Raw genomic sequence first — 115,343 nt, 5'->3', positions numbered from 1 at the left:
TAACTTCGCGGCCTTTATAGACGCCGGTAATATCTGGCTGCAAAAACAGGTCCCGGAAAAACCAGGCAGTCAGTTTAAACTGGACTCGTTCTACCGGCAAATTGCCGTAGGCGGTGGTATCGGCCTGCGTATAGACGCATCTATAGTGGTCGTGCGGTTCGATATCGCAACACCTTTCCGCATACCTTATCTCCCGCCAAAAGAAAGATGGGTGTTCGACAAGATTAATTTCGGAGACCCTGACTGGCGAAAGAAAAACCTGATACTGAATATCGCCATCGGTTACCCCTTTTAGGAATTACGAATTACGGATTACGAATTACGAATTGAGGGCTTCTTTATTGGGCGTTTATTTATTAACCGCTCCATATGAAAGCCCTCAATTCGTAATTCGTAATCCGTAATTCGTAATTGTCTACAACACGTCTTTGATATGCTTATAGTTTGACTTCACTGCTTCCAGCACGTCATCCAACCTTCCTCCCAGTATCAGTTTCCCCATCCACAAAGCGTATCCTTTCATCTGTTCAAACTCTATCTTCGGTGGCATGGCCAGCGAAGCAGGGTTCGTGAAAATATTGACCAGCACAGGCCCGGAAGCATCCTTCACCCGGGTCAGCACTGGCTCCACTTCGTCCGGCGTACGGATAGTGAATGCGGTAAAACCCATTGCTGTAGCCACTCCCTCAAAATCGGGGTTCACCATGTCTGTCTGCCAGTCGGGCAGCCCTGCGACTTCCATTTCCAGCTTCACCATGCCCAAAGCGCGGTTGTTGAAAACGATCACTTTAACCGGAAGGTTATACTGCCGGATGGTCATCAGATCGCCCAGCAGCATGGTCAGGCCGCCGTCGCCACAAAGGGCGTAAACCTCCCGGCCAGGCTGGCACAGAGCAGCGCCGATGGCCTGCGGCATGGCGTTAGCCATGGAGCCGTGGTTAAAAGACCCTAACAACGTACGTTTGCCGGTAGCAGCGATATAGCGGGCGGTCCATACATTGGTCATACCGGTATCGACAGTGAAAATGGCGTCGTTTGCCGCCAGCCGGCTGATGACAGTAGCCACATACTCCGGGCTGATCGCTTCTTCCTTACCGCGGTCCTCCACATAAGTATCCAGCTTCCGTTTTACCTCTTCGTGAAATTCCAGCATGGTATCCAGGAACTTCCGGTCTTTCTTTTCCTGTATCAGGAGCATCAGCGCCTGCAGGGTGGGCCCGATATCGCCGCAGAGGCCCATTTCCAGGGAAGCGCGGCGGCCCAGCTTTTCCGGTTGGTTATCGATCTGTACGATCTTCGCATTTTCCGGCATAAACGGTGTATACGGGAAATCGGTCCCCAACAGTAGCACTACATCCGCTTCGTGCATGCTTTTGTAAGCGGATGCCAGTCCCAGCAGCCCGGTCATGCCTACTTCGTTGGGATTATCGTATTCAATGCCCATTTTAGCGCGGAAAGAATATCCTACCGGTGCTTTAAGCAGGGAGGCCAGCGTCACCACCTCGTCATGAGCAGCCGTGGCGCCCAGCCCGCAATAGATCGCCACTTTGCCGGCTGATTGCAGCAGCGCTGCCAGCTGCTGTAGTTCCTTCTCTGTAGGCCGCAGCACCGCTGATGGCCGGTATAATTTCAAGGAAGTGCTTATATTTTCCGCGTCGGCCGACGCCACATCGCCCGGCAACCCCAGCACGGCCACGCCTTTTTTATGCACGGCATGTTGCAGCGCCGCCTGCAACATACGCGGGGCCTGGGCCGGCGTATTGGCCACCTGGTTGTAATGGCTGCAGTCTGCGAATAATTTAATGGTATTGGTCTCCTGGAAATAATCACTGCCAAATTCATGAGTGGCACAGGTGGAAGCAATGGCTATAACGGGCGCGCCGGAACGATGGGCGTCATATAACCCGTTGATCAGGTGCACGTGCCCCGGACCGCTGCTGCCGGCGCAACAGGCAAGGCCGTTTAACTGTGCTTCCGCACCGGCGGCATAGGCGCCCACTTCTTCATGGCGCACATGTATCCATTGAATACGGCCATCTCTGCGCACAGCGTCGTTAATATGGTTTAAACTATCTCCCGTAACAGCATAAATACGTTTAATACCGGCATCCGCCAGCATCTCTACTAATTGGTCGGCAACTGATTTTCCCATAAATATGTTTTTATTTTTTTCAGGATGTGTTTTAAAAAAACAACGGTGTTCACACTTTGTTTAAGCCTGCAATGGCTCAATAAACGGGCCTGTTCACCCATCAGAAAATATTTCTATATTTATACCACTAAACCGCGGCCTATTTATGAGACTTTCACTACATCCGTTCCTGTTACTCGCCTGTGCAACACTGATCATCAGCACTACTGCGTGTAGCCGTAAGGTTACCCAAAACGGGAAAGCATCTTATTACGCCGACTCATTTGACGGGAAACGCACTGCCAACGGGGAAACGTTCCGGCAGCGCCACCTCACGGCAGCCCACAAAACGCTTCCTTTCGGCACCCGCGTGAAGGTGGTCAACATTGCCAACGGCCGCTCGGTAAAAGTGCGGATCAACGACAGGGGCCCTTTTGCTCCCGGCAGGATCATCGATCTATCTAAAAAAGCAGCGTCGAAACTGGGCATGATCAATACCGGCGTGGCAAATGTGGAAATCAAATACAAAAAGCCTAAAAAATAGAGAAGGAGAAACGCCGCAGCATTTCTCCTTCCCAAGTGCCCAACACAGTTGTATTACACAACATGTGCACCCTCTGCAATCTCTTCTACCATCTTTTTACAAAAAGCAGGCAGGTCTTTTGGCGTACGGCTGGTGACCAACCCGTTGTCTGTCACTACCTCCTCATCAGTCCAGGTAGCTCCGGCATTTTCCAGATCTGTTTTCAGGGATGGATAGGACGTGACCCTGCGACCTTTTAATTCCCCGGTTTCGATCAGCGTCCAGGGACCGTGACAAATGGCCGCAATCGGCTTTCCATCTTCAAAGAAACCACCGACAAAAGTAACTGCCTGCTGATTAATACGCAGCTGGTCCGGGTTCAGCACACCACCGGGCAATACCAGCGCATCATAGTCCTGTGCATTGGCATCAGACAGGTTTTTATCTACCGGGTAATCTTTCCCCCATTCCTTTTCTGCCCACGCCTTTACTTTTTCTTTTTCGGGAGAAATGATATCTACTTTTGCTCCCGCTTCTTTTAATGCTTCCAACGGCGCAGTCAGCTCCACTTCTTCAAATCCGTTGGCTACCAGTACCGCTACTTTTTTGTTCTGCAATTGAGTTCCCATAATTCATGTTTTTTTCGTGATTAAAGCAGATCATTTTTTCCACCGCACCCTGGCGGGCACAGCTAATTCCATGATTTCGTTTCTTTCCCCCACTGCACAAAAAAGGTTCCCTGTGAGAACGGCTTGCCAGTGGCCTGGATCCCGCGCCAGCGGTCGTATAACCGTTGTATATATTTTTTCCCATACCGTAGAACAAAAGGAATCTCATTCCTGTGTAATATTTTATCACCCCCTGTTGCATTTCGGACGATTCCCTGTTTTATTTGTTGATACTAATTCCTGAACAATGAAAAAGAATATGCTTTTCTGCGCCTTGTTCGCCGGCCTGCTGGCTGTGCAACAGGTTTCGGCGCAATCATCTCCCGTAGTATTGCCGGGATTTACCGCCTATGCGGACCCTGAAGAGAAAAAAGTGGACATCAATGAACACAAAGGAGTAACAAACTGGACCGGTAATGAAAATACGGTCAACTTCTATTTTCACGCCACCAGTACCGGTAAGCTGAAAGTCACGCTACAGGCCCGATCTGACGCAGGCAGCAAAGTGCTGGTGACGCTGAACGGCGTTTCCAAAACAGTTAGCATTCCTGTCAATAATGAGTACGCAGCTATTCCTGCACTGGAGACAAACATCAAAAAAGCAGGGTTTTATGCGGTGACGTTGAAAGGGCTTGAAAAATCAGGTAAAGTGTATGCTGATGTGAAAGGTGTCAGCCTGGAAGGTGCTGCCACTAAAGATATTCAGTTCAATCCAAAGTCATGGCGGCGTTCTGCTTCCGTACACCTCAACTATCCCATTCCGGAAGGAAAAAATGCAGAGTGGTTTTATGGTGAAATAAAAGTTCCGGCGGGGGAAGATAAGGTAGGCACCTACTTTATGTCCTGCGGCTTTCATCGTGGCTATTTCGGGATGCAGGTCAACTCGCCTGAGGAAAGAAGGATCATCTTCTCCGTATGGGATGCCGGCAGTGAGCCGGACAAGCGCGACAATGTGAAGTATGAAGACCAGGTAGTGCTGCTGGCCAAGGGCGACAGCGTATATGCCAGCGGTTTCGGCGGCGAGGGCACCGGCGGTCACAGTCACTGGGTATACAACTGGAAAGCAGGGGATACGTACCGTTTTTTAATGCACAGCGTTCCTACTGGTACCACCACCACCTATACCGCCTACTTCTATGTGCCGGAACACCGGGAGTGGAAGCTGATAGCCAGCTTCCGTGCGCCGAAAGACGGTAAATACATGGGACACCTGTATTCTTTCCTTGAAAATTTCTCTTTTGAAAACGGTCACCTGGGCAGAAAAGGGTACTACGGTAATCACTGGATAAAAACCGATACCGGTGAATGGATAGAGCTGACAAAAGCGAAATTTACCAATGACGCAACTGCCAAAGCAAAAGACCGGCTGGATTTTGGCGGCGGCGCAGAAAATGGCTGGTTCTATCTCTGGACCAGCGGTTTTAAGCCCGCAGACGCGCAATATGGCAACATCCTCGAGCGCCCGGCTACGGGGCAACATCCGGAGATAACCCTGCCGCGTTTCTAAAATAGCAGGCATCTATCGTATAGCGTTTACTGCTATTAGTAAAAGCCGCAGGCATCTTCCTGCGGCTTTTTATCTGTTGAATTTCCTATATACCCTATAGGATTTAAGTAACGAATTTACTTTCCCCCATCCTTACCGGATTTTGGTTTAAATTCGGTTTGAAAAATGATTTTTCGCAGATACCGTTTTTATGCTTAAATCAGTGAAAAAAAGGCTGCCCATCCCCGTTGTGATGGACATGTTGGATGAGCTTAACCCGTTCAAGGTGAAGCGGCAGCGCATCATGAACTTCAACCCCGCTACCAGCGTGGCTTCGCGCAAACCAGCCGAAAACAGTAAGATCACCGTTTTCGATTATAGCGGTAACGGCTGTACGGAAGAAACACTGGTATCGCTGGAAGAGGTATTTGCCTACCGTGATAAGCCAACGTCTACCTGGATCAATGTGGATGGCATCCGGAAAGACGATGTACATGCCATTTGTCAGCATTACATGATCCACCCGCTGATAGAAGAGGATATCCTGAGTATAGGACAGCGCGCCAAAATGGACGATATAGGAGAGCGGCTGTTTTGTCAGTTGCCCATGATGTATTTTAATAGTGAGGCATCCACCATCGACCTGGAACAGGTGAGCATCGTCATGGGAAAAAATTTCGTGATCTCTTTCCAGGAAGATCCTACAAGGGACGTATTTGACCCTGTGCGGGAGAAACTCAAAATACCGGGTTCCCGTATCCGCAACGGTACCATGGACTTCCTCTGTTATTCCCTGCTGGACGTGATTGTAGACAGCTATTTTACTGTGCTGGATAAACTGGGAGAAAGGATAGAGCTGATGGAAGACCTGGTGCAGCACTATCCCAATACCCGCACGCTGGCGCGGATCAACTTCCTTCGGCGCCAGGTATTTCTTTTCAAAAGAGGGATAGCGCCGGTACGTGAGCTGGTCAACGGTTTTCTGAAAAGTGAAAGCGACCTGCTGGAGGATAATGTAACGAAATATTACAAAGACGTGTACGACCACATCATTCAGTGTAATGATCTGGCAGACAACTACCGGGATATGATACTCAACGTACAGGAGATGTATCATACCCAGCTCAATCTCAAAATGAATGAGATCATGAAAGTACTGGCGGTAGTGACCACTTTATTGTCGCCCTTAACCCTGATCGCCGGTATTTACGGTATGAATTTCCACAATATGCCGGAGCTGGCAAGCCCCAACGGCTACTTTTATACCCTTGGGGGGATGGGGGTGCTGCTGGTGCTGATGATCCTTATTTTCCGGAAGCGGGGCTGGTTTTAGGCCTTTTTCTTATATACCGGCACAGAAGAACAGGGCTCGCCGTACATAATGCTTTTAGCTACCGGGCGCAGCAGGCGGGTTACTTCTGCATAGGCAACTTCGCCTACCCGCTTGTCGCCGCAACCTTTGATCACGATACGTTTATCTGTGAAGGCGGCAACGTCCAGGGAGGATAAGTTCTTCAGGTATAACGTTTTATATATAAATTCTGCATCACCGAAGGCGGCATAGGCCGCTACCGGCTCCAGGTTGGTCATCACCAGCATATAAGCCCACAGGGGTACAACGGCGTCGGCTGTACATACCAGGCCTACGTTTTTGCCACGGTACTGTTCCCAGTCGTGCGACTGCATAGCGGTACGAAAGTCTTTCTCTTTCAGGATCATTCCCATAAAAAGGTAGTCCTTCATATCAAAAATGACAGTCTCCCCCTTAGGGTAGAATTGTTCCAGGTCGATGGTTTCCAGGCCACTCTGTGCTACTTTATTAACGATTTCATCCATAGCTGTCTGTTTTTAACCTTACAAATTTACGAAGATATGGGCATGTAAAAAGGGAGGCATTGCTGCCTCCCTTTTCCTTATGTCAGTTAAAAATGTATGCTGTCTGTTAGAAGAATTTACCGCGGGTGTCTTTGATGTCGCTTTTCTTCTTCAACACTTCAAACAGCTGCTGGTCGAGCAGGGATTTGATACCTTGTTCGTAAGCAGCCTGCTGGGTAGCCAGGTCCTGTGCCTGCTGAGCTGGTTCATAGCTGTCAGCTTTGATCACGTATACTGCAGCATTACCTTCAATCGGAGCAGATACTTTGGCGGTACCCCATGCTTTATTGAAAGAAGCGCCGGCAACGCGGGGTTCAAAGCCGAGGGAAGCGATAAACGGAGAAGCGAAGCTTACACCTTCTGCTTTCAGCACCGGTTGGTTGGTGGATTTAGCAGCTGCGTCCAGGCTGGCCGGAGTTTGCAGTTTAGCGATGATCTGTTCTGCTTTCTTATGTTTTTTCACTTCGGCTTCTACCTGAGGTCTTACGTCATCCAGCGGAGCGGTGCCTTCAGCGCGAACGCTGGTCAGTACAGCTACCACATATTTGTCGTCGAAGGTAAACACGGTGCTTACGTCGCCTTTTTTGGCTTCATAGGCCCAGCGTACCAGTTCGCGGGACTGTCCGATACCGGGGATTACAAAATCCATCGGGCGGAGGTTGTCAGCAATTCTTTTATTCAGTTTGCCTTGTTGAACATTCTTTTCGAAAGTAACGGCGGTACGGCTTTTACCTGCGAAATCGCTGGCGGCGCCGTAAGCGTTATTGTTGGTTTCCTTGCTGGCATCAACAGCTTTACCGAGGTAAGCCACTTTGATAGCCGGGCCAATGTTTTTCTGGTCCATGATTTCGATCACGTGGTAACCGAACTGGGTTTTAACCGTTTTGATCTGGCCTTTGGAACCTTCGAATGCGAAATCTTTGAATTCAGGTACGAACTGGGTAGCTGGAGTGATGTCGTATTCACCGCCGGTTTGTTTGCTGCCCGGGTCGTCGGAGTACTGGGTAACCAGTGCTTTGAAATCTGCACCGCCTCTAACCGCTACCTCGATGCTGTCAGCACGTTTTTTAGCGACAGAATCCGGTAAACCGCCCTGTGGACCGGAAGCGATCAGGATATGACGCACTTTCACGCTGTCGGGCATGTTTTTGCGGTCTACCATTTTCGCGAACACGATCAGGTTGTTATCGTAGTAAGGACCGTATACAGCACCTACCGGCAGATTTACGATAGAATCCTTCTGAGGTACCTGGGCAGCGCTTTTGGAAACGTAGCCATCATAGTATTTGATCTCAGAGTTACGGTTGATGAAACCGGCAACATCATTAGTGGTATCCAGTTCTGCTTTCAGGGCAACGATTTGCTGGATAGCAGCAGCGGAGTCCTGGGCAGAAGGAACGGCGTCGAAAGACACATATTCCACTTTGCGGGATTCTTCTACTTTAAAGAGTTCTTTATGGTCCTGAATGAAACGGTTCAGTTCCGCGTCAGTTACTTTAATAGTGGAGTCAGCAATAGAAGCATAAGGTACGCTTACATAAGAGATGGTAGCGGTCTTGCTGTTGTCTTCCTGCTGCTGGGCAGCCATCCATTTAGGATAATATACCCCTTGTTTGATCAGGGTGATATATTTCAGCTGTTCCTGGGACTTGGCGATGTAGGTTTCCAGCTGCGCGAGGGCTGCACGGATCTGAGGATTCTGGGGAGCCTGTGCGATTGTCTGCTGTAATGCTACGCGGTCGAACTGACCATCGCGGGTAAACTGCTGAACCACGATAGGGTTCGGGTTTTTACCTTTGATTTGGTCTACCACTTCCGCTTCAGTCACTGCGATACCCAGTTTTTCATATTGGGCCTGCATAATCTGTTCATTCAGAAACTGGTTCCAAACCTGCTCACGGATATATTGACGGGTTTGTTCGTCAATATTACCATTGGGCATCTGCTGGCGGGCGCCTGCTTCGGCATCCTGAATACGGCGCTGGTATTCTCCGAGATCCAGCTCTTCACCGTTTACTTTACCCACAGTGGTAGAACGGCGGGCGAGAGAACTTTTGCCAAAAAAGGCATCCTGCAACAGGAAACTAACAATAGCCAGGCAAATCACTACTACGATCACGACGGCATATTTGTCCCTGATTTTCTGAATTACTGACATATATTATATAGTCTACATTTTTAAGGAAAGCAAAAATAGAATAAAATAACTGTAACTGCAAAAGAGTATTTTTTGCTTTCAAACCCAATACAGTAAAGGATTTGAGGCCTTTCTAACACTTTTGTGGACTGGTTATCATTCACAGGTTTTCCACAGATATCCCCTTTTTTCAAGGTGCTTTTTTTCAACGTGTTAGTATTTCAAAATACCGGCAGGAACGGGTATTTTCGCAAAACAGTCCACCTGGGAAGCTCAACAGTTTATACACAAATGTGAAAAAGCCATTTTTCACAATCCACAGGAAAATGTGAATAAAACACGGTTATTTTCAACAATGCCTCATTTTGGCGTTTTGACTCGTCCGATCGTTTTTTTTCCACAATACCTGTGTAAAACCACCTGTAAAACTGAAAATAAGGTGGGAAAAGGTGCCTTTATACACCGGTAAAACTAATTTTGTTTTTCTCCCAAAAGTTTACCTCAAAAAAAGCGGATGTGAATTGTGGATAGTAAAAGCGTTCTTTTAACATTTTCCCAATACCCTCCCGGTGAAAAAGATTTTCACCAACAACGATATCCACGTATGTGGATGAAATAGGTAAAATCCAGCAATGACGGGGAAATACGGTGTTAATTAGATGTGGAAAGCGTATAAAAAAGGAATAACAACTACATTTGTACAGGTGCTGGAAAATTAATTTCCACATATTCACAGCCCTAATAGTAGTGGGCTTTTCTTTTTAAATAAATAAATAAGTATATAGTTATGATTACTGAAATCGCTGTCGCGAAAAAAAATTTGCAGCATAACGGATTTTTGGATATACCGGTTGACCCAGCTCTGGACCTGTTTGCAGCGATCGAAAATCTGAAAAAGGAAAAAAACGCGATCGTACTGGCGCACTATTACCAGGAGCCCGACATCCAGGATGTGGCCGATTATATCGGAGACAGTCTTGGCCTCAGTCAACAAGCTGCCAAAACGGATGCCGATATTATTGTTTTTGCCGGCGTGCACTTTATGGCTGAAACGGCAAAAATTCTGAGCCCGCAGAAAAAAGTACTCTTGCCCGACCTGAAAGCAGGATGTTCCCTGGCAGACAGTGCGCCTCCCGAACTTTTTAAAAAATTCCGTGACAAGTACCCTGATCACATCGTGATTTCCTATATCAACTGTTCGGCAGGTATCAAGGCACTGAGCGATATCATCTGCACTTCTTCCAATGCAGAAAAAATTATTGAAAGTGTTCCGAAAGACCAACCGATCATTTTTGCACCTGACCGTAACCTGGGATCTTACCTGATTAAGAAAACAGGCCGCGATATGGTTTTGTGGAACGGCGCCTGCATGGTGCACGAAATTTTTTCACTGGAGAAAATCACGAAACTGAAAACACAGCATCCGAAAGCGAAAATTATTGCACATCCGGAATGTGAGCCGGCGGTACTGGCGGTGGCCGATTACATTGGTTCCACCACAGGTTTGTTGAAGTTCAGCAAAAAAGACGATGCCCAGGAATATATCGTGGTAACAGAAACCGGTATTCTGCATCAGATGCAGAAAGAAAATCCGGGGAAGACTTTTATTCCGGCCCCGCCAAATAATGCATGTGCTTGTAATGACTGTCCACACATGAAATTGAATACGCTTGAGAAGCTGTATCTGTGCATGGAATACGAACAGCCGGAAATTACGATGGAAGAAAGCCTGAGAATCGCCGCTAAAAAGCCGATAGAGCGAATGCTGGAGATCAGTGAACGCGCTGGACTTTGATTTAACTATTTGATTTTCAATATCATTCAAATTTTATTTTTCGATCAATTAATTTATTGGTCTTTACGGGAAGCCCCGAGGTTTACATAACCCCGGGGCTTTCCCGTTTTAGCCAGAATCATTTAATTCTCAGGCGGTTATGAAGCCTTTGAGAGTTGAATATTTGATTTTATCCACCCATTTCCCCGGTTTATTGAAGGTAGCTGTCTTAATTTCGCTTCTTTGTATGTGAATAAGTGCTTAAATCCGCTTTTTGAAGGCGCTGAGATTTTAATTCTTTTTTTTCGCCTTGGGTTAGCCCGAAAAATTTTTTTTTATGAGATTCTCAAAGCCTTATAAGTTCCGCGAGAGTCTGTTATTTCTTTGACTTCTTTAATCCTTCCTAAAATTTCCATTTATTAAAGCGTTGCCCGCCAATTTTTGAAGGCGCTGAGAATTGAATAAAAACATAATTGATGGTGAAACCCCGCGATTTTACTTTTCATTCAATTCTCGGCGCCTTTATTTTTTTGAGATCGATTTCGTTTTCTGCATTAGGAGCTATTAGCCATGGCCGGTAAGCTTTGCATACTGGCGTATAAAAATCTTTTTTTCCGCAGAAGCCGGCCCTATGGGGGGAGCTGAGCGTGATTTTCAAGAGTGCTCTGAGAATCGAATATTTGTTTTAAACCAAGGGTTACCCCGGGATTTTGCTTTTCATTTAAATCTCAGCGCATTGTCTGTGGCCTGAGAATGACGTCGGTATTGGGGGTACCCCGTTACTTAAAAGTTTATTCGATTCTCAGCCATTAAGTAAAGCCGTAAGAATTGAATATTTTTTACATCAAAGGAATTTCTGACGGGAATCGAAATCCATTGAAATGTCAGCGCCTTATGAAGCCGCTGACATTTCGATATTTAAATGGCAATAGTGTCTTTTTCCCGGCGGAGTGGAAGATTGAAATCTCAGCGTGTAGGTCAGGCGCTGAGAATTGAATATTTTTTTGGAAACTGCAGTGTTGATCATCAGGCTGTAATAGGAGCCATTCTCACGAGCCAGACAAGGCTTTGAGAATTGAATATATTTTGGCTTTGAGATAAGGAGATGGGATAGTTATTTTTATTGGATTCTCACGGCATTGCAAGCAGGCTGAGAATCGATTGTGTTTCGGGATACCGGATAGAGGGAAAAAGACTTTATTCTGAGGGCTTGAACAAAGGGCTGAGAATGCGACGAATAAAATTTGATGGGGGAATGCCATGCATTTACGATGGAGCAGTTTCTCAGCCCGCTCATTGAGGCGTAGAATTTTTTGAAGCCAGTGCCAGCTGGCCCTTTACAGGGGATAGTGTTTAGGAGAAGTTTACTTTTTCAGACGCTGGACGGAAAAAATGTGGAAAAAGAATAGCCTTTCGGACAATTTGGAATAAAAGCGCTGGTTTATGTGGAAAAAGTACAGTTTTTTTTGTTTTTCATCCTCATAAAGCCCCAAAATTCTGCTTGTATGGAGGCTTTTGTGGAAAACCAGCTGCTTTTTTCGAAAATTTTTTTGTTTTCTGTTAAAAGATGCGAAGTAGTCTTTGATTTTTTGAATCCTCCAACTCTTTTAAGGCGGTAAGGTCTGTTTATTTGAAAAATTTTTGCTTTTTCACATAAAAAATGTGGAAAAACGGTGCGCTTTCTTGCCAGTGATTGCTTTTTAAAGCCTTTTTGTTGAAAAAGGAGCTTATTTTTTTTAAAATTTTTCTTTTTTGACGGAAATACTGTGGAAAACCAGTCTCCTCAGGAGATTTTTAGAAAAGGGAGGGCGCCTTTTGTGCATAACAGGTAAATTTTTCAGCAAAAATTTTTTTTGAAGGAAGATTTTGTGGAAAAAGAAAGGAGGAGGGACATCTGTAAGCCGGATTTTTCCTTTTTAGCGTGGAAAATAGGGAGCCGACACAGGGTTTCAAGACCAGGGGGCCAAATTTTTTAAAATTTTTTTCTTGTTGGAGGAAATCAATAACGAGGGGGATAGGAGAAGAGGGAAAGGGGGAAAACAAGTAGAGGAAATTATATTTCCTCTACCCAAATATGGTCAGCTTCCGTTTTTCTGAGGGACAGGTTATAGCCTGCCACCATGATTGAAATGGGATCACCCAGGGGAGCGATTTTTTCAATCTTAACGGTTTCACCTGGTACGCAGCCCATCTCCATCAACTTAATATGCAGATCGTCTTTTTCAAATTCTATGATTACTGCGCTTTTACCTGTTGCCAGGGAAGATAATTTCATTATGCCTTTTTTCATACCTACGTATTAATCTGTTTAAACTAAGTTTTGGCAACGGGGGTATTGCTACGATGAATGACAGGGCAAAGGTACCGCCGGGCACGGAATATGCAAAAAGAATCCGGGATCCAATCCAAAATTTCACTTTACTTTTACACCACTTTATATAATTCGATACATCAATGGCAATTCAGTTTACAGCGCACGAGGTAAAAGTGGACCTGAAAGAAAAAAGAAAGTTAAAAGCCTTTTTAAAGGATTTATTTGCCGATGAGGGACAGGGGGTAAAAGACCTGCATTACATTTTTTGTTCTGATGCGTATTTGTTGGAGATCAACAAGCAGTTTTTGCAACATGACACCTACACTGATATCGTTACTTTTGAAATGGGAGAGGATCCGGATGTAACGGAAGGTGAAATTTACATCAGCGTTGACAGGGTGAAAGAGAATGCCGGGAAATTTAAGGTGTCTGTTAACCAGGAGTTGCATAGGGTAATTTTTCATGGTGCTTTACACTTGTGTGGATTTAAAGATAAGAGTAAAGCAGAGAATGCACTGATGCAACAAATGGAAGATAAATATCTGATTAAGTATTTCGGTGCATTGGAATAGCAATGATGTTTCACGTGGAACATTTTTTTAAAATGAATTTTTGAATGTTCCACGTGGAACATAGTTAGATTTTAAAATCGTTCCCCCACATTTAGCCCCTTAGTCTCATAGAACAAGAATTCTTCTACAGAACCCTGTTAGGATTCATAACCAATAACGAAATAGTTTGATGGATTCCCGTTAAAACAGCGGGATAGGAGCACGGGGAGGAATTTGGGTGCTTACCGATAATAATCACAGATAGGCGGGGAAGTGGACATGAAGGCAGCCCTGTCAGAAGGTAAGTTCCTGCAAGTAATCCTGGCGGGAAGCAGGACCTGGAGTATAGGCTTTCAACATGGTCCCCCTGGCTGCCAGCAGGGGGAGCTTCCTGAAAAGCGGCGCAACCAGGAAGCAGGCATTTAAACGCAGCTTTCAGCCTGATCAGCCTGGCTGCCAATAGAGGAGCTTTCTTAAAAGCGACGCAACCAGGAAGCAGGCATTTAAACGCAGCTTTCAGCCTGATCAGCCTGGCTGCCAATAGAGGAGCTTTCTTAAAAGCGACGCAACCAGGAAGCAGGCATTTAAACGCAGCTTTCAACCTTATCAGCCTGGCTGCCGGTAGGGGGAGCTTTCTTAAAAGTGGCGTAGCAAGGAAGCAGGCATTTAACGCAGCTTTCAACATGATCAACCTGGCTGCCAGCAGGGGGAGCTTTCTTAAAAGTGGCGTAGCAAGGAAGCAGGCATTTAACGCAGCTTTCAACATGATCAACCTGGCTGCCAGCAGTGGAGCTTCCTGAAAAGCGGCGTAGCAAGGAAGCAGGGCATCAGAAATGCCGGTTTCAAAACCAGTCACCTGCCATCCCAAAAAGATTGCCATCTGAAAAGTGACGCAGCTGCAAAGAAATCCCGGACGCTTGCATACATTTCTTTCTGATGCAGGGGGCACGAATTCCAGATGCCCTGTGTATGATAGAAGGGGACCTGGAGTAATCACCTGGACCTTGTCTTTTCCCCGAGCTCTTCCATATCATTCAAAGGGAACCTACTTTCGCGGAGACTTTTACTTTGAAATGTTAAGACAACTTTTGCCGAAAGCTTGGGGATATACGCATTGGAGCCAGGAACTTCATGCTTTTCAGATTCCCTTTGAAGCAGACGCTCATACTATTCAATCCTCTGAATGATTTGGCTTTTATCGCCCGGCACTTTATCAGCTTCCTTTTAAAATTTTTCGTACAAATAAACCAGTGTATTGGTTCCTGATGGTATGATGGTCAATATTAGCTGTTTTAAGCCCTTTTTGGCCGTTTCAGGAAGCACTTTGGCATATAGGGATTCATATCTCTTTAACGGCCCTAATAGAGGCAAGGAGTCGCATTGATGGCATTGTGAAATAAAAATGCTACCCGCTCTGAGATAAAAAGAGGATAAAAGATAAGGCCCGCTTCCAAAGGAGATTTTCAATCCTTATTTTTCAAGGTGCCTGCGGTATTTTATTTCACTTAATGCCTGTTAATGCGGTGGCTCGCCGTAGATAGGTAGTGAGTGACAATGTTATCTCAGGCACCATCATGAGCACCATTTCATATGTCTCGTTTGTCACCTGTTTTATCAGAAGAATGTAGCTTCCTCTTCCCAGGTGGACCAAATATATTTATAGCGTGAATTGTCTAGCGTGAACTTTCGTCCAGATGTTAACCCACGGTTTCGTCTTTCTGAGTATAGCGTTTTCCACCACATCCGTTTCCTGAAAAGCCTGCTGATGACACTGCTTTTCAGTGTGGAGATTTCGGGCGATGATGGTCTCAACCGGAACACCCCCACTACAATTAAACAGTCATCAAAAAATACTGGTTTTTTCAGTGGTCAACATGGTTCAGGGTACTTCAGCAGGATAAACTATCCTCCTGATGCTAACATGTGGACTATATTCCTAAGCCTTGTACTTTCTCTCTCTCGTTTGATGGAAGGCCTGGTGATGACATTACTTTGGGCGGGGCGACTTTCACTATCTCCATCAGACCATCTTAAAAGCCGCCGCTTGCACCCGCATTTACAAGGAATGCAGTTTCGTCCACCAGCAAAGATGTCTGGTGAATTGCTTGCAGAATTTTCCGTCTGATATTTATCCCTGGCCTTGTCCTTTCTGTGATTCAGAATATACCCAGACGCTGGTGGTGTGATGAAGGGAATAGGATATTCCTGTATGATAATGCTTCAGGGAATTTTGAATGACTCCGGATTCGGAAAAGGAGGGGGAAATGCTGTAGGAAGTTGACAAGGATGTTTCAAGGCGGTTGTTTCTGAAACCGTATGTCTCCAAATCCGGAGAAGAGGGGCGGTTAAGTGGGGTGGAAAGTTGACCGGATGTTTCAGGGTGATGTTTCTGAAATAGTATGTCTCCAAATCCGGAGAAGAGGGGGCTGTTAATGGAGGCGGAAAATTGGCTGGATGTTTCAAGGTGGATGCTTCTGAAACAGTAGGTCTCTAAATCTGAAAAAGAGGGGGCAGTTAAATGGGGTGGAAAATTGGCTGGATGTTTCAAGGTGGATGCTTCTGAAATAGTAGGTCTCTAAATCTGAAAAAGAGGGGGCAGTTAAATGGGGTGGAAATTGACCGGATGTTTCAGGGGCACGCTTCTGAAATTGTAAGTCTCTAAATCTGAAAAAGAGGGCTGTTAATGGAGGCGGAAAATAGACTGGATGTTTCAAGGCGGATGCCTTTGAAACAGTACATCTCTAAATCCGGAGAAATGGGGCGTTATATGGGGACCGGAAAATTGACCGGATGTTTCAGGATATTGCTCGAAGGGATATTTAGGATGACGATGCTTCCGGAACGGGTATACCGTGATTCAGAAACAAAAACGGTACAGATTTATTAGGCAAGAAGTGAGCGGACATGTGTTTCCCCTGAAGCGGTAAAATATCCGTGGCCATTTGGAATTCGATCGTAAAAGTCTTCATAAAACAAACGTATAAGAAAAGCCGGGGTTTATTAGCCTGGGTAAACCGGAGGATGCCGGCACCCTTCAGGTGTGTGAAATACTCGTCCTTGTTTTGAGAATGGATAAACAGGAGGTGCTTCCTGCCTCCTTACAGCTTCTTTTACCGGTTTGTCAACCGGGAGTAAATCACCCAATGTTCCACGTGGAACATTCCACTTTATCTCTGCAATGTGCTGTCTTCTCCGTAATTTTGCACTTTCTTTAAATTATTATGTTTCCATCATACGATATCATTGTGGTAGGCGCTGGCCATGCGGGGTGTGAAGCTGCCGCTGCTGCTGCCAATATGGGCTCCAAAGTTCTGCTGGTGACCATGAACATGCAAACCATCGCACAGATGAGTTGCAACCCTGCTATGGGGGGAATTGCCAAAGGTCAGATTGTAAGAGAAATAGATGCACTCGGCGGTTTTTCAGGGATTGTTACAGACCAGTCCCTGATACAGTTCAGGATGCTCAATCGCTCTAAAGGACCCGCTATGTGGAGCCCCCGTGCTCAGAGCGACCGTATGCTTTTTGCTGCAAAATGGCGGGAAGCCCTGGAAAAAACCCCGAACGTGGACTTCTACCAGGACATGGTAAAAGGCCTCCTCGTAAAAGATGGCCGTTGCTATGGGGTGGTAACCGGACTGGGACATGAAATCAAAGCGAAAGCAGTAGTGCTTACCAACGGTACTTTCCTCAACGGTGTAATTCACATCGGTGATAAACAATTTGGCGGAGGCCGCGTCGCTGAAAAAGCGGCGACAGGAATCACGGAACAACTCGTTTCCCTCGGCTTCGAAAGCGATCGCCTGAAAACAGGAACACCTCCCCGTATCGATGGCAGAAGCCTGGACTATTCCAAAATGGAAGAACAACTGGGCGACGAAGACATCGTAGGATTTTCCTATCTCGACATAGAAAAAATAAAACCGGCACAACAAAGAAGCTGCTGGATTACCTATACCAGCGACGCAGTACATGAAATGCTGCGCACCGGATTTGACAGATCTCCCATGTTCCAGGGACGCATCCAGGGCACCGGCCCCCGTTACTGCCCCAGCATCGAAGATAAAATCAACCGCTTTGCGGAAAGGGAAAGACACCAGCTGTTCGTGGAACCGGAAGGCTTCGATACCGTGGAAATATATGTGAACGGATTCTCTACCTCCCTGCCCGAAGATGTGCAAATGAAAGCACTCCGCCTGGTACCAGGGTTTGAAAACTGCCGCATGTTCCGCCCGGGTTATGCTATCGAATACGATTTCTTCCCGCCGACACAGTTACAGTTCTCCCTGGAAACAAAACAGGTGCAAAACCTCTTCTTTGCCGGTCAGATCAATGGGACCACCGGATACGAAGAAGCGGCATGCCAGGGATTGATGGCAGGTATCAACGCCCACCTGAAAGCCACCGAACAGGATCCTTTTATCCTGAAAAGAAGCGAAGCCTATATCGGGGTACTGATCGACGATCTGATCAATAAAGGAACGGAAGAACCTTACCGCATGTTCACCTCCCGGGCCGAATTCCGGACACTGCTCCGTCAGGATAACGCCGACCTGCGCCTTACCGAAAGAAGCTATAAACTGGGCCTCGCAAAGGAAGACAGAATGGCTAAAGTACAACAGAAAAAAGAACAGGTGGAAAAGGTAAAAACCATCCTGAAAGAACTGTCCATCGAACCGGAAGAAATCGGCACCCTGCTGGAATCCAAATCATCTGCCGGCCTTACCCAAAAACAACGGGCCCACCAGATATTGCTCCGCCCGAACCTGGATATCTTCTCCATGAAAACAGCCGTTCCGAAAATAGAACAGGCACTGGCTGGCTTCGGCAGAGAAGTACTGGAACAGGCAGAAATTCAGATCAAATACGATGTATATATAGAGAAGGAAAATGAACTGGTGAAAAAAATGAGCCAGCTCGAAGACCTGATTATCCCGGAGAATTTTGATTACAGTAAACTGGTTTCCCTCTCCACCGAGGCCAAACAAAAGTTCACTAAAATCCGTCCGCATACATTGGGACAAGCCAGCAGGATCAGCGGCGTTAATCCCAGCGATGTACAAATCCTGATGGTATACATGGGAAGATAATTTTCAATAAACTTATAAAAACAAAAAAGGAAGTATCTGAATGATACTTCCTTTTCTGTTTTTAAGGTCGGATATTTTGAACCGGAAAAGACCAAAGAATACCCGCCCAAAATTTCAGCAAAGATGTTCCGTTATATTCCCGGAAAACTACCAACCGGAAAATGTCAAAAGGAAAAGTCAGAATATTTATCCCAAAAACATCGAAAGTAATTTTTGGCCGGGTTTAAACATCCGGAGAGAAATCTGTTCAAATAACCGCTTTGTTACGTAAAAAAGTAAATTTTTCGAACAAAAAGCCGAAAAATCGACTTCAAGAAATAGGGTAAATTTGGCAAAACACGTCGGGACTGATACCGTTTATTCAAAAAAAGGAAAAGTTCGAAAATGGGCTTAAAAATGCCCAAAAAATAGATGTTGATTTTTTTTGAGAGAAAAGCAACCAATTTCACATCGCTTTCGTATGCATAGGACATTAACCAGCTGTTTTCGCGAAACGTACCCAAAAAATCAAGGGGACGACCACAGTTTGGTTTTTTTAGCTAAAGACAGGTAACGATCATTTGTGGAAGACCTGAACCAAATTCATACCATCATTTCAGGGTGCTGTGATAAGAATCGCAGCAGCCAGGAATTGCTGTACCGTAAATTTTTTGGGTATGCTTTGAGTATCTGTATGCGTTATGCGCCAAACAGGGAAGAAGCGATTGAAATTATGAATGATGGTTTTCTGAAAGTTTTTCAGCGTATTTCTACCTTTGATAGCAATCGCCCGTTTAAAGCATGGCTGAGTAAAATTATGGTCAACACCGCCATTGATTTTCTACGCAGTAAAAAGAAGCTGGTATTTACCGATCAGGCAGAACACTATCATGAATTGGGAAAGGAAGATAATGTAGTGGAAAAACTGTCTTATGATGAACTGCTGATGCATGTGCAATCCCTGTCACCGGCCTATCGGACTGTATTCAATCTCTATGTTATGGAAGGTTATCAGCATCATGAAATTGCTGTGCTGCTGGGGATTTCTCAAGGCACCTCCAAATCCAATCTGTTTAAAGCAAAGAAAATACTACAGGAAAAAATTCTCATCGCTGCAGGTAAAGGCGCTACCGCCACTACCGCCGTTAACTTTGTTGTGCATAAAAATGAGTGAAGATTTCGAAAATAGTATCCGCAACAAGCTGAATGAAGCTGACCATCCATTTGACCCGCAGGCGTGGGAAAAAATGGAAGCGCTGCTGGATGGAGACAAGGGCCGCAAGCCTGTGCTCATCTGGTGGTGGGCCGCTGCTGCCATACTGTTGCTGGCGCTAGGCGTATGGTGGTTTATGCCGGATACCGGCAGCACAAAACAGCAGCAACAGATAACAGGCGCTCAACATTTTCCAGGAGAAAATCTCCCTGAAAAAAATTCCGGTCGTCTCCCCGAAAAAAAGGAAAACCAGGAAAAGACACCGGAAAAATACCAACAGCTGCCGGTAGCTGTACCCGCTGTCACCAACCAACAACCCGGTACGGCAGGAAAAGAAGCTTTGGTAATCCCTTCTTACACCATAGCTGCGAATAATGACAGCGGAACACTCCGTTTGCAGGGTAGTGAAACCAACCCGCCGGCATTAAGCCAGCAACGGCCTGTATTACCCTTATCCGGAGAAACTATAGTTAATAACATCAACGACTATACGAAAATAGATTCAAATAACTTAAACGACTATACGAAAATTGATACGCCGGCTGTTAAAGAAGATTATCAAACGGTGTCTGTCGCTTTAAAAGACAGTACATTGACGGCCGTGACACGGAAAACGAAAAAATGGTATGCAGGCCTGGTCTTCGGGCCTGACCTGACAGTGGCGCCCTCTTTTAAATACGGTAACATCGGCTTTAACGCCGGTGTACTGGTGCATTACTATTTCAACAGAAACCTCTTCGTGACAACAGGGGCCGTGTACAGCAAAAAAATATACGGCGCCTCACCAAACGACTATCGCACCGGCAGCACCAGCACTCCCTATGGCACCCTCGAAAAAGTAAACGCCGACTGTGATGTACTGGATGTGCCTATCAACATGAACTATACTTTTCTTTCGGTAAAGAAGAATAAAGTCAGCGCTACGCTTGGCTTTTCCAACTATTTTATGCTGAAGGAAAAATACCGGTACCTGTATGAATACGGCCCGCCGAAAGAAAGGACCGTCACCAACGAAAACCAGCATTATCTCTCTATCATCAACGCCGGCATCCTCTACCAACGCCCTTCAGGCCGCGGCCTGCTCCTGGGGGTACAACCCTATGTCAAAATTCCGCTGAATGGGGTGGGATATGGACAGGTAAAATTGTACTCCGCCGGGATGACCGTACACCTCACCTTCACCGGCAAAAAGCCGTGACGGCGGCAAAGCAGCCCCCGTTCAATATAACCGGCCAAAACAATCGGTTTCTTCCTTTGTTATCATGGTAGATGGCACGTCATTTTCTGCGTGTCTCCGTACCAAAAAAACATTTTTATGGCAAACAAACATGACGATAAAAAGAAGAGAAAAACTGGGGAAGAGGAGCAGGATTTTCCGGGATACCCGGCGTATCCGGCCAGCGAAGATATCATGAACAGGGAAAACCGCAGCAATGAAGTGGATCTGAATATGGACGATGTGACCCGCTCGTTCCGGCATAACAGTGAACTGCCCGAGGATAAACGCAAAAGCCCTAAACGCAGCGATGAACAGGAAGAGACCTGGCGCCAGGATAAAACAGGCGACGATCTGGACGTGCCGGGGGCAGAACTGGACGACGATAGCGAAGCAATCGGGGAAGAGGATGAAGAAAACAACCTGTACAGCCTCGGCGGAGACCGCCACCAGGACCTGGAAGAAGACAACGGCGAATTCCTTGACGAAGATGAGGACGATAAATATTAAGCGGCTATAATAAAGGCGTCAGCAGCCTGCAGACAGAGTCCATAAACCGGTTGAAAATATTTCTTCTGTTCCAGCGGGTTTCCTGTACGGGCAAGGCATACAGCAGATCTTCATCAAATGCACGGTCCAGCTTGGCTGTTACTTCCTTATCATACACCAACACACCGATTTCACAATTCAGGAAAAAACTGCGGTTGTCAAAATTGACAGAGCTCACCCAGGCCAGGTTATCATCTATGACCATCGTTTTGGCGTGAATGAAACCTCTTGTGTAAAAAAATACCTTCACACCTGCTGCCAGTAAGGGCTTCATATAGGAGAGGGCCGCATGCTGCACAATAAAGGAATCGCCTTTCAGCGGCAGCAGCAGCTGCACGTCTTTCCCCGCCAAAGCTGCGATCTGTAAGGCTGTCAGCAATTCTTCCGTGGGCACAAAATATGGATTGGTGATCCTGATCCTTCTTTTGGCCACATTGATGGCCATGAGAATAGAACTCATGGTCATAGGCCATTCTGAATCCGGTCCGCTGGCGACAATATCGGTAAAACAAGTGCCGGAGAGCGTGGCGGAACGACCGAAGAAAGGCGCTTCAAAAGGAAATACTTCTTTGCTGCAATAGCGGTAACTCATGAGAAACTGTAGCTGTAGCAGGTTTACGGCATCGCCTTCAATTTTAAGATGCGTATCGCGCCAGAAGAGATCGTGTTTACCATTGTTGATATAACGGTCATCCAGGTTGATGCCTCCCACAAATCCCACCGAGCCGTCTATCACGATGATTTTCCGGTGATTCCGATAGTTGGCATTCCGGTAAAGGCCTACCAGCACGGGTGAAAAAGTATATACGCTGGCGCCGTTCTCCTTCAGTATTTTGGGTATTTTTTTTATCCGGTCGCTGCCCATATCGTCGTAAACAAAGCGGACCTGTACGCCCTGGTTCAGTTTTTCCACCAGTATCTGCGTTACTTCATTGCCCACATCATCTGCAGCGATCATGTAATACTCGATGTGGATATGGTGTTTGGCTGCCCGCAGCGCGGCCATTACCTCCGGGAATTTTTCTTCCCCGTTGATCAGCAGTTTTACCCGGTTGTTTTTGGTGAGAATAGACTGTCTTGTATTGAGCAGCATGGCCGACAATTCCTGCTTGGTACCCACCGCCTGCCGCAGTTCCAGTTGCATCTGTTCTATTTCCGATCGCTGGGATTGCCAGTATTTGGCGAACAGCACCTCATCCTTGCTGCCTTTCAGGGTGAACCGCCTTTTTTTACGCAGGTCCCGTCCCAGGTAATAATATACGATCAGGCCTACGATCGGTATAAACACCAGCAGCATAATATAGGCCATAGCCTTTATCGGGTTCCTGTTTTCCAGGAGTATGGAGAAGATAACGCCGGCAAATGTCAGGATTAACAGCACTGTGCTGCTTATTTTAACATACAGATGCCAGTCGGAGCCAGTCAGATAGTTGATGAGCGTATGCACTCTCTTGATACGGTTTTAGTATTTAACGCCGGGCCTGTTAAAAAGTTAACCCGTTTACGACATGAAGATAACAAAACCGCTATTTATATTATTTTATCCGATGCTGACCGGATACTGTCCGGTATGATCTTTCTGTTATGAATTGCGCGGACGATGGTATAATTTGTTTGCAAGATATCCCACGAATTTATGAAAACGATACTGATCAAAGGGGTGCTGGCTGCGGCATGTTTATGCCCGTATGACGGTTACGCCCAAACGCCCGACCGCTGGAAGATAGCGTCCGACGGCAGCATTATCTGGAATATTAATGGCCCTGTCCCTCACGCAGACCATATTGAAATGGCCGGTAAAAAAGTGGCCCTCTGGCTGCAATACGGGGTAGACAGCAGCGGCGCCAGCGTCATTACGCGGACGATTGTTTTTCCCACGTACCGCCTGATGCCCAACAAGACGGAGACTGCCATGATGTATACTGTTGCCGATAACATGCTGCCACGCTTTTTTATCAACAATAAGCTGTGGAAGCCGGACGTCTACAACGGCGGTCCTGTAAAGGCACTGCCTGAGAAAGTGCGCAGTATGCAACACAGCGGGATCACCACCATCAATAGTGTACTGGGAAATGATCGCCTGGTAGAACTGAAAAGGACCTTCTTCCCGTCTGATAACCAGCCGTTGGTGCTGGAGCAGTTGGTATTCATCAATCACGGCACGCAGCCGGTGCCTATTGAAATGGAAGCCATGCAGCTGGAGCGGATGCCGGCGGAAAGCCGCAGTGCAAACGGACCGCTTTACTTTACCATAGAAACAGCCGGAGCGGGCAGGCAGCAGGTGGCCGCCGGCGATTCTGTCCGGTTTGTTATAGGGTACAGCGCCCGCCGGGGTACCGAACCCCGGCCGCAGATCAATGCCGATGCGGAACTGGCAGGCCGCCGGCAACGGATAGCCGGTATCTTGTCGCTTCTGCAGCTGGAAACACCAGACACCCTGCTGAACACCGCTTTCGCCTTTGCAAAGATCAGGGCGACGGAAAGTATTTACCTCACGAAGGGAGGGTACCTGCACGGGCCCGGCGGATTGCGTTATTATGCCGCTATCTGGGCCAATGATCAGGCAGAATATGTGAACCCCTTCTTCGGCTTCCTGGGCGACAGTATAGCGCTTAATTCCGCGATGAACAGCTATCGCTGGTTTGCGAAGTATATGAACCCGGATTATAAACCCATTCCCAGCTCCATCGTAGCGGAAGGCGACGGTACCTGGCATGGCGCCAAAGACCGCGGCGATATGGCGATGATCGCCTATGGCGCCAGCCGTTACGCCCTCGCAGCCGGTAATGCCGATTCTGCCAGGGTGCTGTGGCCCCTGATAGAATGGAGCCTGGAATACCTGCGCCGGCAGGTGAATGAAAATGGCGTAGTGCATTCCGACAGCGATGAACTGGAAGGCCGTTTTCCGGCGGGGAAAGCCAATCTCAATACCAGCGCACTGTACTACGATGCACTGCGCTCTGCCGTGCTGCTGGCGAAGCAATTAAAAGTACCGGCGCGGGATTACGCGCAACGGGCAGAGGCGCTGCGGAAAAACATCGACCGCTTCTTCGGCGCTACCGTGGAAGGATTTGATACTTACCGCTATTACGAGGAAAATAAAGTATTGCGCGCCTGGATCGCAACACCGCTGACAACCGGACTGTTCGAACGGAAAGAGGGCACAATTGCGGCCCTGTTTTCTCCGAAGCTGTGGACGGAAGACGGGCTCGCCTCCCAGTCCGGCGACCGGACCTTCTGGGACCGCTCTACGCTGTATGCACTGCGGGGCGTGTTTGCCGCCGGCGAAACAGCCAGGGCAATGGATAAACTGGAATACTACTCCCGCCGCCGGTTGCTGGGAGAACATGTGCCTTATCCGGTGGAAGCGTACCCGGAAGGCAACCAGCGGCACCTCTCCGCTGAAAGCGGCCTGTATTGCCGCATTTTCACCGAAGGGATGTTTGGTATGAGGCCGACAGGATTTAACAGTTTTGACTGTACGCCGCGGCTGCCGGAAGGCTGGGACCATATGGCATTACGCAATATCCACGCCTTCGGTAAAATATTTGATGTCGAGGTAAAAAGAAAAGACAAGAACAGATTACTGATAGTCGCTAACGGTAAAGAATATACGATAAAAGACGGAACAACCTTACCCATTATACTGAAATAAAAAACGGCCGGATATTTCCGGCCGTTTTGCTGTTATTCTGCTACCACTTCCAGTATATTACTGCTTAGCGGTTTTACTCTTCCGGGCGTTAGACTGATACCTGTATTCATGAGAAAATCCCCGCTGTATACCTGGTTTCCAAAAGCTGATTTTGTTCCGGGGAAAAGGTTGGTTTCTGTAACACGGTAGTTCTTTTTCGGATCCAGTCCCTGTAGCTTCACTACCGGGAAAATATCCACCCGGCGGGTATTCATGAGGTAATGAAACACGACCGTTTTCTGTTTGTCGGCGCTGGTGTATTGGAATACTGCACGGGGCTGCCCGTATGGTGAAACAAGACGATAGAAATCCCCATACCAGATTATATCACGTAAACGGTTATACGTAGCAACGGCATCGTGGCTGAACTGCAATTCCTGCGGTGTGAAATCGTCCACTTTTATATCATAACCCAGTTTGCCCATCATGGCCACATCCGTACGGAACTTCAGCGATTGTTTGCCCATATTGGTTACGTGCGCTGCCATGGTGTTGGCCGGGAAGAAATGGGAATAGCCGTATTGAATGTAAATCCTGTCGAGCGGGTCGGTGTTGTCGCTGGGCCAGAATTCCGTAAAGTATTTCATGGCGCCGTAGTCTGTGCGGCCGCCGCCACCGGAGCACAGCATTATAGGGAGATGCGGGTACTTGGCGCGCACTCTTTCCAGCACCTTATAAAGGCTGCGGGTATAGTCAACAAAAAGATGGGATTGTTTTCCTTTCAGATAAGGGGAGTAGGTGTTGGTCATCATCCGGTTACAGTCCCATTTGATGTAGGCGATACCAGGGTTTTCGCTCATGGTTTTATCCACGATATCAAAAACGAAATCCTGTACGGCCGGGTTTACCAGGTCCAGCACCAGCTGATTGCGATAGTAGTGCTCGCCGCGGTTGGGAAGACGCAGTATCCAGTCGGGATGTTTGGTGTACAGTTCACTTTTGGGGTTGACCATCTCCGGTTCCAGCCAGATGCCGAATTTCACTCCCTGTTTTTCTGCTTCTTTCACCAGGTAACCCAGGCCATGGGGAAGTTTATCTTTATTGGTGTCCCAGTCGCCAAGGCCGGCGTTGTCTGCATCGCGGGGGTATTTGTTGGCGAACCAACCGTCGTCCAGCAGGAAGAGGTCGGTGCCGAGTTTGGCCGCGCCGCTGAACAGGCTGGTGAGTTTAGCTTCGTCGAAATGCATACCAGTGGCCTCCCAGTTGTTCAGCAAGGTGAGCCGCGGTGTGTGTCCGTCGAGGATACCGTAGTTCACCGCCCAATGCTGAAAGTTGCGGCTGGTCTGGCCTTTTCCGTGGTCTGACCAGGTGAAGAGGAAAGCCGGTGTGGTAAATACTTCATTAGGCTGCAGCGTGTAGTCGCTGGCGTAAGGGTTGATGCCTGCGCTTACGTGCAGGGCATTTTTTTCATCCACTTCAAAGCCGAAGCGGAAATTGCCGGTCCAGGCCAGTGTGCCGGCCATCACTTCGCCGGTGTTTTCATTGGCGGGGCCGTTGAGAGAAAGCAGGAACATGGGCGACTGGTACATATTGGCTCGTACGCCCAGTTTGCTGTCCAGTACTTTACTGCCTTTGGTCAGTTTCTCTTCCACCATGTTCGCCTCCTTGGCCCAGTCGCCATGGAACTGGGTCAGCCAGTAACGGGCGGCGTTAAAATGCAGCATGGAGGAAGCATAGGCGGTCAGCAGCACGGGTTGTTTTTCCGTGTGCCTGATTTCTGTCCACGCCTTGATCACATCTTCCTGGAAATAAGTCTCAAAATGAAGGGTAACGGTTACCGGGTATACGGGATCTTTAAGGGTGATATCGGTAGTAGAGACATTGTTGTCTTTCTTGCCTGACCGGGAAGAAACGTATTTGAGCTCCAGCGATGGATTGCCGTCGTTATGTACTATCCGGATGGCCGGGTCCAGGAGGCTTTCCATCCCGGCGGTGATATAGGCTTCCTGGGAGCCACGGGATGAGGTGTCGGCTTCAGCCGGCTGCAATGCCTGTCCGAAGTACTGCTGTACCAGCCGTCCCTCGGGATTGACGCTGTAAACCAGGCTGATGTTCCGGGTAGAAAGCCGGACCTGTTGACGCTGCGCGAAAACGCTGTGGGAAAGCAGCAGCAAACCTATGCAAAACAATTTTTTCATGTGTAATTTTTAACGCGGAAGAATAAGCGTACAAAATACAAATATTGATCAGAAAAGCTGATGATAATTTACCGGAAAGCGATTGTATCGTGCAGTTGGGAACGAATGGGCGCGGATGCGGACAACAGGAAAAGGCATTAAAGTTGAAAATCAATAAGTTAAGTGATAACTTTTTGTGAGCCTCCATGATAGCGACGGTATGTGAATTGTGTTGGGAATAACGTACAAACTGGCGGTCACTGCGCCGGTTAAGAGGTTAAAAAACAGAATAATCCGTAGCTTGAGGTTCGATTTAAAACGACTCCACATGACGCCGCAGATCATCATTGTACTGGTACTGACAGCCGTTATCAACCTGATTGTTACCTTATCTTTTGCCGTAAGAATTGTAGGAGTAACGACCGGCAGGATAGCCATTACTTTCTCACTTTTCAATATTCTGGTGCTGGTGTCCCGTACGGCCAACACCTTTCAGGCGCCGTTACTGGCCAAAACGGTGGAGGATGAGTTGAAGCAGCAGGTGACGGGCAACGAGGGGCTTTTCCGGTTGATCATTTTATCCTGTACCATCGGTTCAGTTATAGGTGCGGCGTTAATACCTTCTTTTCAGCGGATGTTGTCAAAAGCTGTAGAGCATTTCAGTGTGCACCGTTCCGTTCCCCGGCTGCTCTACCTCGGCTTTTCCGGGTCGGGGATGCAGTTTATCAAAGAGAACCTGAAGATGCCTTCCAGGGAAAGTATTACCGGATTACACCCTGTGAAGGGCTTTCCGAGGAAGATGTTTTTGTTTAACCTGGTTGCCACGGCGATTATGACCATTAGTGTGCTTTGCTGTGTGTATGCTGCATATCTGAATCCTGACTACAGGACCACCGCCAGTAATTTATCCGGTGTTATCAACGGGGTGGCGACGTTGCTGATGGTGCTTTTTATAGACCCGCATTCTTCCGTACTTACTGATGATGTGGTATTGGGCAAAGTGAGCGTCAGTTATTTCCGGCAGTATATTACCTATATGGTGATAGCCCGTGTGGCGGGAACTTTGCTGGCGCAGTTGCTGCTGTTGCCGGGCGCTGCGCTGATAGCGAAACTGGCGGAGTACGTCTGATTTTTTTCTTTGAACGTTAAGAACTGATTAACATTTCAATGAAAAAAAATACTTTGTTTTGAAACATGTTTTTTAACCCCCAACCCCTTTTTGTTATTGTTGGTTATCCTAACTCCGGCAAACGAAAGGTATTGCAGGAGATTTTTGCCCGGAAACATTTTTTTCCGCTGAAAGACCCTTTTATACCGGTTGTATTTCCGCAAAATAAGTTTGTGGTGATTAACAGGACCAATCATCGCGGTGCGTCTGATATGTTTTGCACACACCTCAGCCAGGTGCTGCGCCGGCATATTTTTTCTTCTGCCGCTTTTATGCTGATGTTAAGCTTTATCCTGGATGGAGGCCGGCGTGATGCGCGGCAGGTGGTGCAGTACCTGGAGGCATCCGGGTTCCTGGTGCATTACCTGGTGCTGGCCGGCAGTTGGGAAGACAAGCGGGTGCTGGCTGAGGAGGCGCTGGAGCCCTTACAGGCGGCAGTCAGACATGGTCGCATACATTATTTTGACCGGTTGGTGACCCGTTCGCCGCTGCGTTTTCAGCAGCGAACGGAGGAGATAATAGCCGTGATCAGGGAAGTGCTGGGCGGGAGCTGCCGGTAAGGGCCTTTCCGGCAGCTAACTGCGGTTGCATGAGCGCCACACGGAAAGGGGAATGTTCCAGTGCAATGAGGTCTTCCGTACTACCGAGGACCTGGTCTACCAGGCCAAAAGCCTGTGCTTCAACAGCATTCATGAAATGATCGTTGTCGAAGGCGGCTTCTATTTCTTCCGTACGTCTGCCTGCGTGTTGTGCCAGCAGGTAGAAGAGCTGACTTTGCAGGCGCTCCTGTTCGCGGTAGGCGATGCGGACATCTTCGGTGTAGCCTTTGGCGCCGCCGCCTGCGGGATGCATGTGCACCGTGGCGTGGGGGAGGGCGTAGCGTTGTCCTTTGGCGCCTGCGGAGAGGATAACGGTAGACATGCTGCCGGTGAAGCCTACGGACATGGTGGATACGGGCGACTTCAGCATTTTCATGGTGTCGTAGATGGCCAGGCCTGAATAGATGGCGCCACCGGGACTATTGATATATATGCTGATGGGCTGGTGCCCGATACTGTCGAGGTAAAGCAGCTGCGCTACGATCAGGTTGGCTACCTGGTCGTCGATAGCTGTGCCGAGAAAAATGATGCGCTCCTTCAGGAGCAGGCTGTATATATCAAAGGCATTGCGGCCATCGCCGTCAATGACGGTAGGAATCAAAAAAGCCATATGTAAAAAGGATTATTGGAAGATGGAAGTGATTTTTTGACGGTATGTTTCGTCTGTCATCAGCTGCCGGTAAAGGTTGTCCAGCTGCCGGCGCCTGTTGCGGCGTGCCAGCCAGCGTACCAGCTGTACTATTTTCCGCTGATAGCTGACTTTTTCTGCCAGTTCGGGAGACGTCAGTTCCCGGGCCTCAAATACCCGTTGACCGGCAGTGTCCTGCTGTTGTTCGAGGTATTGTCCGATATCCCTGATTTCACAAAGCTGCTTCCTCATGTTGCGTTTGTTTTACCTGTTCCCTGATTTTTTCGAGGCATTTGTATTTCTGCACGGTAGCTACGTGTTGAGTTTTGTATTGCAGCGTTTGGGCTATCTCAGCCATCGGCAGCTTGTCGTAATAAAACGCCTGCAGCAGCTGAAGGCATTTTCTGCCGGCGCTTTTCAGGAAGTTGATCACCGGTTGGGCCACTGGCGGCGGATCGTAAAAATCGGCCGGAATACCATAATCGTCTTCTGACGAAGGGAGGGCTACATATTGATGATCGTCTTTCAGCCGGCGCAGGCAAAGTATCCGGGCGATGCCCATGATATAAGCCTGGTCTGAAGCGATGGAAGAAGTGTTTTGTTGTTTTTTCTCCAGGTAGATGATCACCGCATCATGAAAAATATCTTTGGCGGTATCCAGGTCGCCCCCCATACGGTGTACCATCCTCGCCACTTTGGGAAGGGTGTCCCGGTATACAGACTCAAAAATGGGATCGTTATGCATGGTCATACAATCTTCGTTTATAGAGTAGTGTCGAAAATCGCGGAAATATCACCCGGAAAATTAAAAAAAAACAGGGATGATTCGGAAGGGATCATGTATGTTGCACTAAGTTGTTGTTAACGAACGAGCCATATATGAGAAGCCTGATTATATTCTTTTTTTGCCTGACTGTACAGTATGCTTTGGCGCAGAGCGGCCAACGGCCGGGCGCAACCACACAACGGTCTCCGGTGGCCACGGAAAGAGGCGGAGGACCGGGGAACCGCACCACGACAGGAGCCAACAGCCGTACAGCCGCCGAGGGACGCGGCGGTACTATTGCCGGTGGCAGTACGAAAGCTGGCAATACCGGCAGCCGGTCCAATACTCCGGCGGGGCGCCCCGGCAATACAGTTGTCACTCCCAATGATCAGTGGGCAGGCACCTGGAAGGTGGATTACAAGCCCTGGCCACATATTCCGGCGGTGACCATGCAGCTGCAGATCGGCACGCCGAGGCAAAACATGCTGTACCCGGCGCTGTTATCGCTCGACTATGGAGAGTTCCACGGATCGTACTACCTCTTGCTGGTCCGGAAAAATGAGCAGCAGCTGGGTATCGGGAGAGGTAAATATCCCGTTAAGGAAACACCGTTCAAACTGGGCATCTGGCTGCTGTATCTCAACGGCACCTTCAATTATTCCCGGAAAGGCAACGAGATGCCGGTGATGGAGATCGAACGCATGTGGATAAAAGACTTTGGCATTTTTATGAAAGGCCTTTATGATGACGATGAAATTTTCGTCAGCACCAAAGTCACCCTGCGGGACATGCTGTACAGCAATCCTATACAACTGAAGAAGATCAGCCATCAGCCATGGGCGGCGCCGGCGGCGCAGAAAATAGTCGATCCGGACAGAGACTCCATCTACCTCGGATTATATGATCGTATAGACGTAGACGATAGTACAGGACAGTTGACCATTGTGGATGAAGACCAGCTGGATAAAGACACGGTAACACTGGTCCATAATGGCCGGACGTTGCTCCGGTCGCAGGAAATCAACGAACAGACCCAGTCACAGCGGATACGGCTGGACACAGGCATGAACCTGCTGGCGTTCTTCGCAGACAACTATGGCCGCCTGCCGCCCAATACAGGCGACATGCGTGTGGCGATAGACGGCAAAAAATACAGCTTCGACTTCAGCGACCGCTCCAATGCGTATGCTACTTTCCTGGTAGCGCAGCTGTACCGCAGACCAGTAGCAGGAAAGCCTTTACCATCGCCGGATACCATATTGCCGGCAGTGCCAGCGCTGCCGCCGGCAAGGGACACGGCAGCGCTCACCCGCACCGCTGTCAGCAGGAGAGACCAATATGTGACTACCATCAAAGTAAAACAACGGGAAATAACACTGGAGCTCTGGGATGCACAGACCGAAGACGGAGACAGTATTTCCCTGCGGCTCAACGACCAGTGGATCGCCAGCGGCTTCCCTGTGAAAAAACAGATACAGGAGCTGAAGATCACGCTGCAACCGGGTGAAAACAGGCTGCAGTTCATGGCAGACAACCTGGGGCGCATACCGCCCAATACGGCTGCATTACGGCTGCTATTCGATAAGATCAGCCGGCGGGTGGACCTGAGCACAGACATGAAACGGAACAATATGATCCGCATTATCTATGAAGAATGACGGGATCACCAGCCTTTTTTGTTGGAGCCGCTTTCGATGCAGTACCGGGTGTTGCGGGAAAAAGGTTCGCTGAACTTTTCGAGATACACCTCGTAACCGATAAAACCGATGCTTTCGGCTTCCACATCCATGGTGGCCAGCGCGGGGTTGCTGTCTATCCCGTTGTAGTAGGCTTCGCCCATACCCACTATAAAGCAGCGGCAGTAGAGAAAGCCGTCGTCTGAACCGTCGGTGTATTGTTGAACTTCCTGCCTGTCAATGTGATATAATTTTTCTTCCATCAGGAGGATGAAAGCCGTCAACGCAGGCTTGTCCAGGTTTTCCAGCAGCTGGCGGAGGTTTTCGCCGATAACATCGGTCAGTTCGTAACTAAGGGATTCGAGCAGAAAGGGGTCGTTGGTCCTTAAAGCAAGCCGGCGGGCGGCATTGAGTTCGGGGGAAGATGACCAGGCAGTTTCTATCAGCTGCCAGAAGTTGGCTTCATTCATAGTGAAAGAGATAAATGGGTGAAAAAGAAAATTTCGAGCTAACAGGTCAAAGGTAGGAGGGGGCTGCGTACTGGATATGCGCAATAAAAATGTACAGAAACCGCTGCTGTAACAGGTTTGCAGTGAATGCGCCATATAACGCCGGGGAGTTGTAAATTACAGGCACCTATCCATCATGAAATACTATTTCACATGACACCACGTTTTTCCGGAAAAGGTTTTTATCAGAACGTATATATATTCCTGTTAGTAACGGGCATTATTCTGATGGTATTTGCGTATCTGCTTTACCGCCATACTTTTATCTCCCTGCTGATACCTCTGGGCATTGTTTTCATCACCGGGCTGATCGCGTTTGTAGTGGTCCGTAAACACTATAACCGCGTGTATGGCATCCGGGGCTTCTTCTATGCGTTGTCCAACAGCCTGCTGGCTTACGGCGGCATGGTGGCCTTTCTTTTTTTGCTGATCAATTATTACGGCGCCAGTACGGTAGATGAAGGGCTGGTGGTGCCGGTAAAGCGCAAACACCTGGCCATAGACAGCATGGGACGTATCACAAAGCTGGAAAAGCCTTCTGTCATCATTCGCCATCAGGGGGTGGACAAGGAGCTGGTATTTGATTTTGCCCGGTATCCGCAGGTGATTGCAGCAGAGTATGTGGTGATAGATTATAGCAGGGGGTTTTTCGGGTATGACATCTTACATTCTTACGATGTGGTGCAGAAGCTGCCGGAGCCGGAGTTTCCGGCGGAACCATAAAATACCGGCTAATGACCTTACCGGGGAGCACTAGAAACGGGATTTAAAGGGTTGCCTTAATGACAGCAGCTCCCGGAGCAGCGTTTTTATAAAAGCGTACGATTTGATGGGATAATTGATCGTCCTGCTGGCTGTTGTATGCGCGATAACTTTCTTTCGTTCATCATTCTCGTATTCGAACTGCTGCGGCTTTGTACGCACGGAAACTATCTCCTGCTGCATATCCAGATCCTCAATTTCATAGTATTTCCAATGCGGTACGGCATCCACGATTACAAACTTCTCATCCACAATCTCCGGATGGGGCGCCATGTTATCGCTGTTCTGGAAGCAGTTGTCTGCGTCGAGTTCCTGCACAAATATCTTCATTCCCGCGCCTTCCGTGAACATATTGATGATGCGGTTATCGGCGTCATAGTTCAGGGTAGTAAGCCTCGTTAGCACACCGTTGGTCAGCTCCAGCTCAAGTTTGCAATAATCCGGCCCCGGATCGCTTTTCAGTTGTTCGCTTTTATGAAGATGGTGGATAGCTTTAAACAGCGCCCTGTCGGTAGGTTTCATGGCTTTCAGCGTAATGGTCCTGTAAGCGCCGGAAGCCAGTACGTCGAAGGAGAGCGTTGTATAGTCGTCGTTGATCGCCAGTCCGAAAACAGGGAGAGCGTAGCTTTCTCCGTAGGGGTTCTCGAGGTATTCGAACAGCGAACTTTTTTTATTATAATCCAGTATAATGCCGCTTTTCGGCGTGGAGCCGATGTAAATCCTGAACAGGTCTATCGAATGCGGATGATGAGTAAGGTGGACCACATTCGATTTAATCGTCTTCGGCTTTCCTTTCTCCAGGCCGAATGCAAAGGCTGTATTGAGGATAAAGTCGGTCAGTTCCTTCGTATATCCGTTGTAGATAAAGCCCCATAGGAATTCAGGGGCCTCGTCTTCCTGTTTAAAGGTAGACAGGGACCGGAATATCCATTTGATACTTTTAGCGATGCTTTTGCTGTCCGGGTTTAGCGACAGTTTTTTGATGTAGGTGTCCAGGTCGGCGGAGCAGTCTTCGATATTGCGGGTGGTATAAAACCGGTCGGCACCGGGAGTATTCTCCAGGTCTGTATACATCCGGGTTATGATCCGTTGTTTATCGGCGTTGATTTTTTCCAGAACAATGGTTTCCATTTTGTATTGGGTGTAAGTCCAAATGGGGTAAAAATAAAAAAGATCATCAGTACTGATGATCTTTTTTTCTGTGGTGTGGGGCGGGATCGAACCGCCGACACAAGGATTTTCAGTCCTTTGCTCTACCAACTGAGCTACCGCACCTTGTCTTTTTTTGTGTGTCCCTCTCGTGAAGGGATTGCAAAAGTAAGACAAAAATTATAATTGCAAAATTTTTCTTCAGAAAATTTTAAAAAACTTTTTCCTGAACGATGCCGCTCCACAGCTGAGCGCGCCAGTACAGTGACTTAGCGGCATATTCGGCGGCTTCTTCCCATTTCTGCGGATCGTTGCTGCAGAGTTCCTGTACCATCTGCATGGCCAGCTGGCTGTGATGATCACCATCTACCTCAATGTGTCTTTCGAGGTAGTAGATGAAAGTGTCCAGTTTGCCGGGGAACTTACGGCCGAGGTCTTTTACCAGTTCGTGGAACATATCGGGGATAAGATCTTCACGGCCGAAGGTGAACACCGCGGCCATTACATGCGCTTTGCCGGTGGCGATCACATCGAAGGTAAAGCCGAGAAAGCCTTTTACAGCCTCAGGAAGCGACGAAGTTGCCAGAATGGTATTAATGGGCGTGCCGGCACTTATAGCGGCTACAAGGGCCTTTATTTGGCTTGTATCGGCGCCTGCCTGTTCCATGGCTCTTTCGTATAATTCGAAGTGGCTGCAGCGCTGGCCGTTCATATCCACATCACTCTCTTCGCCGGTAACGATTTCATTGATGAGATAGCGGGTAGCGGCGTTGCCTTTGGGCACCCAGGGCACCTGTACACAGGTCAACTGTTGCTGAAGGCCTTTCAGCAGCGACATGAAATCCCACACGGCATACACATGGTATTCCATGAAAAGGCGGATATCGCCGAGGGTTTCGAGGGAAGCATATAAGGGATGGGAAATAACTTTTCCCCTGTTGGCGGAAATGGTTTCCTGTATTTTCTCGATGTTCATTCTATGACTATTGGTTCACTGCTTTCACATGACTGATAACTTCACTAGTTGCCGTATTCCACCAGGAACTTAATGCGGACCAGTTTCAGTTGTTCGAGCGTGTAATCGTTTTCGATCAGCTCTTCCCGGGCCAGGGCCAGGCTGGAAGTTTCACAGCCTTTGAAGTATTCCATGATTTCATCCTGGGCATAATCGTCCAGTTCTTCGTCGATGCAATAATCCAGGTTGAGTTTGGTGCCGCTGGCTACAATGGTTTCCATTTCATCCAGCAGCTGGGAGATTGTAAGCTCCTTGCTTTTGGCGATGGTTTCCAGCGGGATTTTTTTATCGATGTTCTGGATGATGAACACCTTCATGCCGCTTTTGTTGACAACGCTCTTCATCACAAAATCATCCGGCTTGGTGATGTTGTTTTCTTCCACGTATTTGGCAATAACGTCGATGAATTGTTTGCCGTAGCGGATAGCCTTTCCTTTGCTGACGCCCTGGATTTTTTCCAGTTCCTGTACGGTCGTGGGGTACTGGGTGGCCATGTCTTCCAGGGAGGTTTCCAGGAAGATCACAAAAGGAGGGAGGTTTTTCTCTTTGGAAACTTTTTTACGCAGTTCCTTCAGCATTTCAAACAGCACGGGATCGGCGGAAGCGTGGGCTTCTGCATTGGCTTCCTCTTCGTCTTCGATGCCGTCTTCGTCGAACTGGTGGTTGAGCGCTACCATGATGGAGTAGGGCTTTTTGAGGAATTTTTTGCCTTTGTCTGTTACCTTCAGCAGGCCATATTCTTCGATATCTTTTTCGATCAGGCCTTCCAGCATCATCTGCCGGATGAGGGAGTTCCAGAAATGGGCATCGAATTCTTTGCCTTCGCCGAAGATGTCCAGCTGGTCGTGGCGGTAAGTAGAGATCTGCGGGCTGGTTTTGCCGGTGATCACGTTGACGACGTACTCGGTGCCGAAGCGTTCTTCCAGGGCTTTGATGGCTTTGAGCACGATCACCACCCTGTTTTTCACTTCTATCTTTTCTTTCGGGTTGCGGCAGTTGTCGCACTGTCCGCAATCTTCCGTTTCGTATTTTTCTCCGAAGTAGTGCAGGATCACTTTACGGCGGCATACGGCGCTTTCGGCGTAGGCCACGGTTTCGTTGATCAGCTGTGCGCCCATTTCCCTTTCACTGAGCGGCTTATCGCGCATCAGGTGTTCCAGTTTCTGTACGTCCTTATGGGAATAGTAGCAGATACAGTTGCCTTCCAGGCCGTCACGGCCGGCGCGGCCGGTTTCCTGGTAATAGTTTTCCAGGCTTTTGGGGATGTTGTAGTGGATCACAAACCGTACATCCGGTTTATCGATGCCCATCCCGAAAGCGATGGTGGCCACGATCACCTCCACGTCTTCATGCAGGAACATATCCTGCCGCTGGGCGCGGGTGGCGGGGTCCAGGCCGGCATGATAAGCTACGGCCTTGATATTGTTGGCAGACAGCATATCGGCCAGCTCCTCGGTGGTTTTCCGGTTGAGCGTGTAGATAATGCCGCTTTTACCTTTGTGCTGATGGATATATTTAACGATATCCTTGATGGTCTGGTCTTTCTTGCGTTTAGGCCTGATTTCGTAGTACAGGTTGGAACGGTTGAAAGAAGAGATATAGATATTGGGATTGTTTAATCCCAGGTTCTTTACGATGTCGCTCTGTACTTTCGGCGTAGCCGTGGCGGTCAGCGCAATGATCGGCAGTTTATCGTTGATCTGGTCGATCATCTCCTTAAGACGGCGGTATTCCGGGCGGAAGTCGTGCCCCCATTCGGATATACAGTGTGCTTCATCCACCGCGATGAACGATATTTCCAGTTCCCGGAAGAAATCCAGGTTTTCCTGTTTTGTCAGTGTTTCCGGCGCCACATACAACAGTTTCGTTTTGCCGGTTTGCAGGTCGGTACGTACTTTTTTGATCTGCGCCTTCGAAAGGGTGGAGTTCAGAAAATGCGCCACGTTGTCTTTACTGCTATACCCCCGTACCAGGTCTACCTGGTTTTTCATCAGTGCTATCAGGGGAGATACGATCAGCGCACAACCCGGACTCATCAGTGCCGGTAGCTGATAGCACAGGGATTTGCCTCCGCCGGTTGGCATGATAACGAAGGTATCTTTTCCCGATAGGATGCTTTTTATAATGATTTCCTGATTTCCTTTAAAGGAATCGAACCCGAAATGTTCGCGTAATGCATCCATCAAACTTACCTTTACAACAGCCATTGCATTCAAAATTTAAAAAGAATGGTAAACTCAAACTCTAAAGAATCAACAAATGATGAAATAGTTCTATATGTTTTTTAGGGGACACGAAGTTACTTAAAAAAGCGCGTAGTATCAATATAAATTACACGATCGCACTGCTGCTGACTAAAAAATGATAAATTTGTAATTCGTCATGAAAAGGAATGGAACCATTAACATCGGAACAGTAGCCAAACGCACAATTGCATTGGAAGCAGCGGCTATTAATGATTTGCAACAGTTTATAGATGCAGATTTTGAGAAAGTGGTGGAACTGGTCGCCCAATGCAAAGGGAGACTGGTGGTGACAGGCATCGGCAAAAGCGCCATTATCGCGCAGAAAATTGTTGCCACCTTAAACTCAACAGGCACCCCGGCGTTGTTTATGCACGCTGCAGACGCCATCCATGGCGACCTGGGCATGATAACGACGGAAGATATCGTGATGTGTATCTCCAAAAGCGGTACGTCTGCCGAAATTAAGGTGCTGGTTCCCCTGGTGAAGAATTTTGGCAACACTTTAGTGGCCATGGTGGGGAATATGAGCTCATTCCTGGCACAGGAAGCAGATTATGTGCTGAATACCACCGTAAGCCATGAAGCATGCCCCAATAACCTCGCACCCACTACCAGCACGACTGCCCAACTGGCCATGGGCGACGCCCTGGCAGTATGCCTGATCGAATGGCACGGATTTACGGCGTCAGATTTTGCCAAGTTCCACCCCGGTGGCGCCCTGGGCAAAAAATTATATCTTAAAGTAGCAGACCTCTGCAAATTACACCAGGCCCCTAGTGTATTGTTAACCAGCACATTAAGGGAAGTAATTGTGGAAATATCCTCCAAAATGCTGGGGGTGACCGCTGTACTGGATGAAAACGGCGTGCTGCAGGGCATCATCACCGATGGCGACCTGCGACGCATGCTGGAAAAGAATGTTGCTACCGCCGGCGTGACCGCCAAAGACATCATGTCGGTCCACCCGAAAAATATCCAGCAAAACGAACTGGCGATCAACGCATTGGAAATGATGCGCCAGCACGATATCACACAACTGCTGGCCATGGACGGGGAGCGCTACTGCGGAGTGATCCACTTACATGATTTAATCAGAGAAGGAATTATATAATGACACAACTGAACAGCCATTTTTATGTGGCCATCATGGCCGGAGGCATCGGCAGCCGCTTTTGGCCTCATAGCCGAACAGACAATCCCAAACAGTTCCTGGATATCCTGAACACGGGGAAAACATTGCTCCAATGGACATATGAGCGGTTCGCCACCTTTATTCCAAAGGAAAATATCTTCGTGGTCACGCATCAGCAATACACCGGTAAAGTGGCAGAACAACTGCCGGATGTCGCCGAAGCGAATATTGTCAGCGAACCTTCCCGTAAAAACACGGCCCCCTGTGTCGCTTATATCTCCCATAAAATACACAAACAAGACCCGCTGGCCAATATTATCTGCGCGCCCGCAGACCACCTGATCATGGACGGACCGGCGTTTACCTCTTCCTGTCTTAATGCACTCCTGTTTGTGCAGAAACACAGCGCCCTGGTTACCCTCGGTATCAAACCCACCCGCCCTGACACCGGATACGGATATATCCAGTATGAGCCGCAGCAGGTGGCGGACAACGTCTATAAAGTCAAAACATTCACCGAAAAGCCCAACCTCGAACTGGCAAAAACGTTCCTGCAAAGCGGCGATTTCCTCTGGAACGCCGGCATCTTCGTCTGGAACGTGAAAACCATCGTCGCCGCTTTCCGCGATTACCTCCCGGAAATAAACGAATTGTTCGAACAAAGCGCCGCCGTACTGAACACGCCGGACGAGAAAGAGGCCATCGAAAGAGTATATCCCCAGTGTACCAATATCTCCATCGACTACGGTATCATGGAAAAAGCGGACAATGTGTATGTCATCCCTTCCAACTTTGGCTGGAGCGACCTGGGAACATGGGCTTCCGCTTACGAAAACCTGGAAAAAGACTATCTCGGCAACGCAGTACAGGGTAAAAACGTAGTAGTGATCGACGCCACCAAATGCATGGTAAAAGTGCCCAATGAAAAACTGGTGCTGCTGCAGGGCCTCGATGAGTTTATCGTAATAGACACCCAGGATGTCCTTATGATCTGCAAGAAAGACAACGAACAACAGATCAAGGAATACGTGGCGGAAATCAAGCGCAACAAAGGCGAGAAATACCTTTAGTCAATAGGAAATTGCGAATTACGAATTACGAATTACGAATTAAGGCGAACCGGGAAGTCATACTTCATTCCTGTTAATCTTAATCCGTAATTCGTAATTTGTAATTCGTAATCGATTTTGTATGTCCAAATTACCTCACACAGGAACCACCATTTTTTCCGTAATGTCTGCCCTGGCAGCGGAACATAAAGCGATCAACCTCTCACAGGGCTTTCCCGACTACGATTGCAGCGATGAACTGAAGGAAATGGTCAACCAGGCCATGCAGCAGGGACATAACCAATATGCGCCCATGCCCGGCCTGATGCAGCTCCGCACCGCCATCGCCGCCAAAATCAGGGGACTTTACCAGCAGTCCGTCAACCCCGATACGGAGATCACCATCACCCCCGGCGGCACTTACGCCATCTATACGGCGATTGCCACGTATATTCATCCGGGTGATGAAGTGATCATTTTCGAACCGGCATACGACAGCTATATCCCCAATGTGCTGGTCAACGGTGGCAAGCCGGTCCTGATACCGCTGTCTTTCCCGGACTACCGGATCGACTGGCAGGAGGTGCGCCGGAAAATAACACCCCGCACCCGCATGATCATGGTCAACACCCCTCACAACCCTACGGGCAGCATCCTCCGTGAAGAAGATATGGCCGAACTGGAAAAGTTGGTGGCGGAACACAACCTGCTGGTATTATCCGATGAAGTGTATGAGCACCTGGTTTTCGACGGCGCCCGCCATCTCAGCGTGTTACGCTACCCGGCGATTTACAAAAACAGTTTTGTCGTATTTTCTTTCGGAAAAGTATTTCATAACACCGGCTGGAAAATGGGTTACTGTGTGGCGCCGGAACACCTGATGAAAGAATACCGCAAAGTGCACCAGTACCTTTGTTTTTCTGTGAACACGCCAATGCAGTACGGCCTGGCGGAATTCCTGGAAACGCCCGCCCACTACCTGGAACTGCCGGCATTTTATCAGCAGAAAAGGGATTATTTCCTGGAATTAATGAACGGATCGCGGTTTACCCCGCTGGCCAGCCAGGGAAGCTACTTTCAGCTGATGCGGTACGACGGGATCTCCGGGGAAGGGGACAAAGAATTTGCTATCCGGCTGACGAAAGAATTTGGGGTGGCGGCTATTCCTGTTTCCGCTTTCTATCATGACGGAAAAGATGATCATGTAGTCCGTTTCTGTTTTGCCAAAAAAGAAACAACGCTGGAACAGGCGGCAGCACGCCTGAAAAACATTTAGTCATTTGTTTATTTTGATATTTGGATATTGTGTTAAGGAGGTAGATTTCTTAACGGCCCGCCAAATATCACATAAACAAATAGCCAAATGACAAAATATAATGGGGCTTCGATAACCGCCAGACAGGTACCCCTATAAAAACCGGCCTGGCTTGGTTATCTCCGCCCCATTAATATCACAAGCAAACATACGTCTCCTCCTGAGGAGACTTTTTATTAAACGGCCATGGCTGGAGCCGCTTTTTTGTCGTTATTCAGGATCAGCGTATGTTCCATAAAGTCGACAATACCGGTTTCCACGTTGTACATGGCGCCGATGATGCCCACATCACCTTTCAGGATCATGTCGCGCAGGATATGGCTTTGTTCCATAATAGCCTGCACGGAGCGTTCGATGTGGATGTTGGTCACCGCGTGCACAAACTCCGGATTTTTAGAAGTCCGGTTTTCGGTAACGGTTTTTTCTGCAAACACAGACGGCGTGATTTTATTGAGCAGACCGGTGAGGTTACCCATTTCCACAGCGTCGCAGGCGCCGCAGATAGCGCCGCATTTGGTATGCCCCAGCACTACGATAAATTTGGAGCCGGCAGCTTTACAGGCGTACTCCAGGCTTCCGAGCACGTTATCGGAGATAACAGCGCCCGCGAGGCGGATGCTGAAGATATCGCCGAGGCCCTGATCGAAGATCAGTTCCGCAGACGTACGGGAGTCCATGCAGCTCACGATGGCAGCCATCGGCCACTGACCGTCGCGGGTGTCGTTGACCATCTGCAGCAGGTTACGGTTGATGCGGAGGTTATCCACAAAACGGAGATTGCCTGATTTCAATAATTCCAAAGCTTGTCCTGGTGTAATTTCACTCTGAGATACTTTATTCAATGTTTTCATGATTGTTCGTTTTGTTGGGTGAATGAAGGAGGAAGAGTGCATGGTTTCCGGTTCTCTTGCCTCTTATTTACGCTATAAGCCATTTTAGTTCAACTGTAATTCTTTCAGTAATTCCTTGTGATTACCAGCTGCAATAGTGTGCACATGTCCGTCGGCTCTGCGGGCATGCTCTTCTACAAGACTCCCGGGGGTGTTAGGTATTTTGTATACGTCCTTAAACCCGGTGAGGATGACAGTAATATTTTTCTGTGGCGCCTTGATGTCTTTAAATTCCCGGATGGTTTGCAGCACATCGAAGTCGATATAAGCCGTTTTCTGGGCGTCTATCACCACGGTGGTGTCTGCAGGCAGGTGGTCCAGGGTAAGCAGGATGCTGGCTTTGTTGAGGAAAGACACTTCCTGCGCCAGTTCCAGGCGGATGCTGTCGCCGGTCTGGTATTTCTCTTTGCGGAAATAATATGAGCTTTTCATATTACCCCGGAGAATGGCCAGTACGCTCACGGCCATACCGATACCAATACCGATCAGCAGGTCGGTGAATACGATGGCGACAACGGTGGCCACAAAGGGGACCCACTGGTATTTGCCGTTTTTGAACATCTCTTTGAACACCTTCAGTTTACACAGTTTATAACCGGTTACCAGCAGTACGGCTGCCAGGGTCGCCAGCGGGATCATATTGAGCACCATGGGAATCAGGGCCGCACAGATCAACAGGAGCGAACCATGTATCATGGTAGACATTTTCGTACGGCCGCCGGCGTTAATGTTGGCGCTGGAGCGCACGATAACAGAAGTAATGGGCAGACCGCCGATAAGGCCGCTCACGATGTTGCCGATACCCTGCGCTTTCAGCTCCCGGTTAGGAGAGGTGTGACGTTTCAGCGGGTCCAGCTTGTCAGTAGCCTCCACATTGAGCAGTGTTTCCACAGAGGCCACGATCGCAATTGTCAGCGCGGTGATCCACACCTCTTTGTCGGTGATGGCGCTGAAGCGCGGGAAGGTGAACTGTCCGAGGAAATCGTCGAATGACTGCGGCACCGGCAGGTTTACCAGGTGGTTGGCACCCAGGGCCAGCACTTCGCTGCCGGCAAAGACGCGGTTCAGCAGAATGCCGGCTATTACGGCAACGAGCGGTGCGGGCACTACGCTTACTTTTGGAATCTTGCTCCAGTACAGAATGATAAGAATGGATACGAGGGTGATAATAGTTGCACCGATGCTGATGTGATTAAGGGTAGACAACAGCGCGCTGAAAGTATTTTCCCCGTCGGCCTGGAAGAAAGCAATGCTGCCTTCTGTTTCGGCATCATAACCGAAGGCATGGGGAAGCTGTTTCAGGATGATAATAATACCAATCGCTGACAGCATACCGGTAATCACATTGGAGGGGAAATAGTTAGCCACTGTTCCCGCTTTAATGAGGCCGAGGATCAGTTGCAGACCGCCGCCGATCACTACTGCCAACAGGAAGATATCGAATGCGCCCAGTTTGGTGATGGCGGTCAGCACAATGGCAGTAAGACCTGCCGCCGGGCCGCTCACGCTCAACTGGGAGCCGCTGAAAAACCCGATCACCAATCCGCCGACAATACCGGCGATCATACCGGAGAAGAGCGGCGCGCCGGAGGCCAGGGCAATGCCCAGACACAACGGCACGGCGATGAGGAAAACAACGAGACCTGCAGAAAAGTCCCCCTTAATATTGGAGAATAACGAAGTTTGCTTGTTCATAAAAAAATGCTTTTTGCGTTCAAGGATCGCAATACCGGACAGCAGCCTGCGCCACCACCGCGGAAATAATTACAGCCAACGTTCCCTTGGGGATTTCACCGCGGGTATCACGTTATTGGATACACGACACACGATGTCCCTGGAAGGCCTGAGAAATAAATGCTTATAGTAAATAGATAGAAATATCAAGCTGACTGTATTAACAGTAGCTAAAGGTGTTTACGCCATAAAAGCGTTAGGAGGAGGGGCGTGTATTTCCTGGGCTGGGTTGCTGGGTATATCCTCCATCAAAAGAGGGTGCAAAACGCCGATCAGTAATATTGGGTTGAACTGCAGTGCGTCAAATTGCTTGCAGAATTTTAATTCCTTGGCAATTTTTACATGGTCTCCTGCTGCGTCAACAGGATGCTCTTCTACAATCTGATTATTAAACAGCAGCTTTCCTACCTCCTTGATCGGGAGGAATTGGGAGATCATAAGACCCAAAAGGAATATGCCGATAATTTTCTTCATGTGTATTAACTGCTGATACAAAAGTAAATGAGCAAAACCATATATGCTAAGTTACGGTAATTAAAAAAATGTTAAAGGAATTAGTGATGACCGGCTGCCTTAAAAAGCCCTGAAAACCCTTGTTTTCCATTTATCCTTAATATTTGCCGTTCATCACAATATTTTGTTCGACTTCTATTGTCTTTTTTTCGGAAGATGCCCGACTGCATTGGGTTTGATGCGTTTTTGCGGTAATGTTCAAAACAAGTTATTTTGCTTTCTATGGTATTGTGTATTGCATAGTAGTAAATAATTCCTATTTTTGTATTGTAAAGTTGAAGGAAGGTGTACAAGTCTTCAACGGATACAAATCAAAAACCACCATTTATAAATTAAAGCTCACTTGCCATGAATATTGATAACACACAGTCACAGATGCGGAAGGGAGTGCTGGAATTTTGCATTCTGTCCGTGATCAAGCAAGGAGAAGCTTACCCGTCAGACATCATAGAAAAGATGAAAGAGGCAAAGCTGGACATCCTGGAGGGTACCTTATATCCCTTACTGACACGGCTGAAAAACGCAGAGTTGCTCACCTACAGATGGGTGGAAAGCAGCTCAGGCCCCCCGCGGAAATATTTTTCCATGACCGACAAAGGGGAAACCTTTTACCGGGAACTGGAAAGTACCTGGAACGAACTGGCCAACGCGGTCCATCAGTTAACACAACAAAACAGCGCACCGCTGTAGCGATATACCTAAACCTAAAATCTAAAAGAACCAACAAATGAAAAAGATTATCAACATAAACCTGTCGAGTCGGCTGATTCCCATCGAGGATAGCGCCTACGAGCTGTTGCGCCAGTACCTGGACAGCCTCAAGAGCTACTTCTCCAAAGAAGAGGGTGGCGAAGAAATTGTGGCCGACATCGAAAGCCGCATTGCGGAGCTGTTCCAGGATAAGCTGAAGAAAGGCGCTCACTGCATTACCGACGAAGACGTGGCTGCTGTAAAAGTATCCATGGGCACGCCGGAGCAGTTTGACGACGCGCCGGCCGGCAGCGGTGCGCAATCCCAGACATCCAACGATGAAGCTTATTATATGCCGCGACCCCGCAAACGGTTTTACCGTGATCCGGACAACAAGGTGCTGAGTGGCGTGTGCGGTGGCCTGGGCGCGTACTTCAATGTAGATCCGGTGATCTTCCGTGTCATCTTCGTCCTGTTGGCCATCGGCGGCTTCGGTACCGGTGTACTGGTATACTTCATCCTGTGGGTAGCCACCCCGTCTGCGGATACCGCCGCAGAGAAACTGGAAATGCGCGGTGAAAAGGTGGACCTGAATAATATTAAAACCACTATTCAGGAAGAGCTGAACAATATGAAGGACCAGATGAAAAATGTTGGGAAAAACGTAGGAAAAGATTTCCAAAATTTTTCGCAGGGCCGTGGAAAGCAGGTGGGTAATGATCTGGAACGCTTTTTTGTAAACCTCGTCAACGGGTTGGGAAAAGTACTGGTGTTCGTCACCAAAGGATTCTTTTACTTCCTCGCAGTAGTGATACTGATCTGCCTGATCGTTACAGGGATAGCGATCGCCATTTCTTCTGCGGCCCTCTTCCCCCTGAAAAATTTCCTGCTCACCGCCCACTCCGTGCAGAGCTACCTGTTCTGGCCTGCCCTGGTGCTGTTGCTCGGTATTCCCGTGGTAGCGCTGGTGATCTTCCTTGTCCGTAAGCTGACCGGAATGAAACAGGGCAACCGCTACGCTGGTTACTCCCTGAGCTTCCTCTGGCTGCTGGGCCTCGTGTTCGCCGGCATCGTAGGCGCTTCCCTGGCCAAAGACTTCAGAAGGCGCAGTAACCTGCCCCCGGAAAAAGTGGCCATTCAACAGCCTTCCCATAATAAACTGACGCTCCGCGTGGCGCCCGGGATCTTCAATAACGACGACTTCAGCTGGTTCGATGACAACCTGATCGTGGCAGACGATACCACTATGATCAACATCGTGAAACTCAGGATAGAGAAAAGCGCCACTGACAGCTTCGGCGTGGAACTGTTCCGCTACTCTCAGGGCCGCACCCTGTCACAGGCCAACAGCCTGGCCAGCGATATCCGCTTCAACCTCAGACAGGAAGACTCCGTGCTGTATATCCCCGAAGGGTTCTCCCTGCCGCCTCACTCCACCTTCCGTGGCCAGCGCCTGGTGATGGTCGTGAAAGTGCCGGTAGGCAAAAACCTCGAAGTGGATGACGACATCTACCGCCACTTCTCCTTCGACAGGTACGGCCGCCGCTACAACGATGATGACTGGTATATCGATGTGGATGACGATAACGACCGAAACCATACCCGTCTGAAAATGACGCCCGATGGAGTGATCGATGAATCGGCCCCCGCCAGAAATGAACGGGATTCCACGGAAGCAGTCTACCATTATAAAGGTAACGACACTACACACAGATAGTTATATATTTTCCGCCATTTTAATGGAAGCGGGGCAGGCCTTTCTGGTCTGCCCCGCTTCTTTTTTCCCGATCCGATCATTACCCGGGGAGATTAATGATTAACTTTGTGTATTCGGCTCATAACATTAAAAAAGAGGATAAGATAAGGAATGCAGGCACCAATAAACATCGCGCTGGTAGGAAATCCTAATAGTGGAAAAAGCTCCCTTTTTAACGCACTCACCGGGTTAAATCAGAAAGTCAGCAACTTTCCCGGGGTGACGGTAGACAAGAAAACCGGAACGGCCAACATTGTTTCGGGACTTTCGGCCAACATTATCGACCTTCCGGGGACGTACAGCCTGTACCCTAAAAGTGCGGATGAATATGTGACTTACGATGTACTGATTAATCCGGCAAACGAAGACGCCCCCGATATGGTGATCATCGTAGCCGATGCCTCCAACCTGAAACGTAACCTCCTCTTCTGCTCTCAGATTATCGACCTCAAGTTCCCGGTGATCATCGCCCTCACCATGATGGACATCGCCCGCAAAAAAGGGGTGGAAATAGACATCGACGGGCTGGAAAGAGAGCTGGGCGTGCCGGTGGTAGCCATCAACCCCCGCAAAAACAAAGGGGTGTCCGAACTGAAAAAAATCATCGAACTCACCGCCCGCGGCAACTACAACGCCGCCCCCCGCGATTTTATCTCCAATGCCGCGTTAGCCGAAAACGTGATAGCGGACGTAAAAAAAGCAGTGCCCTCCTGCAGCGATTACGGCGCCCTGCATGTTGCCGTAAACACAGAAGAGCTGACTTTCCTCAATGCAGGCCAGAAACAGGCCATCCGGCAATCGCTTCAAAACAACCAGTTCAATAAAACAAAAGTACAGGCGGAAGAAATCATGCAGCGGTACAACCGTATCAAGCATATCATGAAAAGTTCCGTCGTGGAAGCCGACCCTCTGCAGAAGCAGCTGCGCTCCGAAAAAATTGACGACCTGCTGCTGCACCGTTTCTGGGGGTATGTTATCCTGCTGGTAGTGATGTTCCTGCTGTTCCAGAGTATCTTCTGGCTGGCTTCCTACCCAATGGACGCCATCGAGGCTGGTTTCGGCGAATTGAGCGGCTGGCTGACAAAAGTACTGCCCGACAATAAGATCACCGACGTCTTCGTCAATGGTATCCTCGCCGGTATCAGCGGGTTTGCGGTATTCGTTCCGCAGATCATGATCCTGTTCGGCCTGATCACCGTGCTGGAAGACACCGGTTATATGGCGCGTATCAGCTTCCTTACCGACCGCCTCATGCGGCAGGTAGGGCTCAACGGAAAATCCGTGATGCCGCTGATCAGTGGCGTGGCCTGTGCGGTTCCCGCTATCATGGCCACCCGCACCATCGAGAACAAAAAAGAACGCCTGATCACCATACTGGTCACACCGCTTATGAGCTGTTCCGCGCGGTTGCCTATCTATACCATGATGATCGCGCTGGTCATCCCCGACAAAAGAATATTCGGTTTCCTGGGCCTGCAGGGCCTTGTAATGATGGGCCTCTACCTGCTCGGTTTCTTTATGGCCATCCTGATTGCGGCCGTGATGAAGCTGTTTGTAAAGATCCAGGAGAAAAGCTATTTCATTATGGAACTGCCGGTTTACCGCGCTCCCCGCTGGAAAAACGTAGGTACTACCATGGTGGAAAAAGCGAAGATATTTATCACCGACGCCGGTAAAGTGATCGTGGTCATCTCCGTGGTCCTCTGGTTCCTGGCCTCTTACGGGCCGTCCGGCAGAATGGAGCCGCTGCACGCCAAATACGAGAAACTGATCGCTGCGGCGCCGGAAGGCTCTCCTGAAGCAGAAGAGCTGGACCGCCAGTTCCGCTCCGAAAAGCTGGCGCATTCCTATGCCGGCATCCTCGGCCATGCTATTGAACCGGCTATCCGCCCCCTGGGTTTCGACTGGAAAATAGGCATCGCGCTGATCACATCTTTCGCCGCCCGTGAAGTATTTGTGGGCACCATGGCCACCCTCTACAGCGTGGGAGAGAACCCGGATGACAACAATGCCACCCTCCGGGAAAAAATGGCGTCCGCCAAATGGCCGGACGGCAGACCGGTATACACCCTTGCCACCGGGCTATCCCTGATGCTGTTTTATGCATTTGCGATGCAGTGCATGAGTACCATGGCTATCGTAAAAAGGGAAACAAAATCATGGAAAATACCCTTCATACAGCTGGGATACATGACGGCCCTGGCCTATATCTGCAGTCTGATCATCTTTAACATCTTCAGATAATATCTTGTACATTGCAGTAATGCTCACGAAATTGCATTACTATGAAAGTGCTTTGTTACACCTTATGCCTGCTTGCTGCAGGGCCGCTGATGGCGCAGTCTGTCGACTCTGCCCAGCTCATGAAAGATGTGCGGACCCTTTCCGCCGATAAGTTCGAAGGCCGTAAAACCGGCAGCCGCGGCAGTCGCCTGGCCCAGTTTTATATCATCGACCGTTTTAAACAGATCGGCATCACCCCTTATCACAACACCTACGAGTACCCGTTTTATTTCCAGGAAGGAGATAAAAAAATCATGGGGACTAACCTCTACGGCTATATCCCGGGGAAAAGCAACGAGGTGATCGTCATCTCCGCGCACTATGACCACCTGGGCACCGGCAGGCCCAATGCCGCAAAAGACAGTATCTACAACGGGGCAGACGACAACGCGTCCGGTGTGGGCACCCTGCTGGCGATGGCTGCCTACTTTAAAAAGAACCCGCCCAAATACACGCTGCTGTTTGTTGCGTTTGACGGAGAAGAAGAAGGGCTGCAGGGGTCCCGGGCCTTTGTACAGCAACCGCCGGTGCCATTGAGCTCCATCCGGCTCAATATCAATATGGACATGGTGTCGCGCAATGATAAAGGAGAGCTGTATGTGGCTGGCACCACGCCTTATCCGCAGCTGAAAAAATATACCGATGCCGCAGCTGCCAAAAGCAATATCAGGTTACTGGCAGGCCATGATGTTTCCGGTACCGGCTCCGACAACTGGACCAACCAGAGCGACCAGGGGCCGTTTCACGCAAAGAAGATCCCCTTCCTGTATTTCGGCGTAGAAGACCACCCTGACTACCACCAGCCGGGAGATGAATATGATCATATCCACCATCGCTTTTATTATCAGGCGGTGAAAACCATTTTGGATGTGGCTAAGGAGGTAAATGACACTGGGATTTAGGGATTTTTTGATTTACGAATTTTTTAATTTTATAAATGATAAAAGAGAAGACCGGCGCGATCGTCATTCGCGCCGGTCTTCTCTTCTTTATTCCAGAAATCAAAAAATTCGTAAATCAAAAAATCCCTAAATGTATTTATCTCAATGTTTGTATCATGCCCTGGAAGCGGTTGCTCTGGCGCAGCGTTCCGATCCTGCCGGTGCTAAGCTCGGTGGTGGCCATTCTGCCCAGCGCTGATGCCGGGATGCCCATGTCTGTCAGCGCGGAGCGCAGCAACGGATCACTGAGGCTGCCCCAGTTGTGGGTATAGTCGTCCGTTACCGTAAGGGTGGGGGCGATGCCATCGAAATAATTTCCTTCGCCGGCGGCGTTGAATGTCTGGAAAGAAACGGCATACATATCATACTGGCCAAAGGGGATGTTGATGAAACCTACCGGTTTACCGTAAGTGGTGCCGCCGATCAGGTGTGGTTTCATGGTGGGCTTCAGCACATTGTACAGCAGTTCGCTGGCAGACACAGTGCCGTAGGTAACGATGAAGCTCAGGTTGGTCAGGGCCAGATTCCCCTGTTTTTGGAACCTGGCGGTTTTATAAGTGGTGGCTTCGTTCCGGAAGATCTCCGTCCAGTACATATTGGGATTGTATGGGAGCGCTTTCATGTTCCGGAAAATATAGCTGTAGTTGTTATTATGGACGTTGCTGTTGAACTGCTGCGTATACATCACGGTATTGCTGGCGCTGGCCGGCGCGAGGTTGTTGGCCAGGTATTCCGCCGTTTCCAGGAGGCCGCCGCCGTTGTAACGGAGGTCCATGATCACCCGGGTAACACCGCCCTGCGCCCACACATTGAACAGTGAATCGAAGGTGGGCTTCACATCCATAAGGGCGACGAAGTTGTTGAATACAACGTAGCCTACTTTGGTGCCGTTGAAATTGTAGGTGTTGGCGTAGAGAACAGGATTGAGTTTATAGGTGGCGGGAGACAGCGTGATGGTCTGGGAATTATTATCCGGTTTGCGGAATATCCAGGTGGCGCTTTTGCTGGAAAAGGCGGCGTTGAGCAGGTTGTCTGTCGCTTGTCCTACCTGGAAGCTGGTGGTACCGTTGACGCTGGTGAGCTGCCATCCGCGTTTGATGCCGGCTTTATCTGCCGGGGAGCCGGCGTAAACGTACACAACATAGAGCGTATTGTCTGTCTGATAGCCGACTTCGAAGCCCATGTCGCCTGCAATACCTTCCTGGATGGTACGGGAAGTGCTGCCGTCGTCCAGGAAGCTGTATTTATCGAGTGGCTGGCTGCCCGTATTGTTCTTTTTGATGCTGATGAGTGAGCGGAACATGCTCACCGGGGAGGAATAGCTTTCCGGCTTAAAGGTGGCGGAATCGGGAATAACATCTGTCCACAGGTAAATGTCTTTAAACACGGAGAAGATACTATCGTTGATATTGCCCTGTTGTCGTTGCGGGCCTGCCGCGTCCTTTTTTTTACAGGCAGAGAACAGGGCGGTGAACAGGAGGCCGGCGATCAGCCAGTTGCGTCGATTTGGTTGCATAGCAGCAAATTTAGGATAACCCGAATGATTAAACGAACAATAGTATAACACTATTGTGGACCAAAGTTACCAAAGAGATCATATCCAAGTTCTTCCGGCATCACCCCTTTGTTTTTAAGGCCCAGGTTGACTTTATCCCGCCATCGGACCTGCGCAGCCATATTGGTGCCGTGATGGGTGTCGCGGTCGAAGGCGTACTGCATGCGGTTCATTTCCTGGAAAGACTGGAGATATTGATATTGTATAACACTGTCGTAGTCGTCGCGGTTCAATGCAGTTTGCCGCAGCTTTTGTTTGAAGCGTTCCACCACCAGCCGGGTGATGTCGAAATGCAGCTGTTCATGCATCAGCGCGTAGTTGTCGCGTGCATCGTTCCGTACCCAGGAGGCGCTTTTTATAAAGAACACCTGCATGATCAGCTTGATTTTCAGCGTGTCGTGGGAGAGGGTGCTGGCGCCTTCGTAGGAAAAGCTGGTGTAGGACACGGCGGCGCTGGGTCCGGCAGGAGAGGGCGTACCCCTGAAATCGTCCCAGCGGAGCCTGCGGGTGTTGGAATAAAAAAGGGTGTCTGAATCCGGGTCGTCCTCATCTTCCCGGTCCTCGAATTCCAGCTGGATGTGGATGATTTTATGCGGCGGCGCCGGCGGGATATGCGTTTCCGTCTGCCCGAAGGGCAAAAAAAACATACAAAATATATGTAATAAGGGTGGCATACCTGTGGACAACAGGAATAAAATTAGGAAAATGCGGGACTGCCTGTTCCCGGGCGCCAAAATTTGTAAATTCTATAACATTTGCCCCGGCGTTTTAACAATCATTTTCTGCCGGAAACGGGCTTTTTTCCGTAATTTACTTCCAACCAAAACAATCGCACTATGTACGGCGGCGGATATATTTTCGACGAACCAAACGGTAAACAGCTGCGGGAAGAACAACAGCATGATGATCCCGGAAAGCTGGCGGCTTTTGAAGAAAGGATCGCCAGGGGGGAAAAAATTGAGCCGGGCGACTGGATGCCGGCGGAGTATCGCAGACAACTCATCCGTTTAATTGAACAGCACGCGCACTCAGAAATCATCGGGGCATTGCCGGAAGGAACATGGATCACCCGCGCTCCCGGATTTAAGCGTAAACTGGCCCTGATCGCCAAGGTACAGGATGAGATCGGTCACGGCCAATTGCTGTACAATGCAGCGGAAACCCTTGGCAAGTCAAGGGAAGCAATGATCAACGACCTGCTCAGCGGCAAATCCAAATATTCCAACGTATTTAACTATCCCGCCAAAACATGGGCGGATGTGACTGTGATCGGTTTCCTGATCGATGCGGCCGCTATTGTGAACCAGGTGGCCAATGCCAAGGGTTCCTATGGCCCTTATTGCCGGGCGCTGGAGCGTATCTGTTATGAAGAGAGCTTCCACCTGAAACAGGGGCATGATGCGTTTATTGAGCTGGCAACCGGTACGCCGGAGCAGAAAGCCATGCTGCAGGATGCGCTGAACCGCTGGTGGCAGCCGATCATGCATTTCTTCGGTCCTCCCGACAAAACTTCCCGGCACAGCGAAAAGCTGATGCAATGGAAAGTGAAGATGGCCAGCAATGATGAAATGCGTAACCAGTTCCTCGACAGCTATGTGCCTAAAATATGGGAGCTGGGACTGACCCTGCCGGACCCGTTGCTCCGCAAAAATGCGGATACAGGCCGCTGGGAATATACCGATCCCGACTGGGACGAATTTTTCCGGGTGATCAACGGCGGCGGTCCGTGCAACGCAGAGCGGCTGCAGGTGCGTAAGTGGGCGGAAGAAGAGGGGCGCTGGGTACGCAAGGCATTAATGAACCCGGCAGAGCGGCGCGCGTTGCCGGTGGCTTAAATCGTATATACCTGCACGTTATAGCCTGCGATCCCGGTCGACAGGCAGTTTTTCGTTTAAAAAAGCAATCAACAAATTCATGTCTAACGAGTCTTTAGATCCGCGTGTCAACAGGCTGAAGCTGGGTGATGCCAGCGCGGTCATCAAAGTGGAGGAAGGGGAGAACTGGAATGTGTACGAAGTGTTTCACCAGGAGAAGAGGGGGGCCCACCATGAGCACGTAGGCTGTGTGCATGCACCGGACCCGCAGCTGGCGCTGGTTTTTGCCAAAGAACAATTTGCCCGCCGTAAAAAATGTGTGAACCTGTGGGTAGTCAGAAGTGCCGACATTCTGGCTTTTGATGTGGAAGATGAAGATATGTTCGCCAACAATCTGGAAAAGAACTACCGCGATGCCAGTGGTTTTAAGGTAATGGAGAAGATCAACAAATTCAAACAATCGAAATGATCAGCAACGCAGCATTAGCAGACCTTATTATAAAGATGGCCGACGATGAACTGATTCAGGGCCATCGTAATTCCGAATGGACAGGCCTCGGTCCTGTTATGGAAGAAGATATTGCCTTTTCCTCCATGGCACAGGACAAGATCGGCCATGCCTGGGCGCTGTACCGCATCCTGCATGAACATCTCGGCGGCGAAGATCCTGACCGCTTTGCATTTATGCGCCCGGAAAGCGCTTTTAAATGCGCCCACCTGGTGGAGATGCCCAATGGCGGCTATGATTTCAGCCTGATGCGGCATTTCCTGTTCGACCATGCCGAAACAGCACGTTATGAAAGCTTGCAGGACAGCAGCTTCGAACCGTTTCAGCTGCTCAGTAAAAAAATAAAGGGAGAATTGAAATACCATACACTGCATGCCAACGCATTCATCATGCAGCTGAGCAAAGCCAGTGAAGAGGGATATGCCCGGATGCAGACGGCGCTGAACGATACTATCGCCCTTGCCGCCGGTATCTTTGAACCTTCTGCCGCTCACGAGGAAACGCTGATCGCGGAGAAGGTGTACCCCGGGGAGAAGGAGTTGTACCATCGTTGGCTGGACCGTATCTATCCCGTGCTGGTGAATGCCTCCCTCAATCTTCCTGATATGGATTCCATCACGCCGGCGTATGGCGGCAGGCAGGGGTTTCATACCACGTACCTGGGGCCGTTGCTGAAAGAGATGGGAGAAGTATTTAACCTGGACACGGAGGCCAGCTGGTAATATGATGTCAGCCACTATTTCACAGGAAGATGTATATCATGCGCTGGAACAGGTGATGGACCCTGAGATACCGGTGCTCAGCGTGATAGATCTCGGTATGATCACCGGGGTGGACATCACGGAAGGGCAGCCCGTATTGGTCCGCATGATACCTACGTTCGCCGCCTGCCCGGCCGTCAGTTATATTAAAGATAATATCAGGACGGTAGTGGAAAAGGCGCTTGGGGTAGCCGTGACCGTAGAAATCGATAAACATGTGCACTGGGAAAGCAACCGGATGACGGCTGCCGCCAAAGAGAAACTGAAGAACTTCGGGATCGCGCCGCCGCCGGTACTGGAAGGGGACGTACGGCCGGAGATCATGCTGAACACGCCTTGCCCGCATTGCGGCAGCGAACACACCTATCTCCGTTCACCGTTCGGGTCCACGTTGTGCCGCGCTATTCATTACTGCAAGTCATGTGGCCAGGTGTTTGAGCAGTTCAAGCCGCTGGAATAAGCGTTGTTTCTATGTTTCCGCCATGGCTATCACAGGAAATACCTACTTTTACAATTACGGATTACGAATTACGAATTACGAATTGAGCGCTTTCTTATAGCATGGTTACTGAAGGACGTTTTCCATAAGCAGGCCCTCAATTCGTAATTCGTAATCCGTAATTGAAAAAAGATGAAACATGAGAATAGGTTTGTATTTCGGGTCTTTTAATCCTATACACACAGGGCATTTGATCATTGCCAATTATGTAGCATACAATACTGACCTGGACAAAGTATGGTTTGTGGTTTCCCCGCAGAACCCACTGAAGACTTCCTCTACTTTGCTGAATGAGCATGACCGTTTTCATCTGGTGGAACTGGCCATCAAAGATGAGCCGCGCCTGCGCGCCAGCAATATCGAGTTTTCCCTGCCGCGGCCGTCCTTTACGGTAGACACGCTGGCCTATATGGGGGAGAAATTCCCCACACAGGAGTTTGCGATTATCATGGGGAGCGACAGTTTTCAGAACCTGCCGCGCTGGAAGAATTATATGCACATCGTACAGCACTATCCGATATATGTATACCGCCGTCCGGGGCATGATATCACCGATACCTACGGCGCCCGGGTGGAAATACTGGACGCGCCCATGCTCGATATTTCCGCGACAGACATTCGGAAATGGATCAAAGAGGGCAAGTCCGTACGGTATATGGTACCGGATGGGGTGATCAATTACATCCAGGAGAACAACTACTTCCGCTAGTCGGCAGCCGGTCGGTTGCCATGGGCGGCCGCCGTTTCCTGCTGATGCCGTTGCCGGCGGTCCCTTCTTTTCACCAGGAATTCGTTGGAATAGATTTCCAGCAGCAGGATGAACATGGAAATGAGCAGGGGACCGAATATCAGACCAATAAAACCAAAGAGGTTAACACCGATGATCACACCGAAGATGGTAATCAGGGGGTGAACATCCGCTATCTTTTTAGCCAGCAGAAAACGGGAGATATTATCGGAGGTGCCTACCACCCCAAAACCGTATACCAGTACCGCAATGCCCTGCCAGGTACTGCCCGTAGCCAGCAGATACACGCCCATGGGCACATATACCGCTGCGGCGCCGATCACCGGCAGCATGGCCGTAAAACAGGTGACCACGAACCAGAAAAACGGTTGCGGAACGCCAAAGATAAGATACCCGATCAGCGATACAATGCCTTGTATAACAGCAATCAGCGGTATTCCCAGCGCATTGGCAAATACCAGTGTGTTGAATTCTCTGCCCAGTCTTTCCACGTTTTCATCCCGCAGCGGGATATACTCGTAGAGATTTTCCTCCATCTTCCGGCCGTTGACCAGCATAAAGTACAGGATGAAATACATGATGGCGATGGCGGTCAGCGTATTGAACGTGGCGCCGAGGAAGCCGGGCAGGAAGGCAGTGAGCCCGTCCTGCAGTTTCTGCAGCTGTTGGGTAGACAGCAGGTCGATCCCTATTTCCTGGTGCAGCCTTTCATTGAATTCCCGGGCTTTGTTGATGATTTCGCCGGAATGGTTGGCGGCATAGGCCACACGGGATGACAGCATGTTTACCAGTGCGCCGATAGGCAGCAGGATGATGAGGAAAGAAGCTGTCATCAGGAGGGCGGCGGCAGGGCTCTTTTTCCATTTCCGCACTTCCACCAGCCGGAACATCCATTTACGGCAGGCCACGTACAGGGTGATGGCTCCCAGGAAGCCGGGGAAGAACAAATATAATTCCTTAAACAGCAGGATAGCCAGGAAAAGGATCAATAAAAGAAACCCAATTTGTTTGAGACGGTCGTTGTCGAGATAGCTCATAGTACAATAATATCGGATAATTTATTGGTACAGGCAAAAAATGAACCAGCGCTTCCGGCCAAGATAGTTAAACAAAAAACCGCAAAGCTTGTTCTTAATGCGGAATTTTAGTGGAAAGTTTTATACATTATTCATTTATGGAATGGTGTTTGTGAACCTTTAGATACCAAAAAATGAAAACTTATTCTCTCACCTTAAAAACCTATTTTATGAGTACAAGTTCCAAAGCTGTTGTTTCTTTTATTGTTGGTGCAGCCGTAGGCGTGGCAGTAGGGTATTTCCTGAACTCCGACAAAAAAGATGAACTGGTGGAAAAACTAAAAGACCAGACAGACAGGCTGAAAGACAAATGGAGAAAAAGAAAGGACCAGTTCCAGGATGAATTGGAAAATGAGTTGGCATAACCCCTAAGCTGTTTAAAAAACATTGCATGGAAGAAAATTTCGGCAACTATTTTAACCAAACGGGCAAGGTTGCCAGAGAATATCTGGAAACCAGGCTGGACCTGCTGAAGCTCCAGGCGGCAGGAAAGCTGTCGAAAGCGTTGGGACTGTTCTTTTCCCTGACGATGGCTTTCCTGCTGTTCTTTTTCGTGATCGTTTTCCTCGGAATGGTCGTGGGATTCTGGATCGGCGAAATGACCGGCAGCTTCACGATTGGTTTTTCCTGCGCTGCAGGCCTGTTTGTGTTGTTATTTGTGGTGATCCTGCTGTTCCGCCGGCAGTTGATACAGCGGCCCCTCACCAGGTTGTTGCTGACAGAATTGGTAGAGGAAATCGCAGAAGCGGACGAACAGTCAGGACATATTCATAACCAGCCCGGACACAACCCGTCCGGACATGATCAGGATACATATGGACATGTGCCCAATGAAGAGGCTACAGAAAACACTTCAAAAGGATAACATGAAAAATGTTTACACATGCGTAAGGTAAAAGTAACCAATCAGGAGACCCTTGACCTGGAAATTGCCCGTTTGAAAATGCGCTCCCGGCAACTGGAAAATGATCTGGGCAGGCGGGTAGACTACTTTAAAGACAATTATAAGAAGATGGCGCTGAATGCCGTTATACCCGGCAGCGCCAGGCATAGCGGCGTACTGAATATTGCCGCCAACGTGGCTAAAATGGCCTGGGGCAGCGGTAAATTCAAGAATTTTGCCACCGGCGCCCTCATGACGGCCCTGGAATTTATAGGCGTGCAGCTGGGCATCAATATTTTCAATAAGGTGACCAACCGCCGTAAGAAGAAAAAAGCAGCGCAGGCCAGCGCTGAGGAAGAATAGTTACCCCCAGACTTTCGTCCCCTCACTGCAATTGGCGCAGATATCGATGTTTTTCCGGGTTTCCAGGATCTGGCTACGGAAACGTATATACTCTTTGTTGTGCCACAGCGCCTTGAATGATTCTTTTTTGAGATTACCCAGCCGGTGCTGTGCATCTTTATCAAAACAGCAGGGCACTACCAGGCCATCCCAGGTCACCACCGGCGAATGCCACAGGCGCCAGCAATGGTTGCCCAGCTTGTTCTTGATAGCATAAGTACCGTCTTCGTTACGGTGGTAACGGGAGTATTTGTCAATAGTGGGAATGAGGCGGTTGCCTTCTTCATAGTCATATACCTGTGCTGTCTTGAACCGTACCTGATCTACCCCGATTTCTTTCGCCAGTCTTTTAATGTCTTCAATCTGGTGCTCGTTGGGTTTTACCACGAGGAACTGGAAAAACACAAAAGGCTTGGTGGACTTCAGCTCTTTTTTCCACTTCACGATATTTTTAGCCCCTTCTATCACCTTGTCCAGCTTGCCGCCCACCCGGTACTGCGTATATACGTCCTGGGTAGTGCCGTCTATGGAGATGATGAGCCTGTCCAGCCCACTTTCCACGGTTTTTCTGGCATTGGCGTCTGTCAGGTAATGGGCGTTGGTGGAGGTAGCGGTATAAATACCTTTGGAAGAAGCATATTTCACCATGTCCAGGAAGCCGGGATTGAGGTAAGGTTCTCCCTGGAAATAGAAGATAAGGTATAACAGCTCTTTCGATATTTCGTCGATGGTTTTCCGGAAAAAATCCTGTTCCAGCATCCCCGTAGGGCGGGTAAACGCCCGCAGGCCGCTCGGGCATTCCGGGCAGCGCAGGTTACAGGAGGTAGTAGGCTCAAAAGACATGGAAATGGGGTAACCCCATTGTACCGGCTTATTGGTCCACTTGCTGATGAAGTAGCTGCCAAGCACTTTTCCGGCGTTCCACACGCGACGGAAAGTGAATTTGGAAGCGAGGTTCAGGGTATCGTTCAGGTTAAAATCAGGCATATAAAATTCACTTGACCTGTGTAAAAGTAGCGTCTTTAAACAAATTATAACCTATACTTGCCGTAAAAAAAGGTCTGCCGGCATTAAACAGCAGCATATTACCCGAATCCCTGCAACTAACTAAAGCAACGTGAAACGTAACTGGACCCGCATTATTTTATTGACGGTATTAACGATCCTGCTGGCATTTGTCGCCTGGAAATGGTGGTATTCCCGGGAGGAGCGCATCTCTTTTGTACGATATGATGAATTTGGGATTGATATCCCGGTCAACTATAAAATCCATGGGATCGATGTGTCCAAATTTCAGAAAGATATTAACTGGCAGGCTGTGAAGCAGATGCAGGTCGATAAAATTCGTATATCCTTCGCCTTTATAAAGGCGACGGAAGGTATTACCCGCCAGGACGCCACCTTCCGGCAAAACTGGGAGCGGGCAGGCCGGGCAGGGTTGGTGAGGGGCGCTTACCACTTTTTCTACAGTACCCGCGATCCCCTGAAGCAGGCCATCAATTTCCGGAATGTAGCAGACCTTCAGCCGGGCGACCTGCCACCGGTGCTGGACATCGAAACCAGCAACAACCAGCCGGCAGCGGTGATCCGCAGTACCGCCAAAATATGGCTGGAAGAAATGGAAAAGGCGTATAAAGTAAAGCCGATCATCTATACCAATATCCATTTCTACGAAACGTATCTTGGCAGTGAGTTTGATGATTACCCCTTATGGATCGCGCATTATTACCAGAAAGAGCGGCCGGCGTCTAAAAGGGCATGGCTTTTCTGGCAGCACAGCGATATCGGCAGGGTGAACGGCATCAGAACGACAGTAGACTTTAACGTATTCAGAGGTGACAGTGCAGCCCTGGCAAGGCTGTGCATCCCGGCGAACAGAAACTGATCATATGGCGGAAGAAACAGAAAATCCACAACAGGAGCCCAGGAAAATCGACAAGCTGGACAGAGACCTTTTCTGGTTTCTTATCAAGATCATGCGTACCATCTTTGTCGGTTTCTTCTGGATGTTTTTTAACGTATTTCTGGGCCTGTTCCTGGGATTTGCCGTGCCGGAGGAGTCAACCCCCGGCCGGATGATCTTTTTTTACTCGTGGTTTGTGTTGTCGCTGGCAGGCTACCTTTATATGATATGGCGTTTCTGGCGCAAAAAAATGGACAGGCCCGATTAGTTGCCGCTTCGTCTGCCAAGCTCCATCGTCCAGTAGTTGCCGGCTTTGCCAATGCCCATTTCCCTGAAATTGCCGTTCATCATGTTTTTACAGTGCCCCGGGCTGTTGAGCCACCCCAGGATGACACTCTGCTCATCCATATAGCCCTGTGCAATGTTTTCCCCGTAAGTGTTCCAGTTGTAGCCCACGGCGTCGAGTCGGGAGCCTGGTGTGGAGCCGTCGGGAGAGGTATGACTGAAGAAGTTTTTGGTCTTCATTTCCACGCTGAAATCATATGCTGCTTTTTCCAGCAGGCCGTTCCAGGTAACCGGCCCTACGGGGGGCATCTGGTCCGTTCCGCATTTACAGCCTTTGGTGCGCAGGCCGTTCACCAGTTTAAGCAACGCGTCGCGGTCGATGTTGTTGCCGGCTACGCCGGTACCAGGAGTGCTTGTTCCCGGTTGGGAAGTGTCTCCCGAAGGTTTCCCCGGCGTCGTGGCCGCCGTGTCTTTGGGATTTACGGGGAGCAGGCCCGAATCTTTGGAACAGCTTGTAAATATCGCTACTGCCACACCTATACCTAAAATCGCACGAATAAATTTCCCTGTCATAACCAGTTGAAAATTAAATAAATAAACAGATACAGGTCTAAACAGGATAAGGATTAAAACTACAAGAGGTTCCAGGGATAAGATTAAAACTACCGGTGGCAGTTTCAGAGGTTATGGGTTAAAACGCGGCCGCAGTACAAAATGCGTTTTCCGCGGCCACGAAAATAGGGGATAGCACTGAAAAAAGAAATGGTGTTTTTGCAAACTGAATGTTAATGAACGCAACCTTTTGCTACTCAGCATTGTAGTGAACTTTTCCCACAGGAGGCCGGCAGATGGGGAGGGTTTGCCCCGTCTCCAGTCCGCTACACAGGCTAAAACAGCGGTTTTTCATCTGGAATAGTGTTTGCCGGACTTACATTGAAGTTGTTTTCATGGTATGCTCAAAACCGGTATTATGAAGAAAAAGAAACTCAGTGAAGAGAAGTCGGCAGGGTTTTCACAAAACAAGAAAAGGCCGGCACAGGTGCTGACCACCGACAAAGGGTCTGTGAGCAGTAATCCGCTTCACGGGGATTTATCCGAATCGCCGGAAGAGGAAAACAAGGCGGTACGGGACAGTGAGAAAAACAAGAAATCGAAATAGAAGACAAATAATTACCATATCCGGAGAAAACCCGAACGTTTTTTATTAAAAGAAGATAACAGCTTACTTTTTAGTTTCTTCTTTAATGTTGTGGTGTATAGCGGCCATCCTACTCTTAGGATGGTTTTTTTTGTTTAGCTGCTATGGTCGGCGATAATTTTCCAGGCGCCGTGGATGCGGCGGAGGGTGAGGCTGAAATGTCCCTGAAGGTTGCCGATGCTGCGTTGCAGGTGCCATCTGCCTACCACAAAATACACGTCGCGCCCGAGGGGTTTAAATTCCAGCAGTTTAAAATCCAGTTTGCCCATGGCGGTGGTGTCGGGGTAGGTTTTCCTGTAGCGATCCAGCGTAGCCTGCCAGCCATAGGTGACGCCGTTTTTACCGATGAACAGGAGAGAATCGGAGTGCCAGTAGGTCTGCATAAAGCCGTCGATATCGCCACGGTTCCAGGCGCTGGTCTGGGCGGCCATCAGGCCCTCTATCTGCCGGCGGTCGTCCTGCTGTGCGTTGGCGCGGCGGGCAGGTAACGCGGATAAGCTGGCTATCATAATCAGGAACAGTATAAAACGCATGGTGAATTTTTAGCAAAAGATAAACAGAATTTGCGATGTAACGCAACACTGATTATAGTAACTTTGCAGCACTATTTTGACATCTCTTTCAATTATATTTTAAAAATCAACAGCTTATGCCCGGATATGAACTATTTGGCGCCGAAGAAAGGAAAGAAGTAAATGACGTACTGGAAACAGGGATCATGATGCGTTACGGATTTGACGGTCCGCGTAAAGGCATCTGGAAAGCAAAGGAGCTGGAACAGGCTATTTGCGACAAACTGAACGTACAGTACACACAGCTTGCCTCCAGCGGCACAGCCGCACTGACCACCGCCATGGCAGCCCTCGGATTGGGTGCCGGCGATGAAATCATCATGCCCACCTTTACTTTCGTCGCCAGCTTTGAATCTGTGTTCTCCGTTGGCGCCACGCCGGTGCTGGTAGATGTTGATGACACCCTGACACTGGACCCCAAAGCGGTGGAAGCCGCCATCACGCCCCGTACCAAAGCGGTGATGCCGGTACATATGTGCGGCGCTATGGCCGATCTGGACGCCCTGCAGGCCATCTGTAAAAAACACAACCTGCTGCTGCTGGAAGACGCCTGTCAGTCTTTCGGGGCTACCTATAAAGGCAAAGCGCTGGGATCTATCGGCGATGCCGGCACCTTCTCGTTCGACTTCGTGAAAACCATCACCTGTGCGGAAGGCGGTGCTATCATTACCAATAACAAAGACGTTTATATTAAATGTGACGGATATACCGACCACGGTCATGACCACCTTGGCGTGGACCGCGGGGCCGACCTGCATCCGTTTATCGGGTACAACTACCGTATCTCCGAGCTGCATGCTGCAGTGGGCCTGGCACAGGTCCGTAAACTGGACACTTTCCTGGCCATCCAGCGCAAAACCAAAAAAATCTTCAAAGATGCGCTGGCTACCGTGCCGGGCGTGACTTTCCGCCGCCTGCCGGACGAAGCCGGCGACAGTGCTACCTTCCTGTCCTTTTTCCTGCCGGAAGCGGAACAGGCGGGGAAAGCCGCTGCAGCCATGAAAGCTGCCGGTCTGCCTGCGTTCTACTACTATGATAACAACTGGCACTACATCCGCCAGTGGGACCACTTTAAAAACGGCGACGTATTAACACCGTTTGCCCCAGGTCTGAAACAGGCGATGGAAATCTACAAAACCAAACAGTTCCCCGCTTCCGATGCCATCATCAGCCGGAACATCTCTACCCCGATCAACCTGTCCTGGAGCGATGCCGAAGTACAGGAGCGGGCTGAGAAGCTGGTGAAAGCTGTAAAAAGCGCTTTATAATTGCCGCACGCAGAGGCGCAAAGCAGCAAAGGCGCCAGGGTCTTTGCCTCTTTGCTGCTTTGCGCCTTTGCGTGAAAATAAACGAACATGAAGAAAGTAGCTTTAATACCTGCCCGTTATGGCGCTACCCGTTTTCCCGGGAAAATGATGGCTCAGCTGGGCGGCAAGTCCGTGATCCTGCGCACTTACGAGTCTACCGTTAACACCGGCGTATTTGACGAGGTGATGGTGGTGACCGACAGCGAGGTGATATACAACGAGATTGTGAGTCATGGCGGTAAAGCCGTGATGAGCAAAAAAGAGCATGAATGCGGTACCGACCGTATAGCCGAAGCCGTTGTTGACATGGATGTGGACATTGTGGTGAACGTTCAGGGAGACGAGCCCTTTACCCAGAAAGAACCGCTGGAGAAACTGCTCCGGGTGTTTGAAGGGGAAGCGGGGAAGCAGGTACAGGTGGCGTCGCTGATGCAGGAGCTGCATGACGAGGCGTCCATCGCCGATCCCAACTATGTAAAAGTGGCGGTAGACAAGCAGTTCAACGCCCTGTTTTTTTCCCGTTCCGTGATCCCTTATCCCCGTAACAAAGACATCAGGAGCATTTATTACGAGCATATCGGTATTTACGCTTTCCGCAAACAAACGCTGCTGGAGTTCACACAGCTGGCGCCTACGCCGCTGGAGCTGGCAGAGAAGATCGAGTGCCTGCGTTACCTCGAAAACGGTATTCCGATGAAGATGGTCGTAACCTCCTATATGGGCGTGGAGATAGATACGCCGGAAGACCTGGAAAAGGCGGCCAAATATTTATAACATCTAACTAAAACGGATATATGAAATTCAGGAATTTCAAAATGGTGGACTACGTAGTTTACGGCAGCGGATGTTTTGATCAGCTGGGCGAAATACTGGCTCCCCGTCGTAAAGGCGATGCTCCCATGATTTTTTTCGTGGATGAGTATTTCCAGGACAAACAGGCGTTCCTGTCCCGCATTCCTTTGCAGGGCAAGGACAAGATAGTGGTGATCGACGTGACGTACGAACCCAAGACCGTAACAGTAGACAAAATCCGTGATGAGCTCCAGGCCGAATTCGGCGAAGTGTCCGGTATTATCGGTATCGGCGGCGGTTCCGTGATGGACATGGCCAAAGCGGTGGCGCTGATGATGACCAACCCCGGTTCATCCGCTGATTACCAGGGTTGGGACCTCGTAAAGAACCCTGCCGTATATAAAGTGGGCATCCCTACTATTTCCGGTACCGGTGCTGAAGTGAGCCGTACCTGCGTGCTGACCGGCCCTACCCGCAAACTGGGTATGAACTCCGACTATACGCCATTTGACCAGATCGTGCTGGACCCGGCGCTGACAAAGACCGTAGAGGTCAACCAGCGTTTTTATACCGCTATGGACTGCTTTATCCACTGTGTGGAATCGCTGACCGGCACTTATCTCAATGCTTTCAGTAAATCTTACGGAGAGAAGGCACAGGAGCTGTGCGAGGAGATTTTCCTGGATAAGGACGTGTGGGATGATGATTCCGACGAGAAACTGATGATGGCTTCCTATGCCGGTGGTATGAGCATAGCCTATTCCCAGGTGGGCGTGGCCCATGCGGTGAGCTATGGCCTGGCTTACCTGCTGGGCACCAAACATGGTATCGGCAACTGTATCGTGTTTGACAAGCTGGAGGAGTTCTATCCCGACGGTGTGAAGAAGTTCAAGGAAATGGTGAAAAAACATAACATCGATATCCCGCAGGGTATTACCAAGGGGCTGACCGACGAGCAGTTTGACACCATGATCAATGTGTCGCTCGGTATGGCGCCATTGTGGGAAAATGCGCTGGGCAAAGACTGGAAGGAGATTATGACCCGCGAGCGGCTGCGTAAGCTGTACGAAAGATTGTAATATTCCGGGAAACCGTATTAAAGGATACGAATTGCAACGTAGTTTGCAATTCGTATTTTTTTTGCACGCAAATTCAATGCGTAGTCATAAACGATATTGCTTTTAACAAACTAATCATGTTGATATTATTGATTGTCACGGGAATTGTAGCCCTTGTGCTGGGGTATCTGTACTTCATGGCAACGGGCCGTCAGCGGGCACTACAAGCGGAAGTGTCGGCTTACCAGGAGCGTTATGCCCAACTGGAAGCGAAGCAGGGCTATTTACAGCACCTGGTGGACGACAAGCAGCAGCTGGCCCGCGAAAAGCAGGAACAGCTGGAGCGGCTCAATGAAGAGTTTGCCTCCCTGATGGCGGAGCAGGGCCGGCTGGCTGAGCAGAATAAATACCTGCATCAGCAGCTGCAAAGCGAGAAAGAGCGCCTTCATGAGATGCACCAGGATTTTAAAGCACAGTTTGAAAATACCGCGCAGCAGCTGTTACAGCGGATCTCCGGCAATTTTATGCAGCAGAACCAGGTCAAGATGGACGACCTGCTGAAGCCGCTGGCAGAGAAGATCGATAATTTCCGGAGCAGCGTGCAGCAGTCGCTTGTGGCGGAAACATCGCAACGCACGGAGTTGAAGGCGGAGCTGCAGCGCTTATTGCAATTAAACCAGACCTTGTCCAAAGAAGCGAACAACCTCACCAGGGCGCTGAAGGCCGATACCAAGAAGCAGGGCAACTGGGGCGAGATGATCCTGGAAAAAGTACTGGAGGCTTCCGGGCTGGAGAAAGGCATTCACTATGTCACACAGGATGCCCAGCGCGACGATACAGGGCAACTGCGCCTGCCGGACATGGTGCTGCAGCTGCCGGAAAACAGGCAGATCGTCATCGACTCCAAGGTGTCCCTGAAAGCATACGAACAATATTGCAGCGCCACAGAAGAGGCGGAGCGGCAGCAGGCGTTGAAGCTGCATGTGCAGTCGGTGAAGAACCATGTGAATGAACTGAGCAGGAAAGCCTACCATACGCTGTATAAAAACACGACCGATTTTGTGATGTTGTTCATCCCGATAGAACCGGCCTATGGGCTGGCGGTGATGCAGCAGGATGAAGACCTGTACGACTTTGCCTTCCGGCGCAAAGTAATACTGGTAAGCGTTCCGTCATTGCTGGCCACCTTGCGGATCATTGACGCCATGTGGAGGCTGGATAACCAGAACCGGAATGCGGAAGAAATTGTGCGGCAGGGCAGCGCACTGTATGATAAGTTCGTGGGGTTCGCGGAAGACATGGGGATGATCGGTGAACACCTGAAACGCAGCCAGGGCGTTTATGAAAACGCCATGAACAAACTCAGCACCGGTCACGGTAATCTGGTCGGCAGGGCAGAGCGGATGCGCAAACTGGGGCTGGAAAACAAAAAGAGCCTGCCCCGTCAGCTCATCGCAGACATAGACATGACGCAGGAGGAGGAAGCGGACGTCCCTGCGGCCGGAGCAGAACAGCACCTTGCGCCAGGCATTACAGTACAGCGCCCGGCTTCTTCCGATGAAGCAGAGATGCAGGATGGACAGGGCCGGTAGGCGAAGGCTATCGGCACTCCCCGGCTACCATCCCCGGCTTTTTGTAGAAGAAGGTGAGATAGAAAGTAGCCAGTAAAGTGATGCCGGCAAACAGGTAAAACGTCAGTGGGAAATTGGACGATTTGTTATTGTATACAAATGCGGAGAAATAGGCGCCCAGCCCGATACCGGCTTCCATAGCGATATACATGCTGGCCAGCGCGCGGCCGCGGTGTTCGGGCTGCCCGAGGTCAATGGTCCATGCAGTCACCGCAGGCGCATTGAGGCCCACGGAGATGCCATACACCACAGCGGAAGCCATCAGCAAAGCCGGAGAACCGGCCAGTCCCATCATTAACATAGACGCAGCCATGAGTATGGCGGAAACTTTCAGTACGGGCACACGGCCATAACGGTCAGACACTTTGCCGGCCAGCAAACGGATCCCGATAGAGCTGATGGTAAAGTAGGTGAAGAACACGCCCTTGTTGGCCACACCGAGAAAGGCGCCGAAGTCCGGGATGATCGTAAGCATAGCACCATAACTGAAATAGGTGAGGAAACAGATGATCACCGGAGACCATACCAGCGGCTCAAATATTTCATCTCCTTTTATTTTGAGCAATGAGAAACGGAAAGGTTGTTTGTTGGCCAGTGTTTCTTTCATGCCGATCAGGATCACCACTGACAGCAAGGCAAAAACAGCTGACAGCTGAAACATCACATTAATATTCCATCTTACCGCCATATAACCCCCTATGGCCGGCCCTAGCGCCATACCAATAGTGCTGGCCAGTCCCACCATGCCCATGGCCTCACCCCGCCGGTTGAACGGAATGATATCTGACACATAGGCAGACGTACCGGTAGGTTTGAAGCCGGTAGAAAAACCATGAAAAAAACGGAGTAGCAGAAACGCCCCAACGGAGCTGACCAATGGGTATAACAGGCTACACACCACGCATACCAGGGAACCGAAAATCATTACCGGCACCCGGCCGATGGTATCCGTGAGCTTACCGCTGAATGGCCTCGATAAACCGGCCATCAGCGTGAATAATCCGATAATATACCCCTTGTAATCCGCCCCGCCCATATTGCTGAGATAGGCCGGCAACTCAGGGATCATCATATTGAAACTGGCAGAAAATAACGCATTACTCAGGCACAGAAGAATAAAATGCAGACTGTAGATTTTTCCGGAAGACTGGTCCATGCCGCAAAATTAGTAACTATGGTACAATTTTGGCAAATATGTTGGCCTGGCCCTGAAAACCTGAACAAAAGCGGCGATGGACCTGTTTTATTATACCGATTATTAATTTATGATAAACATCAGGGTAGCCCTCCCAAAGAATTCGTAAATTTATTTAAACCAAAAAATTCAAAGAATATGAAAATCGATATTGGCATTTCTGCAGAACACGCGAAGAAAATAGCATTAGAGCTGAACAAAGTACTTGCTGATGAATTACTGGTTTACGCGAAAACGCGCAACAGCCACTGGAATATCGAAGGCCCCAACTTCATGGAAATGCACAAGTTCTATGAAGGACAGTATGAGGAGCTGGAAGAAATCGCAGATGAAGTGGCAGAATACATCCGCAAGATCGGGCATTACGCAGAAGGCCGTTATGCAGACGTGTTGAAACTCACCAACCTGCTGGAATCCGAATATTCCAACGACCAGAAAAAACAGCTGCAGGAACTGCTGAATGACCACGAAACCATTATCCGCAACCTGCGCAGACTGATCGATGAATTCGATGAAAAGTATAAAGACAAAGGTGCTGCTGATTTCGCAACACAGTTGCTGCAGAAACACCTTTCACTGGCCTGGATGATCCGTTCCTACCTCAAATAATAACAATTGGGTTATTGGGTTATTTAGAAATTTATGCATTTAATGGGTTCCCTAAAATGCTTAAATTTCTAAATAACCCAATAACCTAATGTAAAAGTTCCACATGGATAATTCAAACGATCTCCGCCTCGCTGTGCTCATCGATGCCGACAATATACCCTACCACAATATTAAGGGGATGCTGGAAGAAGTAGCCAAATACGGCAACCCCACTTTCAAAAGGATTTACGGAGACTGGACCAAACCCACCGTAGCAGGATGGAAAGGTGTTTTGCTGGAAAATGCTATCACCCCGATCCAGCAGTACAGCTATACCTCCGGAAAAAATGCCACCGATTCGGCCATGATCATCGATGCGATGGACATCCTGTACACCGGCAGGGTGGATGGCTTTTGCCTTGTTTCGAGCGATAGCGATTTTACCAGGCTGGCCACCAGGCTGAGAGAAGCCGGGATGCGCGTGATCGGCATGGGAGAGAAGAAAACACCCAGCGCCTTCCGTGCGGCCTGCGATAAATTCATCTACCTTGAGATATTACAGATCAGGGAAAAGAAAACGGAAACAGGCGGCAAACCCAAATCAACCAAGGAAAAGCCCAAAGGTATCAGCAAAGCAGACAAAGAACTGATAGACCTGCTGTCTACCAGTATCAATGATATCGCCGATGAAGACGGCTGGGCCTATCTCGGGGAGCTGGGCAACCTCTTACTGAAAAAACAACCCGACTTCGACGCCCGTAACTATGGCTTCAATAAACTGGTACAACTCATCAAAAGTTTCCCCCACTTCGAGATAGATATCCGGGAAAGCGGCAAGAAAACCGGTAAGCTCGTGTATGTAAGAACAGTATAACGTTATGGCATATAGGAAAATAAAGATTCTCAGAGGGGATATTACCAAAATGGAGACCGCAGCCATCGTGAATGCGGCCAATTCCTCCCTGATGGGCGGCGGCGGCGTGGATGGCGCTATCCATCGGGCCGGCGGGCCGGCTATCCTGGAAGACTGCCGGGCCATCGTAGCCCGACAGGGAGGCTGTAAAACAGGGGAAGCCGTGATCACCACCGGCGGACGCCTGCCAGCCAAACATGTGATACACACTGTCGGGCCGGTATGGAACGGCGGAAACCATAACGAGGCCACCCTGCTGGCCAACTGCTACCTGCATTCGCTGCAGCTGGCATCCCGCCATCAGCTTACATCGGTGGCTTTCCCTAATATCAGCACCGGCATTTACCATTTCCCGAAAGACCTCGCCGCCAGTATCGCCATGGATACCATCGTTCATTTCCTGGAGCAGGACGAGGTGGTCCAGGAAGTGGTACTCGTTTGTTTTGACGACGAAAACTACCGGCTGGCACAACATTATTATAACCAGCACATAAGACCCGAAGAATAAATAGTGATGGTTTGGGGGTAACAGATAAGCCTGTTTGTCTATATTTGAAACCACAACGATGATTGATCGTAAACCAAACCACCATTAAGAAAATGAAACCAACCAAAGTAAGCAGACTGCTGCCACTGGCTGCCTGCATGGCGTGGGCTGCCCCTGTCGTTGCAGGTCCGGCGCCGGTCCCCACGCTCGCTGTTATCCAGGGACAAGCTCCTGAAAAAGCCAAAAAGATCACCCTCTACGCCGTTCAGGAAGGCCGTAAAACCGAAATCGCCAATGCGATGGTGAATGAGCAGCAGGCCTTTGCCTTCGCTGTTCCGTCGCCCAAAGAAGGGTTTTATTACCTCTCTGCCGGCAACCGCGGGGACACCCGTATCTACCTCAAGCCGGGAGAACAGCTGAAACTGAAAATGGATATCGGGACTTACACGGTACTGGCAGGATCGCCGGAAAATAAGCAGCTCCGGCAATGGCAGGAACAGCTGGGCACTATCTCCCGGCATACCAGCCCCGGAGATACCGCTACTTACCTGTCTTTCTTTCCCAGGCTGGAGGCACTGGTACCGAAAGTAGCCGCCCTGAAAAAGGCTGTGAATACGCCCAACCGGAAATTTAACGAGCTGCTGAAATATACCATGGACGTAGATGTAGAGTATGCCGCGATGTCGTTCCTGCTTATACCGCACTCAAAGCACCCGGAAAAAAGCCAGTACCCGGCGTATTACCGGCAGGTAATACAGGATAAGAAGTATTGTGATGGCCGGTTGCTGGCCAACGGTGATGCCGGTCGTATTGTTCGTTTATACGAGACCTTTACCTACCTTATGAGCACGGAGAAAAGGCAGGGACCTTCTTCGCTGGAAGAAAACACCCGTCTGTTCTGTAACGATACCATCAAAGGGTTGCTGATTACCGAAAGCCTGGGCGGGTTCCGTACATATGATAAACTCACGGAAGCGATAGCGCCGGTGAAACAATATCTCGTAACAGAAAACCAGCAACAGCTTTACCTGGCCGCTGAAAAGGGGCTGCGTAAATTTTCGGCCGGCGAACCGGGTTTCAACTTTGCCGGTGAGGATACCAACGGCAAAAAGGTGGCTTTCAACGATTTAAAAGGAAAAGTAGTGGTGGTGGACGTATGGGCTACCTGGTGCGGTCCCTGTAAAGCGGAACTGCCTCACCTGCAAAAGCTGGAAGAGGAGATGCGTGGCCGGAACGTTACCTTCCTGGGATACTCTGTCGATGAAACCAAAGACAAGGAAAAATGGCGGGCGTTTGTAAAAGAAAAGGAGATGAAAGGAGTACAGCTCTTTGGCGCCGGCTGGAGCGACATCACCAAATTTTATGACATCAAGGGTATTCCGCGTTTCATGGTGTTTGACCAGCAGGGCCGGATTGTGACCATCGATGCGCCGCGGCCTTCCACACCGGAGCTGAAAGCGCTGATAGAAAAGACATTGAGTAAAGGCTGATAACCGCCCGACAGTGATGATAAAAGAAAAAGGCTTCCGGAAGGAAGCCTTTTCTACTATAATGCGATGTAAAAAACAGGGGATTAGAGTTTTGCGTATTTCACCCAGGCGTAAATGAACATCAGGGCAAAAATAACGATGGCACAAGGAGCCAGAAAATGACCAATGCTATCACCCACCTTGTAAAAGTTGGTGGTCTGTACTACTGTTAAGAGATTCGTCAACATTGTATAATGATTTTATTTATTTCTGGGTGCAAATTAGAACATTCGTCGCAAATTCCCAATCCTGTATGCTGTTACCAGCCGGTTAATTGCCGGATACACTGATCCAGCCGGGCTTTGGCGAGGAAATTTTTTTCCAGTTCGCCGGCAAAAGGCACCGGGGTATCCAGGCTGGCGCAGCGGATGACGGGCGCGTCCAGCAGGTGGAAGCAATGTTCGGCGATCCAGGCGCTGATCTCGCCTCCCAGTCCGCCGGTGAGGGTATCTTCATGGAGTACCAGCACTCTGCCGGTAAGGGCTACGGCGTCGCGGACAGCGGTATAGTCCAGGGGCAGCAGGGTACGGAGGTCCAGGATGGCGATGGAGAGTGCCGGATGGGCGGCCGCATATTCCATGGCCCAGTGCACGCCGCTGCCATAGGTGATGATGCTGACATCGTCGCCCGCCTGCACCAGCCGCGCTTTCCCTATTTCCACGGTGTAATAGCCGTCGGGCACCAGGCCGCTGATGCTGCGGTAGAGGGCTTTATGCTCGAAATACATTACCGGGTTGGGATCAGCGATAGCTGCATTCAGCAAGCCTTTGGCATCTTCGGGCGAGGAGGGGTATACCACTTTCAGCCCCGGCACATGGGTAAACCAGGCTTCGTTGCTCTGGGAGTGGAACGGTCCTGCCCCTACGCCGCCGCCGGTGGGCATCCTGATGACCACATCGGCCGTTTGTCCCCAGCGGTAATGTATTTTAGCGAGATTGTTCACGATCTGGTTGAAGCCACAACTGACGAAGTCGGCGAACTGCATCTCGACCATGCTTTTAAAACCTGCGATAGACAGGCCGAGCGCGGCGCCAACAATGGCGCTTTCGCAGAGCGGCGTATTACGGACCCGCTCTTTCCCAAAGCGGCCCAGCAGTCCTTCCGTGATTTTGAAGGCGCCGCCATAGGCCGCAATGTCCTGTCCCATCAGTACCAGTTCGGGATACTGCTCCATAGACTGCCGCAGCCCGTCAGAGATAGCGTCGATAAATCTTTTTTCAGAAGCCGTGCCGGAAGGGTGGATGGCCGGTGGCCCCGGAGCATAGATGTCTTCCAGCTCGGTGCTGGTATTGACGGCGAAGGGGAGTGGCTCCAGTCCTTTAGCCACGTCTTCATCGATACGGTGCTTCAACTCCTGCCGGATGGCCTCTATGGCGGCGGCATCCAACAGGTGGGTTTCGCGCAGGAAAGTTTCATACCGCGCAATCGGGTCTTTCCTGCCCCATTGCTCAAAAAGCTCAGGCGGCACATATTTTACCCCGCTGGCTTCTTCATGGCCGCGCATACGGAAGGTCATCGCTTCTATCAGCACGGGTTTTTGTTCTTTGATGGCATAAGCCCGGGCGGTGCGGATCGTCTGGTATACCTCGAGGAGGTTGTTACCGTCTACCTGTACGCCTTCCATGCCATAACCGACAGCTTTATCGACCAGGTTTTTGCAGTGATATTGTTCGCTGACGGGCGTACTGAGGCCGTAGCCGTTGTTTTCCACGAGGAAGATAACGGGGAGGCCCCATACGGCAGCCACATTGAGTGCTTCATGAAATTCGCCTTCGCTGGTACCGCCTTCGCCGGAGAAGGCGAGCGACACTTTATGTTCTTTTTTCAGCTGGTGTGCCAGTGCGATACCGTCGGCGATGGAAAGCTGCGGCCCGAGGTGGGAAATCATTCCGCAGATGTGGAAGGCCCTGCTGCCAAAGTGGAAGGAGCGCTCCCGGCCTTTGCTGTAACCTTCCTGGCTGCCCTGCCATTGCAACAGCAGGTGATGCAGTGGCATATTACGGGTGGTGAATACGCCGAGGTTACGGTGCAGCGGCATGATCCATTCGTCGGGTTCCAGTGCCAGCGTGGCGCCTACGGCGATGGCTTCCTGGCCAATGCCGGAAAACCATTTGCTGATTTTGCCCTGCCGGAGCAGGAGCAGCATTTTTTCCTCTATCAGTCGGGGGTATAACAACGCCCTGTAAAAAGACAGTAACTCCGTGTCACTGAGATTAGACCGGTCAAAATACATGTATAGGCTGTTTACAACGTGAATAGGGCTGGGGGTCAGTCGTTGCTGCCGCCGGCGAGATTGATCATGATACTGTTGATGATGGTCATCACGATACTGAACAACATAGCCCACCAGAAGCCGTCTACCTTAAATCCGGGGACGATCTTTGCGGCCAGCAGTATAATGACTGCGTTGATCACAAATAAAAATAATCCCAGCGTAAGGAGGGTTACCGGGAAGGTAAACAATACCAGCAGCGGTTTTACCAGTGCGTTGAGCAGCGCCAGCACCAGCGCCAGGATCAGAGCGGTAACAAAACTATCGATTTTGACTGCCGGCCTCAGCAGGTAGGTTGTTAACATAGCCGCCAGTGCACTTACTAATATACGGACGAGGAAACCCATATGATTGTGTTTAGTGTATCAGTAAGATAACGAAAAAAACAGCATCAACGTATATTGATCTATAACCGCAGTAATAGTGCATCATCAAATAGAAAAGCCCTGTCAACCAGGGCTGACAGGGCTTTAACTTATTTGGTCATTTATTTATTTGGTTATTTATATGATTTTTTGGGGATCAGGGAAATCAGTATTAATCCTGTAAATCAACGTTCCGGTAGGCTTTTATCAGTGCAGCTTCCCCTTCTTTACCCTGACCTGCATTGCCATGCTCCATGCCCAGCACGCCTTTATATCCTTTCTTGTGCAGGTGCGCGAACACATTTTTATAGTTGATTTCGCCGGTACCGGGTTCTTTGCGGCCGGGGTTGTCACCTATCTGGATATACGCAATTTCGTCCCAGCACTGATCGATGGTAGGAATGAGGTTGCCGGTGTTGCGTTGCATATGGTAGATATCGTAGAGTATTTTGCAGGCGGGGCTGTTAACCGCTTTACAGATCTCGAAGGACTGTTCAGCGGTGCGGAGGAACAGGTCGGGCGTATCGCTGAGCGGTTCGAGCACCATGACAAGTTTGTGCGGCTCAAAGATAGCGGCGCCCAAACGGAGTGCGGCAACGACGTTGGCGGTTTGTATGCCCATCGGCAGGTTGCGGTCGAAGAAGCCGGGCACTACCGTAGCCCATTTGGCATTACAGCGTTTGGCCACGTCCACACTGTCTTTACAGGTTTTCACAAAAGCATCGGTAAACTCCTGTTTGCCGGAGGCCAGTGAAGTTTTCCAGTTGTTGCCCGTGTCTACTACAAACACGCCCATGGTCATGCCCAGTTTAGCGAGCAGGTTGCCGATTTTTTCCTGTTCAGCCACAGGACGGTGCATCATGCCGTTATCTTCTATAGACCGGAAGCCCTGGTCGTACATATATTTGATCTGGTCGAGGAAATCGGCGCCGGCGCTGTTTTTAAACATGCCATCATGTGGGGCGAAGTCCATTTTAAAAGGTTTTTCCTTAGCAGCTGTTGTGCCGGCAGTAGCAGCCTGGCTTTTGCTGGTAATACCGCCCAGGGCCAGCGCGGAAATACCGGCCAGAGTGCCCTGCTGCAGGAATTTTCTTCTTTCCATAACGTTAGGTTATTTTAAAATGATCATAGAAAAGGACATTGGCTAAATTTAATCGCTTTTATAAGGAAATGCTAATAAAGCTGAAAAAAATTCAATTCATCCTCCATTTTTCGCATTCATAAAAAAATATTGCATTCCACTTTGTAATTTTTTAAATTCACCCACTTGTATTTTTTAAATCGTTTGGATGACTAGATATTATGTGACCTTTCTGCTGGGCGGGTTGCTCGGCCAGGTTATGACCACGCAGGCGCAACAGACCTTTACGCCGTACGAACAACAGCTCCCCGGAACCACGGTAAGTTTTAAAATGGTGCCGATCAAAGGCGGCACTTTCACGTTAGGAAGCCCGGACAATGAAAAAGGAAGAAACAAAGATGAAGGTCCTGCGAAAAAAGTAACTGTCGGAGATTTCTGGATGGGAGCCACGGAAGTGACTTTCGACGAATATGACGTGTATGCCGATGCGGAAAAGGATAAAACACCTACGCCGGACGGTATGACGCGCCCCAGCCCTCCATATATTGATCTTACCCTGGGCATGGGCAAAGGCGGAGGTTATCCGGCCAACAGTATGAGCCAGTATGGCGCGCTGATGTACTGCAAATGGCTGTACGCCAAAACCGGCGTGTTTTATCGCCTGCCTACCGCCGCAGAATGGGAATACGCCTGCCGTGCGGGCTCATCAACACCCTACCCGTATGGCGCCGATGAATCCCAGCTGAAAAAATATGCCTGGTACCAGGCCAACAGCGAAGACAAATATCATAAGGTAGGACAACTGCAGCCCAATGCATGGGGCCTTTACGATATGCTGGGCAACGTTGCCGAATGGACGCTGGACCAATACGATGAAAATGGCGTAGCTGCCGTAGCTGCCACCGACCCGTGGACAGCCCCCACTTCCAAAATGCCCCGCGTGATCAAAGGCGGCAACTATAAGGATGCGGCACCTGCCCTGCGCAGCGCCGCCCGCCTGAAGTCCGACCCGATATGGAACCGCAGGGACCCGCAGATCCCGAAAAGCTCCTGGTGGAACGCAGACGCACCTTTTATCGGTTTCCGCATTGTAAGACCGGCGAAGCAACCCACTCCTGAAGAAGCACAGAAATTTTTCGAAGAAGTAGTTGATAAATACAAAGGCGCACGCTAATCATCATCCAAATCAATAAATCACAACGCATTTTATGGAAAGCGAACAACAAAAATTCCACGACAAAGGCCGCCGCGATTTCGTTAAGCAGACATCTATGCTTGCCGGTGGATTGCTGGCCATGCCCATCTTATCTAAAGCTAATTATTTCTCCGGTTCTTCTGATGTGATAAAAGTGGCGCTCATCGGTTGCGGCGGGCGCGGCACCGGTGCTGCTACGCAGGCGCTGAGCACAAAAGAAAACGTTCAGCTGGTGGCGATGGCCGATGCCTTCCCCGACAGGCTGAAAGAAAGCTACGACAACATTAAGGAAGCTTTAGGCGATAAAGCCAGCCGCGTGAACGTACCGGAAAAAAATAAATTCACCGGCTTCGATGCCTATAAACAAGCCATTGCGCTGGCGGACGTGGTGATCCTCACCACCCCTCCGGGCTTCCGGCCTATCCACTTTGAAGAAGCCATCAGGCAGAATAAACACGTGTTTATGGAAAAGCCTGTGGCTACTGACCCTGCCGGTATCAAAAGAGTACTGGATGCAGCTGCGCTGGCTAAATCCAAAAAACTGAACGTGGTAGTAGGTCTGCAACGCCGTTACCAGAACTCCTACCGCGAGCTTTACAAACGCGCGCAGGATGGCATGATCGGCGATATCCTTTCCATGCAGGTATGGTGGAACCAGGGCGCACTCTGGGTAAAACCCCGCAAACCGGAATACACGGAAATGGAATACCAGATGCGTAACTGGTACTATTTCAATTGGCTCTGCGGTGATCATATCGTAGAACAGCACATCCACAATATAGACGTAGGCAACTGGTTTAAAAACGCCACGCCGGTAACTGCCGGCGGTATGGGCGGCCGTGCCGTACGTACCGGTAAAGAATTCGGCGAAATCTTCGACCACCACTTCGTGGAATACCGTTATGCCGACGGCATAGTGATGAACAGTCAGTGCCGCCACTGGAAAGATGCGCCCAGCAAGGTAGATGAAGAGATTGTAGGCACTAAAGGCCGCATCTACTGCGATAAGGCGCAGATCGTGGACCATAAGGGGAAAGTACTTTATCAGTTTGACAAAACGAAGGAAAACAACCCTTATCAGACAGAACACGATGAGCTGTTTGCTGCCATCGCCAAAGGGCAGTATAAATTTGCAGACGCGCAGCGCGGCGCAGAGGCCACCCTCTCCGCCATCATCGGCCGCCTGGCTACTTATTCCGGTCAGATCATCAACTGGGATACTGCGCTCAACTCCGGACTGAACCTCCAGCCGCAGAGATACGCTTTCGACGCACCGCCGCCGATAGTGCCGGATGCTTCCGGAAACTACGCGTATGCAAAACCGGGAACGACAAAATATTTCTCCTGATATTTTTCTGCACACGATGTTCAAACAATGGGAAGATGCCAACGTCATCTTCCCATTTTATTTTTAACTTACTGCTATGAGATCAATTTTACTGTTTTCCGCCATCAGCCTGTCTTTACAGGCATCGGCCCAAACGGCCGCCATCAGCAGGTGGGCCAACCGTTCCCTCTTACACCAGCAGCCATTGGAACAGGCGCATGTGGGGATCTCTATTTATGAGCCGGCCACCCAAAAATACTGGTACCAGTACCAGGACGATAAGTTTTTTACACCCGCTTCCAATACCAAAATATTTTCACTGTATGCAGGCCTGAAGCTGCTGGGCGACTCGTTGCCCGCTGCCCGCTACTATGAAAACGATACCGCCATCTTTGTGAAAGGTATGGCCGATCCTTCCTTTCTGCATCCGGATTATACTTTTCAGCCATTGCTGCAGCTGCTGCAACAAACCGGTAAACAGATATACCTGGTGCCGGCCGTCAACCAGAACAAACGGTACGGCCCCGGATGGTCCTGGGCGGATTACGCCGACGATTACCAGCCGGAACTTACGGAATGGCCCATGTATGGCAATGTTGTCCGGATCTACCATCATGGCGATACCAGCAAAATGGTGCCGCCTCTTTACGACCTGGAAACAACGGAAGACAGCACCATCAGCAAAACCAGCACTGAACGGGATGAGCGGAACAATCTTTTCTTCCTTAAATATAACCCTGCCTACAGGGATGCATCCACTACGGAAGTACCTTTTGTCACAGGGGCGGAACAGGACCTCCGGCAACGGTTGCAGGACACCCTGCATAAGCGTATAGGCCTTGCCGTTCCCCCGCAGGAAGCATCGTTTCAATTGCTGAAAAGTATTCCGGCAGACTCCCTGTTTACACCTATGATGCACCGCAGCGATAACTTCTTTGCGGAACAAACGCTTATGATGGCATCCGCCAGCCTCTGGGATACGATCAGCACAAAAAAGATGATCAACTGGCTGCTGGAAGGAGACCTGAAAGACCTGCCGCATGCGCCGCAATGGGTGGATGGTTCGGGCTTGTCGCGTTATAATTTGATCACGCCGCGTGACTTTGTCAGCGTGCTGCATAAGATGTATGTGCAATATCCGCGGCAGCGGTTATGGGATATTTTTGCCACCGGCGGTAAAGGCACGCTGCGCAACTATTATCAGCAACAGTTTGTACATGCAAAGACGGGAACGCTGAACGGAGTGGTGGGGCTGAGCGGCTACCTGGTGACAAAAAAGAACAAGACGCTGATATTCAGTGTACTGGTAAATAACCATCAGGATACGGCCACGAATGTACGAAGAGCGGTAGAGCGGTTGCTAACGATGATCTGGAAGGAATATTAAACAGTTCAGGGTTTGAGAATATATGATACCAGCTTGATGGTATCGTCTGCCTGGTCTGCCTCTATAAGGCCTATTCCCTTGGCGTAGTAGCTGGTGGAGATGGTGCCGATGGAGACCGGGTTGTTGAGCACAATGGCGGAAGCGTCCAGTTTTACGGCAATCACGTCGAGATAGTTTTTCCCGTTAACGGTTTTGGTGACGCCTTTTTGTACGATAGTATGCTGCAGGACTGCTTTGGTCGTAAGCGTACCGTTGCTGACGGTGACCGTGTCGGACCAGCTGCTGCCTGTGGGGGCGGTTTCCTTCAGGTAGGTAAGCCGAAGACTGTCGGCCTTGTATCCCTGAAAAGTGAAAATGCTGGCGATCTGTGTATAAATGCCGTCTTTACAGCTGGAGCAGAAAAATACACTGTCATCGCCTACTACTTTGTAAGTGTTGCCGTTGATAGTAGTGTCCCCGGCAACAGTCAGGGTGTACGCAATGGTATCCTGGGTGAGGTTCACATCGATATAAGAAAAGGAAGAGCCGGTTGTGTAAGGGGCATAATCGCAGGTGGGGAATCCTGTCCCGTCATGGCTCATTTCTTTACTACAGGCGATCAGCAATGCGCAGCCTGCCAGAAACAAGAAAAATGCGTGGAGGTGCTTCATAAACAATAGATCTGGTTATTCTATAACGTTCATTACTATGAATTTATGCAAAAAGGCCGATAGTTTTTTGGACTACCGGCCTTTTTGCATGTATAACGATTTTCAGTTATTCTATTCTTACTTTAAATGAGCCGCTGATGGGACAGTTGTATTATCGGGTACTTTTTATGCATGAGCATTTTTAAAAAAGGCGTAAAAAACACACTTATTTTTAGAAAATAATCAAGTTATTTGTGAATATCTTACCACTAGGTAAGATTACCACTATGTTATGGATTAAACTATTTATTGAAAAACAGTAGAACGTAGCATTTTTATCACCCAAAAATCTCATTTATGAATCCACGTTATGCGAAGGCAATGCTATTGCTATGCCTTTCCGCCGCCTCCTCGGGGCCGGTCGCTGCCAGGGCTTTAGCGCCTGCGGTATGGCAGCAGGCCAATCCAACAGTAGAAGGTAAAGTAAAAGACGTCAACGGGAATCCCCTGCCGGGGGTAACGGTGCTGTTGAAAGACAGCCAGCGCGGCGCCGTTACTGACGTAAAAGGAAGCTTCACCCTGAAAGATGTAAAAAGGGATGGGGTACTGGTGTTCCAGTTTGTGGGCTATGACCCGCAGGAAGTAAAAATAGAAGGACGTACATCCGTTAACGTTGTCCTGAAAGAAAATCAGAAAACGCTTGACGAATACGTGGTGGTAGGTTATGGTACCCAGAAGAAAGTGACCAAGACCGGCGCCGTAGCTACCGTTAAGGGTGCTGAACTTCAGCAGTCGCCCAACGTGAATATCTCCAACTCGCTGGTTGGGCGTATTCCTGGTATCATTGCCGTGAACAACAGCGGCGAGCCGGGAAACGACAACTCCCGCATTTTTATCCGCGGCCGCAGCACCCTCGGTGTGAGCACGCCGCTGTATGTGATTGACGGCATCCCCCGCGAAGGGTTTGCCCGTCTGGCGCCCGGCGACATCGAAAGCGTATCCGTACTGAAAGATGCGGCTGCGGCTATCTATGGTTCCCGCGCAGCTAACGGCGTTATCCTTGTCACCACCAAACGCGGTAAGATCGGTAAGCCTACTATCAACTACGGCTTTAACCAGTCCTTCGTATCGCCTACCCGCCTGCCCAAGATGGCGGATGCGCCTACCTACGCCAGGCTGGTCAACGAAATCCTGCAGTATGGCGGCGATGCGCCCCGCTTTTCGGAAGAACAGATCAAAAAGTTTGGCGACGGCTCAGATCCCTGGCTCTATCCCAACACCAACTGGTACGATGCTGTTATCAAAAACACCTCCCTGCAGAACAGGCACGACCTGTCTCTCAGCGGTGGCTCTGAAAAAATGACCTATTACGTATCGCTCGGAAGCCTCTTCCAGGACGGTATCTATAAGTCCAGCGCCACCTATTATAAACAACAGAACATCCGGGCCAACCTCGACGCTAACGTGAACGAATATGTGCACCTGCGTTTTGACCTGGCTGGAAGACTGGAAAACAGGCACTTCCCGCCCCGCTCCGCCGGCTCCATCTTCCGCTCCCTCATGCGCGGACGGCCCACCGAAAATGCTATCTGGCCCAACGGTCTCCCCGGACCAGACATCGAATACGGAGATAACCCCGTGGTTACCAGCACCGACGTTATCGGCTATACGAACGACAAAAACTACGTAGTCAATGGTACCCTCGGCGCCACCATCAACATCCCCTGGGTACAGGGACTGTCCGTTGACGGAAACTTCGCCTATGACCAGAACTTCGCCTTCCTGAAAACATGGGTAAAACCATGGACGCTCTATACCCTCGATCCCAACAGCCCGGACCACAAGCTGAACCCGGCCTCCAGAGGGGTGAGCGCTCCCGAGCTGAACGAGAGCTTCAACAGCAACCGCATGACGACGGTGAACGTGAAACTGAATTACGTACGTTCTTTCGGAAAACATAACCTGAGTACGTTCGTAGCCTTTGAACAGGCTACTTTCGATGGAGATACCATGCTGGCCAACCGCCGGTATTTCATCAGCGATAAGCTGGATCAGCTGTTTGCCGGCGGCGATAAAGAGAAAAACAACGGTGGTACAGGTTTCTCCTTCGCCCGCCGCAACTATTTCGGCCGTATCTCTTACAACTATAAAGAAACTTACCTGTTCGATTTCAATGCCCGTTATGACGGTACCCAGAATTTCCCGCGCAACAGCCGCTTCGGCTTCTTCCCCGGCGCGTCTGTAGGCTGGGTGGTGTCTAACGAGAACTTCTGGAAAAAAGGCATGCGCGCAGTGGACTACTTCAAGATCCGTGCGTCATGGGGCCAGATGGGGAACGACCAGATCCCGTCTTTCCAATACCTCAGCACCTATGGCTTCAGCGACGGCGGCGTAATGTTCGGCGGCGACCTCAACAAAGGTATTTACCAGCTGCGCTCGCCCAACGAAGCCATTACCTGGGAAATGGCCAACAACTATGACATCGGTATCGAAGCATCACTGCTGGGTGAAAAACTGTCTGTGGAAGCGGACTATTTCTATACCCGCCGCGCCAACATCCTCGTGAGCCGCAGCCAGTCCATGCCTGCCTACACGGGTATGACCCTGCCACAGGAAAACATCGGCAAAGTGGAAAACAAAGGCTTTGAAGTAGTAGTGAAACACAAAAACGACATCAACAAATTCCATTACGAAGTAGTCGGCACCGTTACCCACGCCCAAAACAAAATCCTGTTCTGGGATGAGGTGCCCAATGTCCCGGAATGGCAAAAATCTACCGGCAGGATGATCGATGCGCCACTGTATTACAAAGCCATCGGCATCTACAAAACGCAGGAAGAAGTAGACAAGTCGCCCCACATCAGCGGCGCCCGCGCCGGGGATGTCATCTTTGAAGATGTGGACGGCAACGGTGTTATCGATGACCTGGACCGTATCCGGGTGAACCGCACCGAAAACCCCACCTGGATTTTCGGTCTTACCCTGAGCGCCAAGTACAACAACTTCGATTTCACCATGCTATGGCAGGGAGCTACCGGCGCCAGCCAGTATCTGCATACAGAGTCCGGCCTCATTGGCAACTTCCCCGAAGCTTATATCAAAGACCGCTGGACAACAGATAACATCAACGCTTCATGGCCAAGGGTGAACGACCGTGACCGCGAATACTGGGTAAACCGCCAGAACACTTTCTGGTTCTGGAAAACAGACTATGCGCGTTTGAAAACGCTGGAACTGGGTTATACCATTCCCGGTATGGCGATCAAAAACATCGGTCTGCAGAAACTGCGGGTATACGTGAGCGGTCAAAACCTGGTTACCATCGACAACGTAAAAATATTTGATCCGGAAGCGCCCATGGGCAGCGGCCAGTTTTATCCGCAGGTGAAGATTTACAATGTGGGATTAAATGTTACTTTCTAAACAACAAGCCATGAAAAAATCAAACATCATACAATATCTGCTGGTGGCGGGATTACTGTTGGCCACCGCTGCATGTAAAAAGGACTTCCTGGAGAAGAAGCCACTGACGGAATACGAGGAGTCTGATGTGTGGAAAGACCAGGGCCTGGTGCAGGCTTTCGTAAACGATCTCTATGTACAGATGCGTCCGGGGTACCTGGAAGTAATGCTGGCTTCCATGACAGACGAGGCGCGGTTTATCCACGATTATAACACCTCCCGCGTGGTACAGGGCAACGTTTCGCCCGACGATATCGGCAGGCTCAGTGATTTCGCCCGCTGGGACAACCACTACAAAGAGATCCGGAACTGTAACATGTTCTTCGAAAAGATCGACCAGGCGCCCATAGATGGTAGCACCCGCAACACCATGAAAGGCGAAGTGCATTTTATGCGGGCCTGGTATTATCACATGCTGGTGAAATACTATGGTGGCGTGCCGCTGATCACCAGGACATTTAACGTAAAGGGAGATGAACAGGAGATCCTTAACATCAAGCGGGCTACTTATGAGGCCTGTGTGAAATTTATCTCCGACGAATGCGACAGCGCCGCGAAGATGCTGCCCACTGTGTATGAGTTGCCAAAAGACAAAGGCCGCGTTACCAAAGGCGCCGCACTGGCGCTGAAATCAAGAATGCTGCTGTATGCCGCCAGCGATTACTTTAATAAAAACGTGAAGAGCCCGTTGATGGGATACACTTCCGGCAGTCAGACCGATCGCCTGCGTGCTGCCAAAAACGCGGCCAAAGCCGTGATGGACATGGGCATCTATGAACTGTACCATCCTACAGACTCTGCGGCGGAAAACTACAGCCGCATCTTCCTGGACAAAGATCACAAAGAGCTGATTTTTATAAAACAATATGATAAGGCGCTGCTGGGCACTTCCCATGACCTTTACAACGGTCCTAACGGTTATCACAACTGGGGCGGTAACGTGCCGCTGGAAAACTTTGTGACCGGCTACCAGATGAGGGACGGCTCTGCGTTTTCCTGGGCCAACGCTGCACAGGCCAAAGCGCCGTATGCAAACCGTGATCCGCGGTTTTATGCCACCATCCTGTATGACGGCGCCAAGTGGAAGCCTCGTCCGAAAGACGGTGCTGAAGTAGATCCTGTCGGTGTGATACAGACCGGTAAGTACGAGCCTAAAAACGGCGGCAGGGACAGCGTATGGGGACTGGACACCCGTAACAGCACCATCGAAAACTGGAACGGTACCTTCTCCGGGTACTACCTGCGTAAGTTCATGGATAAAAACCTGGACGCACAGTTTTTCAGGGGCGATCAGAACTGGATCTTCATCCGTTATGCCGAAGTATTGCTGAACTACGCGGAGGCGAGCATCTGGCTGGGCGAGTATGCAGACGCGCTGCCGGTGTTGAATGCCGTGCGTACAAGGGCGGGCATGCCGGCCACCAACGCTACCGGAGAAGCGCTGAAGGCGGTGCTGAAATATGAAAGAAGGTATGAACTGGCTTATGAAGAACATCGTTTCTTCGATGCACGCCGCTGGGTGACAGACGCCATGACTTACTTCAACGGCAATGCGCTGGGCATTGAGGTGCTGGGCTCTCAGATCGCCAACCATCCTTTTGTTTACAGACCTATCAGTATCCAGAGCCGTACTTTCAAAGAGAAGGATTACCTGTTGCCTATTCCTGCAGCGGAAATCCGGAAGAACAGCAACCTGGAACAACAGGTGCCGTATAAATAAGTGAGATATTTGCCTATATAAAGAAAGAGGGTGTTTCCGCTATTTGCAGAGACACCCTCTTGTATTTTTTCTCACCTGTAAATCTCATAAAAGAAGTCCCGAATAATATAACAGATCTGTTGCCGTATGCCGCGAACTTTACATCATAATTTTAATCTTATGGAAATGAATCACCATCACCAAGGACATCACGGACAACCGTCACCTATAGCCATGAAACTGATCGCCGGCGGCGGCGCTATTGTAACCGGGAAAAATACCAGGTTGGTATTCAGGCCGGTGAACAGCAACCACCCTGAAGCTTCCGTTCCGCTAAGCGTACAGCACGAAGCAGCATTTCACCTGATCATCGTCAATGACCAACTGACTTCCTTTGAGCACCTGCATCCCCAACACGATGCCGATGGTCACTATTTCATAGACGTTACTTTTAACCAACCTGGCAAATACCTCGTTTATGCCGATTATCAGGCCGAAGGATATGCGCCGCAAACGGACCGGCTTACACTGGAGGTAGAAGGCGGGGAACAACCGGCGCCGGGCGAAACGAACGAAAAGCGCTCTGCGGATACTGACGGATTGCACCTTGCTATCGCTGCCACGGCTCCTTTTGTTGCAGGAGCGGAAAGCCATATTCCGGTTGCCATCACAAAAGACGGAAAGGCATTGAATGCTGCAGATATTAACCCGTACCTGGGCGCTGTGGCGCACATCATTATGATCGGCCGGGAAGACAAGGATTTTCTGCATATCCATCCTATGTCAGACAGCCGGTTCCCCATCATCGGCCATACCGTGTTTCCGAAGGCAGACATTTACCGGATGTGGATACAGTTTAAAACAGAAGGGGTGTTACATACGGCCAGCTTTACGATACAGGTAGGCAACGCTGCTGCCGAAGTTGCAACAGGTCATGCTCACCATCATCATCACCATTAGACGTTAATCACAACAGGAATGCAAAAGGGTGCCCACTGGGCACCCTTTTTATTTGGATCAAATATCTCAGGATTATACGCCGAGCGACCAGCCGTCGCGATAGGTGCGTTTTACGAACTGGTTGGCTTCGTCGAAGTTGGTGATCTTCATGTTTGCGCCATCCCAGAGCAGTTTGATGTAGCGGCCCGGGTAGTCGTAGCCTTTACCGGAAGCTTTCGCCTTGCGGATATCGAAGCTGCGGATAGCGAGGTTGGCCATCAGTACTGTTTCTGTCAGCGGACCGGCGATGTCGAACGGAGAGCTGAGTGTTTTGGCCAGCTTGCTGTTGTAGCCGGCGATGGCTGCATTTACCCATTGCACGTAGTGTCCTTCCGGTACGCGGGCAATTGTTTGCGGCACGTTTGCTTCGGCGGTGCGGGAAGTAGGCAGCAGTTTGGGGTACATACCATAGGTACCGCACATCATTTTGCCTTTATCGCCGATGAAGATGGCGCCGTTGCCACCGTCGCCCATCACTTCGTTCGGGCCCAGTTCTTCCGGACGTTCCGGCTGAATACCGCCGTCCATCCAGTGCAGTGTCACTTCCTTGCCGTTTTTACCGGGGAATTTCATGATCACATGGGAAGAAGGAGGGCAGCTTTCCGGGAAGTAGCCGCGGGTGAATTCACCTACGTAAACGCTGCCTACGCTGCATTCTACGGAAGTGGGGTATCCGAGGCCCAGTACGCGGAAAGGTGGTTCAATGATATGACAGCCCATGTCGCCGATGGCGCCGGTGCCGTAGTCCCACCATCCGCGCCAGTTGAACGGCACGAGGTTGTCGACATAATCTTTTTTAGGCGCGGTGCCCAGCCAGAGGTCCCAGTTCAGTTCTTTGGGAACTTCTGCTTTACCGGTAGGCCATGCAATGCCCTGCGGCCAAACAGGACGGTCAGTCCAGCAGTATACGGTATGTACGTCGCCGATCAGTCCGGCGTTGTACCATTCCATCAGCTGGCGCACACCGTCGCCGGAAGCGCCCTGGTTACCCATCTGGCTTACCACCTTATGTTTCTGGGCGCCCTGCGTGAGCATACGCGCTTCATAGATATCATGTGTCAGTGGCTTCTGCACATATACGTGTTTCTTCAGCTGCATAGCGCCCATGGCGGCTACGGCGTGCGTGTGGTCCGGGGTGGACACAGAAACCGCATCGAAGTTTTTGTGCTCTTTATCGAACATCTCCCGGAAGTCGGTGTAGAACTTCGCTTTCGGGAATTTCTTAACGGCGTCGGCCGCACGACGGGTATCTACGTCGCAGAGATAGGCGATATCAGCAGGGCCTGCAGCAAATCCGGTAAGGTCGCTGTAGCCTTTGCCGCCAACACCGATGCCGGCCACACGCAGACGGTCGCTAGGTGCGGTATAACCTCTACCCAGTACATGACGTGGAACGATCATAAATCCCGCCGCGGCAAGGGCGCCGTTCCTCAGGAATGATCTGCGGGACACCTGGTTGTTCCCGCTCTTTTTTTCTGGAACCATGAGTGATATTCGTTTTTAGGTACTTATTAATTGCTTGATAATGATGAATCGCGGATCGCAGGAGCGAAGATAAAAGGCGAAACCAGTTTTTCTATGCCCGCTTATCAATTGACGCTCCGGATTTATCATTCATAACGTTTATTTAATCCCAGGTCATGATCTTGCCTCTGTCTTCTATCTTGAGGCAGGTGGCCAGGGTTTTTTCGTCGTAAGCATAGCCGTATTGTTTCAGTACGTCCGCCGGTACGCCGTCCCATTCGTTGGGGGTGTTACCCACATAACCGAGGTCTTTGATACCGATTTTGCTGGTGAAGAAGCCGGTGGCGGTCAGGCTGCGCATACGGTTGAAGAAGGCCACGCCCTGGCTGTTTTCAGGTGCTGCCTTTTCCGGGTATGCGATCAGGTCTACCACGGCTATCCGTTGTTCGGGGCTGCACTCCGCAAAGGATTTATTATAACGTTTGGCGCACTGGACATCCAGCCAGCGAAGGCCGCCGCGCATGGGCAGCTTGTGTTCGGGTATATCTTTTACGATAAACTCAATGAACTCGGGCACTTTAGCGTCGGAGGCGCTGCCGGAATGTTCATCTGCCGGTATAATGATATCTGCCAGGATGGTGATGGTTTTCATTTCTTCCGCGGTGAAGAATTTCTCTTCCATCAGTCCTTTGTCCCGCAGGGCTTCGTCCGGCGTGCGTCCGTAGCCCGGGGTGTTGCCCGCTTTGGTTTCACCGGTGGTTTTTTTGTCCTCACAGCCGGTGGCGGATAAGATGGTGCCTACAGATAAAGTTCCCAGCGCCAGGGCTTTAAGGGATTCTCTTCTATCCATTTGGGTATTTTTTTATTGGGTTATTTGGTTATTTACCTGGTGCTTTCGTTGTTAAGCCACTCGCTTAGGTCATTAAATAAATAATCAAATAAATAAATAGCTAAATAATTAAAGGTTTTGTTTTTTCAACTGGTCCACGATATAATCTGATGCGCGCCAGGCGAGGGCGAGGATGGTCCAGGTCGGGTTTTTGTCCGCCTGCGACACAAAGGCGCCGCCGTCTACCACGAACAGGTTTTTAACCTCGTGTGACTGGTTGAATTTGTTGAGCACGGAAGTAGCCGGGTTGTCGCCCATACGGGTGGTGCCCACTTCGTGGATGATACGGCCGGGGTTTTCCAGTCCGTACATGGTGTCTGCACCGGGTTTGGTACCGGAAGGGATACCGCCCATTTCAACGATCAGCTGTTCAAACGTGTCCTGCATGTGTTTGGCCTGTTTGATCTCGTGATCGCTCCAGGTGTAGTGGAAGCGCAGCACGGGGATACCGTATTTGTCCACCACGTTCGGATCTATCTCGCAGTAGTTATCTTCCCGGGCAATACATTCGCCCCTGCCGGCGAAACCGATATAGGCGCCATAATAACGGCGGTAATCGTCTTTCAGCGATGCGCCGTAGCCGCCGGCTGCTTTGGGTTTGCCGTCACGGCCGGGATACTTGCCGTTCATATTTTCGAGGCCAAAGCCGAAACCATAGGAAGGCATGTGCATGCCGCCGCCCAGTTCGATATGGTAACCACGGGCGAAATCCAGTTTTTTGTTGTCGGCCCACCAGGGTATGTATACGTGCATACCGCCTACACCGTCTTCATTATAGCGTTTGCGGTCCATGAGGGCGGGTACAAAGCCGCCACGGGATGAGCCGGTAGAGTCATGGAGATATTTACCGACAACGCCGCTGGAGTTGGCGAGGCCGTTAGGATGTTTGGCGGATTTGGAATTGAGCAGCAGCCGTGCCGATTCGCAGGCGCTGGCGGCGAGCACTACTACGCGGGCGTTGACAGCGTATTCCTGCATGTCGGATTTATCGACATAGGCTACTCCCGTGGCTTTGCCGCTGGAGTCGGTGAGTACTTCCCGTACCATGGCGCCGGTGTAAAGGTCTACATGACCGCTTTTCATGGCGGGTTTTACCAGTACGGAAGAGGAGGAGAAGTCGCCGTACACGGTACAGCCGCGGCTGCACTGGCTGCAGTAGAAGCATGGGCTGCGGTCTTTATTGACGGAGCGGGTGAGGATAGACAGGCGGGCGGGGATCACGGGGAGTCCCATTTTTTCGCCGGCGCGTTTTACCATCAGCTCGTGCAGCCTGGGTTTTGGAGGCGGCAGGAAGAAACCGTCCGGTTCATTGGGCAGGTTTTCCTTAGAGCCGAATACACCGATCAATTTATCTACTTTGTCATAATAAGGTGCTACGTCCTGGTAACTGATAGGCCAGTCGTCTCCCAGTCCGTCATAACTTTTATGTTTGAAATCGCGTTCTCCAAAACGAAGGGAAATACGGCCCCAGTGGTTGGTACGGCCTCCCAGCATGCGGGAGCGGAACCAGTCGAATTCTGTCCCGTTCTTTTTCGTATATGGTTCACCGTCGATCTCCCATCCGCCGTAGGCGGCATCAAAATCGCCGAAAGGGCGGGTAGTGCTGGCACCTCTTCTGGGAGATTCATAGGGCCATTTCAATTGAGTCGCCTGCTCCGGGTCTGCCGGATCGTATTTTGGCCCCGCTTCCAGGAGCGCTACTTTAAGCCCGGCCTCTGATAATATTTTGGCTGTCATGCCGCCGCCGGCGCCAGATCCAACAATACAAACATCATAAAGCTTAGCCTGTTTTTTAATTTCAAAAGCCATCTGCGTGGAAATTTTTAGACTTTATTTAAAGAACACCGGTTTTAAATCTATAAATTAAATGCGTAAAAAGTTGTCTTTTTTTTATGAGTGAGCAGACACCCTACATCATCGGCGCAGATATTGGTACCAGTAGTGCTAAAACGATTGGGCTTGGGCTTCAAAACGGAGCGGTGGTGGGCGTATTTCAACAGGCCTATGCCACCCGTTACCCGCAGCCGGGATATGCGGAGCAAGACCCGCTGCTGTTGCTGGATGCGGTAAAAAAAGGTATCCGTGAGGTGGTGTCCCGGGCGGGGCGTCCGCCGGCGGCCATCTCCTTCAGCAGCGCCATGCACAGCATCATGGCGGTAGACGGCAGTGGTCAGGCGCTTACGCCGTTGATCCTCTGGGCCGACAACCGCAGCGAGCCGCAGGCGCAGGCCCTGCGGGACACGGAAGCGGGGAAAAGACTGTACCGGCAAACCGGCACCCCGGTACATGCCATGTCGCCCCTCTGTAAGTTGCGCTGGATGCGGGAACAGCAACCGGAACTTTTTGCCCGGGCGACCATGTTCCCGGGTATCAAGGAATATATCATTCATCATTTTTTCGGGAGATATTACAGCGATCATAGTATTGCTTCCGCTACCGGGCTGTTTGACATCGCCGGGCTGCGGTGGAGCCGGGAAGCGCTGGACTATGCCGGTATTACGGCCGCGCAGCTGCCGGAGCCGGTACCGGCCACTTTCCGGCTGCCGCCCCTACTGCCCGCAGTGGCGGCGGAACTGGGCATACCGGCAAATACGCCTTTCATCATCGGCGGGAGCGACGGGTGCCTGGCCCAGCTGGGCAGCCGCGCACTGGACCCGGGCCATGCCACCATCACCATCGGCACCAGTGGTGCCGTACGCATGGCTTCCTCCCGGCCGCAGACAGACGCCCACGGCCGCCTGTTTACCTACCTGCTGACTGACGACGTGTATATCACCGGCGGCGCCACCAACAATGGCGGCGCGCTGCTGCAATGGCTGGTGCGCGATTTCCTGCGGATGCCGCTGACAGCCCTGCAGCCGCTGGTGGAAGAGGCGCTGCAAACGGACACCGGCCCTCTGTTATGCCTGCCTTACCTCCTCGGGGAGCGGGCGCCCATCTGGAACAGCCACGCTACTGCGGCTTTTGTGGGCATACAGCCCGGGCATACCGCGGCTCATTTTATGAGGGCCTTGCTGGAGGGGATCTGTTTTACGCTGCTGAGTATCCGCCGGGCGCTGACGGAAACTGCCGGACCGGTACGCCGGATATCCGTCAGCGGCGGGTTTACCGCCACCCCGGGATGGATACAGCTGCTCGCCGATATTTTCGGACAGGAAATGACGCTCGACCAGCAGGCCGACGCCTCGGCGCTGGGTGCTATTGTATTGGCTGCCAATGTGTTGCAGCTACCGTTTGAAACAGGGGAGGGAACGGTGGCGACGGTTTTTCCGCCAGATAAAGGAAAATATGAAGGGTATCAGCAAAAATACAGGCGGTTCCTGCGGCTGTATGAGGCGGTAAAGGAGATTTAGCCATTGGGTTATTTTGATATTTGGTTATTGGGAAGCCCCTCAACCAACGGGTTCCTAAATAACCAAATATCAAAATAATCAAATATCAAAATGATCAGTTGCCTCTTTCGAACATCCGCGCCAGGTCGGTGAGTTTGAACGAGATGAAGGTGAACTTGCCGCTGGGCGCCACATTGGGCATGCTGCAGGCGAAGAGTTCATCGATCATGTTCTGCATTTCACGGGCGGACAGGATTTTGCCGGCTGGGATGGCGTTGTTGCGCGCCATGGAGCGTACCAGTTGTTCGCGGCGGTTGATTTTAAGCTCGCTGAAGTTCTTAAACTGTTCGAGGAGCCCTTCGATCGTCGCCTGGTCGTTGCCGGACTGCATATCGGCAGGGGTGCCTCTTACAATGAAGGTATGGTTGCCGAAAGGTTCCAGTTCATAGCCCAGCGCCTGTAGTTCGGGCAGCATCTCGCTGATCAGCACGGCGTCTGCGGGAGGCAGCTGCAGTGTCTGGGGGAAGAGGCTTTGCTGGGTGGCCATCGGCGTTTCTTCGAGGGCGCGCTGGTAGCGCTCGAACAGGATCCGTTCGTGGGCAGCCTGCTGGTCTATCAGGATGAAGCCTGATTTTATCTGTGACAGGATGAACTGCTGGTGCACCTGTACCGGCACTTTCTGGTCGGTGGCGGTGTCCTGCCAGCGTTCGTCGATCACGGAAGCCGTAGCATGGGGCTGGCTCTCGTAGGTTACGGCCGGCCGGGTTTCCGGCTCTACGGTGTAGGAGCTGATGGTGTACCCTTCGGTTTCCGGCGTATTTTTATTGCTTTCGTACAGGTCTTTCCAGTGCTTCAGATTGCTGCTGTTGCTGCTTTTGTCAATCATATGGGCCTGGTTGGCCTGTGTAAAGGATTTATAGAGGGGGGAATGGGTGTATTCCTCCTGTTGTTGTTTGGTGAAAGGTTTGCTCACCGCGTCCAGGGCCTGTATGCTGGGGTCCAGGTCGAAATCGAGCGTGGCAGTCACATTGAACTGTGCCAGCGCATGCTTCACGGTTGCCTGTACGAAGGCGTACATTACTTTTTCGTCGTCGAACTTGATTTCCTGTTTGGTAGGGTGCACGTTGATGTCCACATGTTCGGGGTTGACATCAATAAACAGGACGTACAGCGGGTAGCTGTCGGCCGGGATGATATCTGCGAAAGCGCTCATCACTGCGTGGTGCAGGTAGGGGCTTTTGATATACCGGTTGTTGACGAAGAAGAACTGGTCGCCCCTGGTTTTTTTGGCTGTTTCCGGTTTACCGACAAAACCGTAAACGTTCATATAGTCGGTACTTTCCTTGACATTGACCAGGCGGGCGTTGTAATGTTGCCCCAGGATAGCGATGATCCGCTGTTTCAGGGAGCCTTTATCGAGATGGAACAGTTGCTGGTTGTTGCTGGTGAGCGAGAACTGCAGTTGGGGAAAGGCCATGGCCACCCTGATAAACTCGTCCACAATATGTCGCATTTCTGCCGCGTTACTCTTGAGGAAGTTGCGGCGGGCGGGCACATTGAAAAAGAGGTTTTTCATGGCGATGCTGGTACCTTCCGCGGTTTGGCAGGGTTCCTGCTTTTTGATCACGCTGTTGTCTATTTCCACATAGGAACCAACGTCAGTCCCTTTTTTCCGGCTTTTGAGCTCTACCTGGGAAACGGCCGCGATCGAAGCGAGGGCTTCTCCTCTGAAACCCATGGTCCGGATCTGGAAGAGGTCATCTATGGATTGTATCTTGGAGGTGGCATGGCGTTCAAAGCACATACGGGCATCTGTTTCGCTCATACCGCCACCGTTATCGATTACCTGCACCAGTTCTTTGCCTGCGTCTTTTATGATCAGCTGAATCTCGGTCGCCCCGGCATCCACGGCATTTTCCAGTAATTCTTTTACCGCTGATGCCGGTCTTTGTATCACTTCGCCTGCAGCTATCTGGTTCGCTATATTGTCTGGTAATAAATTGATGATGTCCGCCACTTAACTAGCCTTTTGGCGTAAAGTTAATAATTTATACGCAGTTGCTCGCGGGTGATTATCAGACTGTTTGAAACATTTAAGCAGGGGATTTGTGAAATACCGGGTTGATTTGCAGGAAATAACAATCCATTAAGCCACTTCATACGTAATTTATTATTAGAAAAAATATCTATCAGGCCAACAGAGAAAAATACAATGATAGTGTTAATGACCCGTTAACGGAAACAAAACGCTATACATGAACCTGCAGAATCTGATAATTTTGAGCATCTTATTAGTCACCAACTGAACAGACCCTCGCTAAAAGCGACAAAAAGAAATCAATGGAAGAAGGAAAAAAGAAGGGAGACGTTTACTCCCATTCGGATACAAGTAAGGTTAACTTAACGGATGACGAATGGAAAAAGATCTTACCGCCGGAAGTTTACAATATCGCCAGAGAAAAAGGAACAGAATGGGCATTTACCGGCAAATACTGGAATAGCAATGAAAAAGGAACCTACTACTGTGCTGCCTGTGGCCATCCGCTTTTTGTATCCAATGCCAAATTTGAGAGTAGCTGTGGCTGGCCCAGCTTTTTTGAGCCGGTAGCCAAAGCCAGCGTTATCTATGCCCCCGACAACAGTCACGGCATGCACCGCACCGAAGTATTGTGCGGCCGCTGCAGGTCTCACCTCGGGCATGTTTTTGATGACGGACCGCCGCCAACAGGGCTCCGCTACTGTATCAACTCTGTGATCCTGGACTTTGAACAGGCCACAGAAGCCGACAAGCAATATTCAGAAAAAAGAAAGGAAAAAGAATAACCCGAACCGTTTATCATTGATGCCAACACCTCCGGCGGGAGCACGATAAAAAAGCGTATTTTTATTGTAATCAATTCCCCGGAGTTATGAAAGTCTTAAAAGCACTTGCCTGGATTGTAGGTATTCTCTTGCTTGTACTGATTATACTCATTTTTGCTGCCCCTACCCAAATGCACGTGGAACGTTCGGTGGAGATCAATGCACCGGCATCTGTCGTGTGGAATGATATTGTCCGGTTCGAGAAGTTCAACCAATGGAATACCTGGAAAATGATGGATTCCACCGCGGAATACACCATCACCGGAGATGACGGTACTGTGGGGGCCGTAAGTTCCTGGAAAGGCGAGAAGATAGGAGAGGGCAAACTTCAGCATCTCTCGCTCGATCCTTATAAGTCCGTTCAACAGAAACTGACATTTATTTCTCCGTTCCGTTCTGAGTCGGACGTGTACTTCCAGCTCTCGGAGGCTGCCGGCAAAACCAGGGTGGTATGGGGCTTCGACGCCCATTACGACCGCCCGCAGAATGTGATGGCCCTTTTTATGAAAGGTGCACTGGAAGAAGACTTTGCTAAAGGGCTCAGCAACCTTAAAAGTATGGCAGAGGCCGATAAGAACGGGCCCGGGACCCCCAACGGAATCAATGTCACCGTGCGGGAAATGGATTATCCGGCCACCACTTACGCTGCCGTCCGGAAAACAGTGCCTTTCAAAGGCATCTCCGATTATTACCGGACCAACCTGGAGCGCATCTACAAAGCGGCCACAACCGCAAAGCTCCAGCCGGGTGTGCCCTGTGGCCTTTTTTACACCTGGGATGAAAGAAAACGGGAAACAGACATGGCAGCTGCCATACCGGTGCCGGAAGGGAGCACCCTGGGCCCTGGCTTCGAAATCATCACACTGCCTGCCGCCCAGGCCGCCTATGTGGACTACTACGGACCTTACGATAAAATCGCCAATGCCCACGTAGCGATCCAGCAGTTCATAGAAAAAAAGGGTAAAAAAGTAATTCCGCCCACCATGGAGATGTATGTAACAGATCCGGGCAAAGAGAAGGATAGCAGCAAATGGCTGACGAAGGTCATTTACTTTATGCAGTAAGCATCAGCCCCAACGGAAAGAAATAAACGAAAGCCGGCAAAAAAGGAAAGACTATCTGGCGGAAGCGGTGGCGTAGGCGGTAGGTTCAAATTCTATGATCTCGTACATGGCCAGCTGGTTTCTCTCCAGCGGATCTTCACTCATGATCTGCTCCACTTCCTTACGGCTCGAAGCCTGGCAAAGGATCAGCGCCCCGGATTTGGGCTTTCGCCTGCCCGACAGGATGAATTTACCATTGTCATAATATTTTTGCAGGAACGCTGTATGCGCTTCCATAAAGTGCTCTACCGCCGCTACCGGTCGGATGTACTGTAGGAGAATCAGGAACATAAAGGTTTTTCGATGGTTTTAGATGTTTGTTTCATAGTAAGTAACAAAGGTATTAACTATAATGATCCCAAAATATTGTATGTGGCATAGTTGTCCCAAAAAAATAGAGACATATAAGCTACAAAAATATGCGTACTTTCGCACCACCGAAATACCACGATTGTGGGAATGTACTGGTCAAATGGTCGGTATCCCTACCATAGTCAATTATTAACTCTTATATCTTTTATGAAAAGAACAATTTCCAAAGTTTTGTTAACCGCTGTAACTGCAGCGGTAGTGCTGTCGTCCTGCTCCACCAAGGTACCGGAAGAAAGTAAACACATCCCCAAAACAGCCGGCGTAGTGATTGACCTGAACGCCAAAGAAATTACCCAGAAACTGGCTACCAACGGACTCACCATGGACAAGCTGTTCTCTGCCGTGCAGTCCAAAGACACGTCCAGTGAAGCGATGAAAGCCTGGAAAGATGCCGAAAATTCCGGTGTCGACCTGAAAGGCCACTTCTTTGTGTCCTTCATTTTCCCGGGCCAGGGTAACACTACCAAATCCTACATCAGCGCCACCGCCAGCCTCGCTGACGCCGACAAGTTTGAAGCCTTCCTGAAAAAAAGTGAGAAAAACTTCTCCCTGAAATCCGGCAGCGACTTCAAATACATCGTGGAAGAAGAAAGCAAAGGCGTGGTTGCCTGGAACAAAGGCACTGTCATTTTCCTGACGGCCATCCCTGATGGTATTGATAAATATGCTCCGGCTGGTACCCCCGGTCTGCCAGGCGCAGACGGCGACTCTGAAGAGGTACAGGTAGACAGCGCCGCCACCGCTACCCCGGTAGCCCTTGTTACTGCGGAAGAAGAAGCGGAAACCAAAGTGCTGGTTGCAGAGGTAGATCACCTTTTCCACCTGAAAAAAGACGAAAGCGCCGGTACGCTCGAACCATTCGCCAAAATGCTGAAGGAAAATGCCGATATGAGCATCTTCATCAACCCGGAAGCGATCTACAACAGCGGTATGCTCACCATGATCCCGGCCAACTTCAAAAAACTGATGGAAGGCACCTATTACACCGGTACCTCCACCTTTGAAAAAGGCAGGATCGTAGCTAACGGCAACTACTACATGGGTAAAGAAATTGCCAGCATCTACAAAAAATACGGTAACAAGGAAATCGACCTGGATATGCTGAAGAAGTATCCTTCCCAGAATATCACCGGCTTCACTTCCTACGCTTTCGACTTCCACATGGTGGGCGAAATCGTTAAATCTACCGGTATGGACGGCATCGTTAACATGTTCCTGGCTAAATCCGGCCTGTCCATGGACGATATCCTGAACGCTTTCGAAGGCCAGTTCACCTATGTGGTGTCCGACATGGCCGTTGAGAAGAAAGAGTCCAAATACTACCCCGGCGAATTCCACGAAGAACTTACTTCCAAATGGATCTTCAACCTGAAAGTAGGCAACAAGGAGGCATTCAATAAAGTAATGACTTCCCCGATGCTGAAAGAAATGTTCACCAAGGAAGGCGACCGCTACGTATACGCCAATTCTAATATGGCCGCTATGGGCATGCCTGCCGTATCTATCACCGAGAAATTCATCACCGTAGGCTCCGACAGCGTACTGCTGCAGGACTACCTGGCGGGTAAAGGCAGCATCAAACTGCCGGAAGGCATCGAAAGCAAAATCAAAGGCAGCATGATGGGTGGCTACGCAGACCTGGAAAAGGTTATCGGCGCTATCCCGGAAGATAAAGCTGACAGCGATGAAGAAAAAGGTCTTCTCCGGAAACTGAAAGGCCTGCTGAAAGACGTTACCATGGTCGTTAAAAATACCAGCGGCGACGTTTCCAAATCTGAAATCATCCTCAACTTCAAAAACAAGGATGAAAACAGCCTGGTACAGCTGGTTAACTTCGGCACTGAAGCTGCCAAAGTAATGGAGGCTAAAAAAGCAAGACAGAAAGCTATGGAAGACAGCCTGTTTGCCGCCCCGGCAGACGCAGCAGCAGATGCAACGATGGATGCTGCCAACGCCGCCCCCGCTGTTGACAGCGCTGTTGCACACTAATCGGCGATTTACCTTTCAAATATTTATACAGGCCGGAGCAACTAAGCTGCTCCGGCCCTTTTTATTTATATTGGGATCTGTTAATCAGCTCGGCATATGCAAATTCAGATACAACACCTGCTGCCCATCCCCCTGAAGGACAAGCTGCTACAGCGCTCCTCGGGCATCTGGAACCAGGATGTCACCTTCAGCCCCGGCAGCTTTGTGAAAATAAAAGCCCCCTCCGGCACGGGGAAAACAACCCTTGTGCACTATCTCTACCATATCCGTTACGACTATACGGGCACGGTGCTGGTCGATAACCGGCCATGGCCCGCTTATAATAAAAATGAACTGGCCGCCATGCGGCAGCAACAGATCAGTATCATCTTCCAGGACCTGCGGCTGTTTGAACAGCTCACCGCCGTCGAAAACATCGACCTCAAAAGGGTGATGCTGCCCAACCCGTACTGCTCCCCGGAAAAAATCAGGGAAATGGCCGCCCGCCTCAATGTGACGCATGTACTGCAACAAAGCAGCAAAACACTGTCGTACGGCGAACGGCAACGCATCGCCATTATCCGGGCGCTGTCGCAGCCCTTCCGGTGGCTGCTGATGGACGAACCCTTCAGCCACCTCGACGAGGAAAATACCCGCCGTGCCGCCAGCCTCATCGCAGAGGAATGTAAAGCCCGCAACGCCGGGTTTATTTTAACCGACCTGGATGATGACCAGCATTTTTCCTACGATGTTCATTACCAGCTTTAATGTTTTTCCATGCGCCCGTTTTTTGAACTGCTAAAAAAGATAATTCACACCGGCATTGGCAAAAGCCGCTTCCTGATGGCCTCCGTGGGCCTCGGCATCGCTATGCTGCTGATACTGGTGGCCATACAGGTACACTCCAACTTCAACCAACTGCTGTACAGCGCTAAAAACCAGAACGAGACGGCCGACTTCCTGGTGATCAACAAAAAAATCACCAACGCCATCATGGGACAAAGCGGTAAAAGCGCCTTCACCCCGGAAGAAACAGACCGGATCAAAGCCCAGCCCTTCGTGCAGTCGTTCGGGTTAATCACTTCCAGCCGGTTTAAAGTGGTGGTGCAGGCCCCCGGGGACCTGCATTTTGCTACGGACATGTTCTTCGAATCGGTGCCCGACAGCTTCCTGGACGTAAAAGACGACGACTGGAAATGGAGCGCCGGCGACCGTACCATTCCCATTATCCTCCCCAGCGACTTCCTCAACCTGTATAACTTCGGGTTTTCGCTCAGCCAGGACCTGCCGCAGATTTCGCAGGAAACTGTCAAGGCGCTGCCCCTCCAGGTGGTTATCTCCAATAACATCACCCAGGAACCATTTATTGGGCATGTGGTGGGCTTCTCAGACAGGATTTCGTCCTTCCTGGTGCCTGCTTCCTTTATGTCCTGGGCCAATGACAAATACGGCACCACCCGCGAAGCGCCTGTGTCCCGCGTGATCATCAAAACGCCGGACCCGTCTAACCCCACGCTGGTGAAGTTCCTGGACGATAATGGCTATACGACCAACCTCGACAAGCTCAAATTCAGTAAAACACGCCTGATCGTACAGACCATTGTATCCGTGATCGGCTTCTTCGGGCTGATACTACTGCTGTTTGCGATGCTTGTATTCAGTATGTTCATCCAGCTGATCATTGCTTCCTGCAAGCGGGAAATACAATTGCTGGTCATGCTGGGCACGGCTCCCCGCCAGCTGAAAAGATACCTGCTGAAACAGTTTGTACCGCTGTATATTATCATCGGGATAGTATGTTTACTGCTGCTGGCCGCATTGCAGTATATGACCGCCGCGGTGCTGGCCAAACATGACATGGTGGTGAGTGCATGGCCCGGCCCCGGCGTAGTTGCCGGAACGGTGCTGGTACTCGGGTTGGTATATATCGTTAACCTGCTGACGGTCAACCGCTACGTCAATAAAGAATCCTGATTACTATCATCTAAAATATTAAGCATGAAAGCATTAGAGAAAAAGCTCGTACACGTGGTGAATTTTTATCTGAAACCCGGATTGTCTGAAGACGACAGAAGACGTTTTGAAGCAGGTGTGAGCAGTCTGCATACGATCGATGACATCGCTATTTTTAACGTAGGCAAACCGGCGCCGGTGGTAGACAGCCCTACCATCGACAAAGATTATGACTACTGTATGCTATGCGTGTTTGAAAACCTGGAAGCGCACGATCGTTACCAGGCGCACCCTGTGCATATCAATTTTATAGAGCAGTGCAAACAGTACTGGTCCCGGGTGGTGGTCTTCGATTCTGAAACCATTTAATTATCCCGCAGCAGCGCCGGATGCGGCATAATAAAGGTTGCTTTCGCACGCGGGGACATCAGCAGATAAGGTACCCAGAGGGCCATGCGCAGCAGTGGCCATACAATGGAGTCCGGATCAAGCAGATTTCCCTGTGTGCTTTCCCCGAAATAATAACCATGAATACGGTGAAAGAAAAACAGGTACAGCGTATTGATAAAGTAATAGGTCGCCAGCGCAAAAGGAAAGGTGTCTCTTTTGTTGAAGAACAGCACCGCCAGTAGCACCGAATAGCACAGCAGAAAAACCCGTATCACCATATCTCCGACCAGGAAGAGCTGTACCACTGTGACATTCCCTATATCCCTGCGAGCAGCGATGCTTGTCCACGTTTCGTAATTAAACACCTTTGCCTCACAGAGGAACAGCACGTCAGACATGGGAGAGAATACCAGCCCGATAGCCAGCAGTGACAGCCAACCCCCAATGGGCAATGGGTCCAGCGGATGTTGCACCGGCAGCAAAGAGTGTTTGTAATACTGCGTGCCCAGGTAGGCAAATACCGCTACGGCACAGATGGCCAGCACAATCGCCAGCCAGTTGCCATTGCCTGCGGGCTGACCTATAGGCTGCAGGAGGGCGGGCTTCAGCGTCAGGTCCAGCGAAGTGGTCTTTTGTATTTCTTTCACCTCCCGGGCATACTGCGGCATAAATGCCGGCGGCACATGGTCCCGAAACGTCTTCAGGAAATAGGAGAGTACAATCTGTTTGCCGGTGCGGGTAGCGGTGAAGTCGAACTGATAGTAGTCGTTTTTGATATGCAGCGGTTTTTCATCCAGCGACCATTCTATGGGTGTGTTAATGATGATCTGGTAATCCTGGTCAAAAGGGTATTTAATGGCCAGGGGAACCATCCTGTTTTCGTCTGTCACATAAGGCAATATGTCTGATGGTGACTGGGCGATGATGGAAAAGAGGAGTTTGCGGTTGGCGCTGTCTTTTTTCCAGAGGTGACGGATCACATAATGCTCCCGGGTGCGGAAGATGTTGCTGTCAGCGTCATCGCGCAGCTGGAGGGAGTCTTTCAGTGTCATTTCTCCATAAAACTTCCGGTAGAAAGTGAGGAAGGTAGCTTCTTTGTCCTTGAGGCTGGCGGACGCCATAGCAGCTCTTTGCGCATCGGCGTCTTCGCGGTACCAGGCGGTGCTGGCCAGGAGGGAGCCGTCCTGACCTTCTTCCTCCGGCAGGGTAAGCGTTTCCCGGATAACAATATGCCCGTTGTTCTCTTTACGGATCGGTGTTAGCCGGGTAGCAGTGTCCGTGATCACCAGCGCCAGTTGGAAGTCCGGTTCGCAGAAATCGGCCAGCCGGCCCCGCTGATAGGAGAGGGTGGCATCCAGCCAGCAGGTTTTGTCTCCGAGCGTGGCGCAAACAATGGCATGATTGAAGGAGGTGGGAGAGGGAAGCCGTTGACTGACGGCCTCTTTCAGGTCGGTATTTACATAGGCCATGTTGGCGCTGATGCCGTTTCCGTTGAGCAGGGTGCACAACAGGAGGGACTTGTCTTTACAGTCGCCGAAGCGTTGTGCCAGTACTTTATCGGGTGTATTGGGGCGGTGGGAGTATTCCCCCATTTCGATGCCCATGTAGCGGATATCGTCCTGCACAAAACGAAGGGCTGCCAGCAGGTAGGCTTCCTTGCTGTTACCGGCCTGTTGTTTCAGGGCGGCGATTTTATTTTTGACTGCAATGCCCGGAGGTGCGACGGTATTGATCCTTTGCGCCCACTGCGCTATTTCCTGCCAGCTGTTGTATTCACTGATTTGCAGGCGGGCGAAGGGATTGTACCACGAGGGCAGGTTGCTGAAGTTGTCGGTATCCTGCAGGTTGATGTTATGCCATTCGTAGACGGTAAGCCCGTTCCAGTTGCGTTGTTGAGGCATTGTAGCCTGGTTGAACGCTTTGAAGTGCAGCTGCCTGCCGGGGCGGGCGATGATGTTCCGGTAGAAGTTGACCACCGGTTCTGCGGCCACCTGGTAATATTCTTCATCGATTTTGTTATCGAAGATGGGGTTGGCGCCGGTAAGGGAATAGCTGTATTCTATCTGGTCGCCTTTGCGTACGTCTTCCAGGATCAGCCACGCAGTGTAGGTGCCGCTGTAGATAAAGCGGGAGAGTTCTTCTTCCTGCTGCAGTACTTTAAAGGAGGCGCCGGCGAGGCGGTTGATTTCGCGGCCGTCGCGTTTGATGACGATGCGGTGGAACGTCAGTTTTTCGTATTGCGGATCATAGTCTACCGATATTTCCGAGCCGTTTTGAATGCCGGCTTCGGAAACGATCTGGCGGACGTAGTGATGGTAGTCGCTTTTCAGTTCTGCGTGGTATTGTGTTTCTGCCAGCAGCAGGTAGAAGCCGTCGCTGATGTGTTTGGCGTTGGGCTTTTGCTGGAGGTTGGGCTGCCAGGGAACCAGCCAGGAAGGGGCGGGGCCGGTGCTGACGGCTTTATGCTGTGCTTGTGTTACTGCCGGCATGAGTGCCAGCAGTAACAGCAGTATTGTTTTCAAGGTACGGGTCATAGCTGGGGATTAATACGTTCCGTACAGCCTATTGCTGTTCTGCCGTAAGCAGGTATACGGCAAAGGAGGCCAGCCAGTGTTCACCGGCATAGTCGCCGCTGGCGATCTGCGGGAAAGAGGTCAGCAGGTGTTTGTTGGCGAGGGCCTGGATGGCCTGCTGGTTTTTGCCGCCGTGGCGGGCGATAGCATCGAGGCACCAGGTGCGGCTGAGATTGAGGCCGTCGAGGTGCACGAGTTTACCATCGGTACGGTCTTTTACCTGTCCGGGTTGCAGAATGGTAATAGGGTTCTGGAAGAGGCCTGGCAGGAAAGCGTATAGCCATGGGCGGTATTCTTTTTCCGGCATGATACGGCGCATCAGGTCTGCTTCTTCGAGGCTGGGAGAGAGGAAGTCGTAGCCGCCGGGCTCCCATGCTACCGGAGCGTTTTTGTCTTTGCCATAAAAGCGCATGGCCGCATCGTGAATGGCGGTTTGCAGGGCTTTATCGCCGGTGGTCTGTGCATAATCCCAGGCGAGGCACAGGCCGAAGGCCAGGTTCGTATGTTCGCCTACGCGGATAGGGTACATCAGTTTTCCGAGGAAATCCACATATGCGGTGGCAAAATGGCTGGCCAGCGGTTGTACGTTGCGGCTGAGTTCTTTGCCCAGAGGGTCGTTCCAGGTCAGAAGTTCCCGTTGCAGCTGCAGCAGCCAGCTCCAGCCATAGATGCGTTCAAAGCTTTTGTTTTCTTTGCCCTTAAACAGCTGCAGTTCTGTCTGAATATTTTCTGCGGTGAGGTGCTGCGCCAGCCTGGTGCGGATCTCTGCCGCCCTGTCCATATCGGGGAACATTTTCAGCAGGCGTACCAGCATCCAGTGGCCGTGAACGCTGCTGTGCCAGTCGAAACAGCCGTAGAACGCCGGATGATAACCCGCCGGAGCGCCCAGCAGGGAACTGTCCGGAAACACCACACCTGTTTTATAAGGGAAAGGAAGGTCCAGGCATTTCAGCGGCAGCGCGGCCAGTTGGTTGGCCGTCTGGACCGTCATCTTGGGCAGTTGTTCAGTGCTCATGGTCTGTTTTTGAGCATGAGCGATAGCAGTGGAAAAGCAGATGGCAAGCAGAATGATGTATCTCACAGGGATGATTGGATTATCGGTTAAATAATAACTTCACATAAAACAGGGGATTGCCCAGTCGCTTACGGAGGTCTACCTCGTGGAACATGCACATCATCAGCTCCTTCAGTTGTTTGTTGCGGGAGCCTATTTTCATCAGCAGGTTAAACAGCCACGGGTATTTGATCAGTTTTTGCAGTTTGGTGCTGACTTCCATTTCCGGTCCGAGAATGCGGTAAATCTCTTTATCGTAGCCGCCGAGGAAGCCGTCGGAGTAGTCGTTGGCCGCGATGGCTGCTGCAGCCTGTTTGGCGGCTATCTGGCCGGAATACAGTGCGTTGCCGATGCCCTCGCCGGTGAAGGGGTCGATGAGGAAACCCGCATCGCCGACCAGCATATACCGTTCGCCATGCAGCTTCCGCCTTTTGCTGCCCAGCGGGAGACCGTAGCCGTCGATGGTACCTTCCAGCGTAGCGTTTTTAAAGCGCTCTTTCATGATCGGGTCGGTGGCGAGGGTGTCGAGCATCAGCTTTTTCAGGTTCACTTTTTTGTTGCGCACGGTGGTGCTGAGCATACCTACGCCCACATTGGCTTCGCCATTGGGAAGCGGGAATATCCAGAAGTAACCGGGCAGCATGTTTTTCAGGAAGTGCAGTTCAATGAAAGCATCCTCGTGCAGGCCTGACACGCCTTTATAATAGGCCCTAAGACCCGCGATGTAGTGGTCCGGTTCCATTTTGATGCCTGCCACCTCTTTGGTGAAGGCGGAATGGGCGCCGTTGGCTACCAGTATAAGGTCGGCTTTCACCTGGAAAGTCCCTTCCTTGTCCGACAGGTGATAGCCATCCGGCCGCAGTTCATATTTATCGATGCTGACGCCTTCGAACAAGCGGATCTCCGGCCGGCGTTTCAGCTCTTCCACCAGAAAGTTGTCGAAGTCTATACGTTTGCAGACAAACCCCCGGGGATCGCTTTTATCCTGCTGATAGTCGGCCTTGTAGGGGATGTCCATGCCGATACGGTTGGGGGCAACGAAGGTGACGCCCCAGCTGTTCATTTTAAAAACAGCCTGCTGTAACCGCTCGCCGATGCCTTTGTCTATTCTTTCAAGGATGGTTAAAACTTTTCCGCTGAGGCCATCGCCGCAGACCTTATCCCGTGGAAAAACGGCTTTGTCCACTACGATACATCCGATGCCCAGCTGTGCCAGTTGAAGGGCTGCACATGCCCCGCCCGGACCGGCACCAATAATACAAACTTTAGTCTCCATTTTTTAAGCTGATAACTTATACCTGATGGTAAGATACATAATTGTTGCTTGTGGCTAACGTATATTTAAAATATTGAATATTAAAACGGTGTGGTAAAAACTTATCTTTACGGCCCTAAAAAAACACAAGATATGTTTGGTGATTTATTCGGCAAGCTGACGCAGATCCAACAGAAAATGAAAGAAGGGAAAGAGCGTCTGGCTAAAGTTACGCTGGAAGGCGAAGCTGGCGACGGTGCGATTAAAGTAACAGTGGATGGCAACCGTCAGGTAAAAAGTATTGAAGTGGCGGAGCGGCTGATGACGCCGGAGCATAAAGAAGAACTGGAAGATCTGCTGCTGACAGCGCTGAATCGTGCATTGAAAGATGCGGAAAACACGTGGGAAGCAGAGATGAAGAGCGCTGCCGGCGGTATGCTGGGTGGTCTGCTCTAGTTTTCTCGCAAAGCGCGCAGAGATTATTGATATTATTAAGAACGCAAAGGAGCGAAGACCAGTTTTATTTGTTCATTTATCCATTTACTCATTTGTTTATTATAAGAAAATATAATATTTAAATGGCTGAATACTGAGTGGGTGAATTAAAACTGGTCTTCGCTTCTTTGCGTTCTTATTAAACAAATGTTGACCTTAGATATCTTTGCGTGGAAAAAATTCCGGATTGCGTAAATCTTTTTCCTCTTCCGCAAGTATATTTCGCGTCACGGATCGTTTTTTTGCGGTTGGATCAAGTCTGATATGAAAGTTTTTTTTCGCCGTATTCACTTATACCTCGGGCTGGCGGCCGGCCTGGTTATTACCATCAGCTGTCTGACCGGTGCTTTACTGGTATTTGAAAAGGAGCTGACGGAAGCATTTAATCACAGCCGCTATTACGTAGCGCCTGAAAAGGAACGGTTACCGCTGGACCAGATCGCCGAGATGGTGAAGCAGCAGGTGCCGGGCGCGGGTATTTCCCGTATCCAGGTGTATGCAGATCCGTCCCGTTCCCTGGCCGTTCAGCTGGACGAAGGTAAAAAGGGCGGGATGAGCAAAGAAGCGCGCGGGGAAAGTAAAAAAGAGGCCGGCAAAGAAATGAAGCCTGCCGGGGATAAAGCTGTCAGGGCCGGCGGTAAAGAACAAAAGAAATCAAAAGGCCGCACCGCCTTTGTTAACCCGTATACCGGCAAGGTGATAGAACTTTACAGTTATCAGAAAACTTTCTACTACCAGATATTCTCCCTTCACCGTTGGTTATTGGCCGGAGACACCGGCAAGATGATCACCGGTGCCAGCACCCTGATTTTCCTGTTCATTCTCATTACCGGCATCGTATTATGGTGGCCTAAAACGCGTAAGATACTGCAACAGCGTCTTAAAGTGAAGTGGGACGGGGGCTGGAAAAGGCTGAATCATGATATGCACGTGGTGCTGGGCTTCTATGTCTGCATCTTCCTGTTTGTATCGGTATTTACCGGCCTTACCTGGTCGTACGAATGGTTCAATAAAGGGCTGTTTGCTGTGCTGGGGGCGTCTCCCAAGCCCATGGAAGCGCCGGCATCGGTCGTTGCGCCGGAGACGACCGGTAACATCTCCTATGAGGCGGCTTTAACGCAGGTAAAACAGCAGGCGCCCGATGCGCAATATTATGCCGTGGCGATGCCGAGAGACAAAGAAGCGTCTATACAGGTGACCCTGCTGCCCGCCGGCGCATTGAACGAGGCAGCTACCACCAGTTACTACCTCGACCAGTTCAGCGGTAAGGTATTGAAGTCGCAGACTTTCAGTGAAAGAAACCTTGGCCAGAAGGTAAGGGGCATGATCAAACCGCTGCACACCGGTTCCATCTTCGGGCTGCCGTCTAAAATTTTTGCACTGCTGCTGGCTTTGCTCGGCGCTACTTTCCCTACTACCGGTACCATCCTGTGGATCAACCGGACCATGAAGAAAAAGAAAGCCGCTAAGAATAAGCGCAGCGTGGTTCCGCCGCTGGCTGCCGCCTGATATTCACAGATAAATAATTGAGGTAAAGCCTGACGCCGTAAAAGGTGTCAGGCTTTACTGTTAATTGCCGTGGCCGGCCTTGCATTTTTTGAAAACACCATGCAGAAACGGAAGACTTTTTCCGTTTGGCATCTTCCTGTAAATTGTTAAAAATCCTTATTCCTGCTGTGTTTTAACGTTCCCTTGCTGTTTGTGGAATACCATTTGGCATTAGCTGATCAGTAACAACGATCAGCCATGATAAACCAATACGAAGTGCCGGCTTATATAGAAGATCATATACCGGCACTTAAAAAAGCTTTACATCAGTTTCCGGCGATATTTCACATATACGACACCGTAGGATGTTTCAGTGAATATACCGACCGGCAATTGCGGGAACAGAATTTTCCGGTGGCCGGCAGATGTCTGCAGCTGGCCGGGAAGCTATATGAACGCGGCAATGAAGTGGTAAGGGGCGCCATCACCCGGGTATTTGTGCCGGCGCTTAGTAAAGTGCCACTGGGCGATGCCGTGAACCGGATCAGGATTTATGGCCTGATACCGGATGCGATTTATGGTCTTTACATACAGCAACAACTCATTTACAATGGAAACAGATGAGGAGATAATTGTCAGGGTAGCGACGCCGGAAGACGTGGACTTTGCGCTGCCCATTGTGGCCGAAATGGAATCTTCCGCCAAAGCCAGGGGAACTGGTATCGCGAAGCGGAATCCATTGGATATCAAGAAAAAGATCCTGCAGGGGAATGGGGTCATCGCTTTTACGAAGAGTGGTTTCTGGGCGGGGTTTTCTTACATACAGGCCTGGCAAAACAACCGTTTTGTGTCGAACAGCGGTTTGATAGTGTCACCGGCTTTCAGGGGACTGAAAGTGGCGGCGGCCATCAAAAAGAAGATATTCGAGTTAAGTCGTTTTTTATATCCATCTGCAAAAATTTTCAGTATCACTACCGGTTTGCCGGTGATGAAGTTAAACAGCCGGCTGGGCTTCCTGCCGGTTACTTATTCCGAAATTACTACTGACACCCGTTTCTGGGAAGGGTGTAAGAGTTGCATTAACTATCCTGTTCTGGTGGGTCATCAATTTGCGAATTGCCTGTGCACCGCTATGTTGTTTCACCCGCCGGAACTGAAAACCCCTGTTCTGTTAAGTACAGCCGATTGATATGAACCGGTGATGCGTCTGCATTGCCGGTTCTCTTTTTTAGTACTGTCAGGGCGTTACCTGGATAACCAGCAGTTTATTGATTTTGGTGGGGGAGTTGCGCAGGGTGCCGTTGAACTTCAGGAAGTAGGTGGTGATGACCGCCTCGGGCAGGGCCTGCAGGAGGGCTACCTGGTTAAAGAGCGCTTGTCCGTAGTGTTTTTTTACGTGTTGTTGCAGGCTTTCGAGGGTGGCGTCCTCGGGCAACCGGTTGGTTTGCGCAGCGGTATATTTCCGGCAGATAAAAAAGTTGCTGGCTTCAGGGTGAAGCTGTTCCCACTCGCTGCGGTAGTGTTTCCATTGACGGAGCACCTGCCGTCCTACGCGTGCGCTGGTTTCGAAGCGCTGCCATACTTTTATTTTTTCGGCTTCGCCGGTGGTAATGGCCAGCATCTGGCCTTCGATGGTGCGTTTGGGCTCGAGTGAAAAGTAGAGGGTATCAGGATGTTTTTCAAAGTCATTGCGTTGCTGGTCTGCCGAAATCCAGTCGAGCGAAAAATAGCAGTCACCGAAACGCACATACGTCGTACTGTCGCGGCTTACTACAGACACTTCATTGGACGCGACTTTTTCAGCTGACGGCGCCGGGAGGGCTATCAGCTGCATAGTATCGATCTGGACGGGTTTTTCCTTAACAGGTGTTTTTGTTTGTTGGCAGGCCGTCATCAGCAGGGATGCCGGCAGTACAAGCTTTAACAGTGTTTTCATAGTAAGTGGGATCGTGTAACGAAACATGGACGTTTTATTACAGGTCCCTTGCCCTGTCAGTTATTCGGCGCTAACGGTGCCGGCTGTACTTATCTGGTTGTCTTTGTCTGTCAGGGCTTGCCACAAGATATCTTTCAGCTCAGTGATTCCCTGCTGTGTGACAGAGGAGATAAATACATGCGGCACATCTTCCGGCAATTCTGCTGCGATGGCGGCTTTCAGTTCGTCATCGAGCATATCGCTTTTACTGATGGCCAGCAAAAACTGTTTATCCAGGAGCTCGGGATTATACTGTTCCAGTTCGTTGACCAGCACGTCAAACTCTTTGCGGTGATCGGCGCTGTCGGCAGGAATCAGAAATAATAAAACGGCGTTTCTTTCAATGTGTCGTAAAAACCGGTGACCCAGTCCTTTGCCTTCGTGGGCGCCTTCGATGATGCCCGGAAGGTCTGCCATGCAGAAGGATTGGTTGTCACGGTACGCTACCATCCCCAGTTGGGGGTGAGGGTGGTGAAAGCGTAGTCTGCCACTTTGGGTTTGGCGGCGGAGATAGTGGAAAGGAGGGTGGATTTGCCGGCATTCGGGAAACCTACCAGTCCTACGTCGGCCAGTACTTTCAGTTCTACGATTTTCCAGCCTTCCTGCCCGGGCATGCCGGGTTGAGCATATTCCGGTGTCTGGTTGGTAGCCGATTTAAAGTAGGCGTTGCCGCGGCCGCCCTGGCCGCCGGGGATCCAGATCACTTCCTGGCCATCGTGGAGGATTTCCGCTTCCACGCGGCCTGTTTCTTCGTCTTTGGCAGTAGTGCCCAGCGGTACTTCGATGATAATATCCTTTCCAAAGCGGCCGGTACAGTTGTCGCCACTGCCGTTTTCACCGTCTTCTGCCAGCAGGTTTTTATGCCAGCGCAGGTGCAACAGGGTCCATAACTGAGCGTTCCCTCTCAGGATCACGTGTCCGCCTCTGCCACCGTCGCCACCGTCGGGGCCGGCCATCGCATTGAACTTGGTACGCATAAAATGCATACTGCCTGCGCCGCCTTTACCAGACTTACAAAATACACGGATATAATCTACGAAGTTCGCTTTTTCCACTAATCAATATTTTTAAACCAAAATGGCTGCTGCCAGAAAATAAAACGCAAAGATCGTTAAGTTTGAGCGAATTTGGTACACTTTTCCGGTGTCCTTAGCTCCTAACTTACAATCTTTGCGTGTTATATAAGGTCTGTATGTCTTTCTAATGGCGGGATAAAACCCCTTTATACCTTCTCTGCTACCAGTTCATTCAGTTCTTTGCAGAGCAGGTCAAATACTTCCGCTTCACTGCCATCTCCCTTCACTTTCCTGAACTTGCCGAATTTTGCGTAGTGGTCAGCTACCGGCGCTGTTTTATTATGATATTCCACAATACGTGCTTTTACCACGTCTTCAGAGGAATCGTCGCTACGGCCGGAGGTTTTACCGCGGTTCAGCAGGCGCTTGATCAGTTCATCTTCCGGTACTTCGAGGGACAATACCACCGAGATAGCCGTTTTTTTCAGGGCCAGCAATTTGTCCAGCGCTTCTGCCTGGGCGGTAGTACGGGGAAAACCGTCAAAAATGAAACCCCGGGCGTCCGGATTGGCGTCCAGCTTGGAGCTGATCATACCGATCACCACTTCATCCGGTACCAGTAAACCCTGGTCCATAAACTTGGTGGCTTCCATGCCCAAAGGTGTTTTATTGGCTATCTCTGAACGCAGCAAATCGCCGGTAGACAGATGTATAAGCCCGTACTTATCTATTATCTTAGCACTTTGTGTACCCTTACCGCTACCGGGAGGGCCAAATAAAATGAGATTGACCATGTTTTATTAAAATCTACTTTACTCGCAAGGTTGCAAATATAACAAACAATTGAATGTATTGGTAACTAAAATTGCGATTGGTTAAAAAATATAAAAGATTTAGACAAAATAGTAAAGATATTTTAATATTTATAGCGGAACTGTAAAATATCTTCAATAGAATATTCTAATTTAACGAATATCTGGCGATTTGACAAAAACATATACGGTTTTTTAATAATTATTTGATAGTCAGGCACTGGTAATGAAATCTTGCCCGATTATTTGTAAGTTTATGACATGAGGAAACAATTACTGGTTGCAGGACTGACAGGCTTGCTGATGACCGGGAGCGCTATACCTATGCCCCCGGCGCTATGAACAAAAAGAAGAACAAGAAAGTCAACACCATCACCAAACGGCCACAAGATACGGCTTCACAGTGGGTTGACAGCGTATTCCAATCTCTGACACCGGCAGAACGCATTGCGCAACTAATCGTGATCAGGGCTCACTCTAACTTCGGACAGGACCACATTAACGCCGTGGCCAAAGATATCCGCGACAACAAAGTCGGCGGCGTCATCTTCTTCCAGGGCGGCCCCGTGCGGGAAGCCAACCTTACCAACTACTACCAGTCCATCTCCAAAGTACCGCTGCTGGTGTCCATCGACGGCGAATGGGGCCTCGGGATGCGCCTCGACAGCGTTACCTCCCTCCCCCGCAACATGATGATCGGCGCCACCCGCGATACCGCACTGGCTTATGAAGCCGGCCGCGTCATGGGCGAACAATGCAAACGCATCGGCATCCATCTCGACTTCGCTCCCGATATGGATATCAACAATAACCCGAACAACCCGGTCATCAACGACCGCTCCTTCGGCGAAAACAAATACCTGGTGGCCGGCCTTGGCGTCGCCGCCATCAAAGGTATGCAGTCTACCGGCGTGATGGCCTGCGCCAAACACTTTCCCGGCCATGGCGATACCAATGTGGACTCCCACTTTGACCTGCCTTCCATCAACAAGAGCCGGCAGGCGCTCGATTCCCTCGAACTGTATCCTTTCCGCGAAGCGATCGCCGCAGGCGTAGGCTCCGTCATGGTAGGGCACCTCTTTATTCCCGCGATCGATAACAAGCCTAATACGCCCACTTCCATTTCCTATAAAGCAGTGACCAAACTGCTGAAAAACGAACTGGGCTACAAAGGCCTTATCGTCACCGATGCGCTGGAAATGAAAGGCATCGCCAAATTCTACTCCAAAGGCCAGGAATCCTTGCAGTCTTTGCTGGCCGGCAACGACCTCATGATCCTGCCCTCTACCGCCTCCGGCAGTATATCCGCTATCATGAAGGCTATCAAAAAAGGACAGATCAGCCAGCAGGAAGTGGATGCCCGCGTTAAAAAGGTTCTCCACGCCAAATATGACTTAGGTCTCTGGAAACCACAACGCATTGAGACAAATAATCTCACTAATGATCTAAACGCGCTGACAGACACCCTGACGCGCCGCATCGCGGAAAAAGCCATCACTCTCGTAAAAAATGACGATAAACTGATACCGTTCTCCCCGGCCATGACCCAGCAGAAACTGGCCGTGATCGCCGTCGGCGCCGATGGCAACAATGCTTTCCTCGACGCTGTCAAAGCCTACAAGCCCGGTACAGACGCTTTTATCTTCACCTCCCGTCAAACGGTGCAACAGATAGCGCCGATTGTATCCCGCATCCAGCGTGACTATAAAGCCGTGATCATCAGCGTGCACAATTTCAGCCGCCGCCCGGCCAATAACTTCGGCCTGACGCTGGCTGAACGCCTGATCGTCAGACAGCTGCAATCGGAAATGCCTTCCGCTACCGTGGTATTCGGCAATCCGTACGCTATCCAGCACTGGTGCGACGCCAAAAATATTGTGGCTGCCTACGAAGATGACAACATCACCCAGAAAGTAGCGGCAGACCTGCTGTTCGGGAAACTGGGGCCCAAAGGGAAATTGCCGGTAACGGTATGCCCCGGCCTGCCCGAAGGAACCGGCATCTCCTATGATGTAGACCTGTATACCGATCTGCCTGCCGTCACCCCCGCCGAAGCAGGGATGAACGAAGCCCGCCTGGCCGGCATCGACGCCCTGGCCAATGACATGATCGCCCGTGGCGCCGCACCCGGCTGCGAGGTGCTGGCCCTGAAAGACGGAAAAGTCGTTTACAACCGTACTTTTGGTCACTACGAATACAACAGCCAGGAGCCGGTTTCTCCCGGTGCCATCTACGACCTGGCCTCCGTTACCAAAGTATGCGCTACCACCATCTCCATCATGCGCCTGTATGATGAAGGTAAAGTGAGCCTCGACGGAACGCTGGGGGAGTATCTGCCCTTCGTACAGGGCACTGACAAATCCGGGCTGAAAATAAGGGACATCCTCCTGCACCAGGCAGGACTGGTAGCTTTCATCCCGTTTTACAAGGAAACTTTATACCCCGATGGCCGGCCGGATACCGCGCTGTATCACAGTACCCCGGACGAGCTTCATTCCGTGCAGGTAGCGGAAAACATGTATATGGACCACCGCTATGTGGACTCTATCTGGAAAAAGATCCTCGATAGCAGGGTAAATCCCCATCAGGGCTATGTTTACAGCGACCTGGATTTTTTATTCCTGGGGAAAATAGTAGAACAGGTGACCGGCAAAAAATTGGACCAGTACGTATTGGAAACGTTTTATAAACCGTTAGGACTGGCCACCACCGGCTTTCTGCCGCGGGAGCGGTTCCAGTTGCCTTTGCTGGTGCCCACCGAACGGGAGAACTTTTTCCGGATGCAATTACTGCGTGGTTTTGTGCACGATCCGGGAGCAGCCATGCTGGGCGGCGTAGCCGGTCATGCCGGCCTGTATTCCAACGCACACGACCTGGGGGTAATTATGCAGATGCTGCTGAATAACGGCGCTTTCGGAGGCGTACAGTATATCAAACCGGAAACGGTAAGGTTGTTCACTGCTTACAACAGCAGCATCAGCCGTCGCGGACTGGGTTTCGACAAACCGGAGAAAGACAATAATACCCGCCGGGAAAGTTATCCTTCCAAACTAACTTCCGGCGCTACTTTTGGGCACACCGGCTTCACCGGCACCTGTGTTTGGGCAGATCCCAACAGCAAAATGGTGTTTATCTTCCTGAGCAACAGGGTATATCCGAATGGTGGTTCCAATGGCAAGCTGTCTGCCCTCAACACAAGAGGTAAAATGATGGATGTGGTGTATGAAGCGATGAAACCGTAACCATTTAGAAATTTAGAAATTTTGATATTTAGAGATTTGGGAATTTAGAGCTTTTGATATTTATTAAAATACGAAGGAGATTATCAGACGATAATCTCCTTTGCATTTAAATAACCAATTAACCAAATCAGAAATAGTGTTGCAGGATTATTTTTCTACAGAAACGGTTCTGCTAACCATCGTCTGTGTTTTGATACCGATAGCTTTTTCCGCTACTTTATTTTTTCCGCTTCTGATTTCGAAGATGTACTGGCCGTCTTCGAGTGATTGCAGGTTGTAGCGTGCTTCAAATTTAACAGTTGCAGGTAATACTTCCCGGTGAAGGGTGTTGTTGTAGCTATCTTTGATGTAGAGTGTCAATTTCTCGTTTTCCGGATTGATCACTGCCAGCGTGAAGTTCAGCGTTTCTTTCTGAGGCTGGCTGATTTCCACTTCCAGGTCCTTTTTGATACCAGATGAAGGCTGCTCTGCTACAAACCGGTTGTTGTAAGCAAATGATCTATCCTGCGCATGCATGGTTACAAAGGGAATGAGGATGGTGGCTAATACAATCATCGTTGCTTTGGGAACTAAAACAAAACAAAAGTGTTTCATGACATTATTTTTTTAATGTGTTGTCTTTTTTACTTGTAAGGGCAGTATTAGCTAATACAATTATTGCCGTTTAATTTTCACCGCAAAGATCAGAGGCCAGCGTTAACAGAACATTACGCGATTGTTAAAAGAATGTGAGTATTTCGGGAGCCGTAATTCACTATTTTTGCAGCGTTTATGGAAACAGTTAATATCAAGAATAACCGCCCGGTGGCCATCTGGCTGTATATAGGAGTGGGCATGCTGGT

At 50.1% G+C, this 115,343-nt stretch carries 101 protein-coding genes, 1 tRNA gene and 1 pseudogene (2 of these 103 cut by a window edge); 61 read left to right on the top strand and 42 right to left on the bottom strand.

Annotated features, from left to right (window positions below; translation table 11 throughout):
* A protein-coding gene (tamL, locus tag HF324_RS00735) for a translocation and assembly module lipoprotein TamL (RefSeq protein WP_168808500.1) crosses the window boundary here: on the top strand, nucleotides 1-295 show its end. The gene continues 2,168 nt to the left of window position 1, outside the view; the window shows 295 of its 2,463 coding nt (coding positions 2,169-2,463); its start codon lies off the left edge, out of view; its stop codon occupies nucleotides 293-295.
* Nucleotides 296-415: 120 nt separating this feature from the next.
* Here tamL and HF324_RS00730 read toward each other — a convergent pair whose 3' ends face one another.
* The gene (locus HF324_RS00730; RefSeq protein ID WP_168861749.1) at nucleotides 416-2,152 is read right to left on the bottom strand and encodes a thiamine pyrophosphate-dependent enzyme; all 1,737 of its coding nucleotides are present in this window, start codon (nucleotides 2,150-2,152) and stop codon (nucleotides 416-418) included.
* 145 nt (nucleotides 2,153-2,297) lie between these two features.
* Here HF324_RS00730 and HF324_RS00725 point away from each other — a divergent pair, with 145 nt between their 5' ends.
* Nucleotides 2,298-2,675 (top strand): septal ring lytic transglycosylase RlpA family protein, encoded by a 378-nt coding sequence (locus HF324_RS00725; protein ID WP_168808496.1) that lies wholly within the window; start codon nucleotides 2,298-2,300, stop codon nucleotides 2,673-2,675.
* Nucleotides 2,676-2,728: 53 nt separating this feature from the next.
* On the opposite strand, the gene HF324_RS00720 is transcribed toward HF324_RS00725, so the two are convergent.
* A complete protein-coding gene (locus HF324_RS00720; RefSeq protein WP_168808494.1) occupies nucleotides 2,729-3,283 on the bottom strand; it encodes a type 1 glutamine amidotransferase domain-containing protein in 555 nt (184 codons plus the stop codon).
* 286 nt (nucleotides 3,284-3,569) lie between these two features.
* Between HF324_RS00720 and HF324_RS00715 the strand changes: the two genes are divergently transcribed.
* The gene (locus HF324_RS00715) at nucleotides 3,570-4,829 is read left to right on the top strand and encodes a DUF3472 domain-containing protein (RefSeq protein WP_168861748.1); all 1,260 of its coding nucleotides are present in this window, start codon (nucleotides 3,570-3,572) and stop codon (nucleotides 4,827-4,829) included.
* Nucleotides 4,830-5,019: 190 nt separating this feature from the next.
* The gene (gene corA / locus HF324_RS00710; protein WP_168808490.1) at nucleotides 5,020-6,141 is read left to right on the top strand and encodes a magnesium/cobalt transporter CorA; all 1,122 of its coding nucleotides are present in this window, start codon (nucleotides 5,020-5,022) and stop codon (nucleotides 6,139-6,141) included.
* Here corA and HF324_RS00705 read toward each other — a convergent pair.
* Both HF324_RS00705 and HF324_RS00700 read right to left on the bottom strand, forming a co-directional pair.
* Nucleotides 6,138-6,644: a DUF2480 family protein gene (locus tag HF324_RS00705; RefSeq protein WP_168808487.1), complete on the bottom strand. Its 507-nt coding sequence runs from the start codon at nucleotides 6,642-6,644 to the stop codon at nucleotides 6,138-6,140. The genes corA and HF324_RS00705 overlap by 4 nt on opposite strands.
* A 106-nt stretch (nucleotides 6,645-6,750) precedes the next feature.
* Nucleotides 6,751-8,841 (bottom strand): peptidylprolyl isomerase, encoded by a 2,091-nt coding sequence (locus tag HF324_RS00700; protein ID WP_168861747.1) that lies wholly within the window; start codon nucleotides 8,839-8,841, stop codon nucleotides 6,751-6,753.
* Between the two features lie 766 nt (nucleotides 8,842-9,607).
* Here HF324_RS00700 and nadA point away from each other — a divergent pair.
* Entirely contained in the window at nucleotides 9,608-10,615 is a 1,008-nt protein-coding gene (gene nadA, locus HF324_RS00695; RefSeq protein ID WP_168808483.1) for a quinolinate synthase NadA, read from the top strand.
* 2,032 nt (nucleotides 10,616-12,647) lie between these two features.
* Here the strand turns inward: nadA and HF324_RS00690 are convergent.
* Nucleotides 12,648-12,884: a FeoA family protein gene (locus HF324_RS00690; RefSeq protein WP_078669684.1), complete on the bottom strand. Its 237-nt coding sequence runs from the start codon at nucleotides 12,882-12,884 to the stop codon at nucleotides 12,648-12,650.
* A 164-nt stretch (nucleotides 12,885-13,048) separates the two neighbouring features.
* Here HF324_RS00690 and ybeY point away from each other — a divergent pair, with 164 nt between their 5' ends.
* The 6 genes from ybeY to HF324_RS00655 all read left to right on the top strand — a co-directional run bounded on the left by ybeY (nucleotide 13,049) and on the right by HF324_RS00655 (nucleotide 21,467).
* Complete coding sequence (gene ybeY / locus HF324_RS00685) at nucleotides 13,049-13,480, top strand: rRNA maturation RNase YbeY (RefSeq protein WP_168861746.1); 432 nt, start codon at nucleotides 13,049-13,051, stop codon at nucleotides 13,478-13,480.
* 1,744 nt (nucleotides 13,481-15,224) lie between these two features.
* The gene (locus HF324_RS00675; RefSeq protein WP_193114979.1) at nucleotides 15,225-15,584 is read left to right on the top strand and encodes a hypothetical protein; all 360 of its coding nucleotides are present in this window, start codon (nucleotides 15,225-15,227) and stop codon (nucleotides 15,582-15,584) included.
* A 1,096-nt stretch (nucleotides 15,585-16,680) separates the two neighbouring features.
* Nucleotides 16,681-18,549 carry a tRNA uridine-5-carboxymethylaminomethyl(34) synthesis enzyme MnmG gene (mnmG, locus tag HF324_RS00670; protein ID WP_168861743.1) on the top strand — a complete coding sequence of 623 codons (1,869 nt, stop codon included), beginning with the start codon at nucleotides 16,681-16,683 and terminating at the stop codon, nucleotides 18,547-18,549.
* Between the two features lie 562 nt (nucleotides 18,550-19,111).
* Nucleotides 19,112-19,702 carry an RNA polymerase sigma factor gene (locus HF324_RS00665; protein WP_220100657.1) on the top strand — a complete coding sequence of 197 codons (591 nt, stop codon included), beginning with the start codon at nucleotides 19,112-19,114 and terminating at the stop codon, nucleotides 19,700-19,702.
* Nucleotides 19,695-20,939: a porin family protein gene (locus tag HF324_RS00660; protein WP_168861742.1), complete on the top strand. Its 1,245-nt coding sequence runs from the start codon at nucleotides 19,695-19,697 to the stop codon at nucleotides 20,937-20,939. Before HF324_RS00665 ends, HF324_RS00660 begins: the two co-directional genes overlap by 8 nt.
* A 117-nt stretch (nucleotides 20,940-21,056) precedes the next feature.
* Complete coding sequence (locus tag HF324_RS00655; protein WP_168861741.1) at nucleotides 21,057-21,467, top strand: hypothetical protein; 411 nt, start codon at nucleotides 21,057-21,059, stop codon at nucleotides 21,465-21,467.
* 4 nt (nucleotides 21,468-21,471) lie between these two features.
* On the opposite strand, the gene cls is transcribed toward HF324_RS00655, so the two are convergent.
* The gene (gene cls, locus HF324_RS00650; RefSeq protein ID WP_168861740.1) at nucleotides 21,472-22,953 is read right to left on the bottom strand and encodes a cardiolipin synthase; all 1,482 of its coding nucleotides are present in this window, start codon (nucleotides 22,951-22,953) and stop codon (nucleotides 21,472-21,474) included.
* Nucleotides 22,954-23,142: 189 nt separating this feature from the next.
* Here cls and HF324_RS00645 point away from each other — a divergent pair, with 189 nt between their 5' ends.
* Nucleotides 23,143-25,161 (top strand): glucosidase family protein, encoded by a 2,019-nt coding sequence (locus HF324_RS00645; protein WP_220101263.1) that lies wholly within the window; start codon nucleotides 23,143-23,145, stop codon nucleotides 25,159-25,161.
* Between the two features lie 32 nt (nucleotides 25,162-25,193).
* Here HF324_RS00645 and HF324_RS00640 read toward each other — a convergent pair whose 3' ends face one another.
* Nucleotides 25,194-27,338 (bottom strand): alpha-galactosidase, encoded by a 2,145-nt coding sequence (locus HF324_RS00640; protein WP_168861739.1) that lies wholly within the window; start codon nucleotides 27,336-27,338, stop codon nucleotides 25,194-25,196.
* A 307-nt stretch (nucleotides 27,339-27,645) separates the two neighbouring features.
* On the opposite strand from HF324_RS00640, the gene HF324_RS00635 reads away from it, so the two are divergent.
* Nucleotides 27,646-28,446, top strand: coding sequence for a lipid II flippase Amj family protein (locus HF324_RS00635; RefSeq protein WP_168808457.1), 801 nt, complete (start codon nucleotides 27,646-27,648; stop codon nucleotides 28,444-28,446).
* A gap of 65 nt (nucleotides 28,447-28,511) precedes the next feature.
* Entirely contained in the window at nucleotides 28,512-29,045 is a 534-nt protein-coding gene (locus tag HF324_RS00630; RefSeq protein ID WP_168808451.1) for a hypothetical protein, read from the top strand.
* Here HF324_RS00630 and HF324_RS00625 read toward each other — a convergent pair.
* The 3 genes from HF324_RS00625 to HF324_RS00615 are packed head-to-tail and all read right to left on the bottom strand — an operon-like array spanning nucleotide 29,014 to nucleotide 30,463.
* Nucleotides 29,014-29,694 carry a ClpP family protease gene (locus HF324_RS00625; protein ID WP_168808450.1) on the bottom strand — a complete coding sequence of 227 codons (681 nt, stop codon included), beginning with the start codon at nucleotides 29,692-29,694 and terminating at the stop codon, nucleotides 29,014-29,016. The two genes, HF324_RS00630 and HF324_RS00625, sit on opposite strands and share 32 nt — an antisense overlap.
* A 12-nt stretch (nucleotides 29,695-29,706) precedes the next feature.
* The gene (locus HF324_RS00620) at nucleotides 29,707-29,964 is read right to left on the bottom strand and encodes a hypothetical protein (RefSeq protein WP_168861738.1); all 258 of its coding nucleotides are present in this window, start codon (nucleotides 29,962-29,964) and stop codon (nucleotides 29,707-29,709) included.
* Entirely contained in the window at nucleotides 29,945-30,463 is a 519-nt protein-coding gene (locus HF324_RS00615; RefSeq protein WP_168808448.1) for an RNA polymerase sigma factor, read from the bottom strand. Before HF324_RS00615 ends, HF324_RS00620 begins: the two co-directional genes overlap by 20 nt.
* A gap of 128 nt (nucleotides 30,464-30,591) precedes the next feature.
* Between HF324_RS00615 and HF324_RS00610 the strand changes: the two genes are divergently transcribed.
* On the top strand, nucleotides 30,592-32,136 hold the full coding sequence (locus HF324_RS00610) for a hypothetical protein (RefSeq protein ID WP_168861737.1): 1,545 nt from the start codon (nucleotides 30,592-30,594) through the stop codon (nucleotides 32,134-32,136).
* A 5-nt stretch (nucleotides 32,137-32,141) separates the two neighbouring features.
* Here the strand turns inward: HF324_RS00610 and HF324_RS00605 are convergent, their stop codons facing one another.
* A complete protein-coding gene (locus tag HF324_RS00605; RefSeq protein WP_168808446.1) occupies nucleotides 32,142-32,624 on the bottom strand; it encodes a DUF4240 domain-containing protein in 483 nt (160 codons plus the stop codon).
* A gap of 192 nt (nucleotides 32,625-32,816) precedes the next feature.
* Between HF324_RS00605 and HF324_RS00600 the strand changes: the two genes are divergently transcribed.
* Nucleotides 32,817-33,386: a hypothetical protein gene (locus HF324_RS00600; protein ID WP_168861736.1), complete on the top strand. Its 570-nt coding sequence runs from the start codon at nucleotides 32,817-32,819 to the stop codon at nucleotides 33,384-33,386.
* Between the two features lie 30 nt (nucleotides 33,387-33,416).
* Here the strand turns inward: HF324_RS00600 and HF324_RS00595 are convergent, their stop codons facing one another.
* The 4 genes from HF324_RS00595 to recQ form a co-directional block, all read right to left on the bottom strand.
* Nucleotides 33,417-34,556, bottom strand: a complete 1,140-nt coding sequence (locus HF324_RS00595; RefSeq protein WP_168861735.1) for a DUF8184 family protein — start codon at nucleotides 34,554-34,556, stop codon at nucleotides 33,417-33,419.
* Between the two features lie 71 nt (nucleotides 34,557-34,627).
* Nucleotides 34,628-34,700 (bottom strand) — tRNA-Phe (locus HF324_RS00590).
* Between the two features lie 85 nt (nucleotides 34,701-34,785).
* Nucleotides 34,786-35,550: a DUF3050 domain-containing protein gene (locus HF324_RS00585; RefSeq protein WP_168808441.1), complete on the bottom strand. Its 765-nt coding sequence runs from the start codon at nucleotides 35,548-35,550 to the stop codon at nucleotides 34,786-34,788.
* Between the two features lie 44 nt (nucleotides 35,551-35,594).
* On the bottom strand, nucleotides 35,595-37,796 hold the full coding sequence (recQ, locus tag HF324_RS00580; RefSeq protein WP_168861734.1) for a DNA helicase RecQ: 2,202 nt from the start codon (nucleotides 37,794-37,796) through the stop codon (nucleotides 35,595-35,597).
* Between the two features lie 175 nt (nucleotides 37,797-37,971).
* Between recQ and HF324_RS00575 the strand changes: the two genes are divergently transcribed.
* From HF324_RS00575 to HF324_RS00565, 3 genes are all read left to right on the top strand, one after another.
* Complete coding sequence (locus HF324_RS00575) at nucleotides 37,972-38,946, top strand: KpsF/GutQ family sugar-phosphate isomerase (RefSeq protein ID WP_168808437.1); 975 nt, start codon at nucleotides 37,972-37,974, stop codon at nucleotides 38,944-38,946.
* Nucleotides 38,946-40,037 (top strand): mannose-1-phosphate guanylyltransferase, encoded by a 1,092-nt coding sequence (locus HF324_RS00570; RefSeq protein ID WP_168808435.1) that lies wholly within the window; start codon nucleotides 38,946-38,948, stop codon nucleotides 40,035-40,037. Before HF324_RS00575 ends, HF324_RS00570 begins: the two co-directional genes overlap by 1 nt.
* A 121-nt stretch (nucleotides 40,038-40,158) precedes the next feature.
* The gene (locus HF324_RS00565; protein WP_168861733.1) at nucleotides 40,159-41,292 is read left to right on the top strand and encodes a methionine aminotransferase; all 1,134 of its coding nucleotides are present in this window, start codon (nucleotides 40,159-40,161) and stop codon (nucleotides 41,290-41,292) included.
* Nucleotides 41,293-41,507: 215 nt separating this feature from the next.
* On the opposite strand, the gene HF324_RS00560 is transcribed toward HF324_RS00565, so the two are convergent.
* The 3 genes from HF324_RS00560 to HF324_RS00550 all read right to left on the bottom strand — a co-directional run bounded on the left by HF324_RS00560 (nucleotide 41,508) and on the right by HF324_RS00550 (nucleotide 44,429).
* On the bottom strand, nucleotides 41,508-42,182 hold the full coding sequence (locus HF324_RS00560; RefSeq protein ID WP_168808431.1) for a carbonic anhydrase family protein: 675 nt from the start codon (nucleotides 42,180-42,182) through the stop codon (nucleotides 41,508-41,510).
* A gap of 84 nt (nucleotides 42,183-42,266) precedes the next feature.
* Nucleotides 42,267-43,916, bottom strand: coding sequence for a SulP family inorganic anion transporter (locus tag HF324_RS00555; RefSeq protein WP_168808429.1), 1,650 nt, complete (start codon nucleotides 43,914-43,916; stop codon nucleotides 42,267-42,269).
* A 219-nt stretch (nucleotides 43,917-44,135) separates the two neighbouring features.
* On the bottom strand, nucleotides 44,136-44,429 hold the full coding sequence (locus tag HF324_RS00550; protein ID WP_168808427.1) for a hypothetical protein: 294 nt from the start codon (nucleotides 44,427-44,429) through the stop codon (nucleotides 44,136-44,138).
* Between the two features lie 387 nt (nucleotides 44,430-44,816).
* Here HF324_RS00550 and HF324_RS00545 point away from each other — a divergent pair, with 387 nt between their 5' ends.
* The 4 genes from HF324_RS00545 (at nucleotide 44,817) to HF324_RS00530 (ending at nucleotide 50,099) form a co-directional block, all read left to right on the top strand.
* Complete coding sequence (locus HF324_RS00545) at nucleotides 44,817-45,158, top strand: PadR family transcriptional regulator (protein ID WP_078669713.1); 342 nt, start codon at nucleotides 44,817-44,819, stop codon at nucleotides 45,156-45,158.
* Nucleotides 45,159-45,195: 37 nt separating this feature from the next.
* Nucleotides 45,196-46,875, top strand: a complete 1,680-nt coding sequence (locus HF324_RS00540; protein WP_168861732.1) for a PspC domain-containing protein — start codon at nucleotides 45,196-45,198, stop codon at nucleotides 46,873-46,875.
* Nucleotides 46,876-47,025: 150 nt separating this feature from the next.
* Complete coding sequence (gene feoB, locus HF324_RS00535) at nucleotides 47,026-49,158, top strand: ferrous iron transport protein B (protein ID WP_168861731.1); 2,133 nt, start codon at nucleotides 47,026-47,028, stop codon at nucleotides 49,156-49,158.
* Nucleotides 49,159-49,199: 41 nt separating this feature from the next.
* Nucleotides 49,200-50,099, top strand: a complete 900-nt coding sequence (locus HF324_RS00530) for a M28 family peptidase (RefSeq protein WP_168861730.1) — start codon at nucleotides 49,200-49,202, stop codon at nucleotides 50,097-50,099.
* A 136-nt stretch (nucleotides 50,100-50,235) separates the two neighbouring features.
* Here the strand turns inward: HF324_RS00530 and HF324_RS00525 are convergent, their stop codons facing one another.
* Nucleotides 50,236-51,654, bottom strand: coding sequence for a S41 family peptidase (locus tag HF324_RS00525; RefSeq protein ID WP_168861729.1), 1,419 nt, complete (start codon nucleotides 51,652-51,654; stop codon nucleotides 50,236-50,238).
* 50 nt (nucleotides 51,655-51,704) lie between these two features.
* Nucleotides 51,705-52,340, bottom strand: a complete 636-nt coding sequence (locus HF324_RS00520) for a DUF922 domain-containing protein (protein ID WP_168808412.1) — start codon at nucleotides 52,338-52,340, stop codon at nucleotides 51,705-51,707.
* Between the two features lie 189 nt (nucleotides 52,341-52,529).
* Here HF324_RS00520 and paaA point away from each other — a divergent pair, with 189 nt between their 5' ends.
* The 5 genes from paaA (at nucleotide 52,530) to nadD (ending at nucleotide 55,984) form a co-directional block, all read left to right on the top strand.
* Nucleotides 52,530-53,528, top strand: coding sequence for a 1,2-phenylacetyl-CoA epoxidase subunit PaaA (gene paaA, locus HF324_RS00515; RefSeq protein ID WP_168808410.1), 999 nt, complete (start codon nucleotides 52,530-52,532; stop codon nucleotides 53,526-53,528).
* Between the two features lie 79 nt (nucleotides 53,529-53,607).
* Entirely contained in the window at nucleotides 53,608-53,976 is a 369-nt protein-coding gene (locus HF324_RS00510; protein ID WP_078669720.1) for a 1,2-phenylacetyl-CoA epoxidase subunit B, read from the top strand.
* Nucleotides 53,973-54,737, top strand: a complete 765-nt coding sequence (gene paaC / locus HF324_RS00505; RefSeq protein WP_220101262.1) for a 1,2-phenylacetyl-CoA epoxidase subunit PaaC — start codon at nucleotides 53,973-53,975, stop codon at nucleotides 54,735-54,737. Before HF324_RS00510 ends, paaC begins: the two co-directional genes overlap by 4 nt.
* A gap of 1 nt (nucleotide 54,738) precedes the next feature.
* Nucleotides 54,739-55,236, top strand: coding sequence for a 1,2-phenylacetyl-CoA epoxidase subunit PaaD (gene paaD / locus HF324_RS00500; RefSeq protein WP_168808408.1), 498 nt, complete (start codon nucleotides 54,739-54,741; stop codon nucleotides 55,234-55,236).
* A 178-nt stretch (nucleotides 55,237-55,414) separates the two neighbouring features.
* Entirely contained in the window at nucleotides 55,415-55,984 is a 570-nt protein-coding gene (gene nadD, locus HF324_RS00495) for a nicotinate (nicotinamide) nucleotide adenylyltransferase (protein ID WP_168808406.1), read from the top strand.
* On the opposite strand, the gene HF324_RS00490 is transcribed toward nadD, so the two are convergent.
* A complete protein-coding gene (locus HF324_RS00490; protein ID WP_168808404.1) occupies nucleotides 55,981-57,060 on the bottom strand; it encodes an AI-2E family transporter in 1,080 nt (359 codons plus the stop codon). The two genes, nadD and HF324_RS00490, sit on opposite strands and share 4 nt — an antisense overlap.
* A gap of 209 nt (nucleotides 57,061-57,269) precedes the next feature.
* On the opposite strand from HF324_RS00490, the gene HF324_RS00485 reads away from it, so the two are divergent.
* Genes HF324_RS00485 through HF324_RS00475 form a run of 3 tightly spaced genes read left to right on the top strand, consistent with a single transcriptional unit; the run spans nucleotide 57,270 to nucleotide 58,345 of the window.
* A complete protein-coding gene (locus tag HF324_RS00485; RefSeq protein WP_168808402.1) occupies nucleotides 57,270-57,464 on the top strand; it encodes a YtxH domain-containing protein in 195 nt (64 codons plus the stop codon).
* Nucleotides 57,465-57,490: 26 nt separating this feature from the next.
* Nucleotides 57,491-57,964 (top strand): hypothetical protein, encoded by a 474-nt coding sequence (locus HF324_RS00480; RefSeq protein ID WP_168808400.1) that lies wholly within the window; start codon nucleotides 57,491-57,493, stop codon nucleotides 57,962-57,964.
* 18 nt (nucleotides 57,965-57,982) lie between these two features.
* Nucleotides 57,983-58,345, top strand: a complete 363-nt coding sequence (locus HF324_RS00475) for a hypothetical protein (protein ID WP_078669727.1) — start codon at nucleotides 57,983-57,985, stop codon at nucleotides 58,343-58,345.
* On the opposite strand, the gene HF324_RS00470 is transcribed toward HF324_RS00475, so the two are convergent.
* Nucleotides 58,346-59,371 carry an SPASM domain-containing protein gene (locus HF324_RS00470; protein ID WP_168808397.1) on the bottom strand — a complete coding sequence of 342 codons (1,026 nt, stop codon included), beginning with the start codon at nucleotides 59,369-59,371 and terminating at the stop codon, nucleotides 58,346-58,348.
* Between the two features lie 130 nt (nucleotides 59,372-59,501).
* Here HF324_RS00470 and HF324_RS00465 point away from each other — a divergent pair, with 130 nt between their 5' ends.
* Together HF324_RS00465 and HF324_RS00460 are read left to right on the top strand one after the other, a co-directional pair.
* On the top strand, nucleotides 59,502-60,269 hold the full coding sequence (locus HF324_RS00465) for a glycoside hydrolase family 25 protein (protein WP_168861728.1): 768 nt from the start codon (nucleotides 59,502-59,504) through the stop codon (nucleotides 60,267-60,269).
* Nucleotides 60,270-60,273: 4 nt separating this feature from the next.
* Nucleotides 60,274-60,555 (top strand): hypothetical protein, encoded by a 282-nt coding sequence (locus HF324_RS00460; RefSeq protein WP_168808393.1) that lies wholly within the window; start codon nucleotides 60,274-60,276, stop codon nucleotides 60,553-60,555.
* On the opposite strand, the gene HF324_RS00455 is transcribed toward HF324_RS00460, so the two are convergent.
* Complete coding sequence (locus HF324_RS00455) at nucleotides 60,552-61,145, bottom strand: CAP domain-containing protein (protein ID WP_220101261.1); 594 nt, start codon at nucleotides 61,143-61,145, stop codon at nucleotides 60,552-60,554. The two genes, HF324_RS00460 and HF324_RS00455, sit on opposite strands and share 4 nt — an antisense overlap.
* Nucleotides 61,146-61,542: 397 nt before the next feature.
* Here HF324_RS00455 and HF324_RS00450 point away from each other — a divergent pair, with 397 nt between their 5' ends.
* On the top strand, nucleotides 61,543-61,731 hold the full coding sequence (locus HF324_RS00450) for a hypothetical protein (RefSeq protein ID WP_168808386.1): 189 nt from the start codon (nucleotides 61,543-61,545) through the stop codon (nucleotides 61,729-61,731).
* Between the two features lie 134 nt (nucleotides 61,732-61,865).
* Here HF324_RS00450 and HF324_RS00445 read toward each other — a convergent pair whose 3' ends face one another.
* Nucleotides 61,866-62,303: a YybH family protein gene (locus HF324_RS00445; RefSeq protein ID WP_168861727.1), complete on the bottom strand. Its 438-nt coding sequence runs from the start codon at nucleotides 62,301-62,303 to the stop codon at nucleotides 61,866-61,868.
* Nucleotides 62,304-62,419: 116 nt separating this feature from the next.
* Between HF324_RS00445 and HF324_RS00440 the strand changes: the two genes are divergently transcribed.
* From HF324_RS00440 to HF324_RS00425, 4 genes are all read left to right on the top strand, one after another.
* Nucleotides 62,420-63,610, top strand: a complete 1,191-nt coding sequence (locus tag HF324_RS00440) for a DegT/DnrJ/EryC1/StrS family aminotransferase (protein WP_168808381.1) — start codon at nucleotides 62,420-62,422, stop codon at nucleotides 63,608-63,610.
* Between the two features lie 87 nt (nucleotides 63,611-63,697).
* A complete protein-coding gene (gene kdsB / locus HF324_RS00435; protein ID WP_168808380.1) occupies nucleotides 63,698-64,423 on the top strand; it encodes a 3-deoxy-manno-octulosonate cytidylyltransferase in 726 nt (241 codons plus the stop codon).
* A gap of 20 nt (nucleotides 64,424-64,443) precedes the next feature.
* On the top strand, nucleotides 64,444-65,520 hold the full coding sequence (locus HF324_RS00430; RefSeq protein WP_168808378.1) for an iron-containing alcohol dehydrogenase family protein: 1,077 nt from the start codon (nucleotides 64,444-64,446) through the stop codon (nucleotides 65,518-65,520).
* Nucleotides 65,521-65,636: 116 nt separating this feature from the next.
* Nucleotides 65,637-67,091 (top strand): DNA recombination protein RmuC, encoded by a 1,455-nt coding sequence (locus tag HF324_RS00425; RefSeq protein ID WP_168808376.1) that lies wholly within the window; start codon nucleotides 65,637-65,639, stop codon nucleotides 67,089-67,091.
* Nucleotides 67,092-67,098: 7 nt separating this feature from the next.
* Here the strand turns inward: HF324_RS00425 and HF324_RS00420 are convergent, their stop codons facing one another.
* Nucleotides 67,099-68,286 (bottom strand): MFS transporter, encoded by a 1,188-nt coding sequence (locus HF324_RS00420; protein WP_168808374.1) that lies wholly within the window; start codon nucleotides 68,284-68,286, stop codon nucleotides 67,099-67,101.
* Between the two features lie 177 nt (nucleotides 68,287-68,463).
* Between HF324_RS00420 and HF324_RS00415 the strand changes: the two genes are divergently transcribed.
* The 4 genes from HF324_RS00415 (at nucleotide 68,464) to HF324_RS00400 (ending at nucleotide 71,803) form a co-directional block, all read left to right on the top strand.
* Entirely contained in the window at nucleotides 68,464-68,934 is a 471-nt protein-coding gene (locus HF324_RS00415; protein ID WP_168808373.1) for a Dps family protein, read from the top strand.
* A 103-nt stretch (nucleotides 68,935-69,037) separates the two neighbouring features.
* Nucleotides 69,038-69,787: an NYN domain-containing protein gene (locus tag HF324_RS00410; protein ID WP_168808371.1), complete on the top strand. Its 750-nt coding sequence runs from the start codon at nucleotides 69,038-69,040 to the stop codon at nucleotides 69,785-69,787.
* Nucleotides 69,788-69,791: 4 nt separating this feature from the next.
* Nucleotides 69,792-70,334: an O-acetyl-ADP-ribose deacetylase gene (locus tag HF324_RS00405; protein WP_168808369.1), complete on the top strand. Its 543-nt coding sequence runs from the start codon at nucleotides 69,792-69,794 to the stop codon at nucleotides 70,332-70,334.
* 92 nt (nucleotides 70,335-70,426) lie between these two features.
* Nucleotides 70,427-71,803 (top strand): TlpA family protein disulfide reductase, encoded by a 1,377-nt coding sequence (locus HF324_RS00400; RefSeq protein WP_168861726.1) that lies wholly within the window; start codon nucleotides 70,427-70,429, stop codon nucleotides 71,801-71,803.
* A gap of 83 nt (nucleotides 71,804-71,886) precedes the next feature.
* Here the strand turns inward: HF324_RS00400 and HF324_RS00395 are convergent, their stop codons facing one another.
* The 4 genes from HF324_RS00395 to HF324_RS00380 form a co-directional block, all read right to left on the bottom strand.
* On the bottom strand, nucleotides 71,887-72,030 hold the full coding sequence (locus tag HF324_RS00395) for a hypothetical protein (RefSeq protein ID WP_159456040.1): 144 nt from the start codon (nucleotides 72,028-72,030) through the stop codon (nucleotides 71,887-71,889).
* A 71-nt stretch (nucleotides 72,031-72,101) separates the two neighbouring features.
* Nucleotides 72,102-74,075 (bottom strand): alpha-ketoacid dehydrogenase subunit alpha/beta, encoded by a 1,974-nt coding sequence (locus tag HF324_RS00390; protein WP_168861725.1) that lies wholly within the window; start codon nucleotides 74,073-74,075, stop codon nucleotides 72,102-72,104.
* 35 nt (nucleotides 74,076-74,110) lie between these two features.
* A complete protein-coding gene (locus HF324_RS00385) occupies nucleotides 74,111-74,461 on the bottom strand; it encodes a phage holin family protein (RefSeq protein ID WP_168808364.1) in 351 nt (116 codons plus the stop codon).
* 190 nt (nucleotides 74,462-74,651) lie between these two features.
* A complete protein-coding gene (locus tag HF324_RS00380) occupies nucleotides 74,652-75,581 on the bottom strand; it encodes a hydroxypyruvate isomerase family protein (RefSeq protein WP_168808362.1) in 930 nt (309 codons plus the stop codon).
* Between the two features lie 187 nt (nucleotides 75,582-75,768).
* On the opposite strand from HF324_RS00380, the gene HF324_RS00375 reads away from it, so the two are divergent.
* The 3 genes from HF324_RS00375 (at nucleotide 75,769) to HF324_RS00365 (ending at nucleotide 79,469) form a co-directional block, all read left to right on the top strand.
* Nucleotides 75,769-76,734, top strand: a complete 966-nt coding sequence (locus tag HF324_RS00375; protein WP_168808360.1) for a formylglycine-generating enzyme family protein — start codon at nucleotides 75,769-75,771, stop codon at nucleotides 76,732-76,734.
* Nucleotides 76,735-76,768: 34 nt separating this feature from the next.
* A complete protein-coding gene (locus HF324_RS00370) occupies nucleotides 76,769-78,103 on the top strand; it encodes a Gfo/Idh/MocA family protein (RefSeq protein WP_168808357.1) in 1,335 nt (444 codons plus the stop codon).
* Between the two features lie 76 nt (nucleotides 78,104-78,179).
* A complete protein-coding gene (locus tag HF324_RS00365) occupies nucleotides 78,180-79,469 on the top strand; it encodes a D-alanyl-D-alanine carboxypeptidase (protein WP_168861724.1) in 1,290 nt (429 codons plus the stop codon).
* Nucleotides 79,470-79,474: 5 nt separating this feature from the next.
* On the opposite strand, the gene HF324_RS00360 is transcribed toward HF324_RS00365, so the two are convergent.
* Nucleotides 79,475-80,119, bottom strand: coding sequence for a hypothetical protein (locus tag HF324_RS00360; protein ID WP_168808353.1), 645 nt, complete (start codon nucleotides 80,117-80,119; stop codon nucleotides 79,475-79,477).
* A 336-nt stretch (nucleotides 80,120-80,455) separates the two neighbouring features.
* Here HF324_RS00360 and HF324_RS00355 point away from each other — a divergent pair, with 336 nt between their 5' ends.
* From HF324_RS00355 to HF324_RS00345, 3 genes are all read left to right on the top strand, one after another.
* Nucleotides 80,456-83,521, top strand: coding sequence for a SusC/RagA family TonB-linked outer membrane protein (locus HF324_RS00355; RefSeq protein ID WP_168808351.1), 3,066 nt, complete (start codon nucleotides 80,456-80,458; stop codon nucleotides 83,519-83,521).
* A gap of 10 nt (nucleotides 83,522-83,531) precedes the next feature.
* Entirely contained in the window at nucleotides 83,532-85,280 is a 1,749-nt protein-coding gene (locus tag HF324_RS00350) for a RagB/SusD family nutrient uptake outer membrane protein (protein WP_168808349.1), read from the top strand.
* 165 nt (nucleotides 85,281-85,445) lie between these two features.
* Nucleotides 85,446-86,219 carry a DUF8832 domain-containing protein gene (locus HF324_RS00345; RefSeq protein WP_168861723.1) on the top strand — a complete coding sequence of 258 codons (774 nt, stop codon included), beginning with the start codon at nucleotides 85,446-85,448 and terminating at the stop codon, nucleotides 86,217-86,219.
* Between the two features lie 72 nt (nucleotides 86,220-86,291).
* Here the strand turns inward: HF324_RS00345 and HF324_RS00340 are convergent, their stop codons facing one another.
* The 3 genes from HF324_RS00340 to HF324_RS00330 form a co-directional block, all read right to left on the bottom strand.
* Entirely contained in the window at nucleotides 86,292-87,743 is a 1,452-nt protein-coding gene (locus HF324_RS00340) for a Gfo/Idh/MocA family protein (protein WP_168808345.1), read from the bottom strand.
* 142 nt (nucleotides 87,744-87,885) lie between these two features.
* Complete coding sequence (locus HF324_RS00335; protein ID WP_168808343.1) at nucleotides 87,886-88,572, bottom strand: gluconate 2-dehydrogenase subunit 3 family protein; 687 nt, start codon at nucleotides 88,570-88,572, stop codon at nucleotides 87,886-87,888.
* 108 nt (nucleotides 88,573-88,680) lie between these two features.
* Nucleotides 88,681-90,420: a GMC family oxidoreductase gene (locus HF324_RS00330; protein ID WP_168808341.1), complete on the bottom strand. Its 1,740-nt coding sequence runs from the start codon at nucleotides 90,418-90,420 to the stop codon at nucleotides 88,681-88,683.
* An 83-nt stretch (nucleotides 90,421-90,503) separates the two neighbouring features.
* On the opposite strand from HF324_RS00330, the gene HF324_RS00325 reads away from it, so the two are divergent.
* Nucleotides 90,504-91,964 carry a gluconokinase gene (locus HF324_RS00325; RefSeq protein ID WP_168861722.1) on the top strand — a complete coding sequence of 487 codons (1,461 nt, stop codon included), beginning with the start codon at nucleotides 90,504-90,506 and terminating at the stop codon, nucleotides 91,962-91,964.
* A 94-nt stretch (nucleotides 91,965-92,058) separates the two neighbouring features.
* Here the strand turns inward: HF324_RS00325 and mutL are convergent, their stop codons facing one another.
* Complete coding sequence (gene mutL, locus HF324_RS00320) at nucleotides 92,059-93,960, bottom strand: DNA mismatch repair endonuclease MutL (protein ID WP_168808336.1); 1,902 nt, start codon at nucleotides 93,958-93,960, stop codon at nucleotides 92,059-92,061.
* A gap of 323 nt (nucleotides 93,961-94,283) precedes the next feature.
* On the opposite strand from mutL, the gene msrB reads away from it, so the two are divergent.
* Entirely contained in the window at nucleotides 94,284-94,766 is a 483-nt protein-coding gene (msrB, locus tag HF324_RS00315; protein ID WP_168808334.1) for a peptide-methionine (R)-S-oxide reductase MsrB, read from the top strand.
* Between the two features lie 86 nt (nucleotides 94,767-94,852).
* The gene (locus HF324_RS00310; protein ID WP_168861721.1) at nucleotides 94,853-95,869 is read left to right on the top strand and encodes an SRPBCC family protein; all 1,017 of its coding nucleotides are present in this window, start codon (nucleotides 94,853-94,855) and stop codon (nucleotides 95,867-95,869) included.
* 51 nt (nucleotides 95,870-95,920) lie between these two features.
* Here the strand turns inward: HF324_RS00310 and HF324_RS00305 are convergent, their stop codons facing one another.
* Nucleotides 95,921-96,199, bottom strand: coding sequence for a YciI family protein (locus HF324_RS00305; protein ID WP_078669760.1), 279 nt, complete (start codon nucleotides 96,197-96,199; stop codon nucleotides 95,921-95,923).
* A 228-nt stretch (nucleotides 96,200-96,427) separates the two neighbouring features.
* On the opposite strand from HF324_RS00305, the gene HF324_RS00300 reads away from it, so the two are divergent.
* The 4 genes from HF324_RS00300 to HF324_RS00285 all read left to right on the top strand — a co-directional run bounded on the left by HF324_RS00300 (nucleotide 96,428) and on the right by HF324_RS00285 (nucleotide 100,570).
* Nucleotides 96,428-98,269 carry a DUF4836 family protein gene (locus HF324_RS00300; RefSeq protein WP_168861720.1) on the top strand — a complete coding sequence of 614 codons (1,842 nt, stop codon included), beginning with the start codon at nucleotides 96,428-96,430 and terminating at the stop codon, nucleotides 98,267-98,269.
* A 96-nt stretch (nucleotides 98,270-98,365) separates the two neighbouring features.
* Nucleotides 98,366-99,016, top strand: coding sequence for an ATP-binding cassette domain-containing protein (locus HF324_RS00295; protein ID WP_168808328.1), 651 nt, complete (start codon nucleotides 98,366-98,368; stop codon nucleotides 99,014-99,016).
* Between the two features lie 9 nt (nucleotides 99,017-99,025).
* Entirely contained in the window at nucleotides 99,026-100,222 is a 1,197-nt protein-coding gene (locus HF324_RS00290; RefSeq protein WP_168808326.1) for a transporter, read from the top strand.
* Between the two features lie 24 nt (nucleotides 100,223-100,246).
* A complete protein-coding gene (locus HF324_RS00285; RefSeq protein WP_168808324.1) occupies nucleotides 100,247-100,570 on the top strand; it encodes a Dabb family protein in 324 nt (107 codons plus the stop codon).
* Here HF324_RS00285 and HF324_RS00280 read toward each other — a convergent pair.
* The 3 genes from HF324_RS00280 to HF324_RS00270 are packed head-to-tail and all read right to left on the bottom strand — an operon-like array spanning nucleotide 100,567 to nucleotide 105,494.
* Nucleotides 100,567-103,125 carry a DUF3857 domain-containing protein gene (locus HF324_RS00280; protein WP_168861719.1) on the bottom strand — a complete coding sequence of 853 codons (2,559 nt, stop codon included), beginning with the start codon at nucleotides 103,123-103,125 and terminating at the stop codon, nucleotides 100,567-100,569. The genes HF324_RS00285 and HF324_RS00280 overlap by 4 nt on opposite strands.
* A gap of 28 nt (nucleotides 103,126-103,153) precedes the next feature.
* Nucleotides 103,154-104,245: a DUF2891 domain-containing protein gene (locus tag HF324_RS00275; RefSeq protein ID WP_258539376.1), complete on the bottom strand. Its 1,092-nt coding sequence runs from the start codon at nucleotides 104,243-104,245 to the stop codon at nucleotides 103,154-103,156.
* Between the two features lie 13 nt (nucleotides 104,246-104,258).
* Nucleotides 104,259-105,494 (bottom strand): NAD(P)/FAD-dependent oxidoreductase, encoded by a 1,236-nt coding sequence (locus HF324_RS00270; protein WP_168808320.1) that lies wholly within the window; start codon nucleotides 105,492-105,494, stop codon nucleotides 104,259-104,261.
* Nucleotides 105,495-105,626: 132 nt separating this feature from the next.
* On the opposite strand from HF324_RS00270, the gene HF324_RS00265 reads away from it, so the two are divergent.
* The 4 genes from HF324_RS00265 to HF324_RS00250 all read left to right on the top strand — a co-directional run bounded on the left by HF324_RS00265 (nucleotide 105,627) and on the right by HF324_RS00250 (nucleotide 108,645).
* The gene (locus HF324_RS00265) at nucleotides 105,627-105,929 is read left to right on the top strand and encodes a YbaB/EbfC family nucleoid-associated protein (protein ID WP_168808318.1); all 303 of its coding nucleotides are present in this window, start codon (nucleotides 105,627-105,629) and stop codon (nucleotides 105,927-105,929) included.
* A gap of 303 nt (nucleotides 105,930-106,232) precedes the next feature.
* Nucleotides 106,233-107,477 (top strand): PepSY-associated TM helix domain-containing protein, encoded by a 1,245-nt coding sequence (locus HF324_RS00260; protein WP_168861718.1) that lies wholly within the window; start codon nucleotides 106,233-106,235, stop codon nucleotides 107,475-107,477.
* Between the two features lie 237 nt (nucleotides 107,478-107,714).
* Nucleotides 107,715-108,080: a DUF7674 family protein gene (locus HF324_RS00255; RefSeq protein ID WP_168808306.1), complete on the top strand. Its 366-nt coding sequence runs from the start codon at nucleotides 107,715-107,717 to the stop codon at nucleotides 108,078-108,080.
* Complete coding sequence (locus tag HF324_RS00250) at nucleotides 108,067-108,645, top strand: N-acetyltransferase (protein ID WP_168861717.1); 579 nt, start codon at nucleotides 108,067-108,069, stop codon at nucleotides 108,643-108,645. Before HF324_RS00255 ends, HF324_RS00250 begins: the two co-directional genes overlap by 14 nt.
* Before the next feature lie 48 nt (nucleotides 108,646-108,693).
* Here HF324_RS00250 and HF324_RS00245 read toward each other — a convergent pair whose 3' ends face one another.
* The 3 genes and pseudogenes from HF324_RS00245 to HF324_RS00235 all read right to left on the bottom strand — a co-directional run bounded on the left by HF324_RS00245 (nucleotide 108,694) and on the right by HF324_RS00235 (nucleotide 111,241).
* Complete coding sequence (locus HF324_RS00245; RefSeq protein ID WP_168808304.1) at nucleotides 108,694-109,392, bottom strand: hypothetical protein; 699 nt, start codon at nucleotides 109,390-109,392, stop codon at nucleotides 108,694-108,696.
* Nucleotides 109,393-109,452: 60 nt separating this feature from the next.
* Nucleotides 109,453-110,408 (bottom strand): annotated as a pseudogene (obgE, locus tag HF324_RS00240) (GTPase ObgE).
* Between the two features lie 245 nt (nucleotides 110,409-110,653).
* The gene (locus HF324_RS00235; RefSeq protein WP_168808302.1) at nucleotides 110,654-111,241 is read right to left on the bottom strand and encodes an adenylate kinase; all 588 of its coding nucleotides are present in this window, start codon (nucleotides 111,239-111,241) and stop codon (nucleotides 110,654-110,656) included.
* 356 nt (nucleotides 111,242-111,597) lie between these two features.
* Between HF324_RS00235 and HF324_RS00230 the strand changes: the two genes are divergently transcribed.
* Complete coding sequence (locus HF324_RS00230) at nucleotides 111,598-114,501, top strand: serine hydrolase domain-containing protein (protein ID WP_168861716.1); 2,904 nt, start codon at nucleotides 111,598-111,600, stop codon at nucleotides 114,499-114,501.
* A 147-nt stretch (nucleotides 114,502-114,648) separates the two neighbouring features.
* On the opposite strand, the gene HF324_RS00225 is transcribed toward HF324_RS00230, so the two are convergent.
* Complete coding sequence (locus HF324_RS00225) at nucleotides 114,649-115,095, bottom strand: T9SS type A sorting domain-containing protein (protein WP_168808300.1); 447 nt, start codon at nucleotides 115,093-115,095, stop codon at nucleotides 114,649-114,651.
* A gap of 177 nt (nucleotides 115,096-115,272) precedes the next feature.
* On the opposite strand from HF324_RS00225, the gene HF324_RS00220 reads away from it, so the two are divergent.
* A protein-coding gene (locus tag HF324_RS00220; RefSeq protein ID WP_168808299.1) for a COX15/CtaA family protein crosses the window boundary here: on the top strand, nucleotides 115,273-115,343 show its 5' portion. 970 nt of this gene lie beyond the right edge of the window; 71 of the gene's 1,041 nt are visible here — the first part of the coding sequence; its start codon is at nucleotides 115,273-115,275; the stop codon falls past the right edge of the window.

Origin of the sequence: Chitinophaga oryzae, assembly GCF_012516375.2 — a bacterium.
Taxonomy (GTDB): Bacteria; Bacteroidota; Bacteroidia; order Chitinophagales; family Chitinophagaceae; genus Chitinophaga; species Chitinophaga oryzae.
The sequence above is the reverse complement of the archived record's forward strand: the minus strand, read 5'-3'. Positions and strand labels throughout refer to the sequence as shown.

Coding starts and splice junctions, on each gene's coding strand:
- HF324_RS00730 (WP_168861749.1), bottom strand. CDS start 2,152: ATGGGAAAATCAGTTGCCGACCAATTAGTAGAGATGCTGGCGGATGCC.
- HF324_RS00725 (WP_168808496.1), top strand. CDS start 2,298: ATGAGACTTTCACTACATCCGTTCCTGTTACTCGCCTGTGCAACACTG.
- HF324_RS00720 (WP_168808494.1), bottom strand. CDS start 3,283: ATGGGAACTCAATTGCAGAACAAAAAAGTAGCGGTACTGGTAGCCAAC.
- HF324_RS00715 (WP_168861748.1), top strand. CDS start 3,570: ATGAAAAAGAATATGCTTTTCTGCGCCTTGTTCGCCGGCCTGCTGGCT.
- corA (WP_168808490.1), top strand. CDS start 5,020: ATGCTTAAATCAGTGAAAAAAAGGCTGCCCATCCCCGTTGTGATGGAC.
- HF324_RS00705 (WP_168808487.1), bottom strand. CDS start 6,644: ATGGATGAAATCGTTAATAAAGTAGCACAGAGTGGCCTGGAAACCATC.
- HF324_RS00700 (WP_168861747.1), bottom strand. CDS start 8,841: ATGTCAGTAATTCAGAAAATCAGGGACAAATATGCCGTCGTGATCGTA.
- nadA (WP_168808483.1), top strand. CDS start 9,608: ATGATTACTGAAATCGCTGTCGCGAAAAAAAATTTGCAGCATAACGGA.
- HF324_RS00690 (WP_078669684.1), bottom strand. CDS start 12,884: ATGAAAAAAGGCATAATGAAATTATCTTCCCTGGCAACAGGTAAAAGC.
- ybeY (WP_168861746.1), top strand. CDS start 13,049: ATGGCAATTCAGTTTACAGCGCACGAGGTAAAAGTGGACCTGAAAGAA.
- HF324_RS00675 (WP_193114979.1), top strand. CDS start 15,225: ATGACACTGCTTTTCAGTGTGGAGATTTCGGGCGATGATGGTCTCAAC.
- mnmG (WP_168861743.1), top strand. CDS start 16,681: ATGTTTCCATCATACGATATCATTGTGGTAGGCGCTGGCCATGCGGGG.
- HF324_RS00660 (WP_168861742.1), top strand. CDS start 19,695: ATGAGTGAAGATTTCGAAAATAGTATCCGCAACAAGCTGAATGAAGCT.
- HF324_RS00655 (WP_168861741.1), top strand. CDS start 21,057: ATGGCAAACAAACATGACGATAAAAAGAAGAGAAAAACTGGGGAAGAG.
- HF324_RS00645 (WP_220101263.1), top strand. CDS start 23,143: ATGAAAACGATACTGATCAAAGGGGTGCTGGCTGCGGCATGTTTATGC.
- HF324_RS00640 (WP_168861739.1), bottom strand. CDS start 27,338: ATGAAAAAATTGTTTTGCATAGGTTTGCTGCTGCTTTCCCACAGCGTT.
- HF324_RS00635 (WP_168808457.1), top strand. CDS start 27,646: ATGACGCCGCAGATCATCATTGTACTGGTACTGACAGCCGTTATCAAC.
- HF324_RS00630 (WP_168808451.1), top strand. CDS start 28,512: ATGTTTTTTAACCCCCAACCCCTTTTTGTTATTGTTGGTTATCCTAAC.
- HF324_RS00625 (WP_168808450.1), bottom strand. CDS start 29,694: ATGGCTTTTTTGATTCCTACCGTCATTGACGGCGATGGCCGCAATGCC.
- HF324_RS00620 (WP_168861738.1), bottom strand. CDS start 29,964: ATGAGGAAGCAGCTTTGTGAAATCAGGGATATCGGACAATACCTCGAA.
- HF324_RS00615 (WP_168808448.1), bottom strand. CDS start 30,463: ATGACCATGCATAACGATCCCATTTTTGAGTCTGTATACCGGGACACC.
- HF324_RS00610 (WP_168861737.1), top strand. CDS start 30,592: ATGAGAAGCCTGATTATATTCTTTTTTTGCCTGACTGTACAGTATGCT.
- HF324_RS00605 (WP_168808446.1), bottom strand. CDS start 32,624: ATGAATGAAGCCAACTTCTGGCAGCTGATAGAAACTGCCTGGTCATCT.
- HF324_RS00600 (WP_168861736.1), top strand. CDS start 32,817: ATGACACCACGTTTTTCCGGAAAAGGTTTTTATCAGAACGTATATATA.
- HF324_RS00595 (WP_168861735.1), bottom strand. CDS start 34,556: ATGGAAACCATTGTTCTGGAAAAAATCAACGCCGATAAACAACGGATC.
- HF324_RS00585 (WP_168808441.1), bottom strand. CDS start 35,550: ATGAACATCGAGAAAATACAGGAAACCATTTCCGCCAACAGGGGAAAA.
- recQ (WP_168861734.1), bottom strand. CDS start 37,796: ATGGCTGTTGTAAAGGTAAGTTTGATGGATGCATTACGCGAACATTTC.
- HF324_RS00575 (WP_168808437.1), top strand. CDS start 37,972: ATGAAAAGGAATGGAACCATTAACATCGGAACAGTAGCCAAACGCACA.
- HF324_RS00570 (WP_168808435.1), top strand. CDS start 38,946: ATGACACAACTGAACAGCCATTTTTATGTGGCCATCATGGCCGGAGGC.
- HF324_RS00565 (WP_168861733.1), top strand. CDS start 40,159: ATGTCCAAATTACCTCACACAGGAACCACCATTTTTTCCGTAATGTCT.
- HF324_RS00560 (WP_168808431.1), bottom strand. CDS start 42,182: ATGAAAACATTGAATAAAGTATCTCAGAGTGAAATTACACCAGGACAA.
- HF324_RS00555 (WP_168808429.1), bottom strand. CDS start 43,916: ATGAACAAGCAAACTTCGTTATTCTCCAATATTAAGGGGGACTTTTCT.
- HF324_RS00550 (WP_168808427.1), bottom strand. CDS start 44,429: ATGAAGAAAATTATCGGCATATTCCTTTTGGGTCTTATGATCTCCCAA.
- HF324_RS00545 (WP_078669713.1), top strand. CDS start 44,817: ATGAATATTGATAACACACAGTCACAGATGCGGAAGGGAGTGCTGGAA.
- HF324_RS00540 (WP_168861732.1), top strand. CDS start 45,196: ATGAAAAAGATTATCAACATAAACCTGTCGAGTCGGCTGATTCCCATC.
- feoB (WP_168861731.1), top strand. CDS start 47,026: ATGCAGGCACCAATAAACATCGCGCTGGTAGGAAATCCTAATAGTGGA.
- HF324_RS00530 (WP_168861730.1), top strand. CDS start 49,200: ATGAAAGTGCTTTGTTACACCTTATGCCTGCTTGCTGCAGGGCCGCTG.
- HF324_RS00525 (WP_168861729.1), bottom strand. CDS start 51,654: ATGCAACCAAATCGACGCAACTGGCTGATCGCCGGCCTCCTGTTCACC.
- HF324_RS00520 (WP_168808412.1), bottom strand. CDS start 52,340: ATGTTTTTTTTGCCCTTCGGGCAGACGGAAACGCATATCCCGCCGGCG.
- paaA (WP_168808410.1), top strand. CDS start 52,530: ATGTACGGCGGCGGATATATTTTCGACGAACCAAACGGTAAACAGCTG.
- HF324_RS00510 (WP_078669720.1), top strand. CDS start 53,608: ATGTCTAACGAGTCTTTAGATCCGCGTGTCAACAGGCTGAAGCTGGGT.
- paaC (WP_220101262.1), top strand. CDS start 53,973: ATGATCAGCAACGCAGCATTAGCAGACCTTATTATAAAGATGGCCGAC.
- paaD (WP_168808408.1), top strand. CDS start 54,739: ATGATGTCAGCCACTATTTCACAGGAAGATGTATATCATGCGCTGGAA.
- nadD (WP_168808406.1), top strand. CDS start 55,415: ATGAGAATAGGTTTGTATTTCGGGTCTTTTAATCCTATACACACAGGG.
- HF324_RS00490 (WP_168808404.1), bottom strand. CDS start 57,060: ATGAGCTATCTCGACAACGACCGTCTCAAACAAATTGGGTTTCTTTTA.
- HF324_RS00485 (WP_168808402.1), top strand. CDS start 57,270: ATGAGTACAAGTTCCAAAGCTGTTGTTTCTTTTATTGTTGGTGCAGCC.
- HF324_RS00480 (WP_168808400.1), top strand. CDS start 57,491: ATGGAAGAAAATTTCGGCAACTATTTTAACCAAACGGGCAAGGTTGCC.
- HF324_RS00475 (WP_078669727.1), top strand. CDS start 57,983: ATGCGTAAGGTAAAAGTAACCAATCAGGAGACCCTTGACCTGGAAATT.
- HF324_RS00470 (WP_168808397.1), bottom strand. CDS start 59,371: ATGCCTGATTTTAACCTGAACGATACCCTGAACCTCGCTTCCAAATTC.
- HF324_RS00460 (WP_168808393.1), top strand. CDS start 60,274: ATGGCGGAAGAAACAGAAAATCCACAACAGGAGCCCAGGAAAATCGAC.
- HF324_RS00455 (WP_220101261.1), bottom strand. CDS start 61,145: ATGACAGGGAAATTTATTCGTGCGATTTTAGGTATAGGTGTGGCAGTA.
- HF324_RS00450 (WP_168808386.1), top strand. CDS start 61,543: ATGAAGAAAAAGAAACTCAGTGAAGAGAAGTCGGCAGGGTTTTCACAA.
- HF324_RS00445 (WP_168861727.1), bottom strand. CDS start 62,303: ATGCGTTTTATACTGTTCCTGATTATGATAGCCAGCTTATCCGCGTTA.
- HF324_RS00440 (WP_168808381.1), top strand. CDS start 62,420: ATGCCCGGATATGAACTATTTGGCGCCGAAGAAAGGAAAGAAGTAAAT.
- kdsB (WP_168808380.1), top strand. CDS start 63,698: ATGAAGAAAGTAGCTTTAATACCTGCCCGTTATGGCGCTACCCGTTTT.
- HF324_RS00430 (WP_168808378.1), top strand. CDS start 64,444: ATGAAATTCAGGAATTTCAAAATGGTGGACTACGTAGTTTACGGCAGC.
- HF324_RS00425 (WP_168808376.1), top strand. CDS start 65,637: ATGTTGATATTATTGATTGTCACGGGAATTGTAGCCCTTGTGCTGGGG.
- HF324_RS00420 (WP_168808374.1), bottom strand. CDS start 68,286: ATGGACCAGTCTTCCGGAAAAATCTACAGTCTGCATTTTATTCTTCTG.
- HF324_RS00415 (WP_168808373.1), top strand. CDS start 68,464: ATGAAAATCGATATTGGCATTTCTGCAGAACACGCGAAGAAAATAGCA.
- HF324_RS00410 (WP_168808371.1), top strand. CDS start 69,038: ATGGATAATTCAAACGATCTCCGCCTCGCTGTGCTCATCGATGCCGAC.
- HF324_RS00405 (WP_168808369.1), top strand. CDS start 69,792: ATGGCATATAGGAAAATAAAGATTCTCAGAGGGGATATTACCAAAATG.
- HF324_RS00400 (WP_168861726.1), top strand. CDS start 70,427: ATGAAACCAACCAAAGTAAGCAGACTGCTGCCACTGGCTGCCTGCATG.
- HF324_RS00395 (WP_159456040.1), bottom strand. CDS start 72,030: ATGTTGACGAATCTCTTAACAGTAGTACAGACCACCAACTTTTACAAG.
- HF324_RS00390 (WP_168861725.1), bottom strand. CDS start 74,075: ATGTATTTTGACCGGTCTAATCTCAGTGACACGGAGTTACTGTCTTTT.
- HF324_RS00385 (WP_168808364.1), bottom strand. CDS start 74,461: ATGGGTTTCCTCGTCCGTATATTAGTAAGTGCACTGGCGGCTATGTTA.
- HF324_RS00380 (WP_168808362.1), bottom strand. CDS start 75,581: ATGGAAAGAAGAAAATTCCTGCAGCAGGGCACTCTGGCCGGTATTTCC.
- HF324_RS00375 (WP_168808360.1), top strand. CDS start 75,769: ATGACTAGATATTATGTGACCTTTCTGCTGGGCGGGTTGCTCGGCCAG.
- HF324_RS00370 (WP_168808357.1), top strand. CDS start 76,769: ATGGAAAGCGAACAACAAAAATTCCACGACAAAGGCCGCCGCGATTTC.
- HF324_RS00365 (WP_168861724.1), top strand. CDS start 78,180: ATGAGATCAATTTTACTGTTTTCCGCCATCAGCCTGTCTTTACAGGCA.
- HF324_RS00360 (WP_168808353.1), bottom strand. CDS start 80,119: ATGAAGCACCTCCACGCATTTTTCTTGTTTCTGGCAGGCTGCGCATTG.
- HF324_RS00355 (WP_168808351.1), top strand. CDS start 80,456: ATGAATCCACGTTATGCGAAGGCAATGCTATTGCTATGCCTTTCCGCC.
- HF324_RS00350 (WP_168808349.1), top strand. CDS start 83,532: ATGAAAAAATCAAACATCATACAATATCTGCTGGTGGCGGGATTACTG.
- HF324_RS00345 (WP_168861723.1), top strand. CDS start 85,446: ATGAATCACCATCACCAAGGACATCACGGACAACCGTCACCTATAGCC.
- HF324_RS00340 (WP_168808345.1), bottom strand. CDS start 87,743: ATGGTTCCAGAAAAAAAGAGCGGGAACAACCAGGTGTCCCGCAGATCA.
- HF324_RS00335 (WP_168808343.1), bottom strand. CDS start 88,572: ATGGATAGAAGAGAATCCCTTAAAGCCCTGGCGCTGGGAACTTTATCT.
- HF324_RS00330 (WP_168808341.1), bottom strand. CDS start 90,420: ATGGCTTTTGAAATTAAAAAACAGGCTAAGCTTTATGATGTTTGTATT.
- HF324_RS00325 (WP_168861722.1), top strand. CDS start 90,504: ATGAGTGAGCAGACACCCTACATCATCGGCGCAGATATTGGTACCAGT.
- msrB (WP_168808334.1), top strand. CDS start 94,284: ATGGAAGAAGGAAAAAAGAAGGGAGACGTTTACTCCCATTCGGATACA.
- HF324_RS00310 (WP_168861721.1), top strand. CDS start 94,853: ATGAAAGTCTTAAAAGCACTTGCCTGGATTGTAGGTATTCTCTTGCTT.
- HF324_RS00305 (WP_078669760.1), bottom strand. CDS start 96,199: ATGTTCCTGATTCTCCTACAGTACATCCGACCGGTAGCGGCGGTAGAG.
- HF324_RS00300 (WP_168861720.1), top strand. CDS start 96,428: ATGAAAAGAACAATTTCCAAAGTTTTGTTAACCGCTGTAACTGCAGCG.
- HF324_RS00295 (WP_168808328.1), top strand. CDS start 98,366: ATGCAAATTCAGATACAACACCTGCTGCCCATCCCCCTGAAGGACAAG.
- HF324_RS00290 (WP_168808326.1), top strand. CDS start 99,026: ATGCGCCCGTTTTTTGAACTGCTAAAAAAGATAATTCACACCGGCATT.
- HF324_RS00285 (WP_168808324.1), top strand. CDS start 100,247: ATGAAAGCATTAGAGAAAAAGCTCGTACACGTGGTGAATTTTTATCTG.
- HF324_RS00280 (WP_168861719.1), bottom strand. CDS start 103,125: ATGACCCGTACCTTGAAAACAATACTGCTGTTACTGCTGGCACTCATG.
- HF324_RS00270 (WP_168808320.1), bottom strand. CDS start 105,494: ATGGAGACTAAAGTTTGTATTATTGGTGCCGGTCCGGGCGGGGCATGT.
- HF324_RS00265 (WP_168808318.1), top strand. CDS start 105,627: ATGTTTGGTGATTTATTCGGCAAGCTGACGCAGATCCAACAGAAAATG.
- HF324_RS00260 (WP_168861718.1), top strand. CDS start 106,233: ATGAAAGTTTTTTTTCGCCGTATTCACTTATACCTCGGGCTGGCGGCC.
- HF324_RS00255 (WP_168808306.1), top strand. CDS start 107,715: ATGATAAACCAATACGAAGTGCCGGCTTATATAGAAGATCATATACCG.
- HF324_RS00250 (WP_168861717.1), top strand. CDS start 108,067: ATGGAAACAGATGAGGAGATAATTGTCAGGGTAGCGACGCCGGAAGAC.
- HF324_RS00245 (WP_168808304.1), bottom strand. CDS start 109,392: ATGAAAACACTGTTAAAGCTTGTACTGCCGGCATCCCTGCTGATGACG.
- HF324_RS00235 (WP_168808302.1), bottom strand. CDS start 111,241: ATGGTCAATCTCATTTTATTTGGCCCTCCCGGTAGCGGTAAGGGTACA.
- HF324_RS00230 (WP_168861716.1), top strand. CDS start 111,598: ATGAACAAAAAGAAGAACAAGAAAGTCAACACCATCACCAAACGGCCA.
- HF324_RS00225 (WP_168808300.1), bottom strand. CDS start 115,095: ATGAAACACTTTTGTTTTGTTTTAGTTCCCAAAGCAACGATGATTGTA.